The sequence below is a fragment of the Mesorhizobium sp. M1088 genome (assembly GCF_040318575.1).
GTDB lineage: Bacteria > Pseudomonadota > Alphaproteobacteria > Rhizobiales > Rhizobiaceae > Mesorhizobium.
Map to the genome: position 1 here is coordinate 1 of NZ_JAMYMO010000013.1, position 113,147 is coordinate 113,147.

General features: G+C 62.4%; 107 protein-coding genes, 1 tRNA gene and 1 pseudogene (1 of these 109 running past the window's edge). 50 read left to right on the forward strand and 59 right to left on the reverse strand.

What is annotated here, in order from left to right:
- Positions 1-120, forward strand: a pseudogene (locus NKH49_RS17505) (IS110 family transposase); the annotation flags it as partial.
- A gap of 14 nt (positions 121-134) precedes the next feature.
- Here NKH49_RS17505 and NKH49_RS17510 read toward each other — a convergent pair.
- The 5 genes from NKH49_RS17510 to NKH49_RS17530 form a co-directional block, all read right to left on the reverse strand.
- Positions 135-569, reverse strand: coding sequence for an RT0821/Lpp0805 family surface protein (locus NKH49_RS17510; protein ID WP_352471010.1), 435 nt, complete (start codon positions 567-569; stop codon positions 135-137).
- Positions 570-690: 121 nt separating this feature from the next.
- Positions 691-2,118 carry an ATP-binding protein gene (locus tag NKH49_RS17515; RefSeq protein WP_352471109.1) on the reverse strand — a complete coding sequence of 476 codons (1,428 nt, stop codon included), beginning with the start codon at positions 2,116-2,118 and terminating at the stop codon, positions 691-693.
- 10 nt (positions 2,119-2,128) lie between these two features.
- Entirely contained in the window at positions 2,129-2,794 is a 666-nt protein-coding gene (locus NKH49_RS17520; RefSeq protein WP_023718390.1) for a response regulator transcription factor, read from the reverse strand.
- A 64-nt stretch (positions 2,795-2,858) separates the two neighbouring features.
- Entirely contained in the window at positions 2,859-3,158 is a 300-nt protein-coding gene (locus NKH49_RS17525) for a hypothetical protein (RefSeq protein ID WP_352471009.1), read from the reverse strand.
- Positions 3,159-3,538: 380 nt separating this feature from the next.
- Positions 3,539-3,949: a DUF3168 domain-containing protein gene (locus NKH49_RS17530; protein WP_352471008.1), complete on the reverse strand. Its 411-nt coding sequence runs from the start codon at positions 3,947-3,949 to the stop codon at positions 3,539-3,541.
- A gap of 276 nt (positions 3,950-4,225) precedes the next feature.
- Here NKH49_RS17530 and NKH49_RS17535 point away from each other — a divergent pair, with 276 nt between their 5' ends.
- Positions 4,226-4,441 carry a hypothetical protein gene (locus NKH49_RS17535; RefSeq protein WP_352471007.1) on the forward strand — a complete coding sequence of 72 codons (216 nt, stop codon included), beginning with the start codon at positions 4,226-4,228 and terminating at the stop codon, positions 4,439-4,441.
- 43 nt (positions 4,442-4,484) lie between these two features.
- Positions 4,485-4,676, forward strand: a complete 192-nt coding sequence (locus tag NKH49_RS17540; protein ID WP_352501784.1) for a hypothetical protein — start codon at positions 4,485-4,487, stop codon at positions 4,674-4,676.
- 30 nt (positions 4,677-4,706) lie between these two features.
- Here the strand turns inward: NKH49_RS17540 and NKH49_RS17545 are convergent, their stop codons facing one another.
- Positions 4,707-4,973 carry a DUF1488 family protein gene (locus NKH49_RS17545; RefSeq protein WP_254819951.1) on the reverse strand — a complete coding sequence of 89 codons (267 nt, stop codon included), beginning with the start codon at positions 4,971-4,973 and terminating at the stop codon, positions 4,707-4,709.
- A complete protein-coding gene (locus tag NKH49_RS17550; protein ID WP_352471005.1) occupies positions 4,970-5,242 on the reverse strand; it encodes a hypothetical protein in 273 nt (90 codons plus the stop codon). The genes NKH49_RS17545 and NKH49_RS17550 overlap by 4 nt, the downstream gene beginning before the upstream one ends.
- Before the next feature lie 242 nt (positions 5,243-5,484).
- Here NKH49_RS17550 and NKH49_RS17555 point away from each other — a divergent pair, with 242 nt between their 5' ends.
- From NKH49_RS17555 to NKH49_RS17580, 6 genes are all read left to right on the forward strand, one after another.
- Entirely contained in the window at positions 5,485-5,823 is a 339-nt protein-coding gene (locus tag NKH49_RS17555) for a co-chaperone GroES (RefSeq protein ID WP_352471004.1), read from the forward strand.
- Positions 5,824-5,924: 101 nt separating this feature from the next.
- Entirely contained in the window at positions 5,925-7,544 is a 1,620-nt protein-coding gene (gene groL, locus NKH49_RS17560; protein ID WP_352614953.1) for a chaperonin GroEL, read from the forward strand.
- Between the two features lie 82 nt (positions 7,545-7,626).
- Positions 7,627-7,788: a hypothetical protein gene (locus tag NKH49_RS17565; RefSeq protein ID WP_352501782.1), complete on the forward strand. Its 162-nt coding sequence runs from the start codon at positions 7,627-7,629 to the stop codon at positions 7,786-7,788.
- A gap of 154 nt (positions 7,789-7,942) precedes the next feature.
- On the forward strand, positions 7,943-10,102 hold the full coding sequence (locus NKH49_RS17570; RefSeq protein WP_352926990.1) for a transglycosylase domain-containing protein: 2,160 nt from the start codon (positions 7,943-7,945) through the stop codon (positions 10,100-10,102).
- Positions 10,103-10,198: 96 nt separating this feature from the next.
- Positions 10,199-10,783 (forward strand): DUF1214 domain-containing protein, encoded by a 585-nt coding sequence (locus NKH49_RS17575; RefSeq protein WP_352471001.1) that lies wholly within the window; start codon positions 10,199-10,201, stop codon positions 10,781-10,783.
- The gene (locus tag NKH49_RS17580; RefSeq protein WP_352471000.1) at positions 10,776-11,324 is read left to right on the forward strand and encodes a DUF1254 domain-containing protein; all 549 of its coding nucleotides are present in this window, start codon (positions 10,776-10,778) and stop codon (positions 11,322-11,324) included. Before NKH49_RS17575 ends, NKH49_RS17580 begins: the two co-directional genes overlap by 8 nt.
- Before the next feature lie 14 nt (positions 11,325-11,338).
- On the opposite strand, the gene NKH49_RS17585 is transcribed toward NKH49_RS17580, so the two are convergent.
- Positions 11,339-11,524 carry a hypothetical protein gene (locus tag NKH49_RS17585; protein ID WP_292658434.1) on the reverse strand — a complete coding sequence of 62 codons (186 nt, stop codon included), beginning with the start codon at positions 11,522-11,524 and terminating at the stop codon, positions 11,339-11,341.
- Between the two features lie 187 nt (positions 11,525-11,711).
- Between NKH49_RS17585 and NKH49_RS17590 the strand changes: the two genes are divergently transcribed.
- Positions 11,712-12,722: a DUF2336 domain-containing protein gene (locus NKH49_RS17590; protein ID WP_352470999.1), complete on the forward strand. Its 1,011-nt coding sequence runs from the start codon at positions 11,712-11,714 to the stop codon at positions 12,720-12,722.
- A gap of 11 nt (positions 12,723-12,733) precedes the next feature.
- Here the strand turns inward: NKH49_RS17590 and NKH49_RS17595 are convergent, their stop codons facing one another.
- The 3 genes from NKH49_RS17595 to NKH49_RS17605 all read right to left on the reverse strand — a co-directional run bounded on the left by NKH49_RS17595 (position 12,734) and on the right by NKH49_RS17605 (position 15,669).
- The gene (locus tag NKH49_RS17595; RefSeq protein WP_352501779.1) at positions 12,734-13,081 is read right to left on the reverse strand and encodes a DUF1491 family protein; all 348 of its coding nucleotides are present in this window, start codon (positions 13,079-13,081) and stop codon (positions 12,734-12,736) included.
- 94 nt (positions 13,082-13,175) lie between these two features.
- Positions 13,176-13,949 (reverse strand): peptidoglycan-binding domain-containing protein, encoded by a 774-nt coding sequence (locus tag NKH49_RS17600; protein ID WP_352501778.1) that lies wholly within the window; start codon positions 13,947-13,949, stop codon positions 13,176-13,178.
- Entirely contained in the window at positions 13,924-15,669 is a 1,746-nt protein-coding gene (locus NKH49_RS17605; protein ID WP_352927115.1) for an ATP-binding protein, read from the reverse strand. The genes NKH49_RS17600 and NKH49_RS17605 overlap by 26 nt, the downstream gene beginning before the upstream one ends.
- 519 nt (positions 15,670-16,188) lie before the next feature.
- Between NKH49_RS17605 and NKH49_RS17610 the strand changes: the two genes are divergently transcribed.
- Entirely contained in the window at positions 16,189-16,557 is a 369-nt protein-coding gene (locus NKH49_RS17610) for a DUF5330 domain-containing protein (protein WP_352470996.1), read from the forward strand.
- Between the two features lie 113 nt (positions 16,558-16,670).
- Positions 16,671-17,099: a SufE family protein gene (locus NKH49_RS17615; RefSeq protein ID WP_023677843.1), complete on the forward strand. Its 429-nt coding sequence runs from the start codon at positions 16,671-16,673 to the stop codon at positions 17,097-17,099.
- 104 nt (positions 17,100-17,203) lie between these two features.
- Here NKH49_RS17615 and NKH49_RS17620 read toward each other — a convergent pair whose 3' ends face one another.
- A complete protein-coding gene (locus tag NKH49_RS17620) occupies positions 17,204-17,629 on the reverse strand; it encodes a Ros/MucR family transcriptional regulator (protein ID WP_023677844.1) in 426 nt (141 codons plus the stop codon).
- Between the two features lie 670 nt (positions 17,630-18,299).
- On the opposite strand from NKH49_RS17620, the gene NKH49_RS17625 reads away from it, so the two are divergent.
- From NKH49_RS17625 to NKH49_RS17635, 3 genes are all read left to right on the forward strand, one after another.
- Complete coding sequence (locus NKH49_RS17625) at positions 18,300-20,411, forward strand: S9 family peptidase (RefSeq protein WP_352926995.1); 2,112 nt, start codon at positions 18,300-18,302, stop codon at positions 20,409-20,411.
- An 80-nt stretch (positions 20,412-20,491) separates the two neighbouring features.
- Positions 20,492-21,118, forward strand: coding sequence for a LysE family translocator (locus NKH49_RS17630; RefSeq protein ID WP_352614937.1), 627 nt, complete (start codon positions 20,492-20,494; stop codon positions 21,116-21,118).
- Between the two features lie 144 nt (positions 21,119-21,262).
- Positions 21,263-21,646 carry an SET domain-containing protein gene (locus NKH49_RS17635; RefSeq protein WP_352470993.1) on the forward strand — a complete coding sequence of 128 codons (384 nt, stop codon included), beginning with the start codon at positions 21,263-21,265 and terminating at the stop codon, positions 21,644-21,646.
- A gap of 11 nt (positions 21,647-21,657) precedes the next feature.
- On the opposite strand, the gene NKH49_RS17640 is transcribed toward NKH49_RS17635, so the two are convergent.
- From NKH49_RS17640 to NKH49_RS17655, 4 genes are all read right to left on the reverse strand, one after another.
- Positions 21,658-22,608, reverse strand: a complete 951-nt coding sequence (locus NKH49_RS17640) for a cytochrome c (RefSeq protein ID WP_352540741.1) — start codon at positions 22,606-22,608, stop codon at positions 21,658-21,660.
- A 9-nt stretch (positions 22,609-22,617) separates the two neighbouring features.
- Positions 22,618-23,061: a c-type cytochrome gene (locus tag NKH49_RS17645; protein WP_352850256.1), complete on the reverse strand. Its 444-nt coding sequence runs from the start codon at positions 23,059-23,061 to the stop codon at positions 22,618-22,620.
- Between the two features lie 176 nt (positions 23,062-23,237).
- Complete coding sequence (locus NKH49_RS17650; protein WP_023677850.1) at positions 23,238-23,834, reverse strand: superoxide dismutase; 597 nt, start codon at positions 23,832-23,834, stop codon at positions 23,238-23,240.
- Between the two features lie 107 nt (positions 23,835-23,941).
- Positions 23,942-24,820, reverse strand: a complete 879-nt coding sequence (locus tag NKH49_RS17655) for a branched-chain amino acid aminotransferase (RefSeq protein WP_352470990.1) — start codon at positions 24,818-24,820, stop codon at positions 23,942-23,944.
- Positions 24,821-24,971: 151 nt separating this feature from the next.
- On the opposite strand from NKH49_RS17655, the gene NKH49_RS17660 reads away from it, so the two are divergent.
- Both NKH49_RS17660 and NKH49_RS17665 read left to right on the forward strand, forming a co-directional pair.
- Complete coding sequence (locus NKH49_RS17660; protein ID WP_352470989.1) at positions 24,972-25,634, forward strand: haloacid dehalogenase type II; 663 nt, start codon at positions 24,972-24,974, stop codon at positions 25,632-25,634.
- Between the two features lie 173 nt (positions 25,635-25,807).
- Entirely contained in the window at positions 25,808-26,632 is an 825-nt protein-coding gene (locus NKH49_RS17665; RefSeq protein WP_352540739.1) for a L,D-transpeptidase, read from the forward strand.
- Between the two features lie 355 nt (positions 26,633-26,987).
- On the opposite strand, the gene NKH49_RS17670 is transcribed toward NKH49_RS17665, so the two are convergent.
- The 7 genes from NKH49_RS17670 to NKH49_RS17700 all read right to left on the reverse strand — a co-directional run bounded on the left by NKH49_RS17670 (position 26,988) and on the right by NKH49_RS17700 (position 32,976).
- Positions 26,988-27,407: an Ohr family peroxiredoxin gene (locus NKH49_RS17670; protein ID WP_352470987.1), complete on the reverse strand. Its 420-nt coding sequence runs from the start codon at positions 27,405-27,407 to the stop codon at positions 26,988-26,990.
- Positions 27,408-27,462: 55 nt separating this feature from the next.
- A complete protein-coding gene (locus tag NKH49_RS17675; protein WP_352470986.1) occupies positions 27,463-28,524 on the reverse strand; it encodes an alpha/beta fold hydrolase in 1,062 nt (353 codons plus the stop codon).
- A gap of 46 nt (positions 28,525-28,570) precedes the next feature.
- Complete coding sequence (locus NKH49_RS17680) at positions 28,571-29,323, reverse strand: SDR family oxidoreductase (RefSeq protein ID WP_352927002.1); 753 nt, start codon at positions 29,321-29,323, stop codon at positions 28,571-28,573.
- Positions 29,324-29,414: 91 nt separating this feature from the next.
- Positions 29,415-30,071 (reverse strand): VOC family protein, encoded by a 657-nt coding sequence (locus NKH49_RS17685; protein WP_502907904.1) that lies wholly within the window; start codon positions 30,069-30,071, stop codon positions 29,415-29,417.
- Positions 30,072-30,293: 222 nt separating this feature from the next.
- Positions 30,294-30,941 carry a cysteine hydrolase family protein gene (locus NKH49_RS17690; protein WP_352501766.1) on the reverse strand — a complete coding sequence of 216 codons (648 nt, stop codon included), beginning with the start codon at positions 30,939-30,941 and terminating at the stop codon, positions 30,294-30,296.
- Positions 30,942-30,988: 47 nt separating this feature from the next.
- Positions 30,989-31,525: a hypothetical protein gene (locus NKH49_RS17695; RefSeq protein WP_352471106.1), complete on the reverse strand. Its 537-nt coding sequence runs from the start codon at positions 31,523-31,525 to the stop codon at positions 30,989-30,991.
- Positions 31,526-31,656: 131 nt separating this feature from the next.
- Positions 31,657-32,976 carry an epoxide hydrolase family protein gene (locus tag NKH49_RS17700; protein WP_502907903.1) on the reverse strand — a complete coding sequence of 440 codons (1,320 nt, stop codon included), beginning with the start codon at positions 32,974-32,976 and terminating at the stop codon, positions 31,657-31,659.
- Positions 32,977-33,183: 207 nt separating this feature from the next.
- On the opposite strand from NKH49_RS17700, the gene NKH49_RS17705 reads away from it, so the two are divergent.
- A complete protein-coding gene (locus NKH49_RS17705; protein WP_352470982.1) occupies positions 33,184-36,045 on the forward strand; it encodes an ATP-binding protein in 2,862 nt (953 codons plus the stop codon).
- Positions 36,046-36,199: 154 nt separating this feature from the next.
- On the opposite strand, the gene NKH49_RS17710 is transcribed toward NKH49_RS17705, so the two are convergent.
- On the reverse strand, positions 36,200-37,732 hold the full coding sequence (locus tag NKH49_RS17710; RefSeq protein WP_352470981.1) for a helicase HerA-like C-terminal domain-containing protein: 1,533 nt from the start codon (positions 37,730-37,732) through the stop codon (positions 36,200-36,202).
- Between the two features lie 277 nt (positions 37,733-38,009).
- Between NKH49_RS17710 and NKH49_RS17715 the strand changes: the two genes are divergently transcribed.
- From NKH49_RS17715 to NKH49_RS17730, 4 genes are all read left to right on the forward strand, one after another.
- Positions 38,010-39,452: a methylmalonyl-CoA mutase subunit beta gene (locus tag NKH49_RS17715; RefSeq protein ID WP_352614924.1), complete on the forward strand. Its 1,443-nt coding sequence runs from the start codon at positions 38,010-38,012 to the stop codon at positions 39,450-39,452.
- Positions 39,449-41,572 carry a methylmalonyl-CoA mutase gene (gene scpA, locus NKH49_RS17720; protein ID WP_352540734.1) on the forward strand — a complete coding sequence of 708 codons (2,124 nt, stop codon included), beginning with the start codon at positions 39,449-39,451 and terminating at the stop codon, positions 41,570-41,572. Before NKH49_RS17715 ends, scpA begins: the two co-directional genes overlap by 4 nt.
- 73 nt (positions 41,573-41,645) lie before the next feature.
- The gene (locus NKH49_RS17725; RefSeq protein WP_352470978.1) at positions 41,646-41,867 is read left to right on the forward strand and encodes an AbrB/MazE/SpoVT family DNA-binding domain-containing protein; all 222 of its coding nucleotides are present in this window, start codon (positions 41,646-41,648) and stop codon (positions 41,865-41,867) included.
- Positions 41,864-42,253: a type II toxin-antitoxin system death-on-curing family toxin gene (locus NKH49_RS17730; protein ID WP_352683826.1), complete on the forward strand. Its 390-nt coding sequence runs from the start codon at positions 41,864-41,866 to the stop codon at positions 42,251-42,253. The genes NKH49_RS17725 and NKH49_RS17730 overlap by 4 nt, the downstream gene beginning before the upstream one ends.
- On the opposite strand, the gene NKH49_RS17735 is transcribed toward NKH49_RS17730, so the two are convergent.
- Positions 42,250-42,723, reverse strand: coding sequence for a GreA/GreB family elongation factor (locus tag NKH49_RS17735; protein ID WP_352490814.1), 474 nt, complete (start codon positions 42,721-42,723; stop codon positions 42,250-42,252). The two genes, NKH49_RS17730 and NKH49_RS17735, sit on opposite strands and share 4 nt — an antisense overlap.
- Positions 42,724-42,865: 142 nt before the next feature.
- On the reverse strand, positions 42,866-43,744 hold the full coding sequence (locus NKH49_RS17740; RefSeq protein WP_352927012.1) for a class I SAM-dependent methyltransferase: 879 nt from the start codon (positions 43,742-43,744) through the stop codon (positions 42,866-42,868).
- A 225-nt stretch (positions 43,745-43,969) separates the two neighbouring features.
- Here NKH49_RS17740 and NKH49_RS17745 point away from each other — a divergent pair, with 225 nt between their 5' ends.
- Both NKH49_RS17745 and NKH49_RS17750 read left to right on the forward strand, forming a co-directional pair.
- Complete coding sequence (locus NKH49_RS17745) at positions 43,970-44,491, forward strand: TetR/AcrR family transcriptional regulator (protein ID WP_352927015.1); 522 nt, start codon at positions 43,970-43,972, stop codon at positions 44,489-44,491.
- Between the two features lie 92 nt (positions 44,492-44,583).
- The gene (locus NKH49_RS17750; protein WP_352927018.1) at positions 44,584-45,960 is read left to right on the forward strand and encodes a TIGR03808 family TAT-translocated repetitive protein; all 1,377 of its coding nucleotides are present in this window, start codon (positions 44,584-44,586) and stop codon (positions 45,958-45,960) included.
- Here the strand turns inward: NKH49_RS17750 and NKH49_RS17755 are convergent.
- Both NKH49_RS17755 and NKH49_RS17760 read right to left on the reverse strand, forming a co-directional pair.
- Positions 45,953-46,957, reverse strand: coding sequence for an asparaginase (locus NKH49_RS17755; protein ID WP_352470972.1), 1,005 nt, complete (start codon positions 46,955-46,957; stop codon positions 45,953-45,955). The two genes, NKH49_RS17750 and NKH49_RS17755, sit on opposite strands and share 8 nt — an antisense overlap.
- A gap of 26 nt (positions 46,958-46,983) precedes the next feature.
- Positions 46,984-48,150 (reverse strand): acetyl-CoA acetyltransferase, encoded by a 1,167-nt coding sequence (locus tag NKH49_RS17760; protein ID WP_352540731.1) that lies wholly within the window; start codon positions 48,148-48,150, stop codon positions 46,984-46,986.
- Between the two features lie 226 nt (positions 48,151-48,376).
- Between NKH49_RS17760 and betI the strand changes: the two genes are divergently transcribed.
- The 5 genes from betI to betB are packed head-to-tail and all read left to right on the forward strand — an operon-like array spanning position 48,377 to position 54,679.
- A complete protein-coding gene (gene betI / locus NKH49_RS17765) occupies positions 48,377-48,967 on the forward strand; it encodes a transcriptional regulator BetI (protein ID WP_352454288.1) in 591 nt (196 codons plus the stop codon).
- Entirely contained in the window at positions 48,964-50,493 is a 1,530-nt protein-coding gene (gene betC / locus NKH49_RS17770) for a choline-sulfatase (RefSeq protein WP_352927021.1), read from the forward strand. Before betI ends, betC begins: the two co-directional genes overlap by 4 nt.
- Positions 50,493-51,500, forward strand: coding sequence for a threonine/serine dehydratase family protein (locus tag NKH49_RS17775; RefSeq protein WP_502901210.1), 1,008 nt, complete (start codon positions 50,493-50,495; stop codon positions 51,498-51,500). Before betC ends, NKH49_RS17775 begins: the two co-directional genes overlap by 1 nt.
- 3 nt (positions 51,501-51,503) lie before the next feature.
- The gene (gene betA / locus NKH49_RS17780; RefSeq protein WP_352470968.1) at positions 51,504-53,156 is read left to right on the forward strand and encodes a choline dehydrogenase; all 1,653 of its coding nucleotides are present in this window, start codon (positions 51,504-51,506) and stop codon (positions 53,154-53,156) included.
- A gap of 59 nt (positions 53,157-53,215) precedes the next feature.
- Positions 53,216-54,679: a betaine-aldehyde dehydrogenase gene (betB, locus tag NKH49_RS17785; protein WP_352540730.1), complete on the forward strand. Its 1,464-nt coding sequence runs from the start codon at positions 53,216-53,218 to the stop codon at positions 54,677-54,679.
- Here the strand turns inward: betB and NKH49_RS17790 are convergent.
- Both NKH49_RS17790 and NKH49_RS17795 read right to left on the reverse strand, forming a co-directional pair.
- The gene (locus NKH49_RS17790; protein WP_352927026.1) at positions 54,643-56,913 is read right to left on the reverse strand and encodes an AGE family epimerase/isomerase; all 2,271 of its coding nucleotides are present in this window, start codon (positions 56,911-56,913) and stop codon (positions 54,643-54,645) included. The genes betB and NKH49_RS17790 overlap by 37 nt on opposite strands.
- A gap of 17 nt (positions 56,914-56,930) precedes the next feature.
- Positions 56,931-58,445 (reverse strand): phosphomannomutase/phosphoglucomutase, encoded by a 1,515-nt coding sequence (locus tag NKH49_RS17795; protein ID WP_502901209.1) that lies wholly within the window; start codon positions 58,443-58,445, stop codon positions 56,931-56,933.
- Between the two features lie 205 nt (positions 58,446-58,650).
- Between NKH49_RS17795 and NKH49_RS17800 the strand changes: the two genes are divergently transcribed.
- Both NKH49_RS17800 and NKH49_RS17805 read left to right on the forward strand, forming a co-directional pair.
- Positions 58,651-58,727, forward strand: a tRNA-Pro gene (locus NKH49_RS17800).
- A 554-nt stretch (positions 58,728-59,281) separates the two neighbouring features.
- A complete protein-coding gene (locus tag NKH49_RS17805; protein WP_352770577.1) occupies positions 59,282-60,256 on the forward strand; it encodes a site-specific integrase in 975 nt (324 codons plus the stop codon).
- Here the strand turns inward: NKH49_RS17805 and NKH49_RS17810 are convergent.
- The 4 genes from NKH49_RS17810 to NKH49_RS17825 all read right to left on the reverse strand — a co-directional run bounded on the left by NKH49_RS17810 (position 60,231) and on the right by NKH49_RS17825 (position 65,645).
- A complete protein-coding gene (locus tag NKH49_RS17810) occupies positions 60,231-61,850 on the reverse strand; it encodes an ABC transporter ATP-binding protein (protein WP_352927030.1) in 1,620 nt (539 codons plus the stop codon). The two genes, NKH49_RS17805 and NKH49_RS17810, sit on opposite strands and share 26 nt — an antisense overlap.
- A 1-nt stretch (position 61,851) precedes the next feature.
- Positions 61,852-62,970: an ABC transporter permease gene (locus NKH49_RS17815; protein WP_352614908.1), complete on the reverse strand. Its 1,119-nt coding sequence runs from the start codon at positions 62,968-62,970 to the stop codon at positions 61,852-61,854.
- A complete protein-coding gene (locus tag NKH49_RS17820; protein ID WP_352470962.1) occupies positions 62,963-63,886 on the reverse strand; it encodes an ABC transporter permease subunit in 924 nt (307 codons plus the stop codon). The genes NKH49_RS17815 and NKH49_RS17820 overlap by 8 nt, the downstream gene beginning before the upstream one ends.
- Before the next feature lie 166 nt (positions 63,887-64,052).
- A complete protein-coding gene (locus tag NKH49_RS17825; protein ID WP_352927034.1) occupies positions 64,053-65,645 on the reverse strand; it encodes a peptide ABC transporter substrate-binding protein in 1,593 nt (530 codons plus the stop codon).
- Between the two features lie 381 nt (positions 65,646-66,026).
- Between NKH49_RS17825 and NKH49_RS17830 the strand changes: the two genes are divergently transcribed.
- Positions 66,027-66,506: a TadE family protein gene (locus tag NKH49_RS17830; RefSeq protein ID WP_084641571.1), complete on the forward strand. Its 480-nt coding sequence runs from the start codon at positions 66,027-66,029 to the stop codon at positions 66,504-66,506.
- Positions 66,507-66,552: 46 nt separating this feature from the next.
- On the forward strand, positions 66,553-68,292 hold the full coding sequence (locus NKH49_RS17835) for a pilus assembly protein TadG-related protein (RefSeq protein ID WP_352540800.1): 1,740 nt from the start codon (positions 66,553-66,555) through the stop codon (positions 68,290-68,292).
- Between the two features lie 16 nt (positions 68,293-68,308).
- On the opposite strand, the gene bglA is transcribed toward NKH49_RS17835, so the two are convergent.
- The 10 genes from bglA to NKH49_RS17885 all read right to left on the reverse strand — a co-directional run bounded on the left by bglA (position 68,309) and on the right by NKH49_RS17885 (position 84,321).
- Positions 68,309-69,937, reverse strand: a complete 1,629-nt coding sequence (bglA, locus tag NKH49_RS17840; RefSeq protein ID WP_352540726.1) for a beta-galactosidase BglA — start codon at positions 69,935-69,937, stop codon at positions 68,309-68,311.
- Positions 69,927-71,960 (reverse strand): glycogen debranching protein GlgX, encoded by a 2,034-nt coding sequence (glgX, locus tag NKH49_RS17845; protein WP_352540725.1) that lies wholly within the window; start codon positions 71,958-71,960, stop codon positions 69,927-69,929. The genes bglA and glgX overlap by 11 nt, the downstream gene beginning before the upstream one ends.
- A complete protein-coding gene (locus NKH49_RS17850) occupies positions 71,960-73,588 on the reverse strand; it encodes an alpha-D-glucose phosphate-specific phosphoglucomutase (protein ID WP_352927037.1) in 1,629 nt (542 codons plus the stop codon). Before NKH49_RS17850 ends, glgX begins: the two co-directional genes overlap by 1 nt.
- Positions 73,589-73,591: 3 nt before the next feature.
- Positions 73,592-75,037: a glycogen synthase GlgA gene (glgA, locus tag NKH49_RS17855; RefSeq protein WP_352927040.1), complete on the reverse strand. Its 1,446-nt coding sequence runs from the start codon at positions 75,035-75,037 to the stop codon at positions 73,592-73,594.
- A gap of 3 nt (positions 75,038-75,040) precedes the next feature.
- Positions 75,041-76,306, reverse strand: coding sequence for a glucose-1-phosphate adenylyltransferase (gene glgC / locus NKH49_RS17860; RefSeq protein ID WP_023679306.1), 1,266 nt, complete (start codon positions 76,304-76,306; stop codon positions 75,041-75,043).
- A gap of 35 nt (positions 76,307-76,341) precedes the next feature.
- The gene (glgB, locus tag NKH49_RS17865) at positions 76,342-78,555 is read right to left on the reverse strand and encodes a 1,4-alpha-glucan branching protein GlgB (protein WP_352927043.1); all 2,214 of its coding nucleotides are present in this window, start codon (positions 78,553-78,555) and stop codon (positions 76,342-76,344) included.
- 146 nt (positions 78,556-78,701) lie between these two features.
- On the reverse strand, positions 78,702-81,170 hold the full coding sequence (locus tag NKH49_RS17870) for a glycogen/starch/alpha-glucan phosphorylase (RefSeq protein WP_352927046.1): 2,469 nt from the start codon (positions 81,168-81,170) through the stop codon (positions 78,702-78,704).
- 174 nt (positions 81,171-81,344) lie between these two features.
- Complete coding sequence (locus NKH49_RS17875) at positions 81,345-82,136, reverse strand: ATP-binding cassette domain-containing protein (RefSeq protein WP_352614892.1); 792 nt, start codon at positions 82,134-82,136, stop codon at positions 81,345-81,347.
- Positions 82,133-83,215, reverse strand: a complete 1,083-nt coding sequence (locus NKH49_RS17880) for an ABC transporter permease (protein ID WP_352449101.1) — start codon at positions 83,213-83,215, stop codon at positions 82,133-82,135. The genes NKH49_RS17875 and NKH49_RS17880 overlap by 4 nt, the downstream gene beginning before the upstream one ends.
- Before the next feature lie 89 nt (positions 83,216-83,304).
- Positions 83,305-84,321, reverse strand: coding sequence for a sugar ABC transporter substrate-binding protein (locus NKH49_RS17885; RefSeq protein WP_352449223.1), 1,017 nt, complete (start codon positions 84,319-84,321; stop codon positions 83,305-83,307).
- A 229-nt stretch (positions 84,322-84,550) separates the two neighbouring features.
- Here NKH49_RS17885 and NKH49_RS17890 point away from each other — a divergent pair, with 229 nt between their 5' ends.
- The 6 genes from NKH49_RS17890 (at position 84,551) to NKH49_RS17915 (ending at position 89,953) form a co-directional block, all read left to right on the forward strand.
- Positions 84,551-85,780 (forward strand): ROK family transcriptional regulator, encoded by a 1,230-nt coding sequence (locus NKH49_RS17890; RefSeq protein ID WP_352490790.1) that lies wholly within the window; start codon positions 84,551-84,553, stop codon positions 85,778-85,780.
- A gap of 2 nt (positions 85,781-85,782) precedes the next feature.
- Complete coding sequence (locus tag NKH49_RS17895) at positions 85,783-86,229, forward strand: RbsD/FucU family protein (protein ID WP_352449103.1); 447 nt, start codon at positions 85,783-85,785, stop codon at positions 86,227-86,229.
- On the forward strand, positions 86,226-87,149 hold the full coding sequence (locus NKH49_RS17900) for a carbohydrate kinase family protein (protein WP_352614890.1): 924 nt from the start codon (positions 86,226-86,228) through the stop codon (positions 87,147-87,149). Before NKH49_RS17895 ends, NKH49_RS17900 begins: the two co-directional genes overlap by 4 nt.
- 254 nt (positions 87,150-87,403) lie before the next feature.
- Positions 87,404-88,546, forward strand: coding sequence for a DegT/DnrJ/EryC1/StrS family aminotransferase (locus tag NKH49_RS17905; protein ID WP_352540722.1), 1,143 nt, complete (start codon positions 87,404-87,406; stop codon positions 88,544-88,546).
- An 18-nt stretch (positions 88,547-88,564) separates the two neighbouring features.
- Positions 88,565-88,771 (forward strand): hypothetical protein, encoded by a 207-nt coding sequence (locus NKH49_RS17910; protein ID WP_352470946.1) that lies wholly within the window; start codon positions 88,565-88,567, stop codon positions 88,769-88,771.
- A gap of 162 nt (positions 88,772-88,933) precedes the next feature.
- Complete coding sequence (locus NKH49_RS17915; RefSeq protein ID WP_352470945.1) at positions 88,934-89,953, forward strand: LLM class flavin-dependent oxidoreductase; 1,020 nt, start codon at positions 88,934-88,936, stop codon at positions 89,951-89,953.
- A 38-nt stretch (positions 89,954-89,991) separates the two neighbouring features.
- Here NKH49_RS17915 and NKH49_RS17920 read toward each other — a convergent pair whose 3' ends face one another.
- The 3 genes from NKH49_RS17920 to NKH49_RS17930 form a co-directional block, all read right to left on the reverse strand.
- Positions 89,992-90,474, reverse strand: a complete 483-nt coding sequence (locus NKH49_RS17920) for an RES family NAD+ phosphorylase (RefSeq protein WP_352503465.1) — start codon at positions 90,472-90,474, stop codon at positions 89,992-89,994.
- A complete protein-coding gene (locus NKH49_RS17925; protein ID WP_352470943.1) occupies positions 90,471-90,905 on the reverse strand; it encodes an antitoxin Xre-like helix-turn-helix domain-containing protein in 435 nt (144 codons plus the stop codon). Before NKH49_RS17925 ends, NKH49_RS17920 begins: the two co-directional genes overlap by 4 nt.
- 69 nt (positions 90,906-90,974) lie before the next feature.
- On the reverse strand, positions 90,975-91,601 hold the full coding sequence (locus tag NKH49_RS17930) for a CDP-alcohol phosphatidyltransferase family protein (RefSeq protein WP_352470942.1): 627 nt from the start codon (positions 91,599-91,601) through the stop codon (positions 90,975-90,977).
- Between NKH49_RS17930 and NKH49_RS17935 the strand changes: the two genes are divergently transcribed.
- From NKH49_RS17935 to NKH49_RS17945, 3 genes are all read left to right on the forward strand, one after another.
- Positions 91,600-91,860, forward strand: coding sequence for a hypothetical protein (locus NKH49_RS17935; RefSeq protein WP_352614884.1), 261 nt, complete (start codon positions 91,600-91,602; stop codon positions 91,858-91,860). The genes NKH49_RS17930 and NKH49_RS17935 overlap by 2 nt on opposite strands.
- 51 nt (positions 91,861-91,911) lie before the next feature.
- Positions 91,912-92,424 carry a phosphatidylglycerophosphatase A family protein gene (locus NKH49_RS17940; protein WP_352614882.1) on the forward strand — a complete coding sequence of 171 codons (513 nt, stop codon included), beginning with the start codon at positions 91,912-91,914 and terminating at the stop codon, positions 92,422-92,424.
- Positions 92,425-92,503: 79 nt separating this feature from the next.
- Positions 92,504-93,580 carry a tartrate dehydrogenase gene (locus tag NKH49_RS17945; RefSeq protein WP_352614880.1) on the forward strand — a complete coding sequence of 359 codons (1,077 nt, stop codon included), beginning with the start codon at positions 92,504-92,506 and terminating at the stop codon, positions 93,578-93,580.
- A gap of 98 nt (positions 93,581-93,678) precedes the next feature.
- Here NKH49_RS17945 and NKH49_RS17950 read toward each other — a convergent pair whose 3' ends face one another.
- A complete protein-coding gene (locus NKH49_RS17950; protein ID WP_352927054.1) occupies positions 93,679-95,280 on the reverse strand; it encodes an FAD-dependent monooxygenase in 1,602 nt (533 codons plus the stop codon).
- Between the two features lie 97 nt (positions 95,281-95,377).
- Between NKH49_RS17950 and NKH49_RS17955 the strand changes: the two genes are divergently transcribed.
- Positions 95,378-95,821 (forward strand): MarR family winged helix-turn-helix transcriptional regulator, encoded by a 444-nt coding sequence (locus NKH49_RS17955; RefSeq protein ID WP_352470937.1) that lies wholly within the window; start codon positions 95,378-95,380, stop codon positions 95,819-95,821.
- A 287-nt stretch (positions 95,822-96,108) separates the two neighbouring features.
- Here NKH49_RS17955 and NKH49_RS17960 read toward each other — a convergent pair whose 3' ends face one another.
- The 6 genes from NKH49_RS17960 to NKH49_RS17985 all read right to left on the reverse strand — a co-directional run bounded on the left by NKH49_RS17960 (position 96,109) and on the right by NKH49_RS17985 (position 101,899).
- Entirely contained in the window at positions 96,109-97,416 is a 1,308-nt protein-coding gene (locus NKH49_RS17960) for a type II toxin-antitoxin system HipA family toxin (protein ID WP_352927057.1), read from the reverse strand.
- Positions 97,416-97,799: a helix-turn-helix domain-containing protein gene (locus tag NKH49_RS17965; RefSeq protein WP_502899609.1), complete on the reverse strand. Its 384-nt coding sequence runs from the start codon at positions 97,797-97,799 to the stop codon at positions 97,416-97,418. Before NKH49_RS17965 ends, NKH49_RS17960 begins: the two co-directional genes overlap by 1 nt.
- 135 nt (positions 97,800-97,934) lie before the next feature.
- Positions 97,935-99,113 (reverse strand): hypothetical protein, encoded by a 1,179-nt coding sequence (locus tag NKH49_RS17970; protein WP_352470935.1) that lies wholly within the window; start codon positions 99,111-99,113, stop codon positions 97,935-97,937.
- Positions 99,114-99,168: 55 nt separating this feature from the next.
- Positions 99,169-100,176, reverse strand: coding sequence for a succinylglutamate desuccinylase/aspartoacylase family protein (locus NKH49_RS17975; RefSeq protein WP_352927060.1), 1,008 nt, complete (start codon positions 100,174-100,176; stop codon positions 99,169-99,171).
- Between the two features lie 9 nt (positions 100,177-100,185).
- Positions 100,186-100,530, reverse strand: a complete 345-nt coding sequence (locus NKH49_RS17980) for a RidA family protein (RefSeq protein ID WP_352470933.1) — start codon at positions 100,528-100,530, stop codon at positions 100,186-100,188.
- A 49-nt stretch (positions 100,531-100,579) separates the two neighbouring features.
- The gene (locus NKH49_RS17985) at positions 100,580-101,899 is read right to left on the reverse strand and encodes a type III PLP-dependent enzyme domain-containing protein (RefSeq protein ID WP_352503469.1); all 1,320 of its coding nucleotides are present in this window, start codon (positions 101,897-101,899) and stop codon (positions 100,580-100,582) included.
- A 77-nt stretch (positions 101,900-101,976) separates the two neighbouring features.
- Between NKH49_RS17985 and NKH49_RS17990 the strand changes: the two genes are divergently transcribed.
- Positions 101,977-102,918 carry an amidohydrolase family protein gene (locus NKH49_RS17990; RefSeq protein WP_352470931.1) on the forward strand — a complete coding sequence of 314 codons (942 nt, stop codon included), beginning with the start codon at positions 101,977-101,979 and terminating at the stop codon, positions 102,916-102,918.
- On the opposite strand, the gene NKH49_RS17995 is transcribed toward NKH49_RS17990, so the two are convergent.
- From NKH49_RS17995 to NKH49_RS18010, 4 genes are read right to left on the reverse strand one after another with little or no spacing between them, the layout of a single operon-like run.
- Positions 102,892-103,863, reverse strand: coding sequence for an ABC transporter permease (locus NKH49_RS17995; protein WP_352470930.1), 972 nt, complete (start codon positions 103,861-103,863; stop codon positions 102,892-102,894). The genes NKH49_RS17990 and NKH49_RS17995 overlap by 27 nt on opposite strands.
- Complete coding sequence (locus tag NKH49_RS18000) at positions 103,860-104,825, reverse strand: ABC transporter permease (protein WP_352503472.1); 966 nt, start codon at positions 104,823-104,825, stop codon at positions 103,860-103,862. Before NKH49_RS18000 ends, NKH49_RS17995 begins: the two co-directional genes overlap by 4 nt.
- Positions 104,822-106,330 carry a sugar ABC transporter ATP-binding protein gene (locus tag NKH49_RS18005; protein WP_352614870.1) on the reverse strand — a complete coding sequence of 503 codons (1,509 nt, stop codon included), beginning with the start codon at positions 106,328-106,330 and terminating at the stop codon, positions 104,822-104,824. Before NKH49_RS18005 ends, NKH49_RS18000 begins: the two co-directional genes overlap by 4 nt.
- 18 nt (positions 106,331-106,348) lie before the next feature.
- Positions 106,349-107,401, reverse strand: a complete 1,053-nt coding sequence (locus tag NKH49_RS18010) for a substrate-binding domain-containing protein (protein WP_352927063.1) — start codon at positions 107,399-107,401, stop codon at positions 106,349-106,351.
- Between the two features lie 239 nt (positions 107,402-107,640).
- Between NKH49_RS18010 and NKH49_RS18015 the strand changes: the two genes are divergently transcribed.
- Positions 107,641-108,444, forward strand: coding sequence for an IclR family transcriptional regulator (locus NKH49_RS18015; protein WP_352927066.1), 804 nt, complete (start codon positions 107,641-107,643; stop codon positions 108,442-108,444).
- An 81-nt stretch (positions 108,445-108,525) separates the two neighbouring features.
- Entirely contained in the window at positions 108,526-108,927 is a 402-nt protein-coding gene (locus tag NKH49_RS18020; RefSeq protein WP_352927069.1) for a glutathione S-transferase family protein, read from the forward strand.
- 177 nt (positions 108,928-109,104) lie between these two features.
- On the opposite strand, the gene NKH49_RS18025 is transcribed toward NKH49_RS18020, so the two are convergent.
- Complete coding sequence (locus NKH49_RS18025; RefSeq protein ID WP_352927072.1) at positions 109,105-110,445, reverse strand: Do family serine endopeptidase; 1,341 nt, start codon at positions 110,443-110,445, stop codon at positions 109,105-109,107.
- A gap of 301 nt (positions 110,446-110,746) precedes the next feature.
- Between NKH49_RS18025 and NKH49_RS18030 the strand changes: the two genes are divergently transcribed.
- The 4 genes from NKH49_RS18030 to NKH49_RS18045 form a co-directional block, all read left to right on the forward strand.
- Positions 110,747-111,109 carry a hypothetical protein gene (locus tag NKH49_RS18030; protein ID WP_352832968.1) on the forward strand — a complete coding sequence of 121 codons (363 nt, stop codon included), beginning with the start codon at positions 110,747-110,749 and terminating at the stop codon, positions 111,107-111,109.
- Positions 111,110-111,359: 250 nt separating this feature from the next.
- On the forward strand, positions 111,360-111,830 hold the full coding sequence (locus NKH49_RS18035; RefSeq protein WP_352706446.1) for an Hsp20 family protein: 471 nt from the start codon (positions 111,360-111,362) through the stop codon (positions 111,828-111,830).
- 75 nt (positions 111,831-111,905) lie between these two features.
- Entirely contained in the window at positions 111,906-112,400 is a 495-nt protein-coding gene (locus NKH49_RS18040) for an Hsp20/alpha crystallin family protein (protein WP_352832974.1), read from the forward strand.
- A gap of 72 nt (positions 112,401-112,472) precedes the next feature.
- On the forward strand, positions 112,473-113,147 hold the 5' portion of the coding sequence (locus NKH49_RS18045) for an ETC complex I subunit (RefSeq protein ID WP_352706444.1). The gene runs 72 nt beyond the window's last position; only the first 675 of its 747 coding nucleotides appear in the window; it begins with the start codon at positions 112,473-112,475; its stop codon lies off the right edge, out of view.

Below are 113,147 nucleotides of genomic sequence, written 5' to 3' on the forward strand. Positions count from 1 at the left end.
CAGCTCACGGCCGACGGCAAAGCCTCAAAACTCGCCATCACAGCCATCATGCGAAAGCTCATCATCCTCGCAAACGCACTACTCAGGGACAATCGGACCTGGAGACCATCTCTCCCTTGACCAACACGGATACTCTACGTCAGCGGCGTCCAGCTGCCGTCGGCATTGCGGCAGGCGGTTCCGCGCGCGGTGGCGCCGGCGGTGCCGGTAAACACCGTATGGGTGTATTGCCGGCAGTCCTGCGAGCCGACGCGATAGGGCTGGGCGGCGACCACTTCGCCGCGATGGGCCGAACTGTCGCTCTTCCAAGCCACTTTCTGGCCGCTCGCCGTGTATTCAAGCGCCTTGTATTCCGCCTCGAGCGCGCTGCGCTTCTCGGTCTCGCTCAGGCCGGCGCCGATAGAGCCGCCGACGAGGCCGCCGCCCATGGCGGAGATGATCGTCGTCGCCACCTTGGCGCCGCTGGGGGGCGTCAAGGCCGGCGTCACCGTAACGGCCGGGCCCTTGCCGAGCGTCGTGCAGCCGGAGACGGCGAGCAGGGCGGAAACGAGCGCGACGCGAATCTTCATGCCAATACCGGCTTTCTTGAGCTGGACCGCCGCGCTGTCAGCAGCTGGCGCGGCCATAATGTCGATGTTTGTCGGAAATTTGGCCGCAGCCAGCCACCTGGAAAAGCAATCTGGAAAAGCATTACTGAAGGCTCCGCAATCGAACCATCGCCTTCAATCCACCCATGATGGATCGTTCCAGCGCCAGAGAGCCTCCATACTCGTTGACAAGGTCGGCGACAATGGCAAGTCCGAGCCCGCTGCCCGGTTTTGTCTCGTCGAGCCGCCGGCCGCGCTGCAACACCTCGCGCGCCTTGTCGTCGGGAATGCCGGGGCCGTCATCCTCGATGCTGATCTCGAACAGGTTGGCTGCGCCTTCCGTGCCAGCGCCACCTTTGCTGGAGATTGGCTTGACCGAAACGGCGACCGCGCTCCTTGCCCATTTCATCGCATTGTCGAGCAGATTGCCGAGCAGCTCCTCCAGGTCCTCGCGTTCGCCGGCAAAGACGATGTCGGTGGCCGGCAGCGACAGCGACAGCGCCGTCTGCGGGTTGAGCTTTTGCAGCACCCGAACCATGCGCTGGACCAGCGGCGCCACCGGCGTACGGTAGACGACGCTGTCGCGCTGCGCGGCGACGCGAGCACGTTGCAGATAATGGTCCACTTGCTTTTGCATGGAAGCGGCCTGCTCGGCGATCAGCTGGCCCTTGGCGCCACCCAGCGCCCGTCCCTCGTTGAGCAGCACGGCAAGCGGCGTCTTCAGCGAGTGCGCGAGGTTGCCGACCTGCGTGCGCGACCGCTCGACGATACGCCTGTTGTTCTCGATCAGCGCATTGGTCTCGTTGGCGAGCGGCTCGATCTCGGCCGGGAAACGGCCATCTAGGCGCTGCGCGGTTCCTTCGCGCACCATGGCAAGCGCATTCCTGACCCGGCGCAGCGGCTGCAGGCCGAGCAGGATGGCAATCGCATTGATGGCGATCATGCCGACGCCGAACAGCGACAGATAGGTCAAAAGGCGCCGCTGGAAGGTGGCGATTTCCTGCTCGAGCTCGGTCTGGTTGCCCATGACGCGGAAGCGCGCGGCGCGGTTTTTCGCATCGAGCACGAACTCGCTCTCGAACACCTCCAACTGCTCGCCTTCGATGCCGTCCGCTGAATAGCTGCGCTGGAAGCTGGCATTGAAGGGCACCTCGGCAACGCTTGGCGACGGGATCGCCTTGGTCATCGACGACGAATGGAGATCGCCGTGCACGCCTTCCGAGGCAGGCTCGACCGACCAGTACCAGCCGGAATTCGGTTCCGAGAACCTCAAATCACCAAGGTCGGGGGCGCCGGTCAATTGGCCGCTTTCAGAAACGCCGACCGAGCCGATCAGGTTGAACAGATGCGCCGAAAGCAGGCTGTCGAAACCGCGCTCGCTGGCCTGGCGATAGAGCGTGGTGATCAAGGTGAAGATGACGACCAGAGTGAGGATCGCCCAGACCGTGGAAAAGGCGATGACGCGAAACGCCACCGAACGCGGCCATGACCGCAGCGACGGCGTGTTCGAGACGGCGGGTTTTGTAGGCAGCGGTTCCGCGTTACGCCTCCGGCTTACGCATGCGGTAGCCCATGCCGCGAACAGTTTCGATCATGTCGATGCCCATCTTCTTGCGAAGCCGTCCGACAAAGACCTCGATCGTGTTGGAATCGCGGTCGAAATCCTGGTCGTAGAGATGCTCGACCAGCTCGGTCCGGGACACCACCTCGCCCATGTGGTGCATCAAATAGGCAAGCAAGCGAAATTCGTGCGAGGTCAGCTTCAGCGGCACGCCGTCGACGTCGGCCTTGGAGGCCTTGGTGTCGAGGCGGAGCGGCCCGCAGGTCAGTTCGGACGAAGCGTGCCCGGCAGCACGCCGGATCAAGGCCCGCACCCTGGCCAGGATTTCCTCGATGTGGAAGGGTTTGGTGACGTAGTCGTCGGCGCCGGCGTCGATGCCGGCAACCTTGTCGCTCCAGCGGTCGCGTGCCGTCAGGATCAGCACCGGCATCTTGCGGCCGCCGCGCCGCCATCGCTCGACCACGCTGATGCCGTCCATCTGCGGCAGGCCGATGTCGAGCACCACGGCATCGTAGGGCTCGGTGTCGCCGAGAAAGTGCCCTTCCTCGCCGTCGAAAGCGCGGTCGACGACATAGCCGGCATCGACCAGCGCGTCGCCGATCTGCCGGTTGAGATCCTTGTCATCTTCGACGACGAGTACGCGCATGCGGAAGGCCTGTTGAAGCTGTTCAGATATAGGCCGATTCCGGCAGTCTGGGAAACGGCACGGTTCAGTTCAGCGGAACGACGATCTCCGAGCGACGCGGACGCTGCCCTTCCTTGCCCGGAACCAGCACGACGATGACGCAGACGGGCTGGCCGCCGCGTGTCGACTGCGAGGCCTTGGCCAAGGTGCCGCCATTCTGCTCGGCCACCTGCTGGCCGATCGCATAGCAGTCGGAGGCGGCGAGGACGACCGGTTGGGGCTGCTCGGGCACGACAACGGGGATCGCCATCGCCTGCGACGCAAGCAGACCGGCGGCTGACAGCGCCAGTGCCGCGGTCCGGAAGTGGGAGCGAAGGGTTTTCATGGTCAGCGTTCTAACGCGCCGGTGCTGAACGTGATATGAACGGTGAACGCTCGAATGCATGCCCGCCACACCCCTGAAGCGCGAGATTACCGGATTGCCATTTCGCCGCCCATCCCGCGAAATTGCCAAGTTTAACCTAGCCCTCCGATCCTTCGCCGACAACCGGGCATCGTTTGGCAGTGAAAGGCAATCGCTTCAGGTTTGCCCCGACTTCGATAATCGATCCGGCAACCGAAGGCAGATTCAGGCGAACCGACCGGAAATAAAAACCCGCCTCTGCGGCGGGTCGCTGGCGCCATCAGCACCATAGGCGAATTAGTAGCATAGCTGCCGGCACAAAGCAAGAACAAAATTGCCGGATTGTAAAAAATGCCCGGTGGTCAGCCCTCGTCCTTGATCACGGCGCGGAAGCGCAGCAGCCCGTGATGGGCCGAAAGGTCCTCGTCGTAGCGGGCTTCGGCGAATTCGAGCTTGAGGTAGGCGCGGCGATGTTCGCCGAGCGAGAGAGCCGTATCGCGCAGGCGGGTGCTAACAAGGTCCATGATGTCATTGGTTTCCTTGCTGGCCTCTGATTTCGACCAGACATGCAACGTCAGCAACTGTTCTGCGTCGTTCTCCATTCCCGTTGCCCAATCGTAGACGCTGGTGCGGCCGAAGGTCATGTGGGGGAACGCAACATTTTCCGGCGCACGGTCGAACAATCGTGCGTCGCCCAGTGCCGCCGATAAATCGGGATCGTCATTCACTGCCTCGAATATGGCCTTCTGCAATTCGACGGCCGGCGCGGTCATCGTCTTTCCCTTCGTCCGTCGCGTCGACCTCCCGGCTGCGTAGCTGCGTTGCATGAAGGCATCCCGCCAAAGCGCGAATCAGCGCGTCTCATGCGGATTATGAACCTTCATGATCTCGGCAATAAGCCCTGCTCCTGGAATGCGCGACGCCCCGGCCGTCCGCGCCACGGACCCTTGAGGGTGATGCCAACCTGCGCGAAGTCATTTGGCATGCAGGAGTTCGAAAAAAGGATGCTATGACGATGTCTGGTTTCCAGACATTCGAGGTCGTTTTTCGTGCGCGAGCCGTCGCTGCTGCCTGTCTTCGGAAAGCTTGGGGCCAAGGCGCCGCCGGTCGCGATTGCGGCGTCGACCATGTCGATGACCGTCAAGAGTCTGGTCAACCACACTCGGGAGGTGCTCTCGGCGTACGGTAGCCTGGCCCTGAAGCTGTCCGTCGTTTTGTGGACGGTGCTTGTCGTGGCGGCAGTATTCTTCATCGCCCAGGCCTGATCGAGCGACATTCATTGATTGGGCGGAAACGAAAGGACCCAAGATGGCAAAGCGCTACGCGCTCCGTATGGAACATCCTCACAGCTGGACCGTCTTCGACGTCTTCACCGGCCAGCCGGTCGAGCTCAAGCAGCAACTCACGGCCAGTTTGAACACGCGCGATGCGGACGCGATGGTCGACCGGCTGAACGGTCGCGACGTCAAGCGGCGAGCGAAGGCGGACCGGAAGCCCTGACAAAGCGTCTTGTGGACGGATCGCGACGGACTAGCGAAAATCGGCCGCAGTCAGCACATATATGCTCCTGCGGGTGCGGGCATAGGCATTCCTGGCGACATCGTGGATCGAGTTGGAAGCCGTGTCGAAGGCTGCCAGGTAGGTAGCTTCTGAGGCCGCCGTTCCCGGCTGCATCTTGGAGATGGCATCGGTTGCGACAGAGAAGGAAATCTGGAACATCCCGTCATGGCCGACGAAGCGGATGCGTTTGCTTGCCTCGTCGTAGCTGCGGCTGGGATTGGGAAATGTCAGGCTCATGATTTCGCCTCCGTCGATGCAGATACGGCCTTCTTGACTGCCCGTGACGCCCGCTTCTTCTTTGGTGCGACCGGATTCAGAGCTTCCGCCGCGCGGTCCGCCTCTTCCTTGGCCAGTCGCAATTCCCTCAGCCTTGCCGTTTTGATGCTCCTCGCCTTGGCTTCCGAGAGATATTCGGCAGTTGCTTTGTTCCGCTCCGCCGTCTTCTTTTGATTTTCCATGAAGCGGGCCTGAGCTTTTTCCATGATGTTCTGATTGCCTTCGGCCATCGGTAAAATCTCCCTTGCAGCGAAAGTCGTGAATGTGAATTCACCATAAAATAGGTGTTCAAAGATAGAAATTCAATTTCATTAATATTCGGCAAGGCCCGAACACCAGGGGATAACCAGGCAAGATAATACGTTCAATATTTCATGTGCCCTATGAATATTTTTTGGCGCTCCTATCAATCGAGTGCCAGGGCGCCTATAGAGAGGGGCGGCCGCCTAAGCTGGCCCCAGAAAGAGTCCCCATGAAATTCCGGCCACTCCACGATCGCGTCGTCATTCGGCGCGCCGAAAGCGACACCAAATCCAAGGGCGGCATCATCATCCCCGACAATGCCAAAGAAAAACCGCAGGAAGGCGAAGTGATCGCTGTCGGGCCGGGCGCGCGGGACGAAAGCGGCGCGCTGATCCCGCTCGACGTCAAGGCCGGCGACCTCATTCTGTTCGGCAAATGGTCCGGCACCGAGGTCAAGATAGACGGCGAGGACCTTCTGATCATGAAGGAGGCCGATATCATGGGCATCATCGAAAAAAGCGAGACGGGCATCATCGACAAGACCGTGGCTGCCAAGAAGGCCGCCTGATTGGAAGGCCGCGCGCCCTCCCGCGCGCGCGCAAAGGACGCTCCGAGCTTTGATTCAGGCGCTGCAAGCGCCTTGCCACGACAACCGAACTGGAAAAGATCATGTCTGCCAAGGAAATCAAATTCTCCACCGACGCGCGTGACCGCATGCTGCGCGGCGTCGAAATCCTCAACAACGCCGTCAAGGTGACGCTCGGCCCCAAAGGCCGCAACGTCATTATTGACAAGGCCTACGGCGCGCCGCGCGTCACCAAGGACGGGGTGGCCGTGGCAAAGGAAATCGAGCTTTCCGACAAGTTCGAAAACATGGGCGCGCAGATGGTGCGCGAAGTGGCCTCGAAGACCAACGACCTTGCCGGCGACGGCACCACCACCGCCACGGTGCTTGCCGCTTCCATCCTGCGCGAGGGCGCCAAATTCGTTGCCGCCGGCATGAACCCGATGGACCTCAAGCGCGGCATCGACCTTGCCGTCAGCGCCGTCGTCCAGGAAATCCAGGCGCGCGCCAAGAAGGTCAAGTCCTCAGGCGAGATCGCGCAGGTCGGCACCATTGCCGCCAATGGCGACACCAGCGTAGGCGCCATGATCGCCAAGGCGATGGACAAGGTCGGCAATGACGGCGTCATCACCGTCGAGGAGGCCAAGACCGCCGAAACGGAGCTCGACGTCGTCGAAGGCATGCAGTTCGACCGCGGCTATCTCTCGCCCTATTTCGTCACCAATGCCGAGAAGATGCGTGCCGAGCTGGAAGACCCTTACGTCCTCATCCACGAAAAGAAGCTCGGCAATCTGCAGGCACTGCTGCCCATCCTCGAAGCCGTGGTGCAAAGCGGCAGGCCGCTGCTGATCATCTCCGAGGACGTCGAGGGCGAAGCGCTGGCAACGCTGGTCGTCAACAAGCTGCGCGGCGGACTCAAGGTAGCGGCCGTCAAGGCGCCTGGCTTCGGTGACCGCCGCAAGGCGATGCTGGAAGACATCGCCGTGCTCACCGCCGGACAGATGATTTCCGAGGATCTCGGCATCAAGCTGGAGAACATCACCATAGACATGCTCGGCCGCGCCAAGCGCGTGCTGATCGAGAAGGACACCACCACGATCATCGACGGCGCCGGCGAGAAGACCACCATCCAGGCGCGCGTCCAGCAGATCAAGGGGCAGATCGAGGAAACCACGTCCGACTATGACAAGGAGAAGCTGCAGGAACGTCTCGCCAAGCTGGCGGGCGGCGTTGCCGTCATCCGCGTCGGCGGCGCGACCGAATCCGAGGTCAAGGAAAAGAAGGACCGCATCGACGATGCGCTGAACGCCACGCGCGCGGCCGTCGAAGAAGGCATCGTTCCCGGCGGCGGCGTCGCGTTGCTGCGCGCCAAGGCTGTGCTGAAGGGGCTGACCGGAGCCAATGCCGATGTGACGGCAGGCATCTCGATCGTGCTCAGGGCCCTTGAAGCGCCAATCCGGCAGATCGCCGAGAATTCCGGCGTCGAAGGTTCGATCGTCGTCGGCAAGCTCGCCGAGGGCAAGGATCACAATCAGGGCTTCGATGCCCAGAACGAGGTCTATGTCGACATGATCAAGGCCGGCATCGTCGACCCGGCGAAGGTGGTACGGACGGCGCTGCAGGACGCGGGCTCCATTGCGGCGCTTCTGATCACGGCGGAAGCCATGATCACCGACGTTCCGGCGAAGGAAGCCGCTGCTTCGCCCGGCGGCATCGGCTATTGACCAGCCACTGCCGGAAACAAGCCTGAAAGACAGCCGCCGCGGTATCTTCCCCGGCGCGCACCATCGGCAAGGAGATCGATCAATGATCGCATTCGTCCCGAAGCCAAAGGCAGCGGCGAAAATCGAAGTGGCCGAGGAAAGCCGCTTCGATCGCATTCGCAGGCTTGCCGACAAGCACAGGAAAGCCAACGCCGGCATGATAGGCCGCGACCCGAAAAAGATCGCGGACAAGCGTCCCATGTGACGACTGCCAATGCTCGGCACCTCGCGCAAGCGCGGAACCTTCATCGCCCTTGTAGGCAGCGCCAAAATGGACGAATAGTCATAGCGGCGCGCCGCCGTGAAATTGCCGGCATGCGGTTTCTCAGTTGGCGGCATCGCCGCAGCCGGATCCTGGAATGGCCAGTCCTTTGGAACCACGCAAGAGAAGAGGTCCGATCGCCGCAAGGCTGCTGGCGGTGGATGCGTGGATTGATTCCTCGGTCTACGAAATCGGCTTCAGGGCGCGCCAGTTCTGGGAAGCGGCGACCATCTTCTCGCGGCGTTTCCGTGTCGACGGCTGGCGCCGCGGCCTGATCGAACTGTTGAGTGAAGGCTTTACGCTCGGTGCCGGCGGCATCGTCGTCCTTTTGGCGCTGGCCTTGCCGGCCTTCCAGATAACCGCCGGCGACTGGCGCACGCAAGGCGACTTCGCCGTCACCTTCCTCGACCGCTACGGCAACGAGATCGGCCAGCGCGGCATCATCCAGCGCGATTCGGTGCCGGTCGACGAGATGCCCGACCATGTCATCAAGGCGGTGCTGGCGACCGAAGACCGCCGTTTCTTCGACCATTACGGCATCGATGTGCTCGGCCTGTCGCGCGCCATATTCGAGAATGTGCGGGCAAATTCCGTCGTCCAGGGCGGCTCGAGCATCACCCAGCAGCTGGCCAAGAACCTGTTCCTGACCAATGAGCGGACATTCGAGCGCAAGATCAAGGAAGCCTTCCTGTCGCTGTGGCTCGAAGCCAATCTGTCGAAGAAGGAAATCCTGCAGCTTTACCTCGACCGCGCCTATATGGGCGGCGGCACCTTCGGCATCGAGGCGGCAGCCGATTTCTATTTCGGCAAGAGCGTCAAGGACCTGAACCTTGCCGAGGCGGCGATGCTGGCCGGCCTGTTCAAGGCGCCGACCAAATATGCGCCGCACATAAACCTGCCCGCCGCCCGGGCGCGGGCCAATGTGGTGCTGTCCAACCTGGTCGATTCCGGCTTCATGACCGAAGGCCAGGTGCTGCAGGCAAGATTACACCCGGCCGAAATCGTCGACCGCGGCGAGCAGAAGAGCCCCGACTACTACCTCGACTGGGCCTTCGACGAGGTCAAGAAGATCGCCGCCAAAGGCGGCCCGCACTCGCTTGTCGCCCACACCACCTTCGACGCCAACATCCAGAAGGCGGCCGAAGAATCGATGGAGTTCCACCTCCGCCAGTTCGGCAAGGAATACAACGTCACCGAGGGCGCCATCGTCGTCATCGAGACCAATGGCGCGGTCAGGGCGATCGTCGGCGGCCGCGACTACGGCGCCAGCCAGTTCAACCGCGCCACCAAAGCGCTTCGCCAGACCGGCTCCTCGTTCAAGCCCTATGTCTATGCGACGGCGATGGAGCATGGCTTCACGCCGGATTCGGTGGTTTCCGGCGGACCCATCTCCTGGGGCAGCTGGTCGCCCCACAATTACAATGGCGGGTCGGCCGGCAACGTCACGCTGATCACGGCGATGGCCAAATCGATCAACACGGTGCCGGTGCGGCTGGCCAAGGATTATCTCGGCATCAAGCCGATCAAGGCCATGGCCGAGGCGATGGGCGTCGAGTCGCCGCTGGAATCGCACAAGACCATGGTGCTCGGCACGTCGGGCATGACCGTGATGGACCAGGCGACGGGTTACAGCGTATTTGCCCAGAACGGCCTTGCCGGAACCCGGCACGGCGTCAGCCAACTCTTCACCCGTACCGGCGAGGTGGTCTACGACTTCGCCAAGGATGCGCCGCCGCCGCATCGGGTGCTGTCGGAGCAGGCGCTCAAATACATGAACACCATGCTGGCGGCGGTGCCGGTGATCGGCACTGCCCGGCGCGCGGCCCTTCCAAACATCGTCGTCGCCGGCAAGACCGGCACGACCCAGTCCTACCGCGATGCCTGGTTTGTCGGCTTTACCGGCAACTACACGGCCGCCGTCTGGCTCGGCAATGACGACTTCACCGCGACCAACAAGATGACCGGCGGCACGCTGCCGGCCATGGTGTGGCAGCGGCTGATGGTCTATGCGCACCAGAATATCGACCTCAGACCGATTCCCGGCCTCGATCACCCCTTCGTCGATGCCGAAATTGCCGCCAAGGCCGAGGAAGCGGAAAAGAAGAACGCCGAACAGGCAGCTGCCGATGCCGCCGCCGAGCGTCCGCCGGTGCTGTCCAGCCGGACCACCCAGACCCTGAAGGAACTGACCAGGCTGTTCCAGGCGGCACCCGTGCTCGACGCGCCCGCTGCACCGGAAGCCCTCTCGGCGCTGTGACGCCCAATTGCGCGGGGCCGCTTGCCACAAGGCCCTGCGCCGCGATATCCCCGAGCGGCAATCTTTCAGTCCCGGCCTTCGGTTCCCTGCCTCCTCATGCTCAAGAACGCCTTCCTGACACTGCTTTCGCTTGCCATCGCCGTCGTCGGCGGTGGCGGCAGCGTCTGGTATGCACTGAAGCTGCAGGATGGCGTCGGCGCCATCAGGATCGGCCAATGGACCGCCTTCCCCGATATCGGCACGCCGACGGCAGATCCCTATTCGAAGGCCCGCGTGGCTCGCGAAGGCGTGCTGGCGCTCGGACAGGCGGAAGGACTGTCCTTCATAGCCGAGCGCGATTCCGGCGGCGAACAGCTCCAGCGGCAATGTGCCTACAAGATCGCGGGCGGCTTTCCCACCGCCCGGTTCTGGACGCTTTATGCCGCCGACCAGTCGCTTGGCGTGGTCGAGACCGGCAAGCCGAGGCCGGCTGCGCTGCAGTCCTATCAAGTGCTGCGCCAGGCCGACAATTCGGTGGTCATTTCCGTCGGCAGCCGCCCAGCGCCCGGCAACTGGCTGCTGACCAGCGGCGCCGGCAAGATGTACTTGGTGCTTACGTTCTACGACACGCCGATCGCCAGCAGCACCGGTCTCTCGGACGTCACGCTGCCACAAATCCAGAAGGTCGGCTGCAATGCGTAGCCTGCTGCATGCCGTGCTGCTCGGCCTGCTCGGCGCCGGCATCGTGCACATCATCGTGCTGCTGCTCGTCCCCGAGTTCTCCGAACGCGACGCCTGGTCGCGATTGGCCATGGCTTCGGATCTCTACAAGATGACCAGGCTCGACGCGGAAGCCGGCGGCGCGCCGGTGGTGAAATCGGTCGATCCGCTATTTTATGCGGCGGCATGCCGTTTCGATCTTGCCGAGGGGATGGTGCGGGTCAAGGCGCCGGGCAAGGTGCCGTTCTGGTCGATATCGGTCTATGACCGTGGCGGCCACAACATCTACTCGTTCAACGACCACAGCGCGACCGCAGGCATGCTCGACACCGTTGTGCTGACGCCGGCCCAGATGATCGAGGTCCGCAAGGATCTTCCCGAGGAACTGCAAGGGGCCATCTTCGTCGAGGCGCCGATAGAGGAAGGCGTATTCGTCATCCGTTCGTTCGTGCCCGACGACAGCTGGAAGCCGATCGTCTCGCGGTTTCTCGAACAGAGTTCCTGCGAACTGCAGGATTTTTAAGCCGGTTCCGATGCTCAGTGATGCGGTACCGGCAATGTTCCCGAAGGTCCCGGCTTGTCGGGGCCGGCCGGCCGCGTTTCGCCGGTCAGCGGCCGCTGTTCGTAGCGCACCCCGGGAAAGATGATCACTGCCGCCGGCGCGGTTTGTTGTGCTCGATTGGTTGCCGCCGTTCGCGGCACGAAAGACAGTACCATGCCCATGGTTCGCGTATTCCTCTCGGTTGCCCCGGAGCACAACGCAACGCCTCCATAGTCGATTAAGAAGGCAGTAGGTTAACGGAGCGCTAACGGATCGCCGCTAAATTGATCTTTGTTCTTGGGAAACGCGAAACCGGTACAGCCCGGCAGAGCGCTGTCCAGATCGTGTCGAGTGTCGGGCGTATCCTTCGTGTCAGCTTCGGATTTCAGGCAAATCGCAGCAGGAGCTGAATCGGGAAAGGCCGAAAGGCTGTTTCGCGCCGCGGTATCGGCGTTCTGCTCGCTCACCCGGCCTTCGCGCCGGGAAATCGCGCAGCTCGAAGACCTGACGCTGCCGCTGTTCGAGAATGTCTCGGTCGAATCGCGCCGCTACGTCGCGGCAGCCCTTTCCGAATGCGAATATGCACCCGCCGCGCTGGTGCGGCGGCTTTGCCAGGAGCGGGTCGACATCGCCGCTCCGCTGCTCATCCGCTCGCGCGCCCTCAGCGACGTCGACCTGATCGCGCTGATCGGACGTCACGGCCTGCCGCATGCCCGTGCCATTGCCCGCCGCAAGGATCTCAATCAGACGATCGCGGATCTCATCAAAGTGCTCGAAAGGCCGACGCTGGTGCGGTCGCAGCAGCAGCCGGAAACAACCGCCAAAGCCGCGTCCGAAAACGCCGAAGTGGTTGCGGGCGAGGTCAACAGGCAAGAGGCTTCCGATGCCGCTGAAACTGTACGCCGCCGGTTGCGATCCATGATGCGCGCCGAGAGCGGCGCCTCCATCAGTCCGTTCGTCGAGCCACAAACCTATGTCAAGCTGCGCGAGACCGCGCTGACCGGCAATGCGGCATTCTTCCAGACAGCGCTCGCCGATGCGCTCGAAGTCGATTTTTCAACGGCGCGGACGCTCACCGCAAGCCACAATTACACATCGCTGCTGGCCGCCTTGCGCGCGCTCGACCTCAGCGAAGACAAGGCGTTCCTGATCACGGCCGCCATCTATCCGACCGAGTTTCCGCACCCGCAGGCGATCCGCATCTTCCTCGACCGCTACCGCCTGCTGCACCGCGACGCGGCGTTGGACAGGCTCCGCGGCTGGAAGGCCGAGACCGTGTCGAAAATCGTTCGCAAGCCTGGGCGCGTCGCCGCAAATGCCGACCTGCGCAAGCCGAACAGCGCCGATATGACCGCCACCCCAAAGGCGCGTCGCGTCTGAAGGGCTTGCCGTTAAGACGCCTTGACCGAGATAAGCTCCTCGACGCGAATGGCGCCCGCCTCGATCTCGACCACCCAGATATCCGGATCGAATCTCTTCTCGCGCTCCAGCCGCGCGTCGAAGATGGCGGCATCGTCGCCTTCGCCAAGCAGGCTGAAAAAACGGTCGTCCGGCCTGGCTGAATCGTAACTCGTCTGCGGCGCCGGCCCGAACAGCGCCATCTCCCCTTGCCTGCCCCGCGCCAGCACGAAAACCGCGCCGGCTTCCGTCGCGCCGCGCTTGACCACGGCGGCAAAGCCGCCGGCGCTGAAAACCCGGCGCAACAGCGCCGACACCCACAGATCGGTGGTTACCCGCATGGAGAAGTCCTGGACATGCGGCGGTCCTTACAGCATTGGCCGGAAGACCGTAACCGGTCTTTGCGAGGCGATCGGCGAGCGGCCGTTTCGACCCTTAGTTGGTCAGGCCGATCTCGCGCATCTTGACGTAGACGATCTCGTCGGGCTCGCCGGTCTCCGGCAAGCCGAACAGCGCCTGGAATTCCTTGATCGCGGCCTTGGTGCGCGCGCCGACGACGCCATCCAATCGCATGTCGTCATTGCCGAACGCCTTCAGTCCGGCCTGGATCTTGACGATGCGGGGATCAGGTGTTTGCGCCACCGCATTTGCCGGTGCGGACGCTGGAATGGCGGTTGGAACAGCGGCCGTTTCGACCGGCCGCGGCACCGGATGCGGCACCACGGCTGCGGTCGTCGGCGTGGCACCCAGTTGATCCAGCAAAACGCTGTCGATCTCGCCGGAGGCATTTAATCCGACCTTCTGCTGATAGGCCTGGATGGCCTTGCGCGTATTCGGTCCGGGAATCCCGTCGACGGTGCCGGAATAGAAATCGAGATCCTTCAATATGCCCTGGACCTGCTCGACGACCGGGTCGCTCTTCATCGGCGCAGCGGCCGGACGCACGATATTGATGGTGGTTTCGGGCTCGTCGCTGTCCGCCCGGGGAAAGCGCTCGATACTCCTCGTGGCGAAAAACGCGCCGGCATGCGGAAAAGGCTGGTACCAAAGCGCGTTCGCCGAGACGTAGAACAGCGTCACCAGGAACGCGGTGGAGCCGCCGACCACAACAGGATTGCGCGAGATCAGGCTGCCCAGCGCCATCGCTCCGTGCCCGAAGGCATTGCCGCGGCGTTTGACCGCCCTAGGCTGTTTTGCGGAGCGACCCATTGCTCTCCCCTTTGCCACCGTCCGCCTTGGCTTTGACTGCGGACATCGGCACCACGCCGGCCTTCTCCGCCGAGCGGCCCGTCGGGCCGTTCACGGGAAGGCTGATCGTCACCGTGGTGCCCTCGCCAGGCATGCTTTCGATCGACATGGTGCCCTCGTGCAGCGCCACCAGCCCCTTCACCAGCGAAAGCCCGAGGCCTGTGCCTTCGAAACGGCGGGTATAGTCGTTCTGGATCTGCATGAACGGCTTGCCGAGATTGGCGAAATCTTCCTCGGCGATGCCGATGCCGGTGTCCCGGACCCAGAAATGCAGCCGCGAGCCGATGCGCTTGGCGCCGATGACGACATTGCCGCCTTCGGGCGTGAACTTGATCGCGTTGGAGACGAGATTGATCAGGATCTGCTGCACGGCGCGACGGTCGGCATTTATTTCGCCTGCGTCCGGCGCGATCTGGGCCTGCAGATCGATAGCCTTTGCCTCGGCTTGCAGGCGCATCATCGATTGGCACATCTCGACCGCTTCGCGGAAGCGGAACGGTTCCGGTTCGGTCGCGTAAGCGCCCGATTCGATCCGCGATACGTCGAGTATCGAGGTGACGACGGCAAGCAGGTGCTGGCCCGAATCCCTGACCAAGCCGACATATTCCTTCTGGCGAGGATCCTTGAAGCTGCCGAACATCTCGTGCAGCAACATGTCGGAAAAACCGATGATGGCATTGAGCGGGGTGCGCAACTCATGGCTGACGACGGCAAGGAAGCGTCCTTTCGCCACCTCGGCGGAGGCAGCCGCCTCATTGGCAGCGGCAAGCTCCTGGCGCAGTCCGGCCAGTTCGTCGTTCTCGCGCAGAAGAAGCGTGAAGACAGTCTCCTGCCCCGGCGCGCGCATCATCTCGAGCGAGAACGGCCGGTAATTGTCGGCCGTCACGCCGCTGCTCTGCGGCAGCCGGACGCGAAGGTCGAGCCGGTGCGACAGGGCGCCATCGCGCATATCGGCCAGCGCACTGAGATACGGGACGCGGTCGGACAGATGGATGCGATCGAAAAGTCCGGTGCCGAAAAGCAGCTCCGGCGGCAGCCTCAGCATAGTGCGTGCCTTAGCCGAGACGTCCAGAACCTCACCATGCGCAGCGATTCGCAGCACGACGGCGTCGATCAGGGCTTCGAGCCGGTGGCTGCCGGCCGGATCGAGCTGTGCGTTGGCGGCGCCGCGAAGCGGAGCGATACGCGGAATGAGCGTGAGTGCCCAGGCCAGTGGTACCAGCCAGTGCCATGCGGCGATTTCGGTCTGGTGGGCGAGCAAGACTGAACCGGCTAAAGGCTGCAGCAAGACTGCGACAAAGGCCGATATGGCGCCCCAGACCACGGCACGGCGCGATTGGCCGATCCACCACGCTTCAAACGGCAGCGCCACTGCGAGCAAGGCAACCGGCGAGGCCACACCGCCGGCGGCAGCGATAAGGGCACCGAGGGCAACGCTGCCGACGACCAAGGCGAGTTGGCCGGCCAGGGTCATCTTGCCCGAGGCAGCCACCAGCAGGGCGGCGAACCAGCAAAGGCCGAACGCCGCAAAGATCGCAGCCACAGTCACGGCCGCGCCCATTCCCGACGTGACCAGCGTCACCGCTGCACCCGCGCTGAAGAAAGGCGCCGCCAGCATGACGCCAATGAACCGGCTGTGGCGGCGACGATCGCTCTGGCCGAGTACGGACGGATGAACCATCCGTTCGCAACCGGCGGCTATCGCGCCCGGCAACTCGGCGTATCTGGCCTTGATCGCACTCAACTCAACGCACCCGGTCGTGAAAGGCCCTGCTTTGCAGGCGGCTTTTGTCGATCCGAAACTCGCATCCAGCGTTTAAGGAATGGATAAGGCTGGGCTGATCGTCCCCCGGCTGGCTGCAAATATCGGGATACCGGCGGGGAAAAACCGGGGCAATTGTCGCCATAGTAAACGGAGCGTTATCCACACCGCCCGCGCCTGCACCTGCGACCAATGGCATCAACCTGTCGCCGATTAAGAAAATGATCATGAAAAACAATAGGTTGGATAGTTATTATTTGCTGAATAAAATCTGAACCGTTCGAGGCAAATGAACTTCAAAACGCTTCGTTTCGAATCTGCCTAAAATTTGAGGAAAACTGTTGCTTTCGGGACAAGCCGTCCTTTGCGCGTCTGTGTCAGTATCGCGGTACAAGGGTCGTGCGGTTCGGAGGCATGACCGTCATAAAGGACAGACAGATGGGCTTTCTGATAAGAGCTGCTTTCTGGTTTTCGCTGGTGCTTCTGGCGCTGCCGCTGGGTGTCGGCGCCGATGATGCGGGCCGCGAAAGCGTCGGGCCGCTCCAGGCGCTGTTTGCGGCGCGCGAAGCCGTCGGCGATATCGCTGGCATCTGCGAGCGCAAGCCGGACGTGTGCGAGACCGGCAAATCGGCAATGCATACCATCACCGCCCGGGCAAAGGAGACCGCCAAGATCGCGGCTGCCATGCTGGACGACAAGGCCGCTGAACCCGATACAGTGACGACTACCGGCAGCGTGCCCGGGGAAATCGTCTTGCCGGCGAAAGTCGATCTGCCGGCGAAACTGCACTTGCCGGCGAAGAACTGAGACTGTTTCGGCCGAATTCATCGCCGGACCGCAAGGCTCCCCATGCCCGGCGCCTGCGGCGTTTCTCCTCTTTTTCCGTGACGCGGCAGCGCCGGATCACTATATCCGGGAGCATGACGACGACGATCCAGACCATCCGCGACGACTTTTCCCTGCTCGACGAGTGGGAAGACCGCTATCGCTATGTGATTGAACTGGGTGAAGCGCTGCCGCCGTTTCCCGATGAGCAACGCATACAAGCCAACAAGGTGCCGGGCTGCGTCAGCCAGGTCTGGCTGACTACCGAGCAAGGCGGGGGTGTCGACCCCGTTATCACCTTCAAGGGCGATTCCGACGCGCATATCGTGCGCGGCCTGGTCGCCATCATGCTGGCGCTGTTTTCGGGACGGCCGGCCAGTGAAATCCAGAGGACCGACGCCGAGGCAACGCTAAAGGCGCTCGGACTTGACGAGCACCTGTCGCCGCAGCGCGCCAATGGTCTCCGCTCGATGGTCAAGCGCATCAAGCGTGACGCCGAGGCAGCGTTGAAGCAGACCGCCTGACCGCACGGCAGTTGCTGGCGGGCATGGCGGGTTCGACCTTGACCCCATAATACAAAACGGCGCCCGCAGGCGCCGTTTGAGTATCAAACCGGAAGAGCCGCTTGTCAGCGTCCCTTGCGCTTGCGGCCGAGACCCATCTTCTTGGCGAGCTGCGAACGGGCGGCCGCGTAATTGGGCGCAACCATCGGATAGCTCGGGTCCAGGTTCCACTTTTCGCGATACTGGTCGGGCGTGAGATCATAGTGGGTCATCAAGTGACGCTTGAGCGACTTGAACTTCTTGCCGTCTTCGAGACAGATGATGTAGTCGTCATGCACCGACCGCTTCGGATTTACCGCCGGCTTCTGCTTGTCGGCAGGCGGCTGCTCGGCGGCCCCGCCGACACGCCCGAGAGCGGCATGGACATCGGCGATGAGGTTCGGCAGTTCGCCGACCGGCACGGGATTGTTGCTGACATAGGCGGCCACCACATCGGCGGTGAGCTCGATCAGCGCGTCACTGTTTCTGGAAGGTGTTTCGGTAATATCCATCGCGTTCAGGTCCCAACGAGAATTGTTTACACCCTATTTTTGGCAGGCAGGGCATCGCGCGAACTTGTGCAGGAAAAAGCCTCCGCGATTCGCGTCGCGGCATCTTAATGAGCCTGAGCGCCAAGTAAGTCAATTCGCTTCTTGCGGTCTATTCAGCGATACAAGTCAAATATTCCTCATTCAGCTTCACTCTTTCGTGCAAAGTGTAACTTTGCCGTTTTTTCTGGTCAGACCAGCATCGACTGACGCCGCGGCAAGCAGCCATTACACAAACGGCAGCAGGTAAATAGAGCTCGATGCTTGACCCTGCCGGCGGCATTACAGCCTGGATGATCGGCGGTTCAGTAAAATCATAGGTTGCGCTGTGTTACTGTTGCTCGTGAGCCGTCGCCGGAGCGGTGCGCTGTATCATTGAAATGGGGTAGTGTATTTCCGTAGACCCAGCCATATCGGCCACTTGCCAAGCCGCGAAGGCAGTTGCATGAGATTGACCGGCACTGGCAGGGTCATCGCAGCGACCGCGAGAACCGCGGCAGTCCGAGAAGAAATATTCGTTATCCGCTCCTCCAGCCCGTCCTCTCGAGCCACCACGACAATAGATCATAGCCCTTGAACCCGCGCTGCTCGGCGTGTTCATTCGCCATTCAAGTAGCTTCCACAGCGAGACGCAATGACCAGAACCCCAGTGTTTCCGACCGCCACGCCGCCGCAGCCGGAGAGGCGGCCGATCTTCGACACGCATCACGGCATAACACGGACGGACGATTATGCCTGGCTGAGGGCCGCCAATTGGCAAGAGATGTTCAGGGATCCGTCCCTGCTCGACGGCCAAATCCGCGCCCACCTCGAAGCCGAGAATGCTTACCAGGCGGCGCTGATGGCCGATACGGTCCAACTGCAGAAGCAGCTTTTCGCGGAAATGAAGGGACGCATCAAGGAAGACGATTCTTCCGTGCCGATGAAGGACGGACCTTACGCCTACGGCTCCTCCTTCAAGCTTGGCGGCCAGCAGCCGCGTTATTTCCGCACGGCGCGTGACGGCGGCGACAAGCAGATATTGCTCGACGGCGATGCCGAGGCCGAGGGCAAGCCCTATTTCCGCCTGGGCGGCGTCGATCATTCGCACGACCACAGCAAGCTGCTCTGGGCCTTCGACGACAAGGGTTCCGAATTCTACACGCTGCGCATCCGCGATCTGGCCGGCGGCAACGATCTGGCGGACAGGGTCCCGGACACCGGCGGCGGCGGTGTGTGGGATGCCGGCAATGACGGTTTTTTCTACACCCGCCTCGACCCCAACCACCGTCCTTCCAAAGTGCTGTTCCATGCGCTTGGCGACGGTCCTGAAAACGACCGGCTGATCTACGAGGAGACCGATCCCGGCTTTTTCATGGATGTCGGCGGCACGCGCTCCAACGAGTGGATCATGATCGGCATCAACGATCATGAGACCTCGGAATACCGCATCATGAGCGCCAACGATCCGTTCGCAGAGCCGAAGCTGGTTGCGGCGCGCCAGACGGGCCTGCAGTACGAACTCGAGGAAGGCGGCGACATCTTCTTCATCCTCACCAATGCCGACGGCGCCAAGGACTTCAAGATCATGACGGCGCCGGCCCACGATCCGGTGCGCGCCAACTGGCAGGAACTGGTGCCGCACGAAGCGGGCCGGTTGATCCTTTCGGTGATCGGCTTCAAGGACCACATGGTCCGGCTCGAGCGCAAGGAAGGCCTGCCGCGCATCGTCGTACGCGACCGCAAGAGCGGCGAGGAGCACCTGATCTCCTTCGACGAGGAGGCCTTCTCGCTCGGCCTGTCCGGCTCCTACGAATACGACACCGAGATCATGCGCTTTTCCTATTCGTCGATGACGACCCCGGCGCAGGTCTTCGATTACAACATGCGCACCCGCGAGCGGGTGCTGCTCAAGACCCAGGAAGTGCCTTCCGGCCACGACCCGGAGCACTATGTCACGCGCCGGCTGATGGCGCCTGCCGCCGACGGCGAACTGGTGCCGATCTCGCTCCTCCATCACCGCGACACGCCGCTCGACGGGTCGGCGCCTTGCCTGCTTTACGGCTACGGCTCCTACGGCATCACCGTGCCGGCCGCGTTCAATACCAATCTGTTTTCGCTGGTCGACCGCGGCTTTGTCTACGCGATAGCCCATGTTCGCGGCGGCAAGGACAAGGGCTATGGCTGGTACGACGACGGCAAGCGGGCGAACAAGATGAACACGTTCACCGATTTTGTCGCTGCCGCCCACCACCTCGTCGCCGAACGCTATACGCAGCATGACCGCATCGTTGCGCAAGGCGGTTCGGCCGGCGGCATGCTGATGGGCGCCGTCGCCAACATGGCGCCGCAATGCTTCGGCGCCGTCGTCGCCGAGGTTCCCTTCGTCGACGTGCTCTCCACCATGCTCGACGCCAGCTTGCCGCTGACGCCGCCGGAATGGCCGGAATGGGGCAATCCGATCGCTTCGGCGGAGGATTACCGGACCATCGCCGCCTATTCACCCTACGACAATGTCGCCGCACTCGACTATCCGCCGATCCTGGCGCTGGCCGGCCTGACCGACCCGCGCGTCACTTATTGGGAGCCGGCCAAATGGGTGGCGCGGTTGCGCGACCGCAAGACAGGTGGGAATCCGGTGCTATTCAAGATCAACATGGATTCAGGCCATGCCGGTGCCTCCGGCCGGTTCTCCAGGCTGGGGGAAATCGCCTTCACCTACGCCTTCGCGCTCAAGGTGACAGGCAAGGCCGAGCTTGCGGCGTGAACATCGGCGGATGAGCGATCATTGCCTTCCGTTCCGCTACATGCCTTCATTGAGGATGAAAGTTGCGGAGAAGCCCACCAATGATCGATCTCGCCACGTTGATAGCTTATGTCGCGGTTGTGCTTGGCTTTGTCTTCATCCCGGGTCCCGCCACTCTTCTGACGGTGGCGCGGGCAACCAGTTCCGGAACCAGGGTGGGCATTGCGACCGGCGCCGGGATCGCGGCCGGCGACGTGGTTCACACCTTCATGGCTATCGTCGGCATTTCGGCGATCATTGCCACGTCGGCGGCGCTTTTCAGCATCGTGAAGTACATCGGCGCAGCCTACCTCATTTATCTCGGCATTCGCGCGATCATCGAGAAAACGCCGGCCTATCCGGCCGCCGGCGCACTTGCGATCCCCGCTTCCAAAGCATTTCGGCAGGCTGTTTTGACCGAGGTTCTCAATCCCAAGACCGCGCTTTTCTTCCTCGCATTTCTTCCGCAGTTCGTGCGGCCTGAAAACGGATCGGTGATGCTTCAACTGGCGATATTGGGCGTCATCTTTGTTCTGTTGGGCCTCGTCAGCACGGTGGTTTTCGCCGTGGGTGCGGGCGGCCTCGGTGCATTCCTGCGCCGAAACCCGACGGTGCTGAGATGGCAAGGCAAGGCTGTCGGCGGTATCTATTGCGCCTTGGGCATCCGGCTGGCGCTGCAACAGCGCTAGGGTCTCGACAAGCGACGCCGTATGAGGCTTCGGATACTAGGCAGGCACAGTTGATTTTCCGCTCGCAATTGCAAAGGCCGCGCGCTACCCAGTGCGCGGCCTTTTCACGGTCGCCGCCAACACTCAATCACCCAGGGATCTGCCATGTTGCTCGTCGATGTCTATCTCGACAAATCGCCCATCCAGGGCATCGGCGTCTTTGCCAAGAACCACATTGCCCGCGGCACGCTGGTCTGGAAGCTCGACCCGAAATACGACCGGCGCATCGAGGTGGAGACCTATGAGCGGGAAACCGGGCCGGTCAAAACCTATCTCGACCGCTACGCCTATCCGGACCGGCGCGACCCGAACTACATCGTCTTCGAGGCCGATGATGCGCGCTACATGAACCATGCCGACGACCCGAATTGCGACGTCTCGCAGCCGGAGGAGACCTATGCCTTGCGCGACATTGCGCCCGGCGAGGAAATGACCTGCGACTACAATCACTTCTTCGAAACCGGCTTCGACTTTCTCGGCGACCGCTGACGCAACAGCTGTCAGCTCGCCGGCTTCTTGCGCGCCGGATAGCCGTTGGGATGCGGCGGCACGGCTTTCAGGTAGGCGGCGATCGCCGAGCGGTCCTCCGGGGTCAGCACGGCCATGTTCCGCTGCACGTCGACCATAGCGCCGCCGACCGTATCGAAATCCGGCGTGAAGCCGGTTTCGAGATAGTTGGCGACGTCGGCCTCGGACCAGTCCGCGATGCCGCCCTCGCCCGACGTGATGTTCGGCACGATGCCGCTGCCTTCGGCGGCGGCCGCACCTGCCAGCCATTGGCTCTTGCTGGTGCCGCCGGCAAGATCCCGCGGCGTGTGGCATTCGCCGCAATGGCCGGGGCCTTCGACCAGATAGCGGCCTGTCAACACCGGATCCGGTGTGCCGTCGGGAAAGGAAACGACCGGCTGGTCACTCAAATAGAGCAGCTTCCACAAGCCAAGACCGCGTCGGACGTTGAAGGGAAATGCCAGCGAATTGGCGGGCGCCTTGCCGGCGACCGCGGGTAACGTCTTCAGGAATGCATAGAGATCGGCAATGTCGGCCGGCTTCATGCGCGCGTAGGAAGCATAGGGAAATGCTGGATAGAGATGCTCGCCCGACGGCGACACGCCCTTCAGCATGGCGTTGGCAAGATCCTCGACCGACCAGGCCCCGATGCCGTCCCTGGTATCCTGCGATATGTTCGGCGGCACGAAGCTGCCGAACGGCGTCTTGAGTTCAAGGCCGCCCGCCAACTGAAGACGGGCGTCGCCTTGCGAGCCAGGCTTGGCATGACAGGATGTGCAGCCGCCGGCGTAGAAGATGCGCTTGCCCCTGGCGGCGTCGCCAGGACCAAGCTCAGCCAGCGTTGCGGCATCGAGCCTGACCGGAGCCGACAGGAACCAGCCGGCAATCGCGGCCGCGCCGCCCAGAACGAGGGCGGCGCCGACAAGTTTCTTCAGCAAGCGCATTGCCCGCTATCAGCCTTTTTTCACCCTGTAGTTTTGATGACAGTTGCCGCAGCCGCCGCCGATGGTGTTGAACTGCGCCTTCAACGCGTCGGCATCCGCAGGTGCTGCGGCGACCGCTGCCTTGACGTCGGCGAGGTACTTGCCTTCAGCCGTCTTGAAGCCGGCCATGTCCTGCCAGATTTTTGGGGACGCCGTGGTGTCGCCGATGTCGCTGCCGGCCGGGAAAAGCGTGTCGACGCCGGCATGGAATTTCTCGGCATTGACCTGCAGTGCCTGCAACGCCGTCAGCACCGAAGCTGCGTCGTAGGGCGTCTCGCCCTTGACCACTTTCGACAAGCCGGCGGCGATCTTGCCACGTTCCTTCATCAGGGCCTGCCGGTCGGCTACCGGGTCGGCAAATGCCGCCGAACCGGCGAAAGCGAGCATCGAGATGGCGAGGATAAGCTTTCTCATTCACTTGGCTCCATGTTGAAGGCAAATTCAGGATGCGGTCCCACCCCGATGACAAACGGCAAGGATGGCCTAAAAATTCCGACGCTTCGCCTCACGCTTGCGTGAAATTTTTGCAGCTGTCGTTCTGATGCTGAAAAAGAAAAGCCCCGGTTCTGCCGGGGCTTTTCTGGAACGGATCAGGCCTTTTCGTAGAGCTCGAGCACATAGTCCCAGTTGATGAGACTGTCGACGAAGGCTTCGAGATATTTCGGCCGGGCGTTGCGATAGTCGATGTAGTAGGAGTGTTCCCAGACATCGACGCCGAGGATCGGCGTCGCGCCATGGACGAGCGGGTTCTCGCCATTCGGCGTCTTCGAGATAGCCAGCTTGCCGTCCTTGACCGAGACCCAGGCCCAGCCCGAACCGAACTGGGTGGTGCCGGCGGCGATGAAGTCGGCCTTGAACTTGTCGTAGCCGCCAAGGTCGCTGTCGACCGCCTTTTGCAATGCGCCGGGCAGCTTGTTGCCGCCGCCGCCCTTCTTCATCCATTTCCAGAAATGGATGTGATTGTAGTGCTGGGCGGCATTGTTGAAGAGGCCCGCATTCTTGCCGAAGGACTGTTTGACGGCCTCTTCGACCGACAAATCGCCCATGCCCGCCTCGGCGGCCAGCTTGTTGCCGTTGTCGACATAGGCCTTGTGGTGCTTGTCGTGATGATATTCCAGCGTTTCCTTGGACATATAAGGCTGCAAAGCCTCGTAATCATAGGGCAAGGCGGGCAATTCAAAAGCCATCGGTCGTACTCCCTCGTGGAAAAATCCGGTGTCGATACCGGACTAACATAGGACTGGATTGGTCTGGAACAACTCCGGAAACGAAGCGCCGGCCGCTTTTTAGCGGGTCAGCCGGGCGAAGTCGAATGCGCCCATTCCCAATAGAGTTCGCGCGCCTTCTTGGCCACCGGTCCGGGCTGCAGATTGCGATCCTCGATACGGGTGACCGGCACCACTTTCGAGTGGTTTCCGGTCGAGAAGATTTCGTCCGCCTCCAGGAAATCGCGGATCGACAGCGTCTTTTCTGTCGTCGTGAACCCGTATTCGCCAAGCAGGGCCATGGTGCGCGCGCGGGTGATGCCGGAAAGGAAGGTGCCGTTCGGCGCCGGCGTCAGGACATGGCCGTCCTTGACCAGAAAAATATTCGACGTGCCGGTCTCGGCGACATTGCCCAGCATGTCGAGCACGAGCGCATTGTCGAAGCCGCGCATCTTGGCTTCGAGGATGGCCCGGCCGTTGTTGGGATAAAGGCAGCCGGCCTTGGCATTGGTCGGCATGGTTTCGATGGTCGGGCGCCGGAACGGCGACACCGTCACCGAAAACCCCGCCGGCGAGATCATCGGCGATTCATAGAGGCAAAGGCAGAAACGCGTCGAGGCCGGGTCGGCCGGCACGCCCATATAGCCGCCATGCTCGGCCCAATACATCGGCCTGATATAGACCGCCGTCTTGCCGTCGAACTTCTTCAGCCCGTCCCAGGTCAGGCCGACGATCCTGTCGGTGCTCATCGTCGGCTTCAGGCCGAGCGCGATCGCCGAGGCGTTTACCCTTGCCGCATGGCGATCGAGATCGGGAGCGACGCCCTCGAACCAGCGGGCGCCGTCGAACACGCTGGTGCCGAGCCACATGGCGTGACTGCGCGGCCCTAGAATGGCAACATTGCCCTCGTACCAGTCGCCGTCGACGAAGGTCCATGTCGCGGATTGCGCCGCAGTCGCCAGTGTCATTGCCAGGTTCCGTTCGATGCTTGTTGCGGCGCATTGGAAGATGCTTTGGCGGCCGCCGTCAACCGGCTTGGCTGAGATTTGTTGAGGCCAGCGGGCTGGCGGACTGCAATCAGCGCTTGCGCCTTGCCTTACGCGGCCTCAAAACTGTCGAATGCAGTTCGCGGCTTACGTTTTCGACGCCTATGGCACGCTGTTCGACGTGCATGCGGCCGTGCGCCGTCACGCCGACCAGATCGGGCCGGACGGCCAGTTGCTGTCCGATATCTGGCGCGCCAAGCAGCTGGAATATTCCTGGGTCAGGACGCTGATGGGGGCCTATGCCGATTTCTGGCAGCTCACCGAGCAGGCCCTCGACTTCGCCCTGCGCAAGGTTCCATCCGCCGATGCCGGGCTGAGGGCGAAGCTGCTCGAGGCCTATTGGCGGCTGGACTGCTATCCGGAGGTACCGGCCGTGCTCAAGGCGCTCAAGGCATCGGGGGCAAGGCTGGCGATCCTGTCCAACGGTTCGCCTGAGATGCTGGAAGCGGCCGTCAAATCCGCCGCGCTCGACCAGGTCCTGGACGACATCTATTCCGTCGACAGCGTCAAGCGCTTCAAGACCGATCCGTCGGTCTACGACATGGTCACCACGGGCTGGCGCCTCTATCCGGGCGCTGTCTCTTTCCAGTCATCCAACCGCTGGGACGTCGCCGGCGCCACCAAATTCGGCTTCAGGACGGTGTGGATCAACCGCGCCAATCAGCCAGAGGAATACCGGGATTTTCCACCGGCCCTGATCCTGCCGTCCCTTGAAGGTCTGGTCGCCGGGGGGTGACACCGGAATGTTGCGTCGGCGCAACAGTGACGATCCAGTCACAGCTTTGCCTTTGTTTGTCCACCCTGCGGCCAGAATTGGAACCGCCTATCGCGCCGGGCATTGCTCGGGCAACCGCGCGCAACCGGGCGCATTCATGCTTTGTTGCGATTTGAGACTTAAAAAAGGCAATCATGTTCACACCCCCATCGTCCTCTCTGCGCCTGAGCCGTCGCGGTTTCCTCAACGCAGCAGCCCTTGGCGCCGCCTCGGTCGCGGTCTCCAGTTGCACCACGCTGTCGCAACAGCCGGTCGAGCCGCCGCCGCCGACCTATGTCGAGCCGGCGCTTGGCGACTATGTGACGATGTATGGGCCGATGTCGGATGGCGGCTTCGAGCTGCCGGCCATACCGGTCGACAAGATCGACCCGCAGTTCCTGCGCCAGATCGTTGACGATCCGACCGGGCAGCAGCCGGGCACCATCGTCGTCGACACCACCAATCACTTCCTCTATCTGGTGCGCCCGGGCGGCCAGGCGATCCGCTATGGCGTCGGCCTCGGCCGCGCCGGCTTCGAATGGTCGGGCGATGCGGTGGTCCAATGGAAGCAGAAATGGCCGAAATGGACGCCGCCGGACGAAATGATCGCCCGCCAGCCCGAACTAAGACCGTACAGCGCCGACAATGGCGGCATGCCCGGTGGGCTCAAGAACCCGCTTGGCGCGCGGGCGCTCTATCTCTTCCAGGGCAACCAGGACACGCTCTACCGCTTGCACGGTTCGCCGGAATGGCGGTCGATCGGCAAATCGGTGTCGTCGGGCTGTGTTCGCCTGATGAACCAGGACATTATCGATCTCTACGACCGAGTGCCGAACAAGACCCCGGTCGTGGTGACGGCCGATATCGGCCAGCCGATGGTGGCGACAGCAAACCGCAAAGCCATCCCGATCGACGCCGGCGTGCCGGAAGGATCGATCCTGCTCGGCCCGGTCAAGGCGATCACAGACTCGATCTTCTGAGCTGACGGAAGCACAGGCGGGATTGCTCACGGCTCCTGCTGGTTTTGCCGAGCGTCGGCTTGCCCGTGCCGGTGCCCGCCTTTGGATTTGATGCTTACGTTGAGGCGGACTTTGCCGCACCTGTGTGCAGACGCCACCAGTGACAGCTCATGACCCCGGAGCGGACATTTCGCGCTCAGAAGGGATTATCACGGTGATCGGAGGGATACCCCTCCTGTCATCCTGACCGTATTTGTGCTGGATGCGCTCTGACAGGTGCGATGCCGTGGCAGGTTTTTGTAGACCTTGGCGCGAAGGAATGATCCAAAATGTAACCCTGGCCATGCCAATTGCTTCAACGATCGATGCAATCCACTCAGAGCAGGTTGATCGCAATTTGCACGTTGCCGCGCGTCGCTTTCGAGTACGGACAAATGTCGTGCGCCTCGTCGATCAGGGCTCGTGCGGTATTGTACTCCACGCCAGGCAGGCTGACGTTGAGCCGAGTGCTGAGAGAGTAGCCGTCGTCCCCGAGATTTAGATCAACCTCGGCATCGATTCTCACTCCGGCCGGCAGCATAATTTTTTGTTCGTGAGCCACAGACGCAACCGCGCTTGCGAAGCTGGCCGACCAGCCGGCTGCAAGCAGTTGCTCCGGGTTGGTGCCGATGCGCGCCGATCCGGGTATGGAAAGCCTGATGTCCAGAAGGCCATCAGAGCTGCGCGAGGCGCCATTCTCGCGGCCACCTGTGGTTGCGGTCCTGGCCGTGTAAACAACCCTTGCGATCGGGTTCATAGGCATTCTTTTGGTGGTTGTCGTACCTGCCGGAGGGGCGGCGCCGCGAACTCGATCACGCGTCGACCTCGACAACGGCGTCGGCAAAGGCCTGTGGTGCTTCCTGAGGTAGGTTGTGTCCAATGCCGCCCATGACTACCCGGTGGCTATATCTGCCTGAAAACATCTTGGCGTAAGCGCTGGCGTCCGGATGCGGCGCGCCATTGGCGTCGCCCTCGAGCGTCATCGTGGGCACGGAGATGACGGGTGCCTGAGCAAGCCGCTGCTCCAGTGGATCATATTGCACCTCGCCTTCTGCCAGGCCGAGCCGCCAGCGATAATTGTGGATGACGATCGCGACGTGATCCGGATTGTCGAAGGCCGCAGCACTCCGCTCGAACGTGGGCTCATCGAAATTCCATTGCGGCGAGGCGAGCTGCCAAATCAGCCTGGCGAAATCGCGCGTATATTTCTCGTAGCCGACACGGCCGCGATCGGTAGCGAAGTAATATTGGTACCACCATTGCAGCTCGGCCTTCGGCGGCAGCGGCAGTTTGCCGGCTTGCTGGTTGCCGATGAGATAGCCGCTCACCGAGACCATCGCCTTGCAGCGTTCCGGCCACAGGACGGCGATGATGTTCGCCGTCCGAGCGCCCCAGTCGCAGCCGGCAATCGTCGCCTTCTCGATACCCAGCGCATCCATCAGCGCGACGATGTCGGCAGCGATGGCCGACTGCTGACCATTGCGCATCGTCTCGTCCGACAGGAACCGCGTCGTGCCGTATCCGCGCAGGTAGGGCACGATCACGCGGCGGCCTTTCGCCGCCAGAATGGGCGCAACGTCGACATATGTGTGGATGTCGTAAGGCCAGCCATGGAGAAGGATAACGGGCGGACCGTCGGCAGGGCCGGCCTCTGCATAGCCGACATTAAGGACACCGGCATCGATCTGCCTGGGTTCGCCGAACGAGTTCTTTGCCGTGTGCATCGCAGACGCCGTCGTCTGGTCGACTCCAATGGGCGCCGCCTTCGCTGTCGCGGTCATGCCGAGTTCGGCAAGCGTCATGCCCATTGCGGCTGCACCGATCAGGCGACGGCGGCGCTCATCGATTTTGTCGCAAACACTGATCGTGTTCATAGTGATGTCTCTTTGTGATGAGGCAATGTGCTTTGTTCTTGCGTAGTCACGAGACGAGCTGCTGGCCGCCGTCGAGGTCGTATGTCGCGCCCGTCAGCGCCGTGTTGCTCATGATGTGAACGGCGAGCGCGGCGACATCAGCCGGTCCGACGACACGTCGGATTGGCAGCGTCGCGCGCAGTTCATCGCGCCGCTTGTCGAGGTTGTCGCCGAGCAGCGACGCCGACAGTGGCGTGTCGACGAAGCCTGCGGCGATCAGGTTGACGCGTATCGGCGCGAGCTCGAGCGCGAGATTGGCGATGAGCGCGGGGAACGCGACGGTAACCGTCGAGACGATCGCGAGGCCTGGTTTTGGGCGGCGTGCGCCCGTGCCGCCCATGAATATCAGTGAGCCGGCCGACCCGACCTTGCCAGCGGCGCTGCGTGCCACATTGAGCGCGAGCAATAGGTGGTCCGTGAGATCGTGTCGTGCCTCCTCGGGAGGAATTTCGAGGGGAGAGCGATAATGGGGAGCGCCGGCAGTAACCATCACATGGTCGATCAAGTCCGGCAGATCTTGAAAGAACGACTTCAGCTGGGTCGCATCATTGGCGTGGAAGGCGGCGGTGCCCTCAGCGCTAATCTCGCACGCTGCTTGATCGAGGCGGTCGCGATTGCGTCCGGTGAGGATGACGCGGGCGCCTTCGGCGCGGGCACGCCGGGCGGTCTCCAGACCGATGCCGGCGCTACCGCCGATGACGACGACGGTCTGGCCAAGAAGTTCAGGTTCGCGCTGAGTGGGGATGGCTGCGGTACTCATGATTTCCTCCGATAAAGGCCGTCAGGTCGCCACGATCTCCGCAGGCCGCGAACGAATACGGCGCCAGTGTGCCGCCGTCTGGAAGCTCTTCCTACTGCGGCAGTTCCTCGCCAGACTGCTCGGCCACTATGTATTCGGCGTACCAGTCCGGCCAGTTCTCGTCACGCTGGCCGCCGGTCCGCTTCTCGTGCTCTCCGTGGGCGACCGACGCGCGCCGCATTGCGGCGGCCAGGTCGCCCTCGGAGGCGAAGCTCGTCGCCTTCGAGTCGATCCGGCCCGGAAACCGGGTGGTGATCTCCTGGAGCAGCCAGCCGTTCCCGTCGGGATCGCTGAACGTTGCAAAGGAGACGTAGCTGCGTCCCTCCGGGTCCCGACCATTGACAGCAGGCTGTCCCGGACCGGCACGGTGGAACACTTCGCTCACATTTGCACCGTGAGCGATGAGCTCGGCGCGCGCCGCTACGATGTCGGACACGATGAGATAGAGACCCTGTGTCGACCCCGGCGCGGCCGAGGTGACAGCCTTGCCGAAGTGGATCGAGCCAGGCGAGCCCGGAGGCGTGAACTGCACAACCCGGAACATGTCGCCGACCGCGAAGTCGGCATCGAGCCGCCAGCCGAGGCCCTCGTAGAACTGCTTGGAGCGGTCGACGTCTGCGACCGGAATAACGACAACCTCGAACTTCAGGTCGACGGGACGTGCGCTTGCGGTGTCGGAGGTCTTTTCGCCCTGACGGGCCGTTGCGATGTCTGACATGGTCGTTTTCTTTCCAGTTGGGTGGGACCTGGTCCTGCCCGATCGTTGCCACGTAATGACCGAGCCTGTTCTGGATCTCTCTGCTGCATGTCGGCCAGAGCCAAGTTCTCTTCGACGTATTTTGACGCGTCGAGCGCACGGAAACGGTCCGCCGGAGTGCAGAGTGAGATGCGCACGGTTGGCCATTCCCTCGCGTGTGAGATCGATCATCACCTACGCCTCGGCGGCCGAGGTCTGGACGGCAGAAATCGAGTCGATGATTTGGTCTGTCGTGACAATCGCGCTGGCGTAGTTCGGCATGTTGATGTCGAGAGCCGCGTGCATCTCCTCATCCGAGTAGTCTGCCGTCGCGTCCCTCACCATGGTTACGTCGTAGCCGAGCTCGGCGGCGAAGCGAACGGTCGCTTCGACGCAGGTGTGTGCGATCAGTCCGATGACAATGAGTTTCTGGATTCCGTGCCTTTTCAGCTGCAGATCCAGATCCGTATTGGCGAACCCACTGGAACACCAATGTTCGGTCGCGACAGTTTCGCCTGGCTTGGGCTCGAACTCGGACCGAATCTCGCCGCCCCAGGTGCCGTATTCAAAGCTCTTGCTCTTCCATGCTCTCTTCTGGACGGGCGCGACGTAAGTCCATGTCTCATAGTCGCCCGGACGGTATCGATGATGCATTGCATAGAAGACGCGAAGCTTAGCTTGACGCGCGGCATTCAGGACTTGCAGCATGTGAGGCACGCAGCCGTTCGCCTCTGCGACAGCCCGGATGCGGGGCCATATCTTGCCCCCATCGGAAATGAAGTCGTTGTACGGATCGATCACCAAAAGTGCGGTGACCTCCCGGTCATGTGCGTGCCTCGTCATTGTGCCTCCTCCATTGAGCGGCTACATCACAAGAAAGATGCTGCCGCTCAGTTCCTGAGCGCGGCTCGTTCGATGCTGGCCGCAAAAAGCGGCGTCTCGCCCTTGTTGTGAGCGATCGACATGGGCTGGCGCTGTGACCGAAGCACCTCGAACGGGATGCCCTGGCGCTCGAAGAAGGCCATGAATTCCTTCGTGGCCCAGGACCGGACGTGGTTGGTAAACTCACATCGGCGACTGTCGATAGCCTTGACGCTCAGCTCCCAACGCACATGGATCGTGGTGCGGCCCGTAGGCGTGAAGAGGTCTGAAACCGACTCCAGGATGAGGTGATCCTTGCGGCCAAGCGTCTCGACATAGTGTTGCACCATCAGGCTGCCGCCGATGATCTCGACATTGATCGACATGCGCTTGCCATCCGGCGCCGTCGTGAAACCCGCCGCTATGTGGGCAGGCGAACACCCCTGATATTCATGTTCGGACAGCGCGAAGCACCAGTTGGGAATGTCAATCTTCTCGATCGGCGCGTTGATGATAGCCGTAAAGCTTGAATCGACGATTTCATGGTCCTCGACGGGGGCTGCCATCTTCGTGATGGGTTCGTGCGATGCGGAAGAGTGCGCGATTGCTGACATGGCGTTCTCCTTTGTCCCGGGTTCAATCGGGTTGCCTTGGACAGTCGAGCAGGTGTGACTGCAAGCGGAACCCTGTGAGGGGTTCAGATTTGCTGGCGCAGCGGACGAAATGCCGTCCGGAGTTCGGCGGTGAAGGCCGCGGGCTGCTCCCAGGCTGCGAAATGGCCGCCCTTGGGGAGCCGGTTGTAATGGATAAGCTTCGGATACGCCTTTTCAGCCCAGGTCTCCGGCGCCTGGTAGATCTCGTCCGGGAAGGCGCTCACAGCGACCGGGATCTTGATGCCCCTGGGGTCGAAGAAGCCTCCCGTCGGGTGGTGCGCGTTGTCCCAGTAAAGACGCGCCGAGGAGATCGCCGTGTTGGTCAGCCAGTACATCGTGACATTGTCCAGGATATCGTCCTTCGTCAGCCCTTCCGGCTGCCCGTCGAAGACGCGTGCGATCAGCTCGTAGCTGCGGATGTCGTGGTCGAGCATCCAGGCTGCGAGACCAACCGGCGAGTCGACGATGCCGTAGAGCGTCTGCGGGCGATTGTTCATCTCGATCGCGTAGCCCAGCCCGTTCTTGTAGAAATCGTCGAGCTGGTCCCAGGCGCGCTTCTCGTCGGGCGAGAGGCCGGCGGGCGCCCGGCCGCCGGCGGCAAGCGCCTTCGAGATGTCGGCGGGCACGGTGGCAGCCATGTTGGTGTGGATGCCAAGCAAGCCCGGAGGCTCTTGCAGCGCCATCGTCTCCGACACGGCGTTGCCCCAGTCGCCGCCCTGCGCGACGTATCTCGTGTAACCGAGGCGTTGCATCAGCATCGCCCACGCTTTGGCGATGCGGACAGGTGTCCATCCCGGTGCGGTCGGCTTGCCTGAGAAGCCGTAACCAGGCAGCGAGGGGATCACCACATGAAATGCGTCCGCTTCGCTCCCGCCGTTGGCGGTTGGATTGGTGAGCGGCTCGATGACCTTCAACTGCTCGATGATCGAGCCAGGCCAGCCATGCGTGATAATTACCGGCAATGCATTCTCATGCCTGGAGCGGACATGGATGAAGTGGATGTCCAGCCCGTCGATCTCGGTGATGAACTGCGGCAGGGCATGGAGCCGGGTCTCCATCTTGCGCCAGTCGTAATCCGTCGCCCAGTACTTCGCGAGCTTCTGCATTGTGGCGAGCTGCACGCCCTGGGTGTCGTCAGCCACATTCTCCTGGTCCGGCCAGCGGGTCGCGGCGACGCGTCGGCTAAGCTCGTCGATTTCCTCCTGAGGAAAGCTGACCTTGAAGGGCCGGATCGCATCGCCCGCGGCTGCGGCGACCGATGGGAGCAGGCTGGCAGTACCTACGGCGGCAATGCCCATTGCGGCCGTGCTCAAAACCAGGCGGCGGTCCTGATCGATTAGTTCGGGAGTCTTGGGCGTATTCATGGGTCTCTCCTGGGGGGTGCTCGGTGCTGCCGAAAACTTACGCCCGCAGGACGAGAATCGCCCGTTATGTGTTGTGAGCCCCCTGTTAGTGGCTGTCAGCGCTGGTGGCTCCGGGCAGCGGGGTCCTGCCACCGTTCGCCTATGGTGCAGGTGTTGTACTTGACTTAGACTATCGGCTTGGTGGCGGGCGGCTCCGAGAGAAGCGCCATGACGATAGTGGCAGGTCAGGCCAAGGACGGACTGTCGTTCGGTCCTTTCCATCTGGTTGCGCGCGAAAGGCTCGTCACAAAAGACGGCGCTCCCTTGGCGCTGGGCTCGCGTGCACTGGACATTCTCATTGCCCTGATCTCCACGCCGAATGAAATCGTCGGCAAAAAGGATCTGATGTCGCGGGTTTGGCCCGATGTCGTAGTCGAGGAAGGCAGCCTGCGGTTTCACATGACCAGGCTCCGCAAGGCGCTGGGTGACGGAAAGGACGGCGCACGATACATCGCGACACTACCAGGGCGGGGTTATTGCTTCATCGCGCCCGTCTCGCAGATCGGCGGTCCGCGCGATGAAGAGCCTGCAGCTGCCGCCAGTTTTCCGCACGCGAATCTTCCGAGCCGCTTGGGCCGAATGGTTGGCCGGGACGACGACGTTCTTCAGCTGTCGGCTCGACTGAATGCGTCGCGCTTCGTCACAATCGTTGGCGCGGGCGGCGTCGGCAAAACCACCGTCGCGATCGCGGTCGGACATCACCTCATTGACGGCTTCGCGGGCGCTGTGCTGTTCGTCGACCTGGGAATGCTCGGCGATCCCGACCTGGTGACGACAGCCGTCGCCTCCATGCTTGGGCTGTCGGTTCAATCGAGTGACGCGACGCCCAGTCTGATCGCCTACCTGCGCAACAAGCGGATGCTTTTGATCCTCGACACCTGCGAGCATCTCGTCGATGCGGTGGCGCCTCTGGCCGCAAGCATCATCGACGCGGCGTCGCAGGTCCACATTCTGGCAACAAGTCGCGAAGCGCTTCGGGTCGAAGGCGAGCATATCTACCGATTGGATGCCCTTGCCTGTCCGCCAGACGACCCAAGGCTTACGGCGGCGGTTGTCCAGACGTTCCCGGCCATTCAACTGTTCGTGGAGCGCGCGGTGGCAAGTGGCGCGCGCTTGGATGTCAGCGATGCGGAGGCCCTGATCGTCGCAAGCATCTGTCGAAAGCTTGACGGTGTGGCGCTTGCAATCGAGTTGGCGGCCCGGCGGGTCGAGTCTTATGGATTGCAACAAACCGCCGCGCTTCTCGATCAACGTCTGACTTTGCTGTGGCTGGGATCGCGGACCGCGCCACCGCGTCAAAAGACCCTGCAGGCCACGCTGGATTGGAGCTTTGGGCTACTTACCGACCTGGAGCGCGCAGTGCTTCGCAGGCTCGCTGTATTCCTTGGCCATTTCACGCTCGATGCGGTCTTGGAAGTCGTCACAAGCGCTGCCCTCGACAGATCGACGGTTCTTAATGCCATGGATAGTCTTGTTGCCAAGTCGATCATAGCGACGCGCCCGCTCGGAGCGATGATGCGCTATCGGCTCCTGGATACCACGCGCGCCTACGTCCTCGATATCAGCATAGATGACGCCGAGGCCGCCGATCTGGCGGTGCGCCACGCCGCCTACTATCGAAGATGGCTTGAGCAAACAGGTATCGAGTGGCCAGGTCTGGCGACCGGCGAGGAGCGGGCTCCTCACTTCGCCGCCATCAACAATGTGCGGGCCGCTCTGGAATGGTGCTTCGGCGAGGGCGGAAACGCCGATATCGGCATCGGACTTGCCACTGCTGCCGCGCCTGTTTTCCTGGCGATGTCCTTGTTGCCGGAGTGTCATCGCTGGTCAGAACGCGCGATATTCGCTCTCGACGATGCCGCTCTTGGCGGACTTGACGAGATGCATCTCCAGGCAGCCTTGGGTGTGTCCCTGATGTTCATGCGGGGAGGGCGTGATGCGGCGCGCGTCGCCCTGGAGAAAAGCCTGGCGATCGCCGAAGAACGCGGTGATACGTTGGATCAAGTGCGCCTGCTGGGTCCGCTCAACATGTTCCACCTGCGGACAGGCAACTTCGTGACCGCCCTCCAGTTTGCAAAACGCTGTTCAGCCATAGCCGCGACCCTGGAGGATCCGGTCGCGATTGCGTTGGCGCATACCATTCTGGGGATATCGCTTCACCTTCGTGGTGACCTGGCCGAAGCCCGCGCGGAGCTTGAGGCAGCGCTGGATCGTGGGCCACGCTCTCAGCGAACCACAACGGTCTATCTCGGTTTCGAGGGCAAAATCCTGGCCAAGGCTATCCTGGCGAGGAACCTTTGGCTGCAAGGCCATCCGGACCAAGCCATGGAACGTGCTCGACAGGCCGTCGAAGAGGCCGCCGCCATGGACCACTCGCTGACTCTGGCGATCGCCCTGATCTGGGGAATATCGGTGTTCCTGTGGGCCGGGGAACTGGAGAGCGCGGAGGCACACATCGACATGCTGATTTCCCGCGCCGAGTCCCATTCCATGGCCCCTTATCTGCTGGTCGGTCGGGGATTCAAAAGCGAAGTCGCAATCCGGCACGGGGATGCGACAGGTGGGGTCGGGGGCCTCCAGAGTTCTCTCCAAAACCTCCACGCAGCACCTTACGAATTGCTCACGACCGAGCTCAACCTCTCGCTGGTTAGAGGACTATCCGCGATCGGTCGGGTCGACGAAGCAGTCGCGCTGATCGGTGATTCAGTTGGTCAAGTCGAAAAGAACGGTGACCAATTGTACCTTCCGGAGTTGCTGCGGATGAAGGGAGGCCTTCTTCTCCAACAACTGTCGGAACGCAATCGCGACGAGGTCGGCGCATCCCTAATGCAGGCACTGGAGTTGAGCCGGAGTCAAGGCGCGCGGGCATGGGAGCTGCGAACCGCAATTGATATGGCAACGTTGATGGCTGGGCGAGGCGAGATCGACGGCGCTCGCGAGCTCTTGCAATCGGTTGCGGAGCATTTCGTAGAAGGCGCGAGTACGGAAGATTTGAAGGCTGCCGCGCGCCTGTTGGCGACGCTGAACTAGCTACCGCCGATACGCGTTTACACTTTTGCAGACGGTCCGACGGCAGCTATGGGCGCATAGCCGCCGTCCGCTGTCCTTCAGATCTGGCCACCGGCACTTGATGTGCAAGACAGAATTTGCCAACACAGATGCCCGCCCTTCGGTGCGATGCCCCTCACCTGCCCCTGGACAAGCTCCCCAAAATCCCGCGGACGATCGCCCGTCCGACCGACGAGCCGACCGAGCGCACGATGGATTTGATCGCCGCCTCCGCAACGGTCTGACGGTTGGAGGGGCGCGGCGCGCGGCGGCCGCCGGTCGGCTGGGGATCGTCATTGCCGAAGCCGGGAATGGTCCAGCGCGAACGGCCGCTTTCCTGTTGCTGCGCCTGTGCCTCCTGGGCGTCCTTGGCCTTCTTCTGCAGCATCTCGAAGGCCGATTCGCGGTCGATGGTCTGATCGTATTGTCCCGCAACCGGGCTCTCGGTGATCAGCTTGCGGCGCTCGTCGGGCGTGATCGGGCCAAGGCGCGATGACGGCGGGCGGATCAGCGTTCGCCGCACCATGGACGGCACGCCCTTGGCTTCCAGCGTCGAGACAAGCGCCTCGCCGGTGCCGAGCTGCGTGATCACGGTTGCGCAGTCGAAGTCGGGATTAGGCCTGAACGTCTCGGCCGCCGTCCTGACGGCCTTCTGTTCGCGCGGCGTGTAGGCACGGAGTGCGTGCTGCACGCGGTTGCCGAGCTGGGCCAGCACCGTTTCGGGGATATCCAGCGGATTTTGCGTGACGAAATAAACGCCGACGCCCTTCGAGCGGATCAGCCGGACCACCTGCTCGACGCGGTCGACCAACACCTTCGGGGCGTCGTCGAACAGAAGGTGCGCCTCGTCGAAGAAGAAGACCAGCTTCGGCCTGTCCGGGTCGCCGACTTCCGGCAGTTCCTCGAACAGTTCCGACATCAGCCACAGAAGGAACGTCGCATAAAGCCGCGGATTCATCATCAGCTTGTCGGCGGCGAGCACGCTGATGGCGCCGCGTCCATCGCGCGTGGTGCGCATGATGTCGGATATCCGCAATGCCGGCTCGCCGAAGAAATTGGCAGCGCCCTGCTGCTCCAGGACCAGCAGCGTGCGCTGGATCGCGCCGACCGAAGGCTTCGTCACATTGCCGTAGCGGGCGCCGATCTCTTCGGCGCGGTCGGCGATATTGGCCAGCAGTGACTGCAGGTCCTTCAAATCGAGCAGCAGAAGGCCTTCCTCGTCGGCGATGCGGAAGGCGATGTTCATGATGCCTTCCTGCGCCTCGGAAAGGTTCATCAACCGCGACAGAAGCAGCGGCCCCATCTCCGAGATGGTGGCGCGGATCGGGTGGCCCTGCTCGCCGAACAGATCCCAGAAGATGACCGGGAATTCCTGGAATTCATAGGGATCGAGCTTGACCTGCTCGGCCCGCTTGACCAGGAAATCCTGCGCTGTGCCCATCATAGCGATACCCGACAGGTCGCCCTTGATGTCGGCGCAGAATACCGGCACGCCGGCATTTGAGAAACCCTCGGCCAATATCTGCAGGGTCACCGTCTTGCCGGTGCCGGTCGCGCCGGTGACCAGGCCATGACGATTGCCATATTGCAGCAAAAGCTGTTCGGGCCGCTGATAACTGTCGTCCGGCTTGCGGCTGGCCCCTATGAAGATACTGGTATCGTCGGCCATGTGTCCGGTCTCTCCGCAAACCTATAGGGTTGAATGCCCTGATCCCTTGAAGAAAAGGGAGCCCCGCCGCAGGTATAGTGAGGCCATTGCGCAGCGACAATGGGCACCGTCGAAAATGGCTTTTGGAGCTTGCGGAACCTGCCCATGTTTGGCAATCGGTTGACGGTCACCGTCACGGAAGGCGAGTTGCACCGCATGTGTGCTGCATTGTGATATCGGGCCGGGGACCGTAGACTGACATAGTCGGCCGCTGCGGCCGCTAGAACGAGGAGAACCGATGGGCGCCGGTGCCTTGACCCAGGATGCCGAACTTCCGAACGTCGACCGGCAACGATGGCTGGCGCTGGCGGAGAAGGCGCTGGCCGGCGGGTCCTTCGAGGAAAAGCTCGTCTCGCATACGGACGACGCCATCCGCATCGAGCCGCTCTACGAGCGTTCGGTAACCGCCGAGCCTGTCGTGCGCGCCAACCCGGGATCACCGTGGATCGTCAGCCAGCGCATCGACGATCCGGACATAGGCCGCGCCAGTGCGCAGGCGCTGGAAGACGTCGCGCAGGGTGCCACCGGACTGTCGCTTGTCTTCGAGGGTGCGCCGAACGCCTTCGGCTATGGCTTGCCGAGGACGGCGGAGGCGCTGGAGGGCGTGCTCGACGGCGTGCCGCTCAACCGCATCCAGATCCGCATCGACGCCCATCCCTGGAGCCGTGCCGTGGCCGACTGGCTGGTGGCGTTTTTGACCAAGCGCCGCTCCGACCCGGCAAAGCTCAACCTCTCCTTCGGCATCGATCCGGCGGCGATCTTTGCCGGGACCGGCAGGCTGCGCATGTCGATCGAGGCTTTGCAGGCTTCGATGCCGCAATCGCTGGCGCATTTCTTTTCGATGGGTGTGCCCGGCGTGCTGCTGGAGGCCGACGGGCGGGTATTCCACAATGCCGGCGCCACCGAGGCGCAGGAGCTTGGCACCATGCTCGCCTCGGCCGTCTCCTATTTGAGGCTGTTCGAGAAGGCGCGCCAGCCGCTCGTCTACGCGGCGCCGCATATCGGTTTTGCGCTCAGCGTCGACCAGGACCAGTTCGTTTCGACGGCCAAGGTCAGGGCGTTGCGCAGGCTGTGGGCGCGTGTCCAGGAGGCCTGCTCGATACCGCCCTCCACCGCCAGCATCCATGCCGAAACATCCTTCCGGATGATGACGGCGGCCGATCCGGAAACCAACATCCTGCGCACCACCATTGCCGCTTTTGCCGCTGCCGCCGGCGGCGCGGATTCGATCGCCATCCTGCCGCACACGATCGCGCACGGCCTGCCCGCGGGTTTTGCCCGCCGCGTTGCCCGCAACGCGCAACTGATCATGGCCAATGAAAGCAATATCGACCACGTCGCCGATCCGGTTTGCGGTTCGGGGGCCGTCGAAGCGCTGACTGCGGAGCTCTGCGCGGCGGCCTGGCAGGAGTTCCAGCAGATCGAGGCGGAAGGCGGCGTGCTGACCAGCCTTGAGCAAGGCCACATCCAGAGGCGCGTCCAGGCAGCTTCCGCCCGCCGCAACACAGCCTACCAGGCGGGCGAACGGGCGATCGTCGGCACGACGCTGCACCCGTCGAAGACCGAGCGTCCGGTCGAGACGCTGGCGGCGGAGCGGCGGCCTGCCTTCACCGAAGGCGTTGCGGTGTGCGAGCCGCTATTTCCGATCCGCATCGATCAGTCGATCGGAGCCGTGCCATGATCCCGGATTTCAGCCAGATCGCCTGGTCGCCGCCACGGCGGGCGCCGGTCGAGATCAAAGGCCAGCGGATGACGCCGGAAGGAATCGCCGTCAAGCATCTCTACAACCAGGGCGATCTCAAGGGCTTGCCGCACCTCGATACCTATCCAGGCCTGCCGCCTTTCGTGCGCGGCCCCTATCCGACGATGTATGTCCAGCAACCCTGGACGATCCGGCAATATGCCGGCTTCTCGACGGCCGAAGAGTCCAACGCCTTCTACCGGCGCAACCTTGCCGCCGGCCAGAAAGGCCTGTCGGTCGCCTTCGATCTCGCCACGCACCGCGGCTACGACAGCGACCATCCGCGCGTCGCCGGCGATGTCGGCATGGCCGGCGTCGCCATCGATTCCATTCTCGACATGCGCCAGCTGTTCGACGGCATCCCGCTTAACGAGATGACGGTATCGATGACGATGAACGGCGCGGTGCTGCCGATCATGGCGCTCTATATCGTCGCGGCGGAGGAACAGGGCGTTGCGCAGAAGGACCTCACCGGGACCATTCAGAACGACATCCTGAAAGAGTTCATGGTGCGCAACACCTACATCTATCCGCCAAAACCTTCGATGCGGATCGTGTCGGACATTTTTTCCTACACGTCGAAGCACATGCCGAAGTTCAATTCGATCTCGATCTCCGGCTATCACATGCAGGAGGCGGGAGCGACGGCGGATCTCGAGCTCGCCTACACGATTGCAGACGGTATCGAATATGCCCGCGCCGGCGTCGCGGCCGGCCTCGACATCGACCGTTTCGCGCCGCGCCTTTCCTTCTTCTGGGCGATCGGCATGAATTTCTTCATGGAAGTCGCCAAGCTGAGAGCAGCGCGCGTATTGTGGGCCAGCCTAATGCTGAAGAACTTTTCGCCGAAGGACGAGCGCTCGCTGTCGCTGCGCACCCATTGCCAGACTTCGGGCTGGTCGCTGACGGCGCAGGATCCCTACAACAACATCATCCGCACCATGATCGAGGCGATGGCCGCCACTCAAGGCCATACGCAGTCGCTGCACACCAATTCCTTCGACGAGGCAATGGCGCTGCCGACCGACCATTCGGCCCGCATCGCCCGCAACACACAGCTCATCCTGCAGAAGGAATCCGGCACGACGCGCATTATCGACCCGTGGGGCGGCTCCGCCTATGTCGAACGGCTGACACATGATCTGGCGGCGCGTGCGCTTGCGCATATCGAGGAGGTCGAGAGCCTCGGCGGCATGGCCGCGGCGATCGAAAAGGGCCTACCGAAGCTGCGCATCGAAGAGGCTGCCGCGCGCACCCAGGCGCGCATCGATTCCGGCGAACAGATCGTGGTCGGTGTCAATGCCCACCGTCCCGGCACGGACATCGAAGTCGACGTGCTGAAGATCGACAATGCCGAGGTCAGGGCACGGCAATTGTCGAAGCTGCAGCGGCTGAAAGGTACGCGCGACGTCGCCGCCGTCGAGAGCGCGCTCGATGCGCTGACCCGTGCTGCCGGGAGTAACGGAAACCTGCTGGAATTCGCCATCCGGGCCGCACGCGCCAACGCCACGGTCGGCGAGATTTCGCTGGCGCTGGAAAAGGTTTTCGGCCGCCATGTCGCCTCGGTGCAGACGATCTCCGGCGTCTATCGCAACGCGCTCGGCGACAATCCGGTGGTCGACCGGCTGCAGGACAAGATCGTCGCGTTCGAGGAGAGGTCCGGCGGCAAGCCGCGCATTCTGGTCGCCAAGATGGGGCAAGACGGCCATGATCGCGGCCAGAAAGTGATCGCCACCGCCTTTGCCGACCTAGGCTTCGACGTCACCGTCGGGCCGATGTTCCAGACGCCGGACGAGATCGCCAGACTGGCAGTCGAGCATGACGTGCACATCGTCGGCGCCTCGTCGCTGGCTGCGGGCCATTTGACGCTCATTCCCGAACTCAAGCTTGCACTGAAGAAGTTGGGCCGCGACGACATGCTGATAGTCGCCGGCGGCGTTATCCCGCCGCAGGATTACGACGCAGTCCGGCAGGCAGGCGCCACTGAAATCTTCCCGCCCGGCACGGTCATCCCGGAAGCGGCGGAGCGGCTGATGGACCGGCTGCTGCAGGCCGGCTGACGCCTTGTTATAATGTCTGTTGTAACAAGAAACACACTGCGTTATAATCAGCGTTGCAACAGGATGCCTCACCATGAACACGACCATTCGCAAGATCGGCAATTCCGAAGGCGTGATCCTGCCGAGGGAACTTCTCGATCGTCTGAACCTGAAGGCCGGCGACCAGCTTCAAATCGTTGAAACAGGTGACGGTTTTGCGCTGAGGCCGGTGGACGACAGCTTCGAGCGGCAAATGAAAGCCGCCCGCGAGGTGATGGATAAATACAAGGTCGCGCTTCAGAAGCTCGCCGAATGAGCTGGGAACTTCTGACGAGGCGTGCAGTCGAAGCCATGCACGCGGAGCAGTTGCGCCGACACGGCGGAGCACAAGGCTTGAGGGATGAAAATGCCCTCGAATCGGCGGGCGCTCGCGCCGAAAACAAGGCCAACTACGGAGACCGGTCGGTTGAGGAACTCGCAGCCGCCTATGTCTTCGGCATTGCCAGAAATCATGCCTTTGTCGACGGCAACAAACGCACCGCCATTGTCGCGGCCGGCGCATTTCTGATTGTGAATGGTTATGCCCTGTCGGCCAATGACGGCATGCTTTACGAATTCGTCATGGGCGTCGCCGCCGGCGAAATCGACGAGGCCGGCGCCGCAGCGTTCTTCCGCGATCATGTCGTCAAGCTCGAAGACTAACTGTCGGAGAGCTTGACGATCTCCCATTCCTTGCCATTGACCACGGCAACTTCGCCGACCTTCTTGCCGAACAGCGCCATCGCCATCGGCGACATATGGGAAATTGTCCCCTTGGCGGGATTTGCCTCATCCTCGCCGACGATCTTCCAGTGCACCTTCTTGCCGTCGTGGCTTTCCAGCGTGACGCCCATGCCGAAGCGAACCATGTCGCTGCCCGGTTCCGGCACCGAAAGCTCGGCGCTTTCGCGCCGCGCCGTCCAGTAGCGGAGATCACGCGACACCAGCGCGATGCGCTCGCGGTCGGCCCTCTTCTCGGCTCTGCCCAGTTCGTCGCGCAGAGCGGCCACCTCGGCATCGATCAGCGCCATGCCGCGTTCCGTGACCAGATTGCGGTGATGGCTGATCGGCCGCTCGCCGATGCCGGCAATGGCGTTTTCGCTGTCTTCCTCGCGGGTGAAGGCCCTGCTCATCCGACGAACTTAGGCTTGGAATGGCGACTCCACAAGCCATTGCTGATGAAGAGGCTAATGGTGAAGATCTGGGTTCAGTACCCGAGATTAGACAGCTGCTTGGGGTATAAAGCTGAGCATGCGAATGCCTCAACTTGGCGCACTATCGCGCTTCGCGGGCCGCAAGGCTAAGGTCCGGTTGCGCAACTAGGTAGCGGAGCCCCTTGGTTCCGACGTCGCCTTGCTCAACGATATTGAAGCCGTGCCGGCCGAGATCCGCTGCAACTTTGTCCAAATCGACGTAACCATGCCGGTGGAGCCGAAAGGTGCTCTTCTGGCGCGGCGGTTTTGCAAAATCGACGATAAGCACGCGACCGCCCGCCTTCAGGACGCGGAAGGCTTCTCTGCCGAAATCCTCGCGGCCCTTCTTTGGAAGATGGTGGAACATCAGCGTGCTGAGGACGACATCAAATTCCCCATCCTTGAAAGGCAGTTCCTGAGCGGTGGCGGTCGAGAACCCGACTTGTAGCCCGGCTCGCCGGGCCTTTGCCGTCGCGCGCGCAACCATTTCGGCGGAGGCGTCGACGCCGTGCACGCGCCCCTCCGGCGCCACTTTTTGTCTGGCAAGGAGCGCGGTGGTGCCGGTGCCGCACCCGACATCCAGGACCACTTCTCCCGGTTTCAGCTCCGCAAAGCTTAATATCCTTTCGCGAAAAGCACGTTCGCGACCGAAGGTCAGAAGCCACGCCAGCATATCGTACAGGGCGGCGGAATGAAGCGTGATGCCGACATGCAGCGCCTTCTCCTCGCCGGCGGCCGGTCTGCGGTCCTTGGCGGACAGCCGCCCGTGAGCGCTTTGCCATATCAATAAGCTCGCGACTACGACGAGTGCACCAGCATGAAGCAGGAGGACGGGAACTCCCAAGGAAAAGACCGCATTTGCCTGTCCCAACGAGAAAAATGCCGCGAGCACCACGGCCACTTTGACGAGCGCGACTAACGCATGCCCTCCGACTATTGTTCCGAAAAGACGTTGGTGCATTGCTTTATCTCCGGCCAGCCGGGCATCGCGCCGGGCCTTCCGCAAGAGCATAGGATACTGGACAGTGTGTCCAGTATCAGTTTTACTGGCCACATCGCACCGACGCGCCCAATACTGGACGATTTGGTGTCCTTTGGCCGGAAAAGGATGTTGCCCATGCCAGCCGGACCGATCGACCGTCGGGTCGCCAGGACCCGCAGCCGACTGCAGCAGGCGCTTTTCAGATTGACCGCCGAGAAGGGATATACGGCGATCACGGTCGAGGATATCTGCAGGGAAGCCGATGTCGGCCGCTCGACTTTCTACACACACTATCCCGACAAGGACCGCTTGAGGAAAGCAACGATCGACGACCATCTGAAGACCCTGCAGGCACACGGTGCCGAACGCCATTCGCAGCGAAACGCCAAGGGCTTTTCCTTCAGCGGTCCGGTGTTCGAGCATGCTCATGCCATGCGGGAGATGCACCGTGCGCTGATGGGCGGGAAAAAGCGCGAAATGCCAGAAGAGATCCGCGGCTGGATAAGCAGGCAGGTTCGCCATGAATTGCCGAATATCCAAGGTGATCAAGGCGGAGTCAGACTTGAGATCGCCACACGCTTCATCGTTGGCGCGTTCTTTGAAGTGATGCACTGGTGGCTTGAGAGGGATACGAAGCTGTCTCCGGCGGAGATCGACCAGACATTCCTGCAACTTGCCTTCAACGGGGTAAATGCGGTGATCGCCGAGCCAACGAGGATCGAATAGGGGCCAAGCGTCAGATTTTCACCACGAGTTCGACCGGGCTAGTCTGGCACGAATCCTGCGGCGCGACCGTTGAACGCAAGGAATCTGTGCCGATGTTGAACAGACGAACGCTGCTTGCGCAGACCGCCGGCTTTGCCGTCATGGGGCTTTCGCTCGGCAAGGCAGCGGCGAAAAACCTGCCAAGCATCGAGAAAGCCGCGATGCGTGGCGCGATCAACGCGACCGAGCTCGGCGTCCGGCCCGGTGCGCTTGACGATCAGAGCAAGGCTTTCACCAAGCTGCTGCGCGACGCGCACGACCGCGACATGCCGGTGTTCCTGCCGCCGGGGATCTATATCGTTTCCAACATGTCGCTGCCCGGCCGCGTGCGCCTGTCCGGCGTGCCGGGCGCATCGCGGATCGTCTATGGCGGCAATGGCCATCTCATCATGGCCGAACGGGCCGAGCACATCGAACTCAGTGGGCTGGTGTTCGATGGCCGCAAACGCCGGATGGGCGATTACACGCAAGGCCTGCTCGATCTGCGCCGCATCGCCCATCTGGTCGTCGACAATTGCCAGCTTACCGGCAGCGGCAAGAACGGTCTGGCGCTCGAGCACGCCTCGGGCCGCATCGAGCGCTTGGAGATTTCCGGTGCGGCCGATGCCGGCATCTATTCGGTCGAGGCCGATGGCCTGGAAATATCAGGCAATAGCGTCTCCGACTGCGCCAATGGCGGCATTCTCGTGCACCGCTGGCAGGCGGCTGAAGACGGCACCATCGTCAGCGGCAACCGGATCGAGCGCATCCAGGCGCGCAGCGGCGGAACCGGCCAGAACGGCAACGGCATCAATGCGTTCCGCGCCGGCAACGTCATCATCTCCGGCAATATTGTCTCGGACTGCGCGTTCTCGGCGATCCGCGCCAACAGTTCCAGCAATTTGCAGATCACCGGCAACACCTGCTCGCGTTCGGGCGAGACGGCCGTGTATTCCGAATTCTCGTTCGAAGGCGCCGTCATCGGCAACAACATCGTCGATGGCGCCGCGAACGGTATTTCGATCGTCAATTTCAATGAGGGCGGCCGCATGGGCGTGTGCTCCGGCAACATCGTCCGCAATCTGTCGACCAGCGGCCCCTACCCTGCCGACGCGCCCGGCTTCGGCGTCGGCATCAGCGTCGAGGCCGACACCACCGTTTCCGGCAACGTCATCGAGAATGCGCCGCTCTACGGCATGCAGATCGGCTGGGGACCGTTCATGCGCAATGTGGTCGCCACGGGAAACATCGTCCGCAAGGCCGGAACCGGCATCGCCGTCAGCGTGGTTGAAGGTGCCGGAACGGCAATCATCTCCGACAATGTCATCGACGGAGTCCAGAACGGCGCGATCGTCGGCCAACGCTGGGCCGAGCGAGTGACCGGTGACCTCGCCGCATCAGGCAATGCCGGCTACGCGCATTTGACCGTCGAGCGCAACCACGTCAGTTGAGGGTGGCCGTCGGCCGGAGCGCACCGACTTTGGCACCGATCCGGCTCTCGATAGGCGGATTTGCCTGTTCGGTCAGTTTCGCAGCGAGCGCTTGGTCGGCGTGCAGCAGCTTAGCCAGCACGGCCGCGACCATCACTTCAGCGGCGCGGCCGGCGCCATCGTCGCACTTCAGCGCGATGCCAAGGCCAAGCTCCGGAAGGGTTGCACAAAAAACACCTTCGGCGCCTCCCTTGACGAAAATCCGGCCCGGCGCGGCCTCCATCATCGCGACATCGGACCTGCCCGTGCCGGCGACGAAAAACGGCTCGGCCATGCAGGCGGAAAGCAGCCGCTTCGCCGCCCGGGCGCGCATCGGCTCGAACCCGGCACCTGTCGCCATGCGGGCAAAGCCAAGGGCAAAGCTGCGCAGGGGCACGGCATAGGTCGGAATCGAGCAGCCGTCGGTGCCGCGGTGATCGGCGTCATGGGCAGCACCGGTCACCGCCTGCATCGCTTCGCGCACCATCTCCTGCGAGGCGTGGCCAGCCTTGACGTAACCACGATGGGCGATGCCGCTGTGAACGCAGGTGCAGAGAAAGCCCGAGTGCTTGCCGGAACAATTGTTGTGCAGCGCGTTCGGCACGCTGCCGGCGCGGGCAAGTGCCAGGGTCGCTCCATGGCTCGAAGGCCAATGCGCGCCGCATTCGAGTGCCGTCTCGTCCAAGCCGGCCTTCGCCAGCATGGCGCGCGCCAGCTCGACATGTGGCGGCTCGCCGGAATGCGAGGCGCAGGCCAGCGCCAGCTCCCGATCACCGAAGCCGTAGGCATCGGCAGCGCCGCTCTCGACCAGCGGCAGCGCCTGGATCGCCTTGACCGCCGAACGCGGGAACACCGGTTGTGCCGTGTCGCCGATCTCCCAGACAGGCTTGCCGTCGGCGTCGAAGACGGCAACAGCGCCGCGATGAGCACTCTCGACGATTGCGCCGCGCAAGACTTCGACCAGAACCGGATTTGCCATGTCACCTCCCGCGAATGCGGGCGGGTTTATCTGATCCGGTCGAGAATGGAAACGTAGTTGGCGACCGCGGCACCGCCCATGTTGAAGATGCCGCCGAGTTTTGCTCCCGGCACCTGGATGCCGCCCGCCTCGCCGACAAGCTGCATGGCGCTCAGCACATGCATCGATACGCCGGTGGCACCGATCGGGTGGCCCTTGGCCTTCAGTCCACCGGACGGATTGACCGGCAGCCTTCCATTTTTCGCCGTCTCGCCATCCAGGGCCAGCTTGGCGCCCTCGCCCGGCTTTGCCAGGCCCATCGCCTCATACTCGATCAGTTCGGCGATGGTGAAACAGTCATGCGTCTCGACGAAGGACAGGTCGCCGAGCGTCACGCCCGCCTGCTTCAGCGCCTGGTTCCAGGCCTGCTCGCAGCCTTCGAAGGCGAGAATGTCGCGCTTCGACATCGGCAGGAAATCCTGCACATGCTCGTTGGCGCGGAAGGCGACGGCGCGGCGCATCTTCAGCGCCGTGGCCGTGTCGGCAAGGACAAGCGCGGCGGCACCGTCCGACACCAGCGAGCAGTCTGTGCGCTTCAGCGGACCGGCGACGAAGGGGTTTTTTTCGCTTTCCTGCCGGCAGAACTCGTAGCCGAAATCCTTGCGCATCTGCGCGTAGGGATTGTCGACGCCGTTCTTGTGGTTTTTGGCGGCGATCATCGCCAGCGCATCCGACTGGTCGCCGTAGCGCTGGAAATAGGCTTGGGCGATCTTGCCGAAGACGCCGGCGAAACCTGCCGGCGTGTTGCCGTCCTCCGGCAGATACGAGGCCTTGAGCAGGTTCTTGCCGATCTCGGGACCGGGCGTCGTCGTCATCTGCTCGGCGCCGACCACCAGCACGATACGGGCGGCATTGGCGTCGATGGCGCGGATGCCTTGCCTGACCGCCGCCGAGCCGGTGGCGCAGGCGTTCTCGACGCGGGTCGCAGGCTTGAAGCGCAGCCGGTCGTCTGCCTGGAGGACCAGGCTCGCGGTGAAATCCTGGGCGGAAAACCCGGCGTTGAAGTGGCCGAGCACGATCTCGTCGACGTCATCCGGACCGATGCCGGCATGATCGAGCGCCTCGACTGCCACCTTGGTGATCAGGCCCTCCAGCGTCTCGCCTTCGAGCTTGCCGAAGCGCGAATGCGCCCAACCGACGATGCATGCTGTCATGGCGATCTCCATCCTGTGGACCCGGGCTACGCGATACTTGCAGCGCGCCTCAGCATTGTTCAAGCATGAACCGTTCCGCCGGCTTCGTGAAGGGGCCAGAACCGCACAATCGCTTGATCTTGATCATCTGGTCATAGTGCCTGGCTTTTGCCAGCAAATCAGGCGGGATTTTTGTTGATTGATGCGTCAATAAAAAATAATCTTGCCCCAACAGGCCGGAGCAAGAATGCCGAAACTCGGAATGGAGCCGTTGCGCCGCAGGGCGCTAATCGATGCAACGATCTCGGCGATCGGCGAGCGCGGTTCGCTTGATGTGACGATGTCGGAAATCGCCGGGCGCGCCGGCGTGTCCTCGGCGCTTGCCCACCATTATTTCGGCGTCAAGGACGAATTGCTGTTGGCGACGATGCGGCACATCCTGAGCGAGCTCACCGCCGATACGCGCCGTGCACTTCGCGCGGCCGGCACGGCGCGCCAGCGCGTCTCGGCGGTGGTCGCGGTCAATTTCTCCGACATCCAGTTCCAGCCCGAAACGATCGCCGCCTGGCTCGCCTTCTATGTCGAGGCGCAGAAATCGGCAGCGCTTCGACGGCTGCTCAAGGTCTATGCGCGGCGGCTGCATTCCAATCTGCTCAGCGGGCTGGCCGGGATCCTGCCGAGAAGCGAGGCCGACCGGGTCGCCGAAGCGACGGCGGCGCTGATCGACGGGCTCTATATCAGGCGCGCGCTGAAAGACGGTGTTCCCGATGCCGCGACCGCGATCGCACTGGTCGAGGACTATCTCGAAACGAAGCTCAGCGGACGGCAGAAGCAGTGACATCCAAGCGACCCAACATCCTGATCGTCATGGTCGATCAGCTCAACGGAACGCTGTTTCCGGATGGGCCGGCGGACTTCCTGCACGCGCCGCATCTGAAGGCGCTCGCCGCGCGTTCGGCGCGTTTTTGCAACAATTACACGGCCTCGCCGCTCTGCGCGCCGGGCCGCGCCGCATTCATGAGCGGCCAGTTGCCGTCACGCACCGGGGTCTATGACAACGCCGCCGAATTCGCGTCTTCGATCCCGACCTTTGCCCATCATCTGCGCGCCGCCGGTTATCACACCTGCCTCTCCGGCAAGATGCATTTCGTCGGGCCGGACCAATTGCACGGTTTCGAGGAGCGGCTGACCACCGACATCTATCCGGCCGATTTCGGCTGGACGCCCGACTATCGCAAACCCGGCGAGCGCATCGACTGGTGGTATCACAATCTCGGCTCCGTCAGCGGCGCCGGTACTGCTGAGATCACCAACCAGCTGGAATATGACGACGAGGTCGCCTTCCATGCCGTGCAGAAGCTTTATGATTTTGCCCGCGTCTCCGACGATGCCGCACATCGGCCCTGGTGCTTGACGGTTTCTTTCACCCATCCGCACGATCCTTACGTCGCACGGCGGCAATACTGGGACCTCTACGAGGATTGCCCGGCGCTCGAGCCTGAGGTCGGCTTCATTCCTTACGACAGGCAGGACCCGCATTCGCAGCGGCTCTACCGCGCCAGCGACTATGACAGGTTCGACATCACCGCTGAGCAGATACGCCGCGCACGGCGCGGCTATTTCGCCAACATCTCATATCTCGACGACAAGCTCGGCGAGCTGCTGTCGGTGCTCGAGCGCACGCGCATGCTCGACGACACGATCATCCTGTTCTGCTCGGATCACGGCGACATGCTCGGCGAGCGCGGCCTGTGGTTCAAGATGTGCTTCTTCGAAGGTTCGGCGCGGGTGCCGCTGATGATCGCCGGCAAAGGCATCGCCGCCGGGCTGATCGACACGCCGGTCTCCAACCTCGACGTGACGCCGACGCTTTGCGACCTCGCCGGCATCGACATCAGCGCGATTGCGCCGTGGACCGACGGCCAGTCGCTGCTGCCGCTGCTGAATGGAAAGAAGCGCTCCGCGCCGGTGCGGATGGAATATGCCGCCGAAGGCTCGAACGCGCCGATGGTGGCGCTGCGCGAGGGCCGTTACAAATTCATCCATTGCGAGATCGATCCGCCGCAACTGTTTGATCTTGAATCGGATCCGCTGGAATCGACCAACCTCGCCGCCGATCCGGCCAATGCGGCTTTGGTGACCGCTTTCTCCGACAAGGTGCGGGCGCGCTGGGACATGGCGGCGTTCGATGCAGCGGTGCGTGCCAGCCAGGCACGCCGCTGGGTGGTCTACCCGGCGCTGCGCAACGGCACCCATTATCCCTGGGAATTCCAGCCGCTGCAGAAGGCATCGGAGCGCTACATGCGCAACCACATGAACCTCGACCTGCTCGAAGAGCAGAAGCGCTTTCCGCGAGGCGAATGATGGCAGATAGTCTCGTCCCCTCGCTCGACCATCTCAGGCAGGCCTATGCCGTCACCTCCAAGGCGACGCAGGTCACGCCGCTCCTGGAATCGGCGGCACTTGCCCGCGAGACCGGCGCCGCCCGCGTCTTCGTCAAGGCCGAATCGCTGCAATGGGCAGGATCGTTCAAGGTGCGCGGCGCCTACTGGCGGCTGAAGAAGCTCTCGCCTGACGAAACCAAAAAGGGCGTCGTCGCCTACTCCTCCGGCAATTTTGCGCAGGGGCTAGCGGCGGCTGGCCAAGCCCTTGGCATTCCCGTCACCATCGTCATGCCGATCGACGCGCCGGCCGCCAAACGCGATGCCACGTCAGGGTATGGCGCGCGCGTGGTGCTGACTGACCATGGCGAACGCGCGCGTGAGGAAGTCGCCGCCGCCAGAGCGCGTGAGATCGCCGCGAGCGATGGCTTGGCGCTGCTGCACCCGTTCGACGATCCGGAGATCGTCGCCGGCCAGGCCGGCGCCGGACTGGAGGCACTCGACCAGCTCGCCGCCAGGCAAGTGGAGGCCGATGGCTTGTTCTGTTCGGTCGGCGGTGGCGGGCTGATCGGTGGCGTTTCGCTGGCCTTCCACTATCTGTCGCCCGCCACGGAGATCATCGGCGTCGAGCCGGAAGGTTTTGACGGCATGGGCTCGTCGCTCGCGCATGGCGCCATCGAAACCATGCCGATCGGACCGAAATCGATCTGCGACGGGCTGATGTCGCGGCGGCCCGGCGACGCGCCGTTCGCAGCGGTGAAGGCCGCCGGCGTTCGCGGCGTCACCGTCGACGATGCTTCGGTGCGGCGCGCCATGCGCCTCGCCTTCGAGCGGCTGAAGCTGGTGCTCGAGCCATCCGGCGCTGCCTCGCTGGCGGCGGTGCTCGGCGGCAAGGTCGACATAACCGGCAAGACCGTTCTGGTGATGGCAACCGGCGGCAACGTCTCGCTGGCCGATTTCATTGCGCATATGAACCACGGGCGCGCATGAACCATGCTTGAAGCGGATTTCGTCATCATCGGCTCCGGCTCGGCCGGCTCGGCCATGGCCTACCGGCTGTCGGAGGACGGCAAGCATTCGGTGATCGTCATCGAATATGGCGGCAGCGATATCGGGCCGCTGATCCAGATGCCGTCGGCGCTGTCGATCCCGCTCAATATGAGCCTTTACGACTGGGGCTTCGCCAGCGAGCCGGAGCCGCATCTCGGCGGCCGCGTGCTGGCGACGCCGCGCGGCAAAGTCATCGGAGGCTCATCCTCGATTAACGGCATGGTCTATGTGCGCGGCCATGCCCGCGACTTCGACCATTGGGCCGAACAGGGCGCGACCGGCTGGGGCTTTGCCGATGTGCTCCCGTACTTCAAGCGCATGGAGGACAGCAATGGCGGCGAGAATGGCTGGCGCGGCCACGGCGGCCCGCTGACTGTGCAGCGCGGCTCGAGGACGAACCCACTCTACGGCGCCTTCGTCGAGGCAGGCCGTCAGGCCGGTTTCGAGCTGACCGACGACTATAACGGCGCGAAGCAGGAAGGCTTTGGGCCGATGGAGCAGACCATCCGCGGCGGCCGTCGCTGGTCGGCCGCGAGCGCCTATCTGAGGCCGGCGCTGAGGCGGAAAAATGTCAGCCTGGTCAAGGGTTTCGCCCGGCGGGTAATTATCGAGAATCAACGCGCCACCGGCGTCGAGATCGAAGTGCGCAAACGGATTCAGATGGTCAGAGCGCGGCGCGAGGTGATCGTTGCCGCGTCCTCGATCAACTCGCCCAAGATCCTGATGCTGTCCGGCATCGGCCCCGGCCAGCACCTTAGGGAGAACGGCATCCCGGTGATCGCCGACCGGCCCGGAGTCGGCCGCAATCTGCAGGACCATATGGAACTTTACATCCAGCAGGAATCGACAAAGCCGATCACGCTGAACTCCGTCTTGAACCCGTTCTCGAAGGCGCTGATCGGGGCACAATGGCTGTTCTTCAAGTCCGGCCTCGGCGCCACCAATCATTTCGAGGCGGCCGCCTTCGTACGCTCGCGCGCCGGCGTCGACTATCCCGATATCCAGTATCATTTCATCCCGGCCGCGGTCCGCTATGACGGCAAGGCGGCGGCCAAGGCGCACGGCTTCCAGGCGCATGTCGGGCCGATGCGGTCGAAGTCGCGCGGTTCGGTCACGCTGCGCTCGCCCGATCCCAAATCGAAGCCGGTGATCCGCTTCAACTACATGTCGCATCCGGACGACTGGACGGAGTTCCGCCACTGCATCCGGCTGACCCGCGAGATCTTCGGGCAGGCGGCCTTCGATTCGTACCGCGGCAAGGAACTGTCGCCAGGTTCACATGTGCAATCGGATGAGGAGCTCGACGCCTTCATCCGCGACCACGTCGAAAGCGCCTATCACCCGTGCGGCACCTGCAAGATGGGCCGTGCCGACGATGCGATGAGCGTCGTCGATCCAGAATGCCGCGTCATTGGCGTCGAAGGGCTTCGGGTCGCCGATTCCTCGATCTTCCCGCGCGTCACCAATGGCAATCTCAACGCTCCGTCGATCATGACCGGCGAGAAGGCCGCCGACCACATTCTCGGGCGTACGCCGCTGCCACCTTCCAACCAGGAACCATGGATCAATCCGCGCTGGCAGGTGTCGGACAGATAGGCCATGATCCGGCGGACGCATATTCCGCATGCCGCGACAAGACGATTTGGAGAACAGTCATGCGCGCCCAGCCAACGGCATCGCATTATGTCAACGGCCGCTATATCGACGACGAGCGCGGCTCAGCGCTGCCGGTTATCTATCCGGCAACCGGCGAGACCATCGCCATGCTGCGCTCGGCGACGCCGAACGTGCTGGAGCTCGCGATCGAGGCGGCGCGTGCAGCACAACCGGCCTGGGCGCGGCTGAAGGCGGTCGAACGCGGCCGCATCCTGCGCCGCGCCGCCGACATTTTGCGCGCGCGCAATGCCGATCTGGCGCGCATCGAGACGCTGGATACCGGTAAGCCTATCCAGGAGACGCTGGTTGCGGACGCCCCGTCGGCGGCCGACTGCCTGGAATATTTCGGCGGCGCGGTCGCCGCCTTTAATGGCGAGGCCGTGGATCTCGGCGGACCCTTTGCCTATACCAGGCGCGAGGCGCTCGGCGTTTGCGTCGGCATCGGCGCCTGGAACTATCCGATCCAGATCGCCGGCTGGAAATCCGCACCCGCCCTCGCCATGGGCAATGCGATGGTTTTCAAACCATCGGAAAACACGCCGCTATCAGCGCTGGCGCTCGCCGAAATCTATACCGAGGCCGGGCTGCCCGACGGGCTGTTCAACGTGGTGCAGGGTTTTGGCGATGTCGGCGCCGGCCTTGTCGGCCACAATGTCGTCGCCAAGGTCTCGGTGACCGGCTCGGTGCCAACCGGCCGCAAAGTGCTGTCGCTCGCCGGCTCAAAGATGAAGCACGCGACGATGGAGCTCGGCGGCAAGTCGCCGCTGATCGTCTTCGAAGACGCCGACCTCGAAAATGCCATCGGCGGCGCGATGCTCGGCAATTTCTATTCGACCGGCCAGATCTGCTCCAACGGCACGCGGGTCTTCGTGCAGAGCGGCATCCATGACCGTTTCGTCGAGAGGCTGACCGAACGGACGAAGAAAATCCGCATCGGCGATCCGCTCGATCCGGACACGCAGATGGGGCCGCTGGTCTCGAAGGCGCAACACGACAAGGTCGTCTCATACATAGAGGCCGGCAAGCAGGATGGCGCGGTGCTCGCCTGCGGCGGCAATGTGCCTTCGCTGCAGGGTTTCCAGGATGGCTTCTTCGTCGAGCCGACGGTGTTCACCGGTGTCACCGACACGATGCGCATCGCCCGCGAGGAGATTTTCGGGCCGGTTATGAGCGTGCTGAAGTTTGACAGCGAGGACGAGGTGATCGAGCGCGCCAACGACACCGAATTCGGCCTCGCCGCAGGCGTGTTCACGCGAGACCTGGCGCGCGCCCATCGTGTCATCGCCGAACTGCAGGCCGGCACCTGCTGGATCAACGCCTACAATCTGACGCCGGTCGAAATCCCCTTCGGCGGCTTCAAGCAATCCGGCATCGGCCGCGAGAATTCGCTCGCGGCACTGGCGCTCTATTCGCAGCTGAAGTCGGTCTATGTCGAGACCGGGGATGTCGCCAGCCCGTACTGATCCTTGGGCGCCGTGCCGTCCAGATACTGCGTCAGCGCGCAGACGAGATGATAGAAGATGCTGGCCGGCACCTCGCTCGCCAAGGAGCGGCCACGCTCGTCGATGCGGTCGATCCACAGGCCGAGCGGCGCCGGATTGATGTGCCAGCGGAACAGCCGGCCGACCCGTGCTTCGATCTCCGGCTTCAGGTCGGGACCGCCCGAACCGTCCAGCGCGATCGCCGCCTTGATCGCTTCGGCCTGCGGCCAGCTGCGCGAGACGCGGTCGAGCGGCAGGCCTTGCCGCGAGACGGCGCCGTAGGCGAGGCCCGTGGCGCGGTTCAGGCCATTGGCGATCGCCGACGCGTAGAGCTTCCGCGCAAGGCCGGTCAAGCCGCTCTGGCCGCTGCGGCCGGCGAAGTCGACCAGCAGCGAGGCCCATTCGAAATGATGGCCGGGTTCGGTCCACGTGCCCTTCTCACCAGGGGTCGGCCGCCATTCATGGTCGAAATACTCACCCAGCGTCCAGCTTTCCGGGTCGAAGAAATGGCTGCGAAACAGATCGACGATGCGCGCGGCGCGACGAAGATGGGCGCGCTCGCCGGTCGCCTGATGCCAGGCCAGGAATGCCTCGAGCAGATGCATGTGCGGGTTGGAGCGGCGCTCGCCCTCGCCGCTCGAGGTCTCGCGGAAGCCGGTCAGGCGTTCGTCCTCGAGATGCGCGTCGATGAACGCAAAGGTCTCCTGGCCAAGTCGCAACGCATCGGGATTGCCGCACATATGGGCATGTGCCAGCGCCAGGAGCACGCAGGAATGGTCATAGGCATCCTCGGCGGCGTCGGCGACGGTGCCGTCGACGTTGAGCGTGCGTACCCAGCCGCCATTGTCGGTACGTCCGTGCCTGGCCATGAATTCGAGGCCGTGGCTGATCAGCCGATCGGCCGGGCCGTTCCAGCCGCGCGCCTTGGCGACGGCGAAGGCGTAGATCTGCCTGGCCTGCGTGCGCATGCGCTTGGGTTTCATCAGAGGGGCGGCATCGAAGCCGAGCGCCTCGTGGAACCCGCCGTGGCGCTCATCGACGCCGACCGTCGACCACAACGGCACCGTCTCCTCGAACAGCCAATGGTGCACGCGGCGCTGCCAGGCGCCGCTTTCGATGACGCGGTCGTCGGCGGGCGTGAACCTGGTCTCAAGGCGGCCGCTTTTTTCGAGCTGCTCGACGATCTTCTTGACGTTCTGGCTGTGGCTGACCGGGGCGACGAAAGTGGCGTCGGCGGTCGACACGATGGCGACGTCCTTCAGGCCTATGGCCGACAGCAGGCGGCCGTCGCTGCGGATATAGGAGTTCTCGCAATCGATGGCGACGACATCGCCGACGATGACATTGCCCTGCGTGTCGGAGGGGCCGACGTCGAGCAGCGATTGCCAGGAGCCGAGATCGTTCCAGCGAAAGCCGGCCGGCACCATGGCGATGCCGCTGGCGCGCTCCATGATCGCATAGTCGATCGATGTCGATGGGATGGCGGCATAGAGATCCAGAGGCATGTAGAGGCCGGAAAGATCCGATGTCGCAGCCTGGTAGGCAGCCTCTGTGGCGCTCCAGATGTCGGGCTGGAAGGCCATGAACGCGTCGCGCATGGCACTTGCGCGAAACAGGAAGATGCCGGTGTTCCAGTAGAAATTGCCAGCCTTGAGATAGCACTGCGCCGTGGCGAGATCGGGTTTTTCGACGAAACGCGAGACATCGCAGATGCCATCGCGCTCGCCGGCCACCTCGATGTAGCCGTAACCGGTCTCGGGTTGGGCCGGCTTGATGCCGAACACCACCAGCCTGCCTTGGCGCGCGGCCGCCGTGCCGGCCTCGATGCTCCGCCAGAATTGCTGTGGCGTCGCGATCTCATGATCGGACGGCACCACCAGCACCAGGCTATCGCCGAATTCCGACAGCGTGCGCAGGCTTGCCAAAGCGACGGCCGCGGCAGTATTGCGTCCGGTCGGCTCGAACAGCGGGCCGCCGCCGGAAAGCTCGTGACCGGCAATGTCGGCATGAACGCGGTCGGCATGCCTTTCCGAGGCAATCAGGAAAACCGGCGTTTCGCCTTCCGGCCGCGCGGTTAGCCGGCGCAGCGTCTTGGCCAGCATTGAGCCGTCGCCCGAGAAATCATGGAACTGCTTGGGATTGTCCTCGCGCGACAACGGCCACAGCCGCGAGCCGACGCCGCCGCTCATCACAAAACTGACGATCCGTTCGATCATGAAAACAAGCCCCGCGTTCAAAAAGTCTGATTGTAGGCGCCGACTTCGGGGCTGCGGCGCAGCACCGCATCGACGGCTTCGAACATCTGCCGCCGCCGCTCGGACGATACCGGGCTCTCCACCACCACCACAAGCTCCGGCTTGTTCGATGATGCCCGCACCAACCCCCATGTACCATCCTCCGCCACGACCCTGACGCCGTTGACGGTGATCAGTTCGCCTATCTTCTGGCCGGCGAAGACCGTGCCCTCGTCCTTCATCTTGCGAAAGTCGCCTACGACGCGCTCGACGACGCCGTATTTGAGCTCGTCGGCGCAGTGTGGCGACATGGTCGGCGTGCCAAAGGTCAGCGGCAGATCGCGATAGAGGTCAGCCATGCTGCTTTGCGGGCTGCGATCCAGCATCTGGCAGATGGCAATGGCCGTGACCAGGCCATCGTCATAGCCGCGGCCGATCGGAGGATTGAAGAAGAAGTGGCCCGATTTCTCAAAACCAGCAACGGCGCCGAGTTCGGCCACCCGCCGCTTGATATAGGAGTGACCGGTCTTCCAATAGTCGGTGACCGCGCCATTCTCCTGCAGCACCTTGTCAGTCATGAACAATCCGGTCGACTTGACGTCGACGACGAAAGTCGAGCCGGGATAGAGGTGCGAAATGTCGCGCGCCAGCATGACGCCGACCTTGTCGGCGAAGATCTCGTTGCCTTCATTGTCGACCACGCCGCAGCGATCGCCGTCGCCGTCGAAGCCTAGCCCGACATCGGCGCCCGTTTCCAGCACCTTGTCGCGAATGGCGTGCAGCATCTGCATGTCTTCGGGGTTGGGATTGTAATTGGGAAACGTATGATCGAGCTCGACGTCGAGCGGGATGACCTCGCAGCCGATACTTTCCAGTGCCTCGGGAGCGAAAGCCCCGGCGGTGCCGTTGCCGCAGGCGGCCACCACCTTGAGCTTCCTGGAGATACGCTTTCCCGCGGTCAGATCGTCAAGGTAGGTTTTGCGGAAATCCGCAACGAAGGCGTAGGAGCCACCACCGACAAGGTCGAAATCGCCTGACAGCACGATCGCCTTCAGCGCGCTCATCTCCTCCGGACCGAAGGTCAGCGGACGCGCCGCGCCCATCTTGACGCCGGTCCAGCCATTCTCGTTGTGTGAGGCAGTGACCATGGCGACGGACGGCGTGTCGAGCGCGAACTGGGCGAAATAGGCCATCGGCGACAGGGCAAGCCCGACATCCTTGACCCGTGCGCCGGCCGCCATCAGCCCGGAAACCAGCGCCAGCTTGATGGCAAGCGAATAGGAGCGGAAATCGTGACCGGTGACGATGTCGGGTCCGGCACCCAGGCGACGGATCAGCGTGCCGAGCCCCATGCCGAGCGCCTGGACGCCGATTAGATTGAGTTCCGGCGTTTCGTTCGAGCCGGGATGGCCGAACCACCAGCGCGCATCATATTCGCGAAACCCGGACGGCATGATGAGCGCCGAGGTTTCGAACTCGAATGTGTTTGGTCTGGCATCGCTAACGATCTTCATCGACAAGGCTGCAAACTCCAGGCGGCTGAATCAGGTGCTTCGAGGCAAGTGGACGGTTACCCAGATGCCCTTTAAGCCGTGTTTGTGCGACAGGAAACTGAAACCTGTATGACGTGGCGGCGAAAGCGAAAGAAATGCGACAGAAGCGCTGCCATTGGCGCTTGCAGTAACCAAACTCGGCGGCTATAAGCCCGCGGTCTGGTCACGGAGTGTAGCGCAGCCTGGTAGCGCACATCGTTCGGGACGATGGGGTCGCAGGTTCAAATCCTGCCACTCCGACCAGAAAAAACATTGTCCAACCCGGGAGGCAATGGCTCAGGGCTCGTAGGGGCTCTTCCAAGTTGCGCCTGTACATTCGACAAAAAGAGGTTTGGCCGAGGAGAGGCTACGCGGTGCCCGCAGTGGCATCGGATCGCGGCTATTGCTAACGCATGTTCCTCACCGAAAAAAGCGAGATTTCCAAGGCACCGGAAACCTCCCCCGCTTCGAAACGCCAAATCGTCCCGTGAAGGCCGGCGTGAGATTTACACCTCAGTTGCAACCGGAACATGGGATAACCCGAGCCACCATTTTGATGCGGCTGTCAGCTACCCTCCGGGAATGCACCAAGACTCGTCGTCCGGCGGGAAAGCCAAGCCGGCGCGATTCTGCGCCGCCTTTCGCAAGTCTTTGCATCTCACGGCACTATCGCCCATTTTGCTTGTTGCAAAGCCGGTCTTGTCGCCTCTTCTAGTGATCCCCGTCCGCAGGACGAACAACTTCGGAGCAAAAAAAAGGGGACCATTGTGACGACCCATCATCATGCCCGCACGGGAGCGGTGTCTAGCGCTTCAGGTATGCTGCGCCCTCAACTCGGGCCTGCCGCCGCAGGCAAATATCAGCGCCCGATCTCCAGGGCCGATGCCCGCCGCCTGACTGTCGGTGACATCCTCGCCGCCTATACCGAAGCACGCCAGGCCAAGATTGCCGGTCGCAAGGAATTTCTCGCCAGGATGCGTTTTCTGAACGAATTCTTCGGCACCGAGCCGGTCGCCAACATCAATGGAGATCGCTGCCGCGCCTATGTCGAGCACCGTTCGCGCGAGCGCAATCGGGTAGAGCGTGAGCGAATCGCCAAGCTCAACGCTGCGGCGATGGAGACCCGCCGTGCGTTACTCCCGGCGTGGCGAGACAAGGACTTTACATCAGGCCCGCGTCGCGATCTTGAGGACCTCCGCTCGGCGATCAACTTTTGGGCCAAGGAATACGGTCTCGATCCGAAGCCGTCCGTCACCTTACCAGACAAACCAGCAGCGCGCGAGCGCTGGCTGACGCGCGAGGAAGCAGCGGGACTGCTGCGCGCGGCATTGCGGCTGCGCCGGAAGCACGGTCAGTACGCTCATCTCTGCCGCTTTATCATTGTGGGGCTCTACACTGGCTGCCGACATCGTTCAATCCTGCAACTCAATTGGGATGGCGAGGCCGCAGAAGCTTGGCCGGACCTAGGCCGCGGCGTGCTCTATTGCAAAGATCAGCACGCGAAAAAAAGCAAGAAATGGCGTCCGCCGACGCGACTGCCGTCACGGCTGATCGCCCATATGCGCCGCTGGAAGCGTATTGATTGCGACTGCGGGCCGGTCGTCCATGACAGCCTGGGCGAACCGACAAAGCGCATCGAGAAGGCGTTCCGCACCTGCCGCGTGGAAGCCGGGCTCGGCGACGATGTCACCCCGAATGTGCTTCGCTATACCCGCGCCATGTGGCCTGTGCTGTGCGACGTCGACATGTGGCGGATCGCCAGCAAGGCTATGCGCTCAGGCGAAATCGCGTGACATCGATGGCCGCGGCCATCAGTGTCTGTGTGTAGGTTGCCAGCGGATTGCTGAAGATCGCCTCGGCCGGCCCCTCCTCGACGATCTTGCCCTGTTTCATGACGATGATGTAGTCGGCCATGGCGCGCACAACGGCGAGATCGTGGCTGATGAACAGATAGGACAGTTCGTGGTCGGCCTGCAGCTTGCGTAGCAATTCGACGATCTGCTTCTGCACGGAGCGGTCCAGCGCCGAGGTCGGCTCGTCCAGCACCACCACTTTAGGCTTGAGTATCATGGCGCGCGCAATGGCGATGCGCTGCCGCTGACCGCCGGAGAATTCATGCGGATAGCGGTTGCGCGTGTTCGGGTCGAGCCCGACTTCGAGCAAGGCATCGACCGCGCGGAGATCGCGCTGCCTGCCCGACAGATTGGGCTCATGGACCAGGAGCCCCTCGGTGATGATCTGGCCGACGGTCATGCGTGGCGACAGCGAGCCGAACGGATCCTGGAAAACCAGCTGCAATTCGCGCCGCAGCGGCCTCATCGCCTGGCGGTCGGCGTGGGAAATGTCGCGGTCACCAAGCCGGATGATACCGTCGCTGGGCAGGAGCCGCAGCAAGGCGCGGCCGAGCGTCGATTTTCCCGAGCCGGATTCGCCGACGATGCCGATCGTCTGGTTGCGCTTCAGCCGTATCGAAATGTGATCGACGGCGCGCAGCAGCAGCGGCTCGCCGCCAAGAAATCCGCCGCCGATCTTGAAGGTCACCTCGACGTTCCTGCCTTCAAGCAGGACAGGGGCATTCGGAGGCGGCGGCGCCTTGGTGCCGGTCGGCTCGGCGGCAAGTAGCATCTTGGTGTAGCCGTGCTGCGGGTTGGCGAAGATCGCTTCCGCCTCGCCCTCCTCGACCACCTCGCCATAGCGCATCACATAGACCCGATCGGCAAAGCGCCGGACGATGCCGAGATCGTGGGTGATGAAGACGATCGCCATGCGGAGCTTGCGCTGCAATTCGGCGAGCAGCATGAGGATCTGCGCCTGGATGGTGACGTCGAGCGCGGTCGTCGGCTCGTCGGCGATCAGTATGTCGGGGTCGTTGGCCAGCGCCATGGCGATCATGACGCGCTGGCGCTGACCACCCGACAACTCGTGCGGATAGGATTTCATCCGCCGCTCCGGATCGGGAATATGGACCAGCCGCAGCAGCTTGAGCGCCTCCTCGCGCGCCGCGGCGGCGCCAAGTCCGCGATGCTTGCGGATCGGCTCGATCAGCTGGTTGCCGATCGAATAGAGCGGGTCTAGCGACGTCATCGGCTCCTGGAAGATCATGCTGATCTTGCGGCCGCGGATCTTGTTGAGCTCGGGTTTGCTCAAGGTCAAAAGATTGCGGCCGCGATAATCGACTGTGCCGCTGGCTTCGCCGTTCGAGGCGAGCAGGCTCATCGCCGCCATCATCGTCTGGCTCTTGCCGGAACCGGATTCGCCGACGACGGCGACGGTTTCGCCTGATTTGACGTGGATATTGATGCCCTTCACCGCCTCCACCACACCGTCGAGGGTGCGGAAGCGGACGCGAAGGTCCTTGACGCTGAGGATGGTATCGGAAGCAGCCATCTCAACGATCCTTCGGGTCGAGCGCGTCGCGCAGCCCATCTCCGACGAAATTCAGCGCGAACAGCGTGGAGACGAGAAAGAAGGCCGGGAACAGAAGCAGCCAGTTGGCCGAGCCGATGTTCTGGGCGCCAACCGAGATCAGCACGCCCCAGCTGGTCATCGGCTCCTGGACGCCGAGCCCGAGGAACGACAAAAAACTCTCCAGGATAATGACCTGCGGCACCAGCAGCGTCATGTAGATCACCACCGGCCCGAGCAAATTGGGGATCACATGGCGCAGCAGAATGCCGCGCTGGCCGACGCCCATCGCCTCCGCCGCCTGGACATATTCCTGCCGGCGGATCGACAGCGCTTGTCCGCGCACGATGCGCGCCATGTCGAGCCACAGCACCGCGCCGACCGCCAGGAACATCAGCACGAAGTTTCTGCCGAAAAACACCACCAGCATGATGACGAAGAAGATGAACGGCAAAGAATAAAGCACGTCGACGACACGCATCATCACCTCGTCGACCCTGCCGCCGGCAAGACCGGCGGTGGCGCCGTAGAGCACGCCGATGACCACGGCCACAATGCCGGCAAGCAGGCCGATGGCCAGCGATATGCGCCCGGCCATCAGCGTTCTGGACAGGAGATCGCGGCCGGTATTGTCGGTGCCGAACAGGAAATATTGCTGCTTGATTGAGGCACTCATCACCATTTCGAGACCGTCCGGCGATTTGCTCTCGATCTTTGTGTCATCAAAGGTATCGGAACGATCAAGGTAGCGAATGTTGCGGTCGTCGATCGGCTTGGACGATTTGACGGTAACGAACACACGGCTGCCCTCCTGCCGCCACTCCTTGATGTCGACGCGCATACGCCTGATCGCCTCATCGAGAGCGCCTTCGATCATGTCGGCCTTCGGATAGGCGGAGAAGCTCGGCGGCGTACGGACATAGTCGGCATAGATGGTGGTGTATTGGTGCGGCACGAAAGAGGGCCCAAACACGCTGATGACGGCGATGAAGGCAAGATAATAGAGGCTGAACATGGCCGCGCGATTGGCCTTGAGGCGCGCCCAGGCGTCACCCCACAGGGACCGGCCGACGACCGGTGCGGCAACTGCGATATCAGTCATAGCGCACCCTCGGATCGACGACCCCATAGAGGACGTCGACGATCAGGTTGAAGACAATGGTGAAGAGCGCGATGACCACCACCGTCCCCATCACCAGCGTGTAGTCGCGGTTGAGTGCAGCAACGACAAAATGGCGGCCGATGCCCGGGATAGAGAAGATGGTCTCGACGATGACCGAGCCGGTGAGAAGGGCTGCGGCTGCCGGACCGGTGAAGGAGACGATCGGCAGGATGGCGCCGCGCAGCGCATGCTTGACGACGACCGACCAGTCGGACAGGCCGAGAGCGCGCGCGGTGCGGATGTGATGCGAGTGCAGCGATTCGATCATCGAGCCGCGCATCAGGCGGGCAACGATGGCGATCTGCGGCAGAGCGAGCGTCAGTACCGGGCCGACCTTGTTGATGAGGGCTCCATCGCCCCAGCCGCCGATCGGCAGCAGCTTCCAGGTCAATCCGAATACAAGCTGGATTATCGGGGCGATGACGAAGGTTGGTATGGTGCTGCCGGCGGTCGCCAGCGCGATCACCGAATAGTCGGCAAGCTTGTTCTGGTTGAGCGCGGCAACAGTGCCGAGCACGCTGCCGAGGAGCAGCGCCAGAACGAGCGCCGAAGCGCCAAGTTGGATCGAGATCGGCAGGCCTTCCCTGAACAACTCGCCGACGGTGAAATCGGGCATGTTGTAGCTGGGGCCGAAATTGCCGCGCAGAAGATTGCCTAAATAATGGAGGTACTGCAGCCAGAGCGGGTCGTTGAGCCCGAACTGGGCTTCGAGATTGGCCCTGATCTCGGGGCTCAGGCCCCGCTCCTGGTTGAACGGGCCGCCCGGCGCGACGCGTATCAGGAAGAACGCTATAGTCACGATGACGAACAGCGTCGGGATGGCGGTCAGGAGCCGCCGGAAAACGAATCGCAGCATCGATGCCCCGCTTGATCCAGAGCAGCGCGCGTCCGGCTGGACGATTGCGCTCTAGCCTTCAAATTTTCGCACCGACATTGTCGAAAATCGAGTCCGGTTCCCGGGCCGATGCGATGGCAAACCGGCGCCGCCGCGCATTGAGTCGCGCGGCGGCCTGGCTAAGGGATCAGTCCTTGCTGATGAAGCGGGACGGATGGATGTCCATCACATTGTCGTCGAAGCCGTGCAGCTTCGAGGAAACGATGTCGTGGTAGCTGTAGTAGAGAAGCGGGATCTCGCCGACGTCGTCGACGAGGATGCGCTCGGCCTCGGCGAGCTCCTTCATGCGCTGTTCGGGCTTGCCGCCGGCGGCGGCGGCCTTGTCCATGGCCGCCTCGAATTTCGGGCTGTTATAGCTCGAATAATTGTTGCCGCTGGCCTTGCGAGATATGCCGAGGAAGGTTTCCGGGTCCTTGTAATCGGCGATCCAGGCGGCACGCGCCACATCGTAGTCGCCCTTCTGCTCGAGGAAGGAGTAGTGGGTCTTGGTGTCGGTGTTGAGCAGCGTGACCTCGACGCCAAGCGGCTTCAACTGTTCCTGGATGGCGACAGCGGTGTTCTTGTGGTTTTCAGAGGTGTTGTAGCGGATCTGCATCTTCAACGGATGCTCGGGTGTATAGCCGAGTTTCTCGAGGATCTTCTTGGCAGCGTCCTCGCGGTCGATCTGCGGCATGTCGGCGTATTTGGCCAGTGCCGGCGTGTAGCCCTGGATACCCGGAGGGACCATCGAATAGCCGGGCAGCATCGAATTCTGCCAGACTTTTTCAGCGAGGAAGTCGCGATCGATCGCCATCGAGATAGCGTTGCGCAGTTCGACGTTGTCCCAAGGCGCCTTGTCGGTCTTGATCGCGTAATAGTAGATGCCGAGATATGGCCCGACACGGACCTGGTCGCCGAATTTGGTCTTGAGATCGGCGAGCTGTTCGGTCGGCAGGTCACCGTAACTGTCGAATTCGCCGGCCTCGAAGCGCTTCATCGCGGACGAGCGATCCTCGGTCGGGATGTAGTTGACCACGTCGAACTTGACGCTCGCGGCATCCCAGAATTTCGGGTTCTTGACCAGCTTCAGATGGTCGTTGGGAACCCACTCTGCCGCTGTAAAGGCCCCGTTGGAGACCAGCTTGCCTGCCTTGATCCAGTCGGCGCCAAGCTTTTCGATCGACGCCTTGTTAACCGGATAGGTCGCCTGATGGGTCAGCATCTCCAGGAAGTAAGGCGTTGGCGCCTTGAGCGTGACTTCGAGGGTATTTGCGTCAATCGCCTTGACGCCCATATCCTCCGGCTTGCCCTTCTTGGTGTTGACTTCCTCGGCACCCTTCACTGGATAGAGCATGGAAGCGTATTCCGCAGCGGTGGCCGGATCTTCCAGCCGACGGAACGAATAAACGAAGTCATCCGCCGTCACCGGGCTGCCATCCGACCAGAGGCCGTCCTTGCGCAGCTTGAAGGTGTAGACAGTGCCGTCGTCGGACACCGTCCAGCTTTCGGCGGCGCCCGGAATGAGATTCGTCTTCTGGTCATGCATGACGAGGCCCTGGAACAGGTCGCGTATGATATCGGCTTCGTAGACCGTCGAGGTCTTGTGCGGATCGAGCGTCTCCGCTTCGGCGGCGGCTCCGCGGTTGTAGACGGTCTCGGCGAAAGCCGGCGTGTAGAACGTACCGGCGGCCAAGACCATGGTCGTGGCGAGTACCGTCGCCTTCAGCACATGTTTCAACATGGAGTTCTCCCTAATGACGTCGCCCTTCGGCCACGTCTCTAAGTGTTGACGCCCCGAAACCGATTGGTTGGTTCCTTTTGAGCGCGCAGCCGGTTCCCTCTCCGGCAGCTGGTGGCCAAACAGTAACGTGGAGATTTTTTATTTCAACAGACTCTCGGGGTCACCCAAAGTAAGGGGGCCGGGGCAGTCGTTTTGCGGGCGGCCAATCAATGGTCGAAACCATGAGTTTGACTGGGTTTCCTGGCCAGAACGCCGATCTGGGAAATAATCTGGCCGATCATTTCAGTTTACCGGAATGTATTAATTGGTTCTTAGGCAACCAAGGGTTACAAATTTCGATGGAATCGGCACATCGACCTTGGGTTCCAACGGGCAAGGGCAATGAACAAGATAGACAGTAATACTGTCGCATTGAAGCGTAAAATATTGCGCCACATACGGACGAATCTACGCAAAATTGGAGAAGAGTCCGGAACTTCCGCGGTCGAGTTCGCCCTGCTTTCCCCAATCTTTATCCTTCTTTTGCTCGGAATGGTTGCATATGGTATCTATTTTGGTGCAAGCAACTCCTTGCAGCAAATCGCCGCCGATGCCGCCCGCACCGCAATTGCCGGATTGAATCAAACCGAGCGCCAGGCGCTGGTGGCGAGTTTCGTCAAAAACAATGCCAGTGGATACCCGTTCGTCGATTCCGGCAAGCTGACCTATCAGGCGACGGACAGCACGGCCGACGGAAATCAGTTCGTCGTGTCGATCCAGTACGATGCCAGCAACCTGCCGATCTGGAACCTGTTACCAAGCCTTGCGATGCCGCAAACCACGATGTCGCGCAGATCTACCATCAGGATTGGAGGCATTTGAAATGTCGCAGTTCTTGCTGAGGAGCATCGGGTGGATCGCTCGCTCGATGGTTGGCGACAAGAAGGCGAACTTTGCCGTCATGACGGCGCTGACAGCGCCATTCGCGCTGGGGCTGGCTGCCTTCGCTGTCGACGAAGGTTCGATCTACACGGAGCGCAGGGAAGCCCAGGCGATGACCGATCTGGCGGCGATCACCGCGGCGTCGAACATCAACAATATGGAAGCCGCGGCGGTAACCACGCTCAGTGACAACCGAATGCCCGGCATCATTGTTCAAAAGGCAGGTCAGACAATCGTTCCCACGGTTGGCAAAACCGTCGTGTCGGTCACCGGCGGCCGATACTCAGCGGCGTCCTCCGTTGGCGTCGACAAGCGCTTCGAAGCCGGTAAAACGCCTTACAACGCCGTTCGCGTCACCCTGCAAAAAATCCCCGCCCGGTATTTTGCCAGTTCGCTCATCCCTACTCCGGTTGTCGGCACCGAAGCCATTGCCAGCGTGACCCCGCAAGCGATGTTCTCGGTCGGGTCCAGGCTCCTCAGCGTCAATGGCGGCATCCTCAACGCGCTTCTCAGCAAGTTGCTGGGCGCCAACATTTCGCTCAGCGTCATGGACTACAACGCGCTGATCTCGGCCGATGTAAACGTGCTTTCGTTCGTCGATGCCCTTGCCGTACAGTTGCAACTGACAGGTGTCAGCTATTCCGACGTGCTGGCGTCAAAAGCGACGGTAGGCCAGATCGCGACCGCCATGGCCAATGCGTCCGGGTCGGGCAGCGCCAGCAAACTTGTGCTGCAGACGATCGCGTCGAGGGCCACCAACACGGTCAAGATACCCCTCAGTCATCTTATCGATCTTGGCTCGATCGGCAGGCTCGGCCTCGGACAAAAGTCTCCCGGCTTTTCCGTCGACGCAAGCGCGATGGGCATGCTGGGTGCCGCCGCCTCGCTGGCCAATGGCTCAAACCAGGTCCAGGTCGATCTCGGCGCCACTATTCCGGGACTTACCTCCACCACGCTCGCCATCGCCATCGGTGAACCGATGCAATACTCACCCTGGCTGGCCGTCGGGGAAAAAGGCACCGTGGTGCGCACCGCGCAGACGCGCATCAAGCTGGTCACCACAGTGAGCATCGGCAATTCCAATCTCGGCGGCGGCATCAGCCTGCTGTCCGTCAACCTGCCTCTGCATGTCGAAGTCGCCTATGCGGAAGCCAAGCTAACCGACATCAGCTGCCCGACGGGCCGGCCGGATAGCATCAAGGTCTCGATCGCCGCGCAGCCTGGCGTGGCCTCGCTGCACCTTGCCACCAGCGACGCCGACAACAACCCATCGGCCTTCGCCGATTTCAGCAATCCGCAATCGTTCTCCGATGCCACGATTGCCCAGGTGAGCGTGAAGCTTCTGCTGCTTACCCTCAATCTGCTCGATGTGAAGGGTTCTTCATCACTTGCCATCACCAACAACGATCCGACCACATTGACGTTCGACAGCACCGATATCGCCAACAAGACGATTAAAACTGTCACCACAAAAAACCTGACGCAATCACTCACGACATCGCTGGTCAGCGGCCTCTCGCTCTCGGTCAATGCACTGGGCCTCGGGCTGGACGTGACGGCCCTGCTCGGAACGGTTAAGCCGGCGGTGGTAACGGTTCTGAACGGCGTGACGGCGCCGGTCGACGAACTGGTCTATAACGTGCTTGCAGCTGTCGGCGTGCATGTCGGCGAGGCCGATGTGCGGGTTGTCGGCGCGACTTGCGGGCGCTCCGTGCTCGTTCAATGAGATAATGAAATAGAGCTCAGCCAATCCGGCCGAGGAAGCAGCCCAGCGGCGGCAGCGACAGCGTTCTTTCCTGCAAGACGCCGGCAGCACCGCCAAGGTCTATCGGCTCTATCGCTTCCAGATCCGGTGGCAATTGCCAGCCGGCCGGCTCGTCGGCGAAATTGAAGACACTGAGCAGCTTTTCGTCACCGCCTTCGCGAATGAAAGCAAGGACGTCGCCTTCGGCATCGAGGAACCGGATCGAGCCTCGAACCAGCGCCGGATGCTGCTTGCGCAAGGCCAGCATCGCACGGTAGCTCGCCAGGACGGAGGTTTGCTCGCCATCCTGGACGTCGACCGCCTGGGCGCGATGGCTTGCCGGGACCGGAAGCCACGGCTTGCCCGTCGAAAAGCCGGCATTGTCGGCGCCAGCCTCCCAGACCATCGGCGTTCGGCACCCATCCCGCCCCTTGATCCCCGGCCAGAAGCGGATGCCGAAAGGATCGCGCAAATCCTCGAACGCCAGTTCGGCCTCCTCCAGCCCGAGTTCTTCGCCTTGGTAGAGGCAGATCGATCCGCGCAGGCAGGAAAGCAGCACGATCGAGAATTTCGCCACCCTGTCCGGATCGCCGCCCGGCCTTTTCCATCGACTGACATGGCGCACGACATCGTGGTTGGAGAACGCCCAGCAAACCCAGCCGTCGAATACCTTACTCTCGAAGGCCTCGACACAGCCACGCACATGCGACGCCGAGAATTGCGGGCCGAGCAGGTCGAACGTGTAGGACATTTGGAGCTTGTCGCCACCGCCGGTATAGGCGGCGAGTGTCTGCAAGGAACGCGTTTCGTCGCCAATCTCGCCGACAGCGGCGCGGCCTTCATATTCGTCAAGCAAGGCCCGGAAGCGCCTGAGGAAAGCAAGGTTTTCCGGCTGGCTCTTGTCGAACAGATGCTCCTGATAGAGATAGGGGCTGGTTGCCGTATTGGTGCCGGCGACGCTTTCCGCCAAAGGCGGGTTGCTGCGCAGCCAGCGGTCGTGGACGTAATAGTTGACCGTATCCAGCCGGAAACCGTCGACGCCGCGCTCGAGCCAGAACCGCACCGTTTCCAGCAAGGCGTCCTGCACCTTTGGGTTGTGGAAATTCAGGTCCGGCTGCGAGGCGAGGAAATTGTGCAGGTAATATTGCCTGCGCGTTGCGTCCCATTCCCAGGCCGGGCCGCCGAAAAGCGACAGCCAGTTGTTGGGGGCGGTGCCGTCGGGCTTCGCATCGGCCCAGACGTACCAGTCGGCCTTGGGGTTGTCATGGCTCGTGCGGCTTTCGACGAACCATTCGTGCCGATCCGACGAATGCGACAAGACCTGATCGATGATCACCTTCAGGCCGAGCCGGTGCGCCTCTGCAATCAGTGCGTCGAAATCCTCTAATGTGCCGAACATCGGATCGACGGCGCAGTAATCCGAAACGTCGTAACCCATATCGGCCATTGGCGACTTGAAAAAAGGCGACAGCCAAACGGCGTCGGCACCGAGCGATGCGACATGGGCCAGCCTCGAGGTGATGCCGCTGAGATCGCCGCTGCCGTCGCCTGTCGTGTCCTGGAAGGAGCGCGGGTAGATCTGGTAGATGACGCAGCCGCGCCACCATTCGGCATTGTCAGCCATCATGGCTCTCCCCTGCGCCCGCACACGCTGTCCTGCTTTCGATCATGAACAGGACTGTTCGCCCAGGCACCGGCCGCGAGATATCGCTACTATCCGGTTCGATAGCTGGGCGCCAATGAAAACCCGCCCGTTCCGGCAGCGTGAACATGCAGGCCCGGCGGTCGCCATTGATGACCACCGCAAGGCGACTGTTCTCACCGCTACCGAGAACCATGACCAGCCGGTGCCGCCTGGCATCGTCCCAGGCTGCCTCGTCGAACGGCACGCCGGTTTCCGTCAGCCAGGCTACGTCTGGGATTTCCGAACCCGCAGGCTGTTCTCCGGTCAGGAATGCTGTGTCCAAGAGCGCCGGCACGGCGCGACGCATCCTGGCGAGCAGAGCCGTATGATGCTCGAGCGCCAGGTCGCGCCCGGCCCAGTCGAGCCAGGTGATGTCATTGTCCTGCGCGTAGGCGTTGTTGTTGCCGCGCTGCGTGCGGCCGAACTCGTCGCCGGCCGTCAGCATGATCGTGCCGCGCGAGGCAAAGAGCGTCGCCAGCAGCGCGCGCTGGTCATCGAAACGGGCCGTAACGATTGACTGGTCGCTGGTCTCGCCCTCGACGCCATCGTTCCAGGACAGGTTGTCGTCGTGACCATCGCGGTTCAGTTCGCCATTGGCCTCGTTGTGCTTGTGCCCATAAGCGACGATATCGGCCAGCGTCATGCCGTCATGCGCGGCGATGAAGTTGATGCTGCGGCTCGTTGTCTGGCCTGCTTTGGCAAAGACGTCGGACGAACCGGCAAGCCGCGTCGCCAGGGCACCGATCATGCCGCCGTCGCCGCGCCAGAAGCGGCGGATATCGTCGCGGTATTTGTCGTTCCATTCGAGGAAGGGCGGCGGAAAATTGCCGAGCTGATAGCCATCCGGTCCGATATCCCAAGGCTCGGCGATCAGCACCCGGTCGCCAAGAACAGGGTCGTTGCGAATGGCGTTCAGCAGCGGCGCATCGGCGTCGAAAACGCCGTCGACGCGGCCGAGGATCGGCGCCAGGTCGAAGCGGAATCCGTCGACACCGGCGCGCTGGACAAAGTGGCGAAGCGTGTGGAGGACCATTTCCCGGACGACCGGATGCTCGCAGGCGAGCGTATTGCCGGTTCCGGTGTCATTGACCAGAGCGCCGTCCGGCTCGTGCCGATAATAGGCGCGGCTGTCGAGCCCGCGCAGCGACAATGTCGGGCCGAGCCGGTCGCTTTCGCCGGTGTGGTTGAACACCAGGTCGAGAATGGTGCCGATGCCGGCCTCGCGCAGCGCGGCGACCGTTCCGCGCAACTCGGCCAGACCGCCGGGCGCCAGTCGCGGATCGAGCGCCATGAAGGTCACGGGATTATAACCCCAGGCGTTGCGCAGACCGAGCGGCGGTAAATGCCGTTCGTCGATCGATGCAGTCACCGGCATCAACTCAATGGCTGCCACGCCGAGTTTTTGCAGATGCTCGACAACGAGGGGGTGAGCGAGCGCTGCAATGGTGCCGCGTTGCTTCTCGGGAATGTCGGGATGCAGCTTTGTGAAGGCGCGTACCGGCACTTCGTAGATAAGGCCGCCGGGCCGAAACAGCGGCGGCAAGGCGGGCAAGGGTTCCGGCAAGGCGCCGGCGATGGCTTTCGGCATCAGCGGCGCAGTGTCGGCCCCCTCGCCTCGGCGCGCGGCGAGCCGGCCGTCATAGGCATAGGGCCTGTCGATCTCGACGGCATAGGGATCGGCCAGCAGCTTGTCGGGATCGAACCAGAGACCGTGTTCCGGCGCGTAGTCGCCATCGGCGCGGAACCCGTATCGGGTCCCGGCGGCGAGACCGGCAACAAAAAGTGCATGGACGCCCTCGTCTTCCGACTGGAGTTCCAGCCGGTCGACTTCGCGGTTGCCGTGTTCGTCGAAAATCGAAACCCAGATGCGCCGAGCCGACGAGGACCATGCGGCGAAGCGGATACCGCCCTCCCCGGCAAGCCCGCCAAATCGCGGACGATAGCCGGCGGATAGTCCCGACGACATCAGGTGATGACGCTCGGCTTGGCGCGGCCGGTATGGCTGCGAATCCCGGCAATGTCGTCGGCCGCCGCGATCAGATCGGCAAGCGCCTCCTGGGTGTCGAGATCGTGGCGGTTCTTGTCCGGCTCGTAGCGCTCGACATAAAGCCGCAGCGTCGCGCCCGAGGTGCCGGTGCCGGACAGGCGGAAGACGACGCGTGAGCCGCCTTCGAACAACACCCTGATGCCCTGGTTCTTGCTGACCGAGCCGTCGACCGGATCGTGATAGGCGAAATCATCAGCGCTGGCGATCGTCATGCCGCGCACGCGGGTGCCAGGCAGCGAGCCGAGCTTGGCGCGCAACTCGCCGACAAGCGCGTTGGCACGATCGGTCTCGACCTCCTCGTAGTCGTGGCGCGAATAATAGTTACGGCCATAGGCCGTCCAATGCTGGGTGACAATCTGCTTGGCGCTTTCGCCGCGAACGGCAAGGATGTTGAGCCATAAAAGCACAGCCCACAGGCCGTCCTTTTCGCGGACATGGTTGGAGCCGGTCCCCGCACTCTCCTCGCCACAGATCGTTGCCATGCCGGCATCGAGCAGATTGCCGAAAAATTTCCAGCCGGTCGGCGTCTCGTAGATGCCGATGCCGAGCTTTTCGGCGACCCGGTCGGCAGCACCGCTGGTCGGCATCGAGCGGGCGATGCCTTTCAGCCCCGTCTTGTAGCCCGGCGCCAGATGGGCGTTGGCGGCGAGCATCGCCACCGAATCCGACGGGGTGATGAAAATTCCCTTGCCGATAATCAGGTTGCGGTCGCCATCGCCATCCGAGGCGGCGCCAAAGTCTGGCGCATCCGGCCCCATCATCTCGTCGTAGAGGTGTTTTGCGTGCACCAGATTGGGATCGGGATGATGGCCGCCGAAATCCGGCAGCGGAATGAAATTGCGGGCGGTGCCGTTGGGCGCGCCGAGCCGGTTTTCGAGGATCTCCTTGGCGTAGGGGCCGGTCACCGCATGCATGGCGTCGAAGCGCATGCGGAAGCCCGACCTGAACAGCGCCCGCAATGCGTCGAAATCGAACAGGCTTTCCATCAGTTCGGCATAGTCGGCGACAGGATCGATGATTTCGACGGTCATGTCCCCCGTCTTGACCGTGCCGATCGTGTCGATGTCGACCTGCCCGATATCGGCGATCTTGAAGCTTGAAATCGCCTTGGTTTTTTCGAAGATCGCGTCGGTCAGCTTTTCCGGCGCCGGGCCGCCATTGCCGGCATTGTACTTGATGCCGAAATCCTCATGCGGGCCACCCGGATTGTGGCTGGCCGACAGGATGATGCCGCCAAAGGTCTCGTATTTGCGGATGACATGCGAAGCGGCCGGCGTCGACAAGATGCCGCCCTGCCCGACCATCACCTTGCCGAAGCCGTTTGCCGCGGCCATGGCGATGGCCTTCTGGATGACCTCGCGGTTATAGAAGCGGCCGTCGCCGCCGATCACCAGGGTTTTGCCCTCGAACCCGTCCAGCGCGTCGAAGATCGACTGGATGAAGTTCTCGGCATAGTGCTCCTGCTGGAACACCGGGACCTTTTTACGCAGCCCGGACGTGCCGGGCTTCTGGTCGGGATAGGGTTTGGTGGCGACGGTGCGGATCATCAGTCAGGCAGCCCTTTTCGAAAGCAGCAAGCGATAGAGTTGGACATATTTTTCGGCGCTTTTGTCCCACGAAACGTCGGCCTTCATGCCTTGCCGCTGCATCGACGTCCACACTGCGGGATTGGCATGCGCCTCGACAAGGCGGCGGACGGCGTGCAGCAAGGCGCCGGCATTGGCGGGCGCAAACTGGAAACCGGTCGCCACGCCGGCAGAGATGGCGGCTTCGTTGGCATCGATGATCGTGTCGGCAAGGCCGCCGGTGCGCGCGACCACCGGCACGCAGCCATAGCGCAGGCCGTAAAGCTGTGTCAGCCCGCAAGGTTCGAAGCGCGATGGGATAATGATTGCGTCGCAGCCGCCCTGCATGGTGTGGGAGAGTCCCTCGTCATAGCCGACGACGACGCCGATGCGGCCGCGATGGCGGGCTGCGGCGGCAAGCAACGCGCCTTCCAGCCCAGCGTCGCCGGAGCCGAGGATCGCCAGCCGTGCACCTGCCGCGACGATGCCGTCGATGGCCGCAGCCAGTATGTCCATGCCCTTTTGCCAGGTCAGCCGGCTGACGACGCAGACGATCGGACTGTCATCGCGATCGAGGCTGAAACGGTCCTCGACCGCGGCCTTGTTGGGCATTCGCGCCTTGAGCGTCTTTGCGGTGTAGTTGGAGACCAGATGCTTGTCGGTTTCCGGGTTCCAGATCTCGGTATCGATGCCGTTGACGATGCCATGGAGATCGACGGAGCGCATGTTGATCAGGCCGTCGAGGCCCATGCCGAATTCGGGCAAGCGGATTTCCTGCGCATAGGTCGGGCTGACCGTGGTGATCGCCCGCGCCGCCTGCAGGCCGGCCTTGAGGAAGCCGACGCCGCCGTAATATTCGACGCCGTCGAGCGCCATCGCCGCCGCCGGCAGGCCAAGCTCGCCAAAGATGCCGGCGCCGAACTGGCCTTGGAAGGCTAGGTTGTGCACGGTGATCATCGACGGCGTGCCGACCGCCTTGCCGTAGCGCATGTAGGCAAGCGTCATTGCCGACTGCCAGTCATGGGCATGGACGATATCGGGCAGGTAGCCCGAGATCGCGCCGCCGGCAATATCACCGCCTACCTGGCTCAAGGCCGCGAACCGCCGCCAATTGTCCGGCCAGTCGGCGCCTGTCGCGTTGCCGTATGGGCCGCCGGGACGGTCGAAAAGATGCGGCGCGTCAAGCACGAACAGGTCGAGCCCGGCGATCTGGGCGGCATACACCGAAGCCTTGCCGCCCTGCAGCAATGGATATTGCTGAACCGGCTTCTTTTTCCTGAAGGCGCCCATCACCTGAGGATAGCCGGGGACGAGCGTGCGCATGGTGACGCCCTTGCCGGCCAATGCCACGGGCAAGGCGCCGGTCACGTCGGCGAGCCCGCCCGTCTTGACCAGCGGAAAGATCTCGGGCGCCACCGACAGAACCTGCATGCACTACGATCCCAGCCTGTTGATCATGTCCTGCGTGACGAGGCAGATGCCTTTTTCCGAAACGCGGAAACGCTTGGCGTCGAGGACGGGATCCTCGCCGACCACCAGACCCTCCGGGATCCTGACGCCGTGATCGATGACCACGCGCTTCAGCCTGGCGTTGCGGCCGACATGGACGTCCGGCAGCATGACGACCTCCTCCAGCGTCGAATAGGAATTGATGCGCGCGCCGGTGAAGATCAGGCTTCGCTTCAGCGAAGCGCCCGAAACGATGCAATCGCCCGACACGAGAGACGACACGGCCGACCCGCGGCGGCCATCCTCGTCATGCACGAATTTTGCCGGCGGCTTCAACTCGGCATAGGTCCAGATCGGCCAATCGCGGTCGTAAAGGTCGAGTTCCGGCGTGATGTCGGTCAGGTCGATATTGGCCTCCCAATAGGCGTCGACCGTGCCGACGTCGCGCCAATAGGCCTCGTTCTCGGCGGTCGAGCGCACGCAGGATTTGGCAAAACGATGGGCGATCGCCTTTCCGTGCTCGACGATGTAGGGGATGATGTCCTTGCCGAAGTCGCGGCTCGAGCCGGGCTCCGCCGCATCGCGACGCAATTGCTCCATCAGGAATTTGGTCTTGAACACATAGATGCCCATCGAGGCCAGCGCGAAATCCGGTTTGTCGGGAATGCCCGGCGGATCGGCGGGCTTTTCGATGAAGGAGATGATGGTGTCCTTGGGATCGACATGCATGACGCCGAAGCCGGTGGCTTCCATGCGCGGCACTTCGAGGCAGCCGACGGTGACATCGGCGCCGGCCTCGACATGCTGGCGCAGCATCATTTCGTAGTCCATCTTGTAGATGTGGTCGCCGGCCAGGATGACCATGTATTCCGGCCCGTAGGCCTCGATGATGTCGATGTTCTGGTACACGGCGTCGGCGGTGCCCTCATACCATTGCGTTTCCGACACACGCTGGCTGGCCGGCAGAATGTCGAAACTCTCGTTGCGCTCGGGCCGCAGGAAGTTCCAGCCGCGCTGCAGATGGCGGATCAGCGAATGCGCCTTGTACTGGGTGGCGACGCCGAGGCGGCGGATACCGGAATTGAGCGCATTGGAGAGCGCGAAATCGATGATGCGGGTCTTGCCGCCGAAATAGACCGCCGGTTTGGCGCGGCGGTCGGTCAGTTCCTTGAGCCGGCTGCCACGGCCGCCGGCCAGCACATAAGCCATGGCGTCGCGTGCCAGCGGCTGTGTTCGTTTTGTTTCAGCCATTCCTATCCTCCCAGGTTAGATGCTCCAGACATAGCTCAGTCCGGGACGAATTCGAGCATGATCGTCGACAGCGGCGGCAAAAGCATCGTCGCCGAAATGCCTCCTCCTTCCGCCTGAGCCTCGACGCCGCCGCTATTGCCCTTGCCGGAACCGCCATAATCCGTGGCATCGGTGTTGATGATCTCGCGCCATTTTCCGGCGTGCGGCAACGGCACGCGGTAATTGTCGCGCGGCACCGGCGTGAAGTTGGAAATGACGGCGACCGGGTTGCCGCCCGGCGCGCTGCGCAGCCAGGCAAATACCGAGTTCGCGCTGTCGTCGACGATCAGCCAGGAAAAGCCCTCCGGCTCGCAGTCGCGGGCATGCAGCGCGGGGCGCGAGCGGTAGAGATAGTTGAGATCGCGCACCGTCTGCCAGACGCCGCGGTGGAGCCGGAAATCGAGCAGGTTCCAGTCGAGCGCGCGCGCCTCGCTCCACTCGCGGCGCTGTGCGAACTCTTGGCCCATGAACAACAGCTTCTTGCCGGGATAACCCCACATGAAGGCGTAATAGGCGCGCAGCGTCGCGAATTTCTGCCAGTCGTCGCCGGCCATCTTGTTGAGCAGCGTGCCCTTGCCGTGCACCACCTCATCATGGGACAGCGGCAGCACGAAATTCTCGCTGAAAGCGTAGACCAGGCCGAAGGTGATGTCGTTGTGGTGATGCTTGCGGAAGATCGGCTCCTTGGAGAAATACTCCAAAGTGTCATGCATGAAGCCCATGTTCCATTTGAAACCGAAGCCCAGTCCGCCTTCATGCACCGGCTGCGAGACTTTCGGCCACGAGGTCGATTCCTCGGCGATGGTCATCACACCTGGATGGTGGCCGTAGACCTCCTTGTTCATACGCTGCAGGAAACTGACCGCTTCGAGGTTCTCCCGGCCGCCCTTCTCGTTGGGAATCCATTCACCGGCCTTGCGCGAATAATCGAGATAAAGCATCGAGGCGACCGCATCGACGCGCAGTCCGTCGACGTGATATTTCTCGGCCCAGAACAGCGCATTGTTGACCAGGAACGAAATCACTTCGCGGCGGCCGAAATTGTAGATCGCTGTGTTCCAGTCGGGATGGAAGCCCTTGCGCGGATCGGCATGTTCGTAGAGCGCGGTACCGTCGAACTTTGCCAGACCGTGTTCGTCAACCGGGAAATGCGCCGGCACCCAGTCGAGGATGACGCCGATCCCGGCGCGGTGGGCGCCGTCGACGAAACGGGCAAAACCGTCCGGATCGCCAAAGCGGGCAGTCGGCGCATAAAGACCCGTCGTCTGGTAGCCCCAGGACGGGTCATAAGGGTGTTCGGAGATCGGCATGAATTCGATGTGGGTAAAACCGGTCTCGACCACGTAAGGGATCAGCCTGTCGGCGAGCTCGTCCCACGACAAGAAGCTGCCGTCGTCGTGAAGCCGCCATGACCCGGCATGGACCTCGTAGATCGATACGGCTTCGCGCCTGTGGTCGGCATTGCGCCAGTAGTTCCGGTGCGCCTCGTCGCCCCATTCGTGCGCCGGCGGCAGCGCCGTCACCGAGGCGGTGGCCGGGCGCAGTTCGGACTTGAAGGCGAACGGATCGGCTTTGAGCGGCAATCTCACGCCATCCGGCCCGATGATTTCATACTTATACGGGCGGCCAGCGCCAATGTCGGGAATGAACAGCTCCCAGATGCCGGTATCGCGGCGGACGCGCATGGTATGCCTGCGGCCATCCCACTCGTTGAAGTCGCCGACCACCGAGACGCGCCTTGCATTGGGCGCCCACACCGCAAAATGCACACCCGATGCACCTTCATGGTCGATGAGATGGGCGCCGAGCTTGTCGAACAGCCTGAGATGCGACCCTTCGGCGATGTAATAATCGTCCAGCGGGCCGAGCACGGGACCGAAGGAATATGGATCGGTCAGCCACCAGTCACCGCCGGAATTCCTGGCGTGATAGCGCAGCGGCTGGCGTTTGCGCAGCGACAGTTTGCCTTGGAAGAAACCGCTGTCGTCGCGTCTCGACAGCTCGCCGGCCTTCTTGCCGGTCAGCGTATAGGCGGTGACGAACTCGGCATAAGGGACGAAGCAGCGGGCGACAAAGCCCTTTCCCGCCTCATGCACGCCAAGCACGGCAAACGGATCGCCGTGGGTGCCGGCGACAATCGCCGCGACATCGCCGGCTGGCGCCAGTCCGTCCGGCCCGTTTGTCGCAACGGTCGCGCGCGGCTTGCTCATCAGGCAGTGACCCTCCCCGGGCACCAAGTGTATGTTTCTAGTGGAGTTTTGAATTCGACATTCGCCATGCCGCCTTACCCTCCAAGGGATGCGAGGGTCAAATCACTCCACTAGGGCCACATTGTTCGTAGTCTCATGCAATCACATCAGGCGGGCACGTGCCAGATGTCTTTCGCATATTGGCGGATCGTGCGGTCGGACGAGAACCAGCCGACGCGCGCGACATTGCGGATGGCTCTGGCGTACCAGTCCGGGCTGTTGCGCCAGACGGCATCGACGTCGCGCTGGGTGGCGGCGTAGGCATCGAAATCCGCGGCGACCATGAACCAGTCGCTCTGGTAAAGACCGTTGATCAGGTCGCGATAACGGTCCGGATCGTCAGGTGAAAAGACTCCGGATGAAACCGCGGCCAGCGCCTGCGCCAATTCAGGCGATCCCTCGATCACAGCGCGCGGATCGTAACCATTGTTGCGCCGCTCGGCGACCTCATCGGTGGTCAGGCCGAAGATGAAGATATTATCGTCGCCCACGCATTCCTTGATCTCGACATTGGCGCCGTCGAGCGTGCCGATGGTCAGCGCGCCGTTCAGCGCGAACTTCATGTTGCCGGTGCCGGACGCTTCCATGCCGGCGGTCGATATCTGCTCCGAAAGATCGGCGGCCGGCATCATGATCTCGGCCAGGCTGACATTGTAGTTCGGCACGAATACCACTTTCAGCAAGCCGCGCACCGCCGGGTCGCGGTTGATGACCCGGGCGACGTCATTGGCAAGTTTGATGATCAGCTTGGCGTTGTGATAGCTGGGCGCCGCCTTGCCGCCGAAGAATTTGACGCGAGGCATCCAGTCGCGCTCCGGATGCGAGCGGATCTGGTCGTAAAGCGCGACCGCTTCGAGAATGTTCAAGAGTTGGCGCTTGTATTCGTGGATGCGCTTGACCTGGATGTCGAACAGCGCCGATGGGTCGACCTTGATGCCGAGCCGGTCGGCAACGAGCTTGGCAAGCCTCATCTTGTTCGCCCGTTTGACGGCGGCGAACTTGTCGCGGAAGGCTGCGTCCTCAGCGAAAGGATCAAGCCGCTTTATCTCGTCGATGTCGTCGAGGAAGCCGTCGCCAATCGCCTCTCGGGTGAGTGCAGTGAGGCCGGGATTGCACTGTATCAGCCAGCGCCGCGGTGTGATCCCGTTGGTCTTGTTGTTGATGCGATCCGGGTAGAGCCTGTGGAGGTCGGCAAACACCGTCTCCTTCATCAATTCCGTATGCAGTGCCGAGACGCCGTTGATCGAGTGCGAGCCGACAAAGGCCAGATTGCCCATACGCACGCGGCGATCGCCATTTTCCTGGATCAGCGAGATGCGGCTGATCTGCTCGTCCGAGAACTGGTCGGAGGCGCGCGCCTCGAGCAGCACCTCGGCGTTGATGGCGTAGACGATCTGCATGTGGCGCGGCAACAGCCGCTCGAACAGCGGCACGGGCCAGCTTTCCAGCGCTTCGGGAAGGAGCGTGTGGTTGGTGTAGCCGAAAGTGCGCTTGGTGATGCTCCAGGCCTGGTCGAAATCCATGCCGTGGACATCCATCAATAGGCGCATCAACTCGGGGACGGCGATGGCCGGATGGGTGTCGTTAAGATGGATCGCCGCCTTGTCGGGCAGCGATTGCAGGTCGCCATACTGGCTGAGATGACGCTGGACGATGTCCTGCAGCGAGGCGGTGGAGAAGAAATACTCCTGCCTGAGCCGCAACTCCTGGCCGGCCTTGTGGGAATCGGCCGGGTAAAGGACGCGCGACAACGCATCGGCCTTGTTGCTTTCGGCGAGCGCACCGATGTGATCGCCGGCATTGAACTTGTCGAGCAGGATCGGGTCGACCGGCATGCCGGACCACAGACGCAGTGTGTTGACGCGGTTGGCCCGCCAGCCAACCACCGGCGTATCGTAGGCAACGGCCAGAACATGTTCGGTCGGCTTCCAGACGTGCCGCTCGAGCCTGCCGTCCTTCGAGGTGATCGATTCCACCGAGCCGCCGAAGCCGACCTCGAAGGAGCGTTCGCGGCGCTCGAACTCCCAGGGATTGCCGTGATCGAGCCACGTCTCGGGCAGCTCCACCTGCCAGCCGTCATGGATCTCCTGCCGAAACATGCCGTTGGCGTAGCGGATGCCGTAGCCATGCGCGGGGATATTGACGGTCGCCATGCTTTCCATGAAGCAGGCGGCGAGTCGGCCAAGACCGCCATTGCCAAGGGCAGCGTCCGGTTCGAGCGTTGCAATGATGTCGAGGTCGACGCCAAGCGACGACAGCGCCTCGCGCATATTGTCCATCAGGCCGAGATTGGAGAAGGCATCGCGCATCAGGCGGCCGATGAGGAATTCCAGTGACAGGTAGTAGACGCGCTTTTCCTGCTGGGCGTAGGCCTCTTGGGTCGCCTGCATCCAGTGATCGACTATGCGGTCGCGTACAACCTTGATCGAGGCGGTGAGCCAATCGTACTGGGTTGCAACGTTGGTGCCCTTGCCGACCCTGTATTTGAGGGCTTGCAAGACTTCCTCGGCGAGCGTCTTGGGATCCGGGTTTTTGAGCGTGGGCAGAGGAGCTTCGGTTGTCATCGCGCGCGTCATGCTGCCTCTCGTGACGTTGCCAGGATCATGCGGCTTTCACCATCTCTGCCAATGCTAGTACATCCCACCGGATGTTCAATCGATTCAGGTGATCGCAAGCCGGGTTGCCCTGCGGCAATTTGGCATTTGGAAACAGCGCGTTTGGGACCTCCGCGACGGGCCGCAAGTTCTTGCTCAGGCCGCCGCCAGCGCCGCTTCCGGCGGCACCTTGGCGCCGGTCATGAAGGCGACCGCGTCGGACATCGTATACTGCTTCGGATCGATGACGCAGAGGCGACGGCCGAGCCGGTGAATGTGGATGCGGTCCGCCACCTCGAAAACATGCGGCATGTTGTGTGAAATCAGCACGATCGGCAGGCCACGTCGTTTGACGTCGAGGATCAGTTCGAGCACGCGGCGGCTCTCCTTGACGCCGAGTGCCGCCGTCGGCTCATCCATGATGACCATCTTCGAGCCGAAGGCGGCGGCGCGGGCCACCGCCACGCCTTGGCGCTGGCCGCCCGAAAGCGTTTCCACCGCCTGGCTGATGTTCTGGATCGTCATCAGGCCAAGTTCGGTGAGCTTGTCGCGGGCGCGCTTTTCCATCGCCGGACGGTCGAGCATGCGTAGCCAGTTGCCAAGAAAGCCCGGCTTGCGGATCTCGCGGCCGAGGAACATGTTGTCGGCGATCGACAGCGCCGGCGACAGAGCCAGGTTCTGGTAGACGGTCTCGATGCCGGCCTCACGCGCCTCCATCGGTGATTTGAAGGCAATAGGCTTGCCTTCAAGCCGTATCTCACCTTCGTCGGGGGTGACCGCTCCGGAAATGGCTTTGATAAGCGATGACTTGCCGGCGCCGTTGTCGCCAATGACAGCAAGGATTTCGCCCGGATAGAGGTCGAAGTCTGCGCTGTCGAGAGCGGTGACGCGGCCGTAGCGCTTGACCAGGCTGCGCGCGGTAAGGATCGGTTCGTGAGTCTGGTTCATGCCGAGATCTTCCTGATCCACTGGTCGATACCAACAGCGATGATGATAAGGGCGCCGACGGACAATTGCGTCCATTGCGGATCTGTCCCCCAAAGCCTGAGGCCGAGCGCGAACACGCCGACGATCAGCGCACCGAAGATGGTCCCGAGGATGGAGCCGCGGCCGCCGAACAGCGAAGTGCCGCCGATCACCACGGCGGTAATCGAATTGATGTTCTCGAACTGCCCGGCCTGCGGCGAGACCGATCCGATGCGTCCGATCAGGGCCCAGCCGGCGATGGCGCAAATGATACCAGTCAGCGTGTAGACCGCGACCAGCATCCGGCTGACGCGCACTCCCGACAGTTCCGCGGCCTCCGGGTCGTCGCCCACCGCATAGACGTGCCGGCCCCACGCGGTGTGATTGAGCACGTACCAGGCAATTGCCGCCATGATCAGCACCAACAGCACGCCATAGGTGAAGACGGCGCCCCCGATCCTGAACGATCCGCCGAAAAACTGCAGCAGCGGCGCCGTCGTCTCGAGATCCTGGCTGCGGATGGTCTCGTTACCGGAATAGATGAAGTTGATGGCAGCGTAGATCGACCAGGTGCCGAGCGTCACGATGAATGGCGGCAGTTTCACCCAAGCGATGAGAATGCCGTTGATCAAGCCGCAAATCGCGCCGACAAGCAGCCCGACGGCAACGGCCACCGGCGCTGGAACACCGTAATGCATGGCAAACTGGCCCATGACGACCGAGCTCAGCACCATGATGGCACCGACGGACAGGTCGATGCCGGCGGTGAGCACCACCAGTGTCTGCGCGATGCCAACCATGCCGGTTATCGCCACCTGCTGGAGGATCAGGGTGAGGGTGAAAGGAGAAAAGAAGCGTCCGCCAACGACCACCGCGAACAGACCCACCGAGATGATCAGGATGATCAGGGGCACCATGGCAGGGCTTTTGTGCAAGCGGTGCTGGATGCTCTCGAGCGTCGAGCGGGAATGCGTCTCGAATGAAGCGACGCTGGTGTCGCTAGTGGCCAGGACCGTCTCGAATTCCTGCGGTCCCTTGCTCCTGGTAGTTTCGACGCTCAAGTCGGCCTCCCCGCCTGTGATGTGGAGCGGCCGAAACCGCTCCACATTCTCTATTGTTCTTTTGAAGTTGAGCCGATCAGGGGATCAAATCAACCCCAGCACTTGCTGAGGCCTTGCTTCGTGTCAATGGATTCGATGCCGGCGGCAGGCTTGTCGGTGATCAGCGTCACGCCGGTGTTGTAGAAGTTCAGACCGGGCGACGGCTCAGGCTTCTTGCCGCTGTCGGCAAAGGTCTTGATCGCCTCGATGCCGAGCGAGGCCATGAGCAATGGATATTGCTGTGAAGTGGCGCCGATCACGCCCTCGGCAACGTTCTTGACACCCGGGCAGCCGCCATCGACCGAGACAATCAGGACGTCCTTCTCCTTGCCGACGGCCTTCAGCGCCTGGTAGGCGCCCGCGGCCGCAGGTTCGTTGATGGTGTAGACGACGTTGATATCCGGATCCTTCTGCAGGCAATTCTCCATGGCAGTGTGCCCGCCATCCTCATTGCCGCTCGACAGATCGTGACAGACATTGCGTGCGTCGGTTTCGTCGCCGATCTTGTTGGGATCGCCGAGGTCGATGCCGAAGCCCTTCATGAAGCCCTGATCACGCTGCACGTCGACGGAGGGCTGGCTGGCGATAAGATCCATGTAGGCGATGTGCGCGTCCTTGGCCTTGTCGCCCAAGGTGGCCTTTGCCCAGGAGCCGATAAGCTCGCCGGCCTTGAAATTGTCGGTCGCAAACGTCGCATCCGCGGCGTCGGCAGGCTCTAGCTGGGTGTCCAGAGCGATCACCAGCACCCCTGCATCACGCGCCTTCTTCACCGCCGGCACGATGGCCGCAGTGTCGGTGGCGGTGATCAAAATGCCCTTGGCGCCGTCGGCGATGCAGGATTCGATCGCCGCAACCTGGCCCTCATTGTCACCTTCCGCCTTGCCGGCGTAGGCCTTCAGATCGACACCAATTTCCTTGGCTTTCGCGGCGGCACCTTCCTTCATCTTGACGAAGAAGGGATTGGTGTCGGTCTTGGTGATCAAGCAGGCGCCGACCCCGGCGGCCGATGCCGTCGACGCAAACGCCATCAGGCTCAGTCCGGCCGCGGCAAACACGGTGGATTTCAACAGTTTTGACGTGGTCACGATTTTCCTCCCATGGAACCATTTAGGATGCCGGCCAACCGGCATCTGCAGCGCGTCCGACGAAATCTCCCAGTGTCGGCGCCGACACTCAAGAGACACCAGTCCGCCAGCACTGTCAATAATTAAATCACTCTTATTTATTATTGACAACGCAGGATCGTTCACTCACTCTAGACCAAAAGCATTGAGGGGAAACGACGGGAGGAACAGGGTGGAGACCGGCATTACGAGGCACGGCTCGCCCGATGCGGCCGAAAGCCGCCTGCACCGCGGCACCAATCAAAGCGGCATGCGGGACCACAATGAGCGGCTGGTGCTGTCGCTGGTGCGCCAGCACGGCAGCCTGGCCAAATCCGACATCGCACGTATGACCGGCCTTTCGGCGCAGACAGTGTCAGTCATCATGCGCGAACTGGAGGAGGACGACCTGCTCGTCCGCCAGGCGCCGTTGCGCGGCAAGATCGGCCAGCCCTCGATACCCATGGCGCTCAATCCCGACGGCGCCTATTTCATCGGCCTGAAGATCGGCCGCCGCAGCGCCGAGTTGGTGCTGATCGATTTCCTCGGCAATGTGCGCTCTATGCTGCAGCATTCCTACCGCTATCCGGCGCCGCGCGAAACGGTGGAATTCGTCGCAAGCGGCATGAAGAAGATGCGCGGCGAACTCACCCCGGTGCAGGATAAACGCATTGCCGGGCTTGGCATCGCCATGCCGTTCGAATTGTGGAACTGGGCCGACACCGCCGGCGCACCGCGCGAAATCATGGACGAATGGCGCCATCGCGACATCCGCGCCGATATCCAGGCGCAATGCGAATTTCCAGTCTATCTGCAGAACGACGCCACCTCGGCCTGCGGCGCCGAACTCGTGTTCGGCCACGCGGCGGGTGCGGCACGCGATTTCGTCTATTTCTATATCGGTGCCTTTGCCGGCGGCGGCATCGTGCTGAACGGCCGGTTGTTTGGTGGCCCAACCGGCAATGCCGGCGCGCTGGGCTCGATGCCGGTGCCAGGGCCGGACGGCAAGCCGACGCAGTTGATCGACGTGGCGTCGATCGCCATGCTGGAAAAGGCGCTCAACGCGCGCGGCATCGAGGCCTCGCATCTGTGGACATCACCGGGGGACTGGGGCGAGATCGGCGCCGAGCTTGACGACTGGATCGCCAGCGCCTCGCAGGCGCTTGCCTATGCCATCGTTTCGGCCTCGTCCGTCATTGACTTCGAAGCCGCGGTGATCGACGGATGGATGCCGCTTGCCGTGCGCAGGCGGCTTGTCGATGCCATTATCCAAGCCATCGGCCGGATCGACGGCGAGGGCCTGAGGCTGCCGGCCGTTCGCGAGGGAACCGTCGGCATCCATGCGCGGGCGCTGGGTGGCGCCAGCCTGCCGCTGTCGGAGCGCTTCCTCATCGGCTCGACCACGATTTCCCGGAGCTTCTGAGCATGCTGATCGGCATCCCGGCGCTGCTCGGCCCCGAGCTTCTGGCGATATTGCGCGCCATGGGCCATGGCGACGAGATCGCCTTGGTCGACGGCAACTACCCGGCCGAGCAGCAGGCACAGCGGCTGGTCCGCGCCGACGGTCATCATCTCGTCCCCGTGCTCGATGCGGTATTGAGCGTATTGCCGGTCGACGACGCCGTGCCGCAGGCGCTGTTTCGCGCCTCGGCCAAAGGCGATCCCCTGCTCGCCGATCCGGTTCACCATGAGATGGAAGCGATCTGCGCCAGGCGTGCGCCGGGCCGCAAGGTGGTTGCGCTTGCCGGTGCCGACTTCTATGCACGGGTCAAGGCCGCGCACGCGATCGTCGCGACGAGCGAGCCGCGGCTCTACGCCAACATCATCATTCGCAAGGGCGTGATCTATCCGCCGGAAAGCAAGACTTCATGATCCTCTGCTGCGGCGAAGCCCTGATCGACATGCTGCCGCGGACCACGACGGAGGGCGAGCCGGCCTTTGCCCCCTATGTCGGCGGTGCCGTCTTCAACTCGGCCATTGCGCTAGGCCGGCTCGGCGCGCCCGCTGCCTTTTTCTCCGGCCTGTCGTCGGATCTGTTCGGCGGCCGGCTCAGGGAGGCGCTGAAGGCCAGCAAGGTCAGTTCCACCTATGCGCACACTTCGCCGCGGCCGACCACGCTCGCCTTCGTGCGGCTCACCAACGGCCAAGCGACCTACACCTTCTACGACGAGAACACCGCCGGGCGCATGCTGACCATCGAGGACCTGCCGGAACTCGGCAGCGAGATCGAGGCCATGCTGTTCGGCGCCATCAGCCTGATCTCGGAGCCGGCCGGGTCGGCCTATGAAGAGTTCATGCGGCGCGAGCATGAGCGCCGCGTGATGATGCTCGACCCCAACATCCGGCCAAACTTCATTCCCGACAAGGCCAGGCACCTCAGGCGCATCCGCAGCATGATGGCGATGGCCGACGTCGTGAAACTGTCGGACGAGGATTTGAACTGGTTCGGCGAAGCCGGCTCGCATGAGGACGTCGTCCGCAACTGGCTGGATCGCGGCCCGAAGCTGATCGTCGTCACCCACGGCAGCGAAGGCGCGGTCGGTTACAGCAGCCAGCACCGGGTCACCGTCGTGCCGGACAAGGTCGAGGTGGTCGATACGGTCGGCGCCGGCGACACATTCAATGCCGGCATTCTTGCCTCCTTGCACGAACAGGGTCTGCTGTCGAAGACGGCAATCGCCAGTTTGCCGGAAGACGCCATCCACAAGGCGCTGACGCTCGGTGCCAAGGCGGCGGCGGTGACGGTATCGCGGGCCGGCGCCAACCCGCCATGGCGGCATGAAATCGCTTGACCGGCTGGTGCGCAGCCCATGGACTGCTCACCGACGATCACTTTATGTTTCGTCCAGCCTGGCGGGCGGGGTGCGAAGCCTGTAACAGGCCGGCCGAAGCCCGGATTTCCACGCCTTTAAGAGGCCAGATCGGAAATCAGAGGTAACAGGCTGCGACACTTGAGCAATTCAGGGTTTTTGCCCTGCGGCTTTCTCGGCCGTACCAAGTCTGCTACCAGCGGCCGGTTATCTGACTAAAACCGTTTGAGGCCGACATGCAGTTCATCGATCTTGGCGCGCAGCGCGAACGCATCCGCGACAGGCTGAAAGCGGCAATAGACCGGGTTGTCGACGAAGGCCGCTATATTCTCGGACCGCAGGTCACCGAATTCGAAAACAAGCTCGCCGCCTATATCGGCATCAAGCACGTGGTCGCTTGCGCCAACGGCACCGATGCGCTGCTGCTGCCACTGTTTGCCGCCGGCATCGGCCCGGGCGACGCGGTGTTCGTGCCGAGCTTCACCTTCGCCGCCACGGCCGAAGTGGTGGCGCTGACCAAGGCCGAACCGGTGTTCGTCGATGTCGATGCCGACAGCTACAATATCGACATCGCCAGCCTCGAGGCGGCAATTGCCATGATCAAGGCGGAGGGCCGGCTGAGGCCGAAGGCAATCATTCCCGTCGACCTGTTCGGCCTCGCCGCCGATTACGAGGCGATCATGGCCATCGCCGATCGCGAAGGCCTGATGGTCATCGAGGATGCGGCGCAGGCGACCGGCGGCTCGGCTGACGGCAAGATGTGCGGCTCGTTCGGCACCGTCGGCTCGACCAGCTTCTATCCGGCAAAGCCGCTCGGCTGCTATGGCGACGGCGGTGCGATGTTCACCAATGACGATGCGCTGGCCGAACAGCTGCGCTCGTTCGCCTTTCACGGAAAGGGCGAAACGCAATACGACAATGTCCGCGTCGGCATCAATTCACGGCTCGACACGCTTCAGGCGGCGATCCTGATAGAGAAGCTGGCCATCCTCGAGGACGAGATGGTGGCGCGGCAAGCGGTCGCCAATCGCTATGCCGAAGGTCTCGGCGATATCGTCAAGGCGGCGCGCAATCTGGGCGGCGGCCGCTCGGCCTGGGCGCAATACGCCATCGAAACGCCGAAACGGGACGGGCTCAAGGCACATCTCGGTGAAAAGGGCATTCCGTCGGTCATCTACTATGTGAAACCGCTGCACAGCCAGATTGCCTATCGCGATTATCCGCGCACGCCGACCGGCCTTGCCGTTTCGGAAGAGCTGCCGAAGCGCATCCTGTGCCTGCCAATGCATCCCTATCTGAGCGAGGCTGACCAGGACCGGATCATCGAAACGATCCGAAACTATATCGGCTCGAATTCGGCGCATGTAGCGGCGGCATAAATTCGAAAGCTTCGAAGCATGGTCGCGGAATACATCGACGAGTTCATCATGTTCTGCGCCGGGTTGTGGATGGCTGGCATCGGCTTCGGATTTCTCGCGGACCCGTTCCAAGCTCGCCCCGGCCAGCAGCAAGCATGGTGGACCAACTTTGGGACTCGCTTCAAATGGATGGGACCGCTGTTGATCCTCATCGCGATAGCGCTCGCATTCGCGGCACCTTCCTAGGCTGGCGTCCGACGGCAGCTCGGCACGGTCGGCCATCGTTGATCAACAACCGCCGATTCAAGCTTTGCGCGTCAAGGCAGGCGGTCATCGGCACCGATTTTGCGATGCTTTGCTGCGCGCCGCAGCATAGTCTGCACCTGGCTCCCCTTTAGGCTGGTTCTCATGAAGAAGATTGGTTTCCTCTCGTTCGGGCACTGGACGCCCTCGCCGCAATCGCAGACGCGGACGGCATCCGACGCGCTTTTGCAGTCCGTCGAGTTGGCGGTCGCGGCCGAGGAGCTGGGTGCGGACGGCGCGTATTTCCGCGTGCATCACTTCGCCCGCCAGCTCGCCTCGCCCTTCCCGCTGCTGGCGGCGGTCGGCGCAAAGACCAGCCGAATCGAGATCGGCACGGCGGTGATCGACATGCGCTATGAGAACCCGCTCTACATGGCCGAGGACGCCGGCGCCGCCGACCTAATCGCCGGAGGGCGTCTGCAGCTGGGCATCAGCCGAGGCTCGCCGGAGCAGGTGATCGAGGGATGGCGCTACTTCGGCTACGCCCCGCAAGAGGGCGAGAGCGATGCCGACATGGCCCGTAGACACACCGGAGTGCTGCTCGAAGTGTTGCTGGGCAAAGGCTTTGCGCAGCCCAACCCGCGGCCGATGTTTCCCAACCCGCCTGGCCTGCTTCGCGTCGAGCCGCACTCGGAGGGCCTGCGCGAGCGCATCTGGTGGGGCGCCGCCACAAACGCCACCGCCGAATGGGCGGCGAAACTGGGGATGAACCTGCAGAGCTCCACGCTCAAATTCGATGAAGGCGGAAAGCCGTTTCACGTCCAGCAGGCCGAACAGATCCGGGCTTTTCGTGAGGCCTGGAAGGCGGCCGGACACACGCGCGAGCCGCGGGTGTCGGTGAGCCGGAGCATTTTTGCGCTGGTCGACGATCGCGACCGAGCCTATTTCGGCGGCAACCAGAGCGGAGATCATTTCGGTTACATCGAGGCAGACAGACGCGCGGTGTTCGGCCGCTCCTATGCCGCCGAACCGGACGTCCTGATCGAGCAGCTAAAGGGCGACGAAGCCATCGCCGAGGCCGATACGCTGCTGCTTACCGTCCCCAACCAGCTCGGCGTCGAGTACAATGTCCATGCCATCGAGGCGATCCTGACCCATGTCGCTCCAGGCTTGAGTTGGCGCTGACGGGTTGTGTTAAGTAGGAACCTGCCTCTCTGCCCGGCTCAGGAGCCAAACAGGCGGCTATCCCAGTATACGGGTTGATGCAGGCTGGCCGTGATCAGGGAAAACTCCGGATGTGCCGGATTGATCAACACGTTGTTGTCGGGGCGAGCCACGACGCTTGGCACGATCAGGATCGCGCTGCGGCGCTCGACACACCATGTCTCACCGAATTCCTTGCTCACCGTTGCCGGCATCATATCCCATCCGGGCAACGACGGCTGAGAAAAGATTTCGTAGCTCAGCCCGCGCGGAAGCATGATCTGGACGTAAGGCTGGTTGGGCGGCAGTCTGCCGCTGCCGTGCACCAGCTTTTCCAGCAAGGCCGTTGAATAATGCTCGCTGGTGTAGATCAACGGGCTGCCGGGCGTGTTCCAGCGGCCAGGCGCTATCGTCGAGCCCGTCGCGTCGAAGATCGGATATGTGCCGGCTGGATCGCCGATCCTGAAGCACTGCAGCATGCGATCGAGTATCTGTGCCGTCAAGCAGCGGTGCCGTACTTCAGGCCTGCAAGGATATCGAGCACCAGTTCGGCGCCGATCTCGCTTTGAATGACCACGTCGATCGGGCGTCGGTCTTCCAGCATGGGATGAGATCGAAACAGAAAGTCACGAGCCTCACCTTCGATCTGCCAAACGTCGAGGGCCAGGTTCCATAGGCGCGCCACCCGCGCCACCCGCATGCCCTCTTCCGAAGAGAGTCGGAGAGCACCTCTCTTGCGGCGCTCATAAGTTGCCTTTGGGACGAGGCGATATTTGAATTGCGTATCGGCCGGTGCCAGCAATTGTGAGACGCGTTCAAGCGCACCCAACGGCAATCCGTCTTCGATTCGAGCCATCAGCCCGAATGGCGACCGTGCAGCCGTCTCCTTGGGCGGCAGCCCCAGCACATCGGCTATATTTCCAAATGCCAACATCGCCGCTCTCCATTCATGTGAAGCATTGCATAGCCTCAAGTGAGGCCAAGTGCAAGCATCCCCGTAGTCTCACGGCTGCTTCCCGTCGGCTCGTTTCAGCATCGCAAATGCGCGACTGATCCGTTGCAGGGCTGTGGCGTTGGCCAGCACTGCGTACAGCGCGAACCCACCCGCCAGAATCCAGGGCGAAGCCGCGCCCATCGCGGTCGCGACTCCGTCGGCGGCGAGCAGCACGCAAATGAACACCAGACGTTCCATCCGCTCGAAGAAATCCGGCCAACCGTGGTTTTTCACAGGGATTTCCAGCGCCGTCCGCGCCTTGGCGTAACTGGTGAGGATCCCGCCCGCGAATGCGAACATTGCGATCGCCCACAGATCGGCAACCCAGCCGATAGCCGCAAAGACGGCCAATTCCTGATAGCGGTCGACGACGGCGTCGAAATAGCCACCGGCCTTGGTGCTCATATTTGTCCGGCGGGCGACCGCACCGTCCAGCGCATCGAAGCTGAAGGCAAACGCCAGGCAAAGGCCAAAGGCAAGACTTGAATGATGAAACGCGTAGGCGGCCGAAGACAAAGCCACGAGCACCAGCCCGCTGGCCGTAACCTGGTTCGGCGTCATGCCGATCCCGATCAGCGGAGAGGCGGCCTGCTCCCATAGCGGGTCGATGCGACTTTTCATGAGACCGGCGATCATGGCGGCTCCTCTGATGATGTCGGTTGACGGAGCTTTACCAGCAATTTGCGGGTTTGTTCCACCGTCGCCACCGTTTCGGTTGGCCAATGCGGGCCGAGACCGGGCTCAGCAACGTTCTCAACTTGCCGCAAAAATGATCTCGTTTGGCGAATGGGGCCGGCGGATTAAGGTACTCGCCGAGCTGGCGGCGAAACAGAACTTCCAGTCGCTGCGACAGCTGCCCGACAGCATTTTCACGGTTTGGGCGATGCCCTTGTGAGGTGGTGCAAATCGAACAGCAGTCTGGCGGCAGCACCCGAACGATGTGACTATGATCGCTTGCGATCCGTGGGAAGCCGGCCGAAAATCGATGCATAAGTTTCCACCCAAGTTCGCCTACCTGCTCGCGACCTCTGTCGGCGCGGGATTATCTCCAATATGGCCGGGCACGGCCGGCGCAATGGTTGGAGTGGCTGTTGCCGCGGCTCTGATACCCGCATCACCTTGGCTGACGGTGCTTGCCTACGTGGCCCTGTTCGCCGTCGGCGTATGGGCGTCATCGTATGTTATCTCCCGTACCGGGACGGAGGATCCGCAGATCGTCGTCATTGATGAGACCTTCGGCGCGGCGCTAACCCTTTCCATGCTGCCCCTCGATCCGCTCTGGTGGGCAGCAGGCTTCCTTGCTTTCCGGTTTTTCGACGTCGTCAAGCCTTGGCCCATCCGTATCGCACATGACAAGGTAAGGGGTGGGGCCGGTATCATGCTGGACGATGCGGCTGCGGCTGTGGCCGCCGGGGTGCTGCTGCTCCTGCTGAACGGATTGATTGACCATTTGCCGTAATGGCGGCATTCGGCCTCACGGCCAAAGGCCAGCACGATGGTCCATGCTAGTTTAGCGCCACAAGGGGAGGACTGGACTAATGCGAAGCTATAGGATCGCGGCCATTCCAGGCGATGGGATCGGCAAGGAAGTCGTAGCGGCCGGCCTTCGTGCGCTGGCCGCCTGCGCCACGCGCGACGGCGGTTTCAGTCTCGAGGTGCAGCATTTCGACTGGGGCTCGGACTACTACAAGTTCAACGGCGTGATGATGCCCAAGGACGGCACCGAGCGGCTGAAGGCCTTCGATGCGATCTATTTCGGCGCTGTCGGCGCGCCAGACGTGCCCGACCATCTGACGCTTTGGGGGTTGCGGCTCGCGATCTGCCAGCCCTTCGACCAGTACGCCAATGTCCGCCCGACCCGCATCCTGCCCGGTATCGAGAGCCCGCTTCGCGGCGTCACGGCAGGGGATCTCGACTGGGTCATCGTTCGGGAGAATTCGGAAGGCGAATACGCCGGCCAGGGCGGGCGCTCGGATCTCGGCCTGCCTGAGGAAATCGCGACCGAGGTCTCGATCTTCACCCGCGCCGGCGTGACGCGCATCATGCGCTTCGCCTTCGAGATGGCGCGGTCGCGGCCGCGAAAGCTGTTGACCGTGGTCACCAAGTCGAACGCCCAGCGTCACGGCATGGTGCTCTGGGACGACATCGCCCGTGAGGTCGCGGCCGATTTTCCTGATGTCGCATGGGACAAAATGCTGGTCGACGCGATGACAGTGCGCATGACGCTCAATCCGCGCTCGCTCGACACAATCGTCGCGACCAATCTTCACGCCGATATCCTGTCGGATCTTGCGGCCGCACTTGCCGGATCGATCGGCATTGCGCCGACTGCGAACCTCAACCCCGCGCGGCGGTTTCCGTCGATGTTCGAGCCGATCCACGGCTCGGCCTTCGACATCACCGGCAAGGGCATCGCCAATCCGGTCGGCACGTTCTGGTCGGCGGTGATGATGCTGGAGCATCTTGGCGAGCCGGCTGCCGCGGCGCGCCTGATGCGCGCCATCGAGCGCGTGACGGCGGACGCCTCACTGCACACGCCCGATCTCGGCGGAAGTGCCACCACCGATAAGGTCACCGAAGCGGTGTGCGCGGCCCTACTCGGCGACAACGAGTAGGAAAGGAGCAAGCGCCTGGCATCGTTGTCATTCCCAGTGATGGCATCGGCAAGGAAGTCATGCCCGAAGGCGGGAGGCGCATCCGCACTCGCCGCCGCTCACCGATGATGTTCGTGCGCCTCCGTGCGGAAACCGAGCCCATCAAGTGTTTCGATCAGCACCTGTACAGGATCAGGCACACCGTGCGTTGACCGCCACGCGACAAATCCGTCCGGTCTGACCAAGGCGGAACCGCCGCTTTTAACCCCGAGCACGGAAGGCCACCGATGGTCCAAGTCAAGCAGATCCCCATTCGCACCCAACGAGTGGCACGTCAGCGGCATCCCGAGGCGCTGGCTTACGGGGTCAGCGGCCTGACACCATGCTTCGTCCGCGCAGAGGAGAAGAAGATCGCGGTCGCACAAATCGAGACTCGAAATCCGCTGGCCGGCACGTCCGACCGCGAAATGCGGCAAACGCGTGCCGGGGCGGCCCGACAGCTCCGTGGATTTTTGGAATGGGTGATCGTCCGGTGTGGATGCCAGAGCCACGATGCCTGCAGCGTAGCGTTGGCCAAATACCACGTCGTAATCCTCGACGATCGCAACAGGAGGAGGCAACCGCTTCGACGGATCGTCGAACCATTTCAGTAGGCGGGCGAGCGCTTGCGCCAACGTAGCCTCGATGACCGGCCGGCGCTCCATGTCATAGCTATCCAGCAACGAGGGATCGGCATGCCCGCGTGCTACCATCGCAAGCTTCCAGGCAAGGTTATGGGCGTCGTGGATACCTGAATTGCCACCGAAAGCGCCTGTTGGGGGCATCACATGTGCGGCATCCCCCACAAGAAACGCGCGGCCTCGGCGGAATTGGCGCGCTGTGAGGGCGGCCACTTCCCAGGAGCGCGCATCGACAAGCCTCGTCGTGATGTCCGGCCGGCCCGCACCTCGTATGATCAGTTCCCTGCACTTGGCTTCATCAAAATCCTGTGGTTTCTCGCCCTTTTCGGGAAAGTACTGGAGCGCCAGAAGCCATCGTCCACCCTCCCTGGGCGTGAAGGTCCCGTTGAGGTCCGTCACGAAGCACGACGTGAAGCGCTTGCCGCCTATCGTCGGAGGCATGTCCGTGTCAAAGACGACATTCATCCAGTGCTGAAGGCCGCCTGCCCCGCTGCGGCTGATCTCCAGCCTCTCTCGCAGGGAACCGTTCGCACCGTCCGCGACGATCAGATAGTCGGCCGAGATGACCTCCTTTGCGCAGGTCGCGATATCGCGAATTTCCGCGCGGACGACGGTCTCGTCCTGATCGAAAGTCACCAGCTCCGTGCTGAAACGCACGTCTGCACCGTTCCGCTCGGCGTAGCGGCGCAGAATCGGTTCCAGGACGTGCTGATCACACGTCGCTGGTTGCGTGGGGCTGAGGGCACTTGCATCCGGCCACGCCGGTCCGCCCCATTGAATCTCCGGATCGGCGAGATTCCTGGCGCGCGCAATAGCGCCTGCCTGCTGGTCCCCCGTCCGATTTGTACGAATCTCCTCCTCGAGGCCGAGGCTTCGGAATATCTCCATGCTGCGCGGGGAGATGCCGGCAAACTTGTACTGGATTGACGTGTCGGGATGACGCTCGACGAGGACACACGCAATGTCGTTGTGAGCCAAAAGGGCGGCCGCCGTCAGACCGTTCAGGCCGCCTCCGACGACGAGAACCGTGGTATTGGTCATCTCGGATCTCCTCTCATTGCTTTGACCACAAAAACATTTTGATTGATCAAATCATATGATTGGTCCAAGTATGTGTCAAGACACGAAGGAGCGTGGAATGAGACCGAGCCAAGATCGCTTGCAGCACGCCACCGAGGCATGGCGCCTGATGTTTGATTTCCTGATGCGGTCCGCGCCGGACCGGTTGGCGATCCAGCAGAAATTGGGCCTGACGCCCAACGACTCCCGCGCCCTCTTCACGCTCGACAAAGATGCGGGCAAGCCGATCGGCGCATTGGCTGCTCAATGGCAGTGCGATCCATCGACGGCGACCTGGCTGGTCGACCGGCTTGAGCAGGCGGGGCTCGCCGAACGGATTCCGTCGCCAGGCGATCGCCGTGTGAAGCTTGTCAAGCTCACACCCAAAGGTGCCGCAACCATCAAGGAATTGATGAAGGAATATCACAAACCCCCGCCCGAGATACTTGCGCTTCCACGCGCTGATCTGGATCAGTTGATCGGCCTCGTAAGAAAGTTACAGGCTGGCAAATCCGTGAGTTGATCCTATCCCGGAAAGGCACTGGCTAGGATCGGGTAGCGCCGCGTCACACTTTCCATGCTGCCGCTCGAGCCGCTCTGGTGGTCGGCAGGTTCCTTGCTTTCCGGTTTTTTTGACGTGGTCAAACCTTGGCCCATCCTATCGCGCATGAGAAGGTAAGGGGTGGGTTCGGCATCATCTGGACGACGCAGCGGCGGCCGTGGCCGCCTGGATGCTGCTGCTGCTGAAGAAGACCATTTGAGCGTTGTTGCAATGGCGACATCAGTCTCGTTGCGTCTCTACTTTCAGCATCACGCCTCTTCCAGTCTGCGTACACGAGCCCTGACCCCATTGCCGATGGCATCAGCGACTTCCGCAGGAAAATCCTTTGGGAGCGATGCAGAAACCAGTTCGACCGCCGCTAGCGCCTGTTGGCGCAGCTCATCAAAGATCGCCTTGACGGGTTTCGGACCGATCCCTGCTTTGGCGGCGGTCTGGATAAAATGGCGTGGCATGACGCTGTCGACGAGGTAGTGGCGTGTGTCGCCAATAGCCATCGCCAGTTTCATTTTGTTGCGCTTGATCTGTCCCGCATCAAGGCTGGGCTGCGCTGAAATCACATCATAGAGCGGCGTTATGCGGAACCGGCCGCCGGGGGAAAGAAAGACGCTAAAATTCTTGGCGTGCCCATCTGTAGCGCCGAGAAGCCAAAAGGCAACCACGGCCTTTAAAACCGCAGCCTGGTCTACCTCCGGTTGGTCGCTTCCCTTCATCAAATTGAGGATAGCCGGAACGCCAGGCCCGCCGTCGGATTCGTATTTCAGTGACGGCGGCACAGAAAGGGCCTGGCAGCAGTCTTCCTGGGGCAAACGCAGGAGACGATTGTCACTGGTCCATCGGCGATCGAACCGCTCGACCGCGAGCACGCGATTGCCTTCGAACTCCTCGATTGCGACGACGGCGCTCGGGAGCCCTAGGGCGGTTGTCAGCTTGAGGCAGAAAAATTCGTTCTCGACGCTGAAGGAAAGATCGATGCCATTTGGCAACCGTCCAATCTGTGGTTTGAGGATGTGCGTCGTGGCAGTCGTCGCCAGCGGCTTGTACCAACGTCCTTTCCAGAACAAGAGCGCAGTCTTTTCCTGAGCGCCAGCGATCGAGATCCGGAAGTCCTCGTCCTCACCAAGCCCAAGGGGAGCCGATGCCAGATCGAGGAGAAGACGAGCAATCTCGGTATCGTCAACGGGTTTGCCGTTGACAATACCGGCGGGGCCTGGCTCGACACCATCCGGCAGGAATTGCAATGCGCCGACACAATCGCGCCCGACAGCGGCAAGCAGGTCGTAAGCGTCTATTCCTTGAGCATGAACACGCTCCGCCATACGGCGGCGAATGGGGACGTTGTCGGGCAGGAGATTGTCGAAGACGGCGATGGCGGGCGCACCGATATAACGATCTTCACGCAGAGGCAGTGATAGCGAGACGGGCAGCGCGTGCTCCCAAGCAAGCCAGGACGGATCGTACTGAAAATCGATCGCGCCGCTGGATTGTCTATTCAGCCGCCCGACGAGACGGCTGTTCAAGAAGACATTTAGCGGGATGTGCTGCCGCGGACGAGCCATCAGAAGATGTCCTCGATCTCAGCCGGCTTTGCCTTGGTACGAGGGCGGACGACGAATTCGAGGTCGAGCGCTGCGAGAATATCGCAAAGCGTTCCGAGCTGGGTCCCAGGCGCGCCACTCTCGACGGCCGAGATGGTCGCCTGACGCAGCATCGTTTGGTCCCCGACATTGGTCTGGTTGAGGCGGAGCTTGCGACGCTGCCGGCGGACGGCATCTCCAATCTGCTTGGGTGTTCGGGCGATTTGGTCCACAGCATACCTCTCTAGCCATGGTATTATACGCTCGCGCAGATAAATTTCAATATACGCTTTTCCGTATCGAATTTTGTATACTTTGAAGCGTATAAGCAGCAATATGGTCGGCGTATGATCTTCGATCCGCATGGACCGTCACCGCCATGCTTTCAGCTTGTCCGGCCGCCGCCGGCCAATGTGACCGAAGCGAATAGCCGGCATGCTCATAAAGCTCCAAGGCAAAGTGAGGTCAGTCCTAGCAGACTGCGGCAACGGATCGGTTTTTCAAACGGATCTTGCGGCACTCACCCAATCGAGGCGTGCGGCAGGGACAAGGCCATAATTGTAAAAATTGATGCCGTCGACATCCGGCGCCATCGCAGCTTTGACCTTGGCGGTGAGGATGTCGGGGCCGGCCATTTCCGGATAGAACAGCCGGTAGCCGGCGCCGAGGAACTTTTTCACGCCAAGGGCTGCGCGTCCGGCCGCCATCAGGCTGGCGACATCGCCGGGCTGCATGTCGTAGGCACACAGGATTGCCCCGTCACAGACCTTGCCGAGCGCCGCGAGATCGCAGCCGCCAAGCCAACCGTCTTTCAAATCGATGATGACAACGCGGGTCGCCGGATTGGCCACCTCGCGCAGTTCGGCGACCAGGCTGGTCACCGGTTCGAACCGCCACAGCAGGTAGCCATGGAGTTCCGGCCATGGCAAAAAAGTGTCGAGGCCGCTCCCCGGAAAGTCTGGAAAGCGCCGTTCGGGCACGGCGCGCTCGCAGGTCTCGACGATCCATTGCCCGACGAGCTTGCGCGCTACTTCGCCGTCGACGCCGGCCTCGGCCGCGCGCGCAAGGCAGGACGGGCAGAAACATATCGACAACAGAAAATCGTCTTCCGGCATCAGCCCGACACCGTCTTTCTCATGATGGTATTCGTGGGCGAAGCCCATGAATGACGGGCTTTCAAGCTCGATCCGGTCCGGCCTGTAGCTGTGCGAGATATCGGCGATCAGCGCGCGGACATAAGCGCGCGCTTCCGGATGTGATGGGCAGAGATTGTAGTAGTTGGCATCGCCGAAGGCGTTGCGGGTTACGGCCTGCGGATGAAGCATGCCGAGCCGGGTGTTGTGCAAGCAGACCGTCCAACACGAAACGCCCAGCCCGCCCACCTCGCGCCGGCGGACAAGGTCGCCAAGCACATCGCCGCCTTCCATGATCACCTTCGCCACCTTGGGCTGGATGGCTAGGTCGGCCCAGTGTGCCGCATCTGGCTTGAAATAGATGGTTCCGTCTTCCGGAAAATAGGCTTTCCGGCGCGGGCTGCGCGGCTGCAGAAACCGGCCAGCGTGATACGAAGTCGCCAGACTGATCATGTTGAGCCCGGCACGCTCGACAAGATCGCGCTCGACCATCTCCAAGCCCAGATCCTGGACATCCCAAGGATAGGTCCACATCGACAGTTGCATCCGGTTATCCTCAGTCTTGATCCTGATATGGGCGTATGGTCGGGAGGGCTTCTTATCAGTCGACCGGCTCGGCGACCTGCATGAGGCAGTCTCCCGCCTCGCACATCGTGTGCAGCCGGCGCGAAAGCACAATGCCGCTTTCGAGGAAGTGCAGGGCTTGCTCGGCGAGGTCGAGTCGTTCGAGGTCGTGGTACCAGCCCGCCAGTTGGCCTGAAGTCACGCTGTCGCCAAGCCTGACTGCCGGCTCGAACCAACCACGGCTTGTGGCATAAAGGCCCTGACTGTGCCGAGACAACGAAAGAAGCCGCGTCGGCGCCGAAGGTCCGGTTGCCGGTGCAAGAACCGGCGCCTCAACCACTCCCAAGGCGGCCATCAGGGCGTCGAGTGCGCGGGCGGTAATCTCCATCGTATCGACCGTGACAGTGCCACCGCCGCCGAACTCTCCGCTGACGCCGAGGGCGCCGGCCCGGCGCGCCGCACCCATGGAGGTCGGTGAGGCCTGGCCGTTGTCGGCCACGAACCCATAGGGCATGCTGAGCGTCCGCATTAGCTCCACACCGCGCCGGTGCCGGTCGGGATCGGTATTGTGCTCGACAAGCGCGGTCGGCAGATGCTCCATCGAGGTGCCGCCAGAATGAATGTCGAAGATGACGTCGTGGCGGGGAAACAGTTCCATCTCCAGGAAATTGGCAAGCCGGCTTGTTGGCGTGCCTGACGGGTCGCCCGGAAAGGCGCGGTTGAGATTGCCGCCGTCGAGTGGCGAGCAGCGCTTTGCGGCGATCACCGCCGGCACGTTCGCCATCGGCAGGATGGTGACGCGACCCTTGATCTGCTTGGGATCGAGCCGGCGCACCAGCTTTGCCAACGACAGCTCGCCTTCATATTCGTCGCCGTGATTGCCGGCCATCAGAAGCACCGACGGGCCTTCGCCGTTGCGGACAAGGCAGATCGGGACCTTGACCTGGAAATAGGGCGAACGGTCGATCGAAAACGGAATGCTGAGATGGCCGAGTGTCTTGCCGTCCCGGTCGAAGTCGAGCGTATGGCTGAGGCCGGTGTGCATGGCGGCGGCTCAGATAGCTGCGATCGCAGTGACCTCTATGCGGAGATCGGGATCGGCGAGACGCGCCTCGACACAGGCGCGCGCCGGCAGGCGCGCAGGATCCACCCAGGCATCGTAGATGCTGTTCATGGCATCGAAGTCGGCGATCTGCGGCAGGAAGATGTTGATCGCCACTAGCCTCGACTTGCTGCTGCCGGCCTCAACAAGGAGCGCCTCGACCTTGGAGAGCACGTCGCTCGTCTGACCCTCGATGCCGGCCTTGCGGTCGTCTGCCACCTGGCCTGCGATGTGCACGAGGCCGCCATAGACGACCGCCTGAGACATGCGGGAGCCGGACTGGAAGTACTTGATCATATCAGATCCTTTCGAGGTTCTCTTTTTTGGAAGTGGCCGCGATATCTGCTCAGCCGAAATAGGTAGGAAAGGCGTGGCGGACATACCCGGCCGCGTCGGCGCCGAAGATCACGCGATAGCGATCGAGGCAGGTGCAGGGGTGCGAGATGCCGAATTCAACGACGTCACCAACGGCAATATCGTCGCCCGACGCAATTGTCAGGAAGGCGTGCTGGTCGTTGAGCTTGAAGACCTCGGCACGCGCTTTCGGCAGCTGCTTGCCGGCACGGAAGATGGTCACGACCTTCGGAAAGCCCTGGTCGAACGACACGTCGCGCATGCCCATACCGCAGATAGCAAGGCCGGGCTCCGGCCGCGACAGTACCTCGGCCCAAAGACGTAAAGCCGGATGGAAGGAATTTCGTGCGGAAGCACCGACGCCGCCGATCGCAAAACCGTCGCGGGCATCGAGTGCGCCGAGCGACCTGTCGTAGACGCCATGGTCGTGAAAGAAGATGGCGCCGCTGCGCAGCACCAACGTGGCATTGCCGTCCCTGGAGACGAGGGGCGAAAGCGCTGCGACCACCTTGTCGAAGTACACCGAGCCGCCGGCGGTGGCGATCAGCGGGGTGTCGCCGCCGACGCGGGCGCGGAGCCGCAGAAACATATCGGCTGTCATTGCCAACAGCGCGGATATCGCCTCATCGGTACGGCCAGGATCGGCTTGCGCCGCGGCACCTTCGTAGGCTGCGACGCCGGCGATCAGCAGCCGCCCTCCGGCAGCTACAACCGCGTCGGCGATCGCCTCGGCTTCGCCGGTGGTCCGGGCGCCTGCCCTCCCCGCACCAAGTTCGACGAGCACGCGCAATGGCGGCAGCGTCGCATTGGCGCGCCAAGCTTCAGCAAGCGCATTCACGGCGTCGAAAGAGTCGGCAAAAACGTAGAACTCGGCGCTTGGCCAGGCGCCGACAAGGACAGCAAGTCGGTTCGCACCACCTGGTCCGCCGACCTCGTTGGCGATGATCAGCCGAGAGAGCCCGGATCTGAGCATCACTGTGGCCTGCCTTATGTCGGCGACGGTCGTGCCCCATGCTCCGGCCTCGACCAGGGACCGGGCAAGGTCCGGCGCCATCGGGGTCTTGGCATGCGGGGCTATCACGGCGCCCTGTTCTCGCGCATACCCCAAGAACAGGTCACGATTGGCGATGAAGGCCTCCTCGTCGAGGGTCAACACCGGCAACGACATACGTCCATGCGCTGGATGCCAGCGCTCAGATGCGACAAAGCTGCTGTCCAGGCCGAGGGTGCCAGGCGGAACGCCGCGGATACGATCGTCGAGCAGGAAATTTTCACGGGTCGCGAGCGACAGTACGGGTGAGTTTTCGGTCATCCGATGCTAGTCCTTTCGCTTTCGCAGGATGAAGTCCGGATCGATTTCCGATGCCGGCCACACCATGAGAGAGATGCGTGCCAAAGCGTTACTGCGGACCGATCATCGATGCCCACCATCACCTGTGGGATCTCGGCCTCGGCCGCCATCCCTGGCTCGCGCCCACGGCTGGCGAACGCGGCGGTCTGGGCGAGCTTGGCCCCTTGCGGCGAAACTACCTTCCTGAAGATTATTTGCGCGACGCCGGCCAGCACAGTGTCGTCGCCACCGTCCATATTGAAGCCGGTTGGGCCGGGGATGACTGCGTGGGTGAAACGCGGTGGCTTGAAACCCTCGACAAGTCGCGCGGCGTGGCCGCCCGTTACGTCGTTCACGTACCTCTGGCGAACCGCCAAGCGCCGGCGCTGGTCCAGGCGCAGGCGGCATTCGACCGTGTCGTCGGCGTACGCGACATACTGAGCTGGGATCCTGATCCCGCCCGTCGTTTTGCCGCCCGCGACGGCATCATGGACGATCCGGCCTGGCGTGCCGGCCTGTCCCTGCTTGGGCGCCGCCGGCTGGTTTTCGACCTGATGGTGTTTCCGCGCCAGCTCACCGGCGCGGCGCGCCTCGCAGCGGCCTTTCCAGACCAGCTCTTTGTTCTCAACCATTGCGGCAGCCCGATCGATCGCGATGCGGACGGAATGCGGGTGTGGCGCGAGGGGCTGCGGCTTTTGTCGGAGCGCGAGAATGTCGCCATCAAGATATCGGATCTGGTCGCCTACGATCATGATTGGACGCTCGACAGCCTAAGGTCGGTTGTCATGCATTGCATCGACTGTTTCGGTACGCGGCGCGCGATGTTCGGCAGCGACTTTCCGGTCGCCGGCCTGCATGCATCGTTCGATGCGGTGTATGACAGCTTCAAGGCCATTGCAGGAGAGTTTTCCGCGGACGAGCAGACGGCACTGTTCTACGGCAATGCACGGCGCATTTATCGGCTGGACGATATGTCATCGGCGGGCCTGCTCTCTGCCTGAGAGAAGCAGCAGCCCCAGGATCAGCGACCCGAACAGGATACTGCGCCAGCCAGGCGATGCGTTGACCACGGTGATCAGCGCCGTGATCGTAACCAGCAGGATGGCGCCGGGGATGGTGCCGGCATACGTGCCGAGCCCGCCGAGGATCGAGGTGCCGCCAAGCACCACGGCGGCAATCGAGGCGAGCAGATAAGGATCGCCGATACCCACATAGCCTTGTCCGTTCATGCCGAGGACCAACACACCGGCAAGTCCCGCACAGAAGCCGCTGATGCCGTAGACCGCCAGCGTGGTCGAGGCGACGGGAACCCCGGACAGCGCCGCGGCGAGCGGATTGGCGCCCATCGCGAATATCCGGGCGCCAAGGGATGTCGCATGCATCGTGGTCAGAACGATCACTGAAATGACCACCCACAAAAGCACGCCTGCCGGAATACCGACCGGCCGCGCATTGCCGAGCCAGCGGACCAGCGGGTTCTCGGCGGTCACGGCACTGCCGCCGGCGATGATGATCAGCAGACCTTGCAGGAATGTCGCCATCGCCAGCGTCATGATCATTGGATGAACGCGCAACAGCGCCACGCCCAGCCCGTTCACCAGACCGATTGCGCTCGTCAACGTGAGAACTGCAAGAACGGCGGTGAGCCCTGTCGGATCCGCCTGCCATGAAAGCAGCGGCAGGCTGACAGCGCTAACCGTGACGATCGCCGCGACGGAAAGGTCGATTCCGCCGGCAATCACCACGAAAGTTTGGCCCGCCGCGACCAGGCCGACCACCGCGCCCAATTCAACCAAATAGCGCAAATGCCCATAAGCGCCGAAGCCAGGTGAAGCGAAGCTCGCCGCGATCCATACCGCCGCAACTATAGCGATCGTAAGGAAGGGCCGGCTGCGCAAAATCGTCACGGCGCGCCTGCCGCTCACACTGACTTTCCGTGCTGTCATTGCTGCACCTTGCGGAATTGCGGGATGGCGACCGCCCCGATGATGATGAGGCCCTGGGCGACATATTGGGCGACCGGCGTGAAGCCGAGGAAGAACATGACACTGATCATCAGGCTGAGCAGCAGGCTGCCCGCAAGAGCGCCGCGCATGGTACCTTGGCCGCCAAGGAAACCGATGCCGCCGAGCACTGCGGCGGCTATGGAATTCAGCGTGAACGCCGTGCCGATGACTGGATCGCCCGAACCCGTTTGCGCGGCGATGAACAGGCCGGCGCCTGTGCAAAGCAGGCCGCTAATCGCGTAGGCGGCGATCCGGGCACCGTCGACCGGCACGCTGGAGCGGTAGGCGCCGACGGGATTTTCGCCTGCAGCATAGATGCTCAAACCAAGCGGCGTGGCGAGATAGAGTTTCCACAAAACCACGATGAGTACCAGCAGCACGAATGCCGCCGGCGTGTTGCCGGCAAGCAGGTCCGACAGCCACTCGGGTATGGCGCCCCCCGGCCTCGGCAGGATGAGCAGGGCAGCGCCGCCGATAATGAAGGAGCCAGCCAGCGTCACCACGATCGCCGGCAACCGAAGTTTCACGACGATGAACCCGATCGCGGCACCGATGCCGAGACCGGTCAGCGCCACCGCAGCGGCACCGCCGGCTACGCCCAGCGGTCCAGTCATCGTCGTCGCAGCGATCACTGCGCCCAGGCTGACCATGGCGCCGATGGCCAGGCTTATGCCGCCGGTGAGCATGAGGATCGCCTGGGCCATGGCGACCAGCGCCAGCGGAAACCAGCTCTGGGTGAATTTGGCGAAACCGGACGCTGTCAAGAGGCCGGGAAACAGGAAACCGTAAGCAATGACGAACGCCAGGACCACAGCGAACAGGCTGCGCACGCCGACATTGCGGCGCAGCTGAACCGGCCAGTAGAGCGCGCCGGCTTGGCTTGAGGATGCGACCGCGCTCATGCCGCAACTTTCTGCTGTTCGGCGCCCATTGCGGCGGAAACGATGGCTTCCTCGCTCAGTGCCTCGCGCTCGAGCATGGCCACGATGCGGCCTTCGCGGACCACGCCGACGCGGTCGCAAAGGTGCACCAGTTCGGGTGTGTCGGAACTGAGCAGCACGATCGCCTTGCCGGCGGCGGCGAGTTTGCGAAGCATCATGTAGATCTCACGCTTGGTCTCGACATCAACGCCGCGCGTCGGGTCGTTGAGGAGAAGCACAAGCGGCTCGTGTGGCATCCATTTCGCCAGCGCGACCTTCTGCTGGTTGCCACCTGAGAGTGCCTGTGCCGGGCGGTCGAGGTCGCCCTTGATGGCAAGCTGGGCGGCGAGACCCCTTGCCATATCGCGCTCGGCACGCCGACTGCGCAGCTTCAGCGCCGGCAGCCTTGCGAAGGCGGGCAGCATCATATTGGTGATGATGGGATGGATCAGGTGCAGGCCTTCGCGCTTGCGGTCAGCCGGGACATAAGCGAGGCCGAGCGCATTGGCGTTCGGCACGCCGCCGGGCAAGCCCGAAACACCGTTTACGGTCGCGGATACCGTCCTGGCGGGGATCGCGCCGTAGAGGCCAAGCAGCAGATCTTCCTGCCCCTGCCCGACCAGGCCGCCAATGCCAAGCACCTCGCCCGTCCTGATGTCGAGATCGACGTCGCGCATCAGGCCGGCCGAAAATTTACGAACCGAGATGGCGTCGGCCGGCGATGGCGAAGGCCGCCATCGTGGAAAGAGATCGCCGGGGTCGCGTCCTACCATCAGCCGTACCAGCCCGGCGGCATCGGTTCCTTCCAGCGAGCAGTCCGCCGTGCAGGTCCCGTCCTTGAGCACGGTGACATGCTTGCACAGCGCCATCACCTCGTTCAGTCGGTGTGAGATGTAGAGAATAGCGATGCCCTCGCCCCGAAGCCTCTCCAGCAGGTCGGTGAGGATTTTTGTCTCAGTTGCCGATAGCGATGAGGTGGGTTCGTCGAGAATGAGCACGCGCGGCCGGCGGTAAAGCGCCTTGGCGATCTCCACCATCTGCCGGCGGCCGAGGGACAGGTGCCCCACCGGCGCAGACAGCGGTTCGTAAAGCCCGACAAGATCGCATGCGGCCCTGGCCCGGACGGCAAGCTCGTTGTAGTCGATCAAGCCGAACCGCTTGGGATAGGCACCCAGCCCGATGTTTTCGGCAATGGACAAGCTGGTCGTCAGGCTGAGTTCCTGCTGGACAACGGCGATCCCGGCCTGTCGCGCATTAGCGGGGGTCATGCGCGAGACCGGGCGCCCATCGACCTCGATCGCCCCGCCGTCCGGGCGCAAGGCGCCGGACAAAAGGTTGATCAGTGTCGACTTACCTGCGCCGTTCTCGCCCAGCAGTGCATGCACGCGGCCGGGCTGGAGAGCGATTGAAACGTTGCGCAGAACGGGGTTGCCGAAAAAGGACTTCGACACCCCCTGCGCGGCGAGAAGCGGAGCCGTGGTTGTCAATGCTACAACCCTTCAGGCTTATTTTTGGGCCAGCAGCTTCTTGAATAGATCCTCATCGTACGGCGAATAGATGTAACCGTCAGCCGGGAAATCCTTCGCCCGGGCGAGGTATTCGTCGATGTTGGAATTGTCGATCACCGGCAACGGGATCTTGACGAAAGCCGGCACATCCTCGCCCTCCAGTGCCTGGACGGCGGTGTAGGTGGCGAAGGCGCCGAGCCAGTTCGGCTGCATCGTCGCCCAGCTCTTCAGGCCCTTTTCCTTCCACAGTTCGAGAAACTGGCGCGCATTCTCGCCGGTGATCGGCACCTGGTCGCGGCCCTGCTTGTCGAGCGCGAGCACGGCGCCCGCCGACAACGCGCCGCCCAGCGACAGGATGCCGTCGATTTCGGGGTTGGCGAAAAGCAGGCTGGTGACGGCCTCCTGGGCGGGCGCGACATTGTAGGGCGTGTTCGTCTCGGCAAGCACCTTCACATCGGGATGGGCCTTAAGCTCGGCATCGGCGCCTTTGCGCCGGTCGTCGCTGACCGAAACGCCGGCTGGGCCATTGAGGATGAGGATCTTGCCCTTGCGGCCGATGGCGTCGATCAGGAACTTGGCCGCCTGATCGCCCCACTGTGAGGAATCGGTGTTGACCTTGGCGGTCACCTGGTCGGTATCGACGAGGCTGTCGAAGTTGATGATGGCGATGCCCTTGGCGCAGGCGTCCGCCAGCACGCGCGCCGGCGCGGTCGACGAACCAGCGATCAAGATGATGGCATCGACATCGGAATCGATCATCGACTGGATCTGCTGAATCTGGACGTTGGCGTCGCCCTGGGCATCGGTCACGACGAGTTTGTCGACCAAGCCTTGCTTCTTCAAAGTCTCGACTTCGGCTTCGATCGTGCCCTGTGTCTGCTTCATCCAGGTCGGCACTGAATAGATATTGGCCCAGCCGATCGTATATGGCGCTTTGCGATCGCCCTTGATGCATTTAGCGGCGGCGTTGGCCTGCGAACCGGCGCCGAGGCTGAGGAGAAGGCAGAGGCAAAGGGCACTGGCGGACGCGAAAAACGATGATTTCGTCATGATTGTTCCCTTCTGAAGTTATGCCTGGACGTGCGGGATCGGGACGAGAGAACCCGCCGGTTGCCGCATCGGAAACCGCCCGTTTTTCTCGTCAGAACTTTCTGCGCCTGGCTCGTTATTGTCCGATATTTCAGACAATAGGCCTGTATATCGGACAAACGGGATGCTAGACTGAGCCTTGACATCTTTCAAGCGTCTTGAGACGAGGGCCGAATGATTTTTGCGCGGGTGCGGCCTACATGAGCGATGGCGTCACTGGTCTAATTGAAACGGAAACCGGCGCCGAGCCGCGCAATGGCGAACGGCGTCGCGGGATCGACCGCGTCATCATGCTACTCGAGGCCCTTCTGCGGCACCGCGCGCCGATGCGCGTCGGCGACATCGCCAAGATGATCGGCGCGCCGCGTTCAACCACTTATGAAATCGTCAACAGCCTGCTGGAAGCCGAAATGCTCGAAAATGTCGGGACGGAAGGCTACGTCTATTTCGGAAAGGCGATGCATCTGTTCGGCTGGGCCTACTCACATCATAATGCCCATTACCGGCGCATCATCGAAACCCTGGACAGACTTGGCGCGGAGACGGGCGAGACCGTCCAACTGTGCGGCCTGCGCGGGACCAAATATGTCGTCCTTGATTGCCGGGACTCGCCTGGCCCGTTCCGGATTTCAAGCGATGTAGGCGTCGAGGTGCCGATACCGTGGACGGCGTCCGGTAGGCTGCTGCTCGGCCATATGAGCGAGCAGGAAATACGGGACTTCATTCCGCCTGGCGACTACACGCTTCCCGACGGCCGCGTCATTGCGCCAGCCGAGTTCTTCGACGATGTCGCTCTGGCGCGCCAGCAAGGTTTCAGCGAGACCGCCGCTCTGGCCGACCGCTTCACCTGGTGCATGGCCGCGCCGATCCGCGACGGCAACGGAGCCATCAACAAGACGCTTTGTTTCGTGTTGCCCGTCGACACGCCAGAAGCGCGGCGCAGCGAATTGCTTGCCCTGTTATGCGAGCGCGCCAGTGGGTTGTCGCTCGCGGGAAGCTACTAAAAAATCGGCGCGCGAAGGTCCGGGGTAGGCTCCGTTCGTTCAGCCGCAGCAGCGAAGCCCGAAACTGGTACTCCGGTGAGTATGGCAAAGGCGGCAGCGCGCTCCTGCTACCAGATCATCGCATATTCGATCGGAAAAATCGGCAGTCGGCTTCGGCCTGGTTCAGACCTGCCCACGGAGTGTCGCCGACCATGCCTGAGAACAGCACCGAACGCGCTGATCGAGAAGAGAAAGCGAAGTGAAGTCCAGTATCGAGAGCCCTCCGTCGGCGATCACTCCTATGACTTTGTGGAAAGCGAGGTCGAATTCGACCCGCCGCTCCATGTCGGCGACATCGCGCTCGCCACTTGTCCAAGCTGGCTGGAATTCCGCGGACTGCCCGACTTCCTGCAGCGAAGGCCACGACTGGAACAATGGTATAGATCCTTCGTGGAACGCCCTTCAATGCGTGCCACGCCCTACGGCGGCGACACGCGAGATTGACATCGATCGCCAGGCTTTCGAGTTCCAGCATGTGTCCCTCATCAGCAAGCATTCTCGCGGTCATTTGCTGGGCGGCCTCGATGATAGAGCGCGAAACCGCGACCTTGCCAGGACAGCCTTGAGGGCGGCACATCAAAGGTCATTTCTTCGTCTGTGCGCGTCGCCTGACGCAGCACGTCAGGAGGCAGCCACTGCAACGAAAAGCGATTGTCCTTGCCTTTCGATGCGGAACAGGATGGGCTTTTTCTGCTGACGGGATTTCGTCCACTCTTGCTGGATATCCGACGGCTGCGTCACGTTGCGGGTGTTGGCCGAGACGATGACGTCGCCAGGCCGAAGGCCGTTCTCGGCGGCGGGGCTGTTCGGCGCCACTTCCTGGATAAACACGCCGGTGGTACCCGGCTGCAGACCCAGTTGCTGGCGCGCTTCGTCCGGAATGGGGCTGAGCGACAGCCCGAGGCGTTGGTCCGCCGCTTCCGGACTCGGAACGGCACCGGTCTGTACCTCCTCGTCCTTGCGTTGACCGACGGTCAGTTCCACCTCCTGCTGAGAGCCGCCGCGGTTCCTTGTCAGCGTGGCTTTCGACCCTGGCTTTTCGTTCGCTGCCGCCAGCGTCAGGTCATGGACGCCCTGAATGTCCTTGTCGTTGAACCGGGTGATCACATCCCCCGATTGCAAGCCGGCCTTCTCCGCCGGACTGCCGGGCTCGACCGAGGCGACCAGCGCTCCCTTGGTGCTCGATATGCCAAGCGCCTGGGCAAGCGACGGCGTCACCTCCTGGAGACGCACTCCGATGAAGCCGCGCTCGATCCGGCCGGTGCGGATCAGCTGATCGGCGACGCTCCGTGCGGTTCGGGACGGCACGGCGAAACCGATGCCTATGCTGCCGCCCGACGGCGAGACGATGGCCGTGTTGACCCCGATCACTTCGCCTCGCGCGTTAAACAGGGGGCCGCCGGAATTGCCTCTGTTGATCGAGGCGTCTGTCTGGAGGAAATCGTCGTAAGGGCCGGCCTGGATGTCGCGCGAGCGGGCGGAAAGCACGCCGACGGTCACCGTTCCCCCGAGCCCGAAGGGACTGCCAATCGCGATCGTCCAGGCACCCGGCTGCATTGCGTCAGAGTCACCCCAGGCGGTGGTCGTCATGCTGGGGCGTGGATCGACCTTCAGCACCGCGATGTCGGTTGCTGGATCGCGGCCCACCAGTCGCGCGGGCGACGTCTCCTTATCGGAGAATACGACGTGGATTTCGGTGGAGTCGGCCACGACATGATTGTTGGTGACGATGTAGCCCTCGGGGCTGACCACGAAGCCGGAGCCAAGAGCTTCTCGCACCTGCGGCTGGACTGGCCCGCGGCCATCGAAGGGATTGAGAAAATCGTCGAGCATCGTTTGGTCCTGGATGATCTGCCTCGTCGTGATAGCGACCACGGCCGGCAGCTTCTGACGCACGATTGCGCTGAAGTCGTTCGGGATTTCCTGTGCTGAAACCGGAGCAAAGCCGCCAGCCGAGAGCATCAAGATTCCTGCGAAGAGGCCCCTGCACAGTCGCTTCCTGGAAATGTAAGACATGATTGGTTCTCCTGCCCGACCGCCCTGGCGCTGCTGCGTGAGTTGTGCCAGACGCAAGAACTGACACTCACGCCGATTGTTTCACCGGTTCGAAAAAATGTTGATGGTGGGCTGAACCGCGAGAAATGTGGCGTTGCGGGGCCATTGAAATTTGGTCGAAACTCTCCAAAATTTCAGCTGGTAGAAATCGCGAGAGCCACCAAAGATGACATCAACAGAGGAGACTATTCAAAGCGGAGGACCATCGATGGAAGGAGCCATTTCGACGAGTTTTCCCCCAATCGGGCCCGAGGGGCCTGATGTTTTTCTTGACCGGTTGCTCCATCCAGCACGGCATTTCGAGCGACCTCAGGACGTGCTGGCTGACGTGACGCTGGACGTCCAGGAGAAGCGTGCAATCCTTTCGTCCTGGGCATCGGACGCCTGTGCAGTGGAATCGGTGCCGGCGCTGCGCATGCCGCCGGGAGCAACCGAACCGGTCAGCTTCGATGCCATCATGGACGCGTTGCGCCAATTGGATCAATTGGAGAAGCTTCCCGGCGCCGGTCACGGTCGTGAGATCGAAAGTATTGCGGTCACCGGTTTTACAGCATCCGTCGATCGACTTTGAGTGGAGCGCAGCCACGCTCTTCATCCGAGGCATCCGCCCGCCGGCCAGGATTGGCCGGCGGGCGGGATAGACGTGTTCTTAGCGACCAGTCGTCTGGCTGAAAATTTTCCTATAGCCCCCCTTGAACACGTAAAGCACTGTTATAAATAATTAATCGCCGGTCGCCAGATGGGGCCGGCGCAGGTCCAGGAGGCGTCAAGGCTCTCTTGGCGTCTCCTTGTATCCATGTTGCTCAAAGGAGGATGTGGCTATGAGGACAAACCTCGATTTTACCCCCCTGTTCCGGTCCAGCATCGGCTTCGACCGAATTTTCAACATGCTGGAGAATGCGAGCCGTATCACTGCGATAGACAATTGGCCGCCCTATGACATCGCCAAGACTGGTGAGGACGCCTATCGCATCACCATGGCGGTCGCCGGCTTCTCGCGGGATCAGCTGACCATCACTCATCAGCCTAACCTGTTGGTTGTGAGCGGGTCGCAATCTGGCGACGATGACGGCCAGTATCTCTATCGCGGCATAGCCGGGCCCGCCTTCGAGCGTCGGTTCGAACTGGCCGACCATGTGAAGGTCGTTGGCGCCAGCCTGGACAATGGGCTGCTGAACATCGATCTCAAGCGCGAGCTTCCCGAAGAGATGAAGCCGCGCCGGATCGCCATCGCCGGCAGCACGGCAAAGGCAGCACCGCGGCAGATCGAGGCCGAAAAGAACGCAGCCTGAAGTCAGCGTGAACCAGAAGCGACAGGCACCGGCAATCGTCCGGTGCCGCGCGGTTGAACGTGGAGGTGAATGACAATGAACATGCGTGACCTTATCCCGTGGGGCCGCAACAACAACCAGGCCCCGAGCATCTATAGCGGTGGCGACCCGTTCCTTTCGCTTCACCGCGAGGTAAACCGGCTCTTTGACGATATGTTGAGGAGCTTCGAGACGCGCTTGCCTGCTGCGGGGCAGCTTTCGCCTTTCGAGAGCGGCTGGCCGAAGGTGGAGATCTCGGAGTCGGATAATGAGCTTCGCGTCACCGCCGAGGTCCCCGGCATGGAAGAGAAGGACATCGAAGTTCTGCTCGACGAAGACGTGCTGACCCTGCGTGGCGAAAAGCAGTCGGAGACCGACGAGAAGGACTATTCCGAGCGCTTCTATGGTCGCTTCGAGCGGCGCATACCCCTTGGCTACGAGGTCGAGGACGACAAGGTCAAGGCGTCCTTTGCCAATGGCGTCCTGACCCTGACGCTGCCGAAGAACCCGAACGCGCAGTCGAAGGTGAAGCGCATCCCGATCACCCACTGACGCATGGAGCAAGTCGGAGGCGGCAGGCCGCTGCCTCCGGCGCATCCTTCGCCAAAATGGGAGGGATGAGTGATGCAGAAGCAAGAAAGAGAAGTCACACCAGTCGTAGAAAATCTCGAACTGGCAAACGACAACCGCGGGCGAGCGCCGCTGTTCGGCAGATCCGAGTTCCCGAGTGATGCGGTCGCACGGATCTACAAGCCTTGCCGCTCAGTCATGACCTCCGGCCGTGCGCGGCCGAAGGTCTGGCGGCTGGTGTTCGAGCGGCGTACTGCGCCGGTCATTGAACCGCTGATGGGCTACACCGGAAGTGGTGACACGCTGACCCAGGTGGAGCTCGATTTTCCGACGGCTCAGGCGGCCATCGACTATGCCGAACGGCAGGGGCTTGCCTACGAGGTTCAAGGAAGCCCGGCGGCCGAAAAGTCCGTCGAATCTTCTGATGCGGACAAGCGGCTGCAGGCCGGCGCAGACGTTGTCTTGAACCGCCTCCAGTTGACTTTGCTGCAGACCAGCTATGGCGCTGTTTCGCAGGCGTCGCATTATCGAGCGGCTCTGGCGGACTCGGAGGCACTTTTTGCATCGCCGATGGATGTGGTCGTCGACCCTCTTCTGACCGCCGACGAGAAACGCGCCATCCTGCGCAACTGGGCGTGGAATGAGTATCTGGTCGATCTCGCAACGGCCGAGGGGATGCCGGAGAACGCGCGTCCGACGCGGCTCGACGAAGTGGAACAGGCGCTGGTC

Coding starts and splice junctions, on each gene's coding strand:
- NKH49_RS17510 (WP_352471010.1), bottom strand. CDS start 569: ATGAAGATTCGCGTCGCGCTCGTTTCCGCCCTGCTCGCCGTCTCCGGC.
- NKH49_RS17520 (WP_023718390.1), bottom strand. CDS start 2,794: ATGCGCGTACTCGTCGTCGAAGATGACAAGGATCTCAACCGGCAGATC.
- NKH49_RS17525 (WP_352471009.1), bottom strand. CDS start 3,158: ATGAAAACCCTTCGCTCCCACTTCCGGACCGCGGCACTGGCGCTGTCA.
- NKH49_RS17530 (WP_352471008.1), bottom strand. CDS start 3,949: ATGACCGCGCCGGCCGTCGAATTGCAGAAGGCCATATTCGAGGCAGTG.
- NKH49_RS17540 (WP_352501784.1), top strand. CDS start 4,485: ATGGCAAAGCGCTACGCGCTCCGTATGGAACATCCTCACAGCTGGACC.
- NKH49_RS17545 (WP_254819951.1), bottom strand. CDS start 4,973: ATGAGCCTGACATTTCCCAATCCCAGCCGCAGCTACGACGAGGCAAGC.
- NKH49_RS17550 (WP_352471005.1), bottom strand. CDS start 5,242: ATGGCCGAAGGCAATCAGAACATCATGGAAAAAGCTCAGGCCCGCTTC.
- NKH49_RS17555 (WP_352471004.1), top strand. CDS start 5,485: ATGAAATTCCGGCCACTCCACGATCGCGTCGTCATTCGGCGCGCCGAA.
- groL (WP_352614953.1), top strand. CDS start 5,925: ATGTCTGCCAAGGAAATCAAATTCTCCACCGACGCGCGTGACCGCATG.
- NKH49_RS17565 (WP_352501782.1), top strand. CDS start 7,627: ATGATCGCATTCGTCCCGAAGCCAAAGGCAGCGGCGAAAATCGAAGTG.
- NKH49_RS17570 (WP_352926990.1), top strand. CDS start 7,943: ATGGCCAGTCCTTTGGAACCACGCAAGAGAAGAGGTCCGATCGCCGCA.
- NKH49_RS17575 (WP_352471001.1), top strand. CDS start 10,199: ATGCTCAAGAACGCCTTCCTGACACTGCTTTCGCTTGCCATCGCCGTC.
- NKH49_RS17580 (WP_352471000.1), top strand. CDS start 10,776: ATGCGTAGCCTGCTGCATGCCGTGCTGCTCGGCCTGCTCGGCGCCGGC.
- NKH49_RS17585 (WP_292658434.1), bottom strand. CDS start 11,524: ATGGGCATGGTACTGTCTTTCGTGCCGCGAACGGCGGCAACCAATCGA.
- NKH49_RS17595 (WP_352501779.1), bottom strand. CDS start 13,081: ATGCGGGTAACCACCGATCTGTGGGTGTCGGCGCTGTTGCGCCGGGTT.
- NKH49_RS17600 (WP_352501778.1), bottom strand. CDS start 13,949: ATGGGTCGCTCCGCAAAACAGCCTAGGGCGGTCAAACGCCGCGGCAAT.
- NKH49_RS17605 (WP_352927115.1), bottom strand. CDS start 15,669: ATGGTTCATCCGTCCGTACTCGGCCAGAGCGATCGTCGCCGCCACAGC.
- NKH49_RS17610 (WP_352470996.1), top strand. CDS start 16,189: ATGGGCTTTCTGATAAGAGCTGCTTTCTGGTTTTCGCTGGTGCTTCTG.
- NKH49_RS17615 (WP_023677843.1), top strand. CDS start 16,671: ATGACGACGACGATCCAGACCATCCGCGACGACTTTTCCCTGCTCGAC.
- NKH49_RS17620 (WP_023677844.1), bottom strand. CDS start 17,629: ATGGATATTACCGAAACACCTTCCAGAAACAGTGACGCGCTGATCGAG.
- NKH49_RS17625 (WP_352926995.1), top strand. CDS start 18,300: ATGACCAGAACCCCAGTGTTTCCGACCGCCACGCCGCCGCAGCCGGAG.
- NKH49_RS17630 (WP_352614937.1), top strand. CDS start 20,492: ATGATCGATCTCGCCACGTTGATAGCTTATGTCGCGGTTGTGCTTGGC.
- NKH49_RS17635 (WP_352470993.1), top strand. CDS start 21,263: ATGTTGCTCGTCGATGTCTATCTCGACAAATCGCCCATCCAGGGCATC.
- NKH49_RS17640 (WP_352540741.1), bottom strand. CDS start 22,608: ATGCGCTTGCTGAAGAAACTTGTCGGCGCCGCCCTCGTTCTGGGCGGC.
- NKH49_RS17645 (WP_352850256.1), bottom strand. CDS start 23,061: ATGAGAAAGCTTATCCTCGCCATCTCGATGCTCGCTTTCGCCGGTTCG.
- NKH49_RS17650 (WP_023677850.1), bottom strand. CDS start 23,834: ATGGCTTTTGAATTGCCCGCCTTGCCCTATGATTACGAGGCTTTGCAG.
- NKH49_RS17655 (WP_352470990.1), bottom strand. CDS start 24,820: ATGACACTGGCGACTGCGGCGCAATCCGCGACATGGACCTTCGTCGAC.
- NKH49_RS17660 (WP_352470989.1), top strand. CDS start 24,972: ATGCAGTTCGCGGCTTACGTTTTCGACGCCTATGGCACGCTGTTCGAC.
- NKH49_RS17665 (WP_352540739.1), top strand. CDS start 25,808: ATGTTCACACCCCCATCGTCCTCTCTGCGCCTGAGCCGTCGCGGTTTC.
- NKH49_RS17670 (WP_352470987.1), bottom strand. CDS start 27,407: ATGAACCCGATCGCAAGGGTTGTTTACACGGCCAGGACCGCAACCACA.
- NKH49_RS17675 (WP_352470986.1), bottom strand. CDS start 28,524: ATGAACACGATCAGTGTTTGCGACAAAATCGATGAGCGCCGCCGTCGC.
- NKH49_RS17680 (WP_352927002.1), bottom strand. CDS start 29,323: ATGAGTACCGCAGCCATCCCCACTCAGCGCGAACCTGAACTTCTTGGC.
- NKH49_RS17690 (WP_352501766.1), bottom strand. CDS start 30,941: ATGACGAGGCACGCACATGACCGGGAGGTCACCGCACTTTTGGTGATC.
- NKH49_RS17695 (WP_352471106.1), bottom strand. CDS start 31,525: ATGGCAGCCCCCGTCGAGGACCATGAAATCGTCGATTCAAGCTTTACG.
- NKH49_RS17700 (WP_502907903.1), bottom strand. CDS start 32,976: ATGAATACGCCCAAGACTCCCGAACTAATCGATCAGGACCGCCGCCTG.
- NKH49_RS17705 (WP_352470982.1), top strand. CDS start 33,184: ATGACGATAGTGGCAGGTCAGGCCAAGGACGGACTGTCGTTCGGTCCT.
- NKH49_RS17710 (WP_352470981.1), bottom strand. CDS start 37,732: ATGGCCGACGATACCAGTATCTTCATAGGGGCCAGCCGCAAGCCGGAC.
- NKH49_RS17715 (WP_352614924.1), top strand. CDS start 38,010: ATGGGCGCCGGTGCCTTGACCCAGGATGCCGAACTTCCGAACGTCGAC.
- scpA (WP_352540734.1), top strand. CDS start 39,449: ATGATCCCGGATTTCAGCCAGATCGCCTGGTCGCCGCCACGGCGGGCG.
- NKH49_RS17725 (WP_352470978.1), top strand. CDS start 41,646: ATGAACACGACCATTCGCAAGATCGGCAATTCCGAAGGCGTGATCCTG.
- NKH49_RS17730 (WP_352683826.1), top strand. CDS start 41,864: ATGAGCTGGGAACTTCTGACGAGGCGTGCAGTCGAAGCCATGCACGCG.
- NKH49_RS17735 (WP_352490814.1), bottom strand. CDS start 42,723: ATGAGCAGGGCCTTCACCCGCGAGGAAGACAGCGAAAACGCCATTGCC.
- NKH49_RS17740 (WP_352927012.1), bottom strand. CDS start 43,744: ATGCACCAACGTCTTTTCGGAACAATAGTCGGAGGGCATGCGTTAGTC.
- NKH49_RS17750 (WP_352927018.1), top strand. CDS start 44,584: ATGTTGAACAGACGAACGCTGCTTGCGCAGACCGCCGGCTTTGCCGTC.
- NKH49_RS17755 (WP_352470972.1), bottom strand. CDS start 46,957: ATGGCAAATCCGGTTCTGGTCGAAGTCTTGCGCGGCGCAATCGTCGAG.
- NKH49_RS17760 (WP_352540731.1), bottom strand. CDS start 48,150: ATGACAGCATGCATCGTCGGTTGGGCGCATTCGCGCTTCGGCAAGCTC.
- betI (WP_352454288.1), top strand. CDS start 48,377: ATGCCGAAACTCGGAATGGAGCCGTTGCGCCGCAGGGCGCTAATCGAT.
- NKH49_RS17775 (WP_502901210.1), top strand. CDS start 50,493: ATGGCAGATAGTCTCGTCCCCTCGCTCGACCATCTCAGGCAGGCCTAT.
- betA (WP_352470968.1), top strand. CDS start 51,504: ATGCTTGAAGCGGATTTCGTCATCATCGGCTCCGGCTCGGCCGGCTCG.
- betB (WP_352540730.1), top strand. CDS start 53,216: ATGCGCGCCCAGCCAACGGCATCGCATTATGTCAACGGCCGCTATATC.
- NKH49_RS17790 (WP_352927026.1), bottom strand. CDS start 56,913: ATGATCGAACGGATCGTCAGTTTTGTGATGAGCGGCGGCGTCGGCTCG.
- NKH49_RS17795 (WP_502901209.1), bottom strand. CDS start 58,445: ATGAAGATCGTTAGCGATGCCAGACCAAACACATTCGAGTTCGAAACC.
- NKH49_RS17805 (WP_352770577.1), top strand. CDS start 59,282: ATGCTGCGCCCTCAACTCGGGCCTGCCGCCGCAGGCAAATATCAGCGC.
- NKH49_RS17810 (WP_352927030.1), bottom strand. CDS start 61,850: ATGGCTGCTTCCGATACCATCCTCAGCGTCAAGGACCTTCGCGTCCGC.
- NKH49_RS17815 (WP_352614908.1), bottom strand. CDS start 62,970: ATGACTGATATCGCAGTTGCCGCACCGGTCGTCGGCCGGTCCCTGTGG.
- NKH49_RS17820 (WP_352470962.1), bottom strand. CDS start 63,886: ATGCTGCGATTCGTTTTCCGGCGGCTCCTGACCGCCATCCCGACGCTG.
- NKH49_RS17825 (WP_352927034.1), bottom strand. CDS start 65,645: ATGTTGAAACATGTGCTGAAGGCGACGGTACTCGCCACGACCATGGTC.
- NKH49_RS17830 (WP_084641571.1), top strand. CDS start 66,027: ATGAACAAGATAGACAGTAATACTGTCGCATTGAAGCGTAAAATATTG.
- NKH49_RS17835 (WP_352540800.1), top strand. CDS start 66,553: ATGGTTGGCGACAAGAAGGCGAACTTTGCCGTCATGACGGCGCTGACA.
- bglA (WP_352540726.1), bottom strand. CDS start 69,937: ATGATGGCTGACAATGCCGAATGGTGGCGCGGCTGCGTCATCTACCAG.
- glgX (WP_352540725.1), bottom strand. CDS start 71,960: ATGTCGTCGGGACTATCCGCCGGCTATCGTCCGCGATTTGGCGGGCTT.
- NKH49_RS17850 (WP_352927037.1), bottom strand. CDS start 73,588: ATGATCCGCACCGTCGCCACCAAACCCTATCCCGACCAGAAGCCCGGC.
- glgA (WP_352927040.1), bottom strand. CDS start 75,037: ATGCAGGTTCTGTCGGTGGCGCCCGAGATCTTTCCGCTGGTCAAGACG.
- glgC (WP_023679306.1), bottom strand. CDS start 76,306: ATGGCTGAAACAAAACGAACACAGCCGCTGGCACGCGACGCCATGGCT.
- glgB (WP_352927043.1), bottom strand. CDS start 78,555: ATGAGCAAGCCGCGCGCGACCGTTGCGACAAACGGGCCGGACGGACTG.
- NKH49_RS17870 (WP_352927046.1), bottom strand. CDS start 81,170: ATGACGCGCGCGATGACAACCGAAGCTCCTCTGCCCACGCTCAAAAAC.
- NKH49_RS17875 (WP_352614892.1), bottom strand. CDS start 82,136: ATGAACCAGACTCACGAACCGATCCTTACCGCGCGCAGCCTGGTCAAG.
- NKH49_RS17895 (WP_352449103.1), top strand. CDS start 85,783: ATGCTGATCGGCATCCCGGCGCTGCTCGGCCCCGAGCTTCTGGCGATA.
- NKH49_RS17900 (WP_352614890.1), top strand. CDS start 86,226: ATGATCCTCTGCTGCGGCGAAGCCCTGATCGACATGCTGCCGCGGACC.
- NKH49_RS17905 (WP_352540722.1), top strand. CDS start 87,404: ATGCAGTTCATCGATCTTGGCGCGCAGCGCGAACGCATCCGCGACAGG.
- NKH49_RS17910 (WP_352470946.1), top strand. CDS start 88,565: ATGGTCGCGGAATACATCGACGAGTTCATCATGTTCTGCGCCGGGTTG.
- NKH49_RS17915 (WP_352470945.1), top strand. CDS start 88,934: ATGAAGAAGATTGGTTTCCTCTCGTTCGGGCACTGGACGCCCTCGCCG.
- NKH49_RS17925 (WP_352470943.1), bottom strand. CDS start 90,905: ATGTTGGCATTTGGAAATATAGCCGATGTGCTGGGGCTGCCGCCCAAG.
- NKH49_RS17935 (WP_352614884.1), top strand. CDS start 91,600: ATGGCGGCTCCTCTGATGATGTCGGTTGACGGAGCTTTACCAGCAATT.
- NKH49_RS17930 (WP_352470942.1), bottom strand. CDS start 91,601: ATGATCGCCGGTCTCATGAAAAGTCGCATCGACCCGCTATGGGAGCAG.
- NKH49_RS17940 (WP_352614882.1), top strand. CDS start 91,912: ATGATCGCTTGCGATCCGTGGGAAGCCGGCCGAAAATCGATGCATAAG.
- NKH49_RS17945 (WP_352614880.1), top strand. CDS start 92,504: ATGCGAAGCTATAGGATCGCGGCCATTCCAGGCGATGGGATCGGCAAG.
- NKH49_RS17950 (WP_352927054.1), bottom strand. CDS start 95,280: ATGACCAATACCACGGTTCTCGTCGTCGGAGGCGGCCTGAACGGTCTG.
- NKH49_RS17955 (WP_352470937.1), top strand. CDS start 95,378: ATGAGACCGAGCCAAGATCGCTTGCAGCACGCCACCGAGGCATGGCGC.
- NKH49_RS17960 (WP_352927057.1), bottom strand. CDS start 97,416: ATGGCTCGTCCGCGGCAGCACATCCCGCTAAATGTCTTCTTGAACAGC.
- NKH49_RS17965 (WP_502899609.1), bottom strand. CDS start 97,799: ATGCGGATCGAAGATCATACGCCGACCATATTGCTGCTTATACGCTTC.
- NKH49_RS17970 (WP_352470935.1), bottom strand. CDS start 99,113: ATGCAACTGTCGATGTGGACCTATCCTTGGGATGTCCAGGATCTGGGC.
- NKH49_RS17975 (WP_352927060.1), bottom strand. CDS start 100,176: ATGCACACCGGCCTCAGCCATACGCTCGACTTCGACCGGGACGGCAAG.
- NKH49_RS17980 (WP_352470933.1), bottom strand. CDS start 100,530: ATGATCAAGTACTTCCAGTCCGGCTCCCGCATGTCTCAGGCGGTCGTC.
- NKH49_RS17985 (WP_352503469.1), bottom strand. CDS start 101,899: ATGACCGAAAACTCACCCGTACTGTCGCTCGCGACCCGTGAAAATTTC.
- NKH49_RS17995 (WP_352470930.1), bottom strand. CDS start 103,863: ATGACAGCACGGAAAGTCAGTGTGAGCGGCAGGCGCGCCGTGACGATT.
- NKH49_RS18000 (WP_352503472.1), bottom strand. CDS start 104,825: ATGAGCGCGGTCGCATCCTCAAGCCAAGCCGGCGCGCTCTACTGGCCG.
- NKH49_RS18010 (WP_352927063.1), bottom strand. CDS start 107,401: ATGACGAAATCATCGTTTTTCGCGTCCGCCAGTGCCCTTTGCCTCTGC.
- NKH49_RS18015 (WP_352927066.1), top strand. CDS start 107,641: ATGAGCGATGGCGTCACTGGTCTAATTGAAACGGAAACCGGCGCCGAG.
- NKH49_RS18020 (WP_352927069.1), top strand. CDS start 108,526: ATGGCAAAGGCGGCAGCGCGCTCCTGCTACCAGATCATCGCATATTCG.
- NKH49_RS18025 (WP_352927072.1), bottom strand. CDS start 110,445: ATGCTCTCGGCTGGCGGCTTTGCTCCGGTTTCAGCACAGGAAATCCCG.
- NKH49_RS18030 (WP_352832968.1), top strand. CDS start 110,747: ATGGAAGGAGCCATTTCGACGAGTTTTCCCCCAATCGGGCCCGAGGGG.
- NKH49_RS18035 (WP_352706446.1), top strand. CDS start 111,360: ATGAGGACAAACCTCGATTTTACCCCCCTGTTCCGGTCCAGCATCGGC.
- NKH49_RS18040 (WP_352832974.1), top strand. CDS start 111,906: ATGAACATGCGTGACCTTATCCCGTGGGGCCGCAACAACAACCAGGCC.